Source organism: Paenibacillus sp. 01T47 (assembly GCF_056398245.1).
Genome location: NZ_JBFTPA010000013.1, coordinates 57,672 through 173,014, shown reverse-complemented (window position 1 = coordinate 173,014; position 115,343 = coordinate 57,672). Strand labels below are relative to the sequence as shown.

General features: G+C 45.4%; 85 protein-coding genes and 2 pseudogenes (2 of these 87 cut by a window edge). 16 read left to right on the top strand and 71 right to left on the bottom strand.

Annotated elements, in window-relative coordinates:
• The 3 genes from AC1DOV_RS23140 to AC1DOV_RS23130 all read right to left on the bottom strand — a co-directional run.
• Nucleotides 1-2,798: the beginning of an endo-alpha-N-acetylgalactosaminidase family protein gene (locus AC1DOV_RS23140; RefSeq protein WP_477551190.1), read on the bottom strand. It extends 4,495 nt beyond the left edge of the window; the window shows 2,798 of its 7,293 coding nt (coding positions 1-2,798); the start codon lies at nucleotides 2,796-2,798; the stop codon falls past the left edge of the window.
• 1,608 nt (nucleotides 2,799-4,406) lie between these two features.
• Nucleotides 4,407-5,078, bottom strand: a complete 672-nt coding sequence (locus AC1DOV_RS23135) for a hypothetical protein (RefSeq protein WP_477551189.1) — start codon at nucleotides 5,076-5,078, stop codon at nucleotides 4,407-4,409.
• Between the two features lie 432 nt (nucleotides 5,079-5,510).
• Nucleotides 5,511-8,852 (bottom strand): outer membrane protein assembly factor BamB family protein, encoded by a 3,342-nt coding sequence (locus tag AC1DOV_RS23130; protein ID WP_477551188.1) that lies wholly within the window; start codon nucleotides 8,850-8,852, stop codon nucleotides 5,511-5,513.
• A gap of 597 nt (nucleotides 8,853-9,449) precedes the next feature.
• On the opposite strand from AC1DOV_RS23130, the gene AC1DOV_RS23125 reads away from it, so the two are divergent.
• Together AC1DOV_RS23125 and AC1DOV_RS23120 are read left to right on the top strand one after the other, a co-directional pair.
• Entirely contained in the window at nucleotides 9,450-9,665 is a 216-nt protein-coding gene (locus AC1DOV_RS23125; RefSeq protein ID WP_076271803.1) for a PspC domain-containing protein, read from the top strand.
• A 62-nt stretch (nucleotides 9,666-9,727) separates the two neighbouring features.
• Nucleotides 9,728-10,390: a PspA/IM30 family protein gene (locus tag AC1DOV_RS23120; protein ID WP_477551187.1), complete on the top strand. Its 663-nt coding sequence runs from the start codon at nucleotides 9,728-9,730 to the stop codon at nucleotides 10,388-10,390.
• A 77-nt stretch (nucleotides 10,391-10,467) separates the two neighbouring features.
• Here the strand turns inward: AC1DOV_RS23120 and AC1DOV_RS23115 are convergent, their stop codons facing one another.
• From AC1DOV_RS23115 to AC1DOV_RS23105, 3 genes are all read right to left on the bottom strand, one after another.
• A complete protein-coding gene (locus tag AC1DOV_RS23115) occupies nucleotides 10,468-10,650 on the bottom strand; it encodes a hypothetical protein (RefSeq protein ID WP_441876987.1) in 183 nt (60 codons plus the stop codon).
• A 184-nt stretch (nucleotides 10,651-10,834) separates the two neighbouring features.
• Nucleotides 10,835-12,586, bottom strand: coding sequence for a sensor histidine kinase (locus AC1DOV_RS23110; RefSeq protein ID WP_477551186.1), 1,752 nt, complete (start codon nucleotides 12,584-12,586; stop codon nucleotides 10,835-10,837).
• Nucleotides 12,583-13,341 (bottom strand): response regulator, encoded by a 759-nt coding sequence (locus tag AC1DOV_RS23105; RefSeq protein WP_477512811.1) that lies wholly within the window; start codon nucleotides 13,339-13,341, stop codon nucleotides 12,583-12,585. Before AC1DOV_RS23105 ends, AC1DOV_RS23110 begins: the two co-directional genes overlap by 4 nt.
• Before the next feature lie 193 nt (nucleotides 13,342-13,534).
• Between AC1DOV_RS23105 and AC1DOV_RS23100 the strand changes: the two genes are divergently transcribed.
• Nucleotides 13,535-14,563, top strand: coding sequence for a M23 family metallopeptidase (locus AC1DOV_RS23100; protein WP_477551185.1), 1,029 nt, complete (start codon nucleotides 13,535-13,537; stop codon nucleotides 14,561-14,563).
• Nucleotides 14,564-14,583: 20 nt separating this feature from the next.
• Nucleotides 14,584-15,060 (top strand): small multi-drug export protein, encoded by a 477-nt coding sequence (locus AC1DOV_RS23095; RefSeq protein ID WP_339207415.1) that lies wholly within the window; start codon nucleotides 14,584-14,586, stop codon nucleotides 15,058-15,060.
• Between the two features lie 113 nt (nucleotides 15,061-15,173).
• Here the strand turns inward: AC1DOV_RS23095 and AC1DOV_RS23090 are convergent, their stop codons facing one another.
• The 6 genes from AC1DOV_RS23090 to AC1DOV_RS23065 all read right to left on the bottom strand — a co-directional run bounded on the left by AC1DOV_RS23090 (nucleotide 15,174) and on the right by AC1DOV_RS23065 (nucleotide 37,119).
• Nucleotides 15,174-22,079, bottom strand: a complete 6,906-nt coding sequence (locus tag AC1DOV_RS23090; RefSeq protein ID WP_477551184.1) for an S-layer homology domain-containing protein — start codon at nucleotides 22,077-22,079, stop codon at nucleotides 15,174-15,176.
• Between the two features lie 371 nt (nucleotides 22,080-22,450).
• Nucleotides 22,451-25,570, bottom strand: a complete 3,120-nt coding sequence (locus tag AC1DOV_RS23085; protein WP_477551183.1) for a hybrid sensor histidine kinase/response regulator — start codon at nucleotides 25,568-25,570, stop codon at nucleotides 22,451-22,453.
• A 32-nt stretch (nucleotides 25,571-25,602) separates the two neighbouring features.
• Entirely contained in the window at nucleotides 25,603-26,742 is a 1,140-nt protein-coding gene (locus AC1DOV_RS23080) for a response regulator (protein ID WP_441877008.1), read from the bottom strand.
• Nucleotides 26,743-26,809: 67 nt separating this feature from the next.
• On the bottom strand, nucleotides 26,810-35,353 hold the full coding sequence (locus AC1DOV_RS23075; protein ID WP_477551182.1) for a cadherin-like beta sandwich domain-containing protein: 8,544 nt from the start codon (nucleotides 35,351-35,353) through the stop codon (nucleotides 26,810-26,812).
• A gap of 238 nt (nucleotides 35,354-35,591) precedes the next feature.
• Nucleotides 35,592-36,410, bottom strand: coding sequence for a PPK2 family polyphosphate kinase (locus tag AC1DOV_RS23070; RefSeq protein ID WP_477551181.1), 819 nt, complete (start codon nucleotides 36,408-36,410; stop codon nucleotides 35,592-35,594).
• A gap of 22 nt (nucleotides 36,411-36,432) precedes the next feature.
• Nucleotides 36,433-37,119, bottom strand: a complete 687-nt coding sequence (locus AC1DOV_RS23065) for a M50 family metallopeptidase (RefSeq protein WP_339207409.1) — start codon at nucleotides 37,117-37,119, stop codon at nucleotides 36,433-36,435.
• A gap of 118 nt (nucleotides 37,120-37,237) precedes the next feature.
• On the opposite strand from AC1DOV_RS23065, the gene AC1DOV_RS23060 reads away from it, so the two are divergent.
• Nucleotides 37,238-38,053: an alpha/beta fold hydrolase gene (locus tag AC1DOV_RS23060; RefSeq protein ID WP_430057388.1), complete on the top strand. Its 816-nt coding sequence runs from the start codon at nucleotides 37,238-37,240 to the stop codon at nucleotides 38,051-38,053.
• A 37-nt stretch (nucleotides 38,054-38,090) separates the two neighbouring features.
• On the opposite strand, the gene AC1DOV_RS23055 is transcribed toward AC1DOV_RS23060, so the two are convergent.
• From AC1DOV_RS23055 to AC1DOV_RS23010, 10 genes are all read right to left on the bottom strand, one after another.
• Nucleotides 38,091-38,732 (bottom strand): hypothetical protein, encoded by a 642-nt coding sequence (locus AC1DOV_RS23055; RefSeq protein WP_339207406.1) that lies wholly within the window; start codon nucleotides 38,730-38,732, stop codon nucleotides 38,091-38,093.
• 192 nt (nucleotides 38,733-38,924) lie between these two features.
• Nucleotides 38,925-39,455 carry a type 1 glutamine amidotransferase domain-containing protein gene (locus AC1DOV_RS23050; RefSeq protein WP_477551180.1) on the bottom strand — a complete coding sequence of 177 codons (531 nt, stop codon included), beginning with the start codon at nucleotides 39,453-39,455 and terminating at the stop codon, nucleotides 38,925-38,927.
• A 45-nt stretch (nucleotides 39,456-39,500) separates the two neighbouring features.
• Entirely contained in the window at nucleotides 39,501-40,388 is an 888-nt protein-coding gene (locus AC1DOV_RS23045) for an STM4011 family radical SAM protein (protein ID WP_477512093.1), read from the bottom strand.
• On the bottom strand, nucleotides 40,385-41,683 hold the full coding sequence (locus AC1DOV_RS23040; protein WP_477551208.1) for an STM4012 family radical SAM protein: 1,299 nt from the start codon (nucleotides 41,681-41,683) through the stop codon (nucleotides 40,385-40,387). Before AC1DOV_RS23040 ends, AC1DOV_RS23045 begins: the two co-directional genes overlap by 4 nt.
• A gap of 74 nt (nucleotides 41,684-41,757) precedes the next feature.
• A complete protein-coding gene (locus AC1DOV_RS23035; protein WP_477512092.1) occupies nucleotides 41,758-42,543 on the bottom strand; it encodes an STM4013/SEN3800 family hydrolase in 786 nt (261 codons plus the stop codon).
• A gap of 6 nt (nucleotides 42,544-42,549) precedes the next feature.
• Nucleotides 42,550-43,803 (bottom strand): STM4014 family protein, encoded by a 1,254-nt coding sequence (locus AC1DOV_RS23030; protein ID WP_477512091.1) that lies wholly within the window; start codon nucleotides 43,801-43,803, stop codon nucleotides 42,550-42,552.
• Nucleotides 43,776-44,615, bottom strand: coding sequence for an STM4015 family protein (locus AC1DOV_RS23025; protein ID WP_179089872.1), 840 nt, complete (start codon nucleotides 44,613-44,615; stop codon nucleotides 43,776-43,778). The genes AC1DOV_RS23030 and AC1DOV_RS23025 overlap by 28 nt, the downstream gene beginning before the upstream one ends.
• Nucleotides 44,616-44,761: 146 nt before the next feature.
• Nucleotides 44,762-45,613, bottom strand: coding sequence for an SDR family oxidoreductase (locus AC1DOV_RS23020; protein ID WP_477551179.1), 852 nt, complete (start codon nucleotides 45,611-45,613; stop codon nucleotides 44,762-44,764).
• Nucleotides 45,614-46,063: 450 nt separating this feature from the next.
• Entirely contained in the window at nucleotides 46,064-47,833 is a 1,770-nt protein-coding gene (locus AC1DOV_RS23015; RefSeq protein ID WP_477551178.1) for an ABC transporter ATP-binding protein, read from the bottom strand.
• Nucleotides 47,823-48,632 carry a MerR family transcriptional regulator gene (locus AC1DOV_RS23010; RefSeq protein WP_477551177.1) on the bottom strand — a complete coding sequence of 270 codons (810 nt, stop codon included), beginning with the start codon at nucleotides 48,630-48,632 and terminating at the stop codon, nucleotides 47,823-47,825. The genes AC1DOV_RS23015 and AC1DOV_RS23010 overlap by 11 nt, the downstream gene beginning before the upstream one ends.
• Before the next feature lie 348 nt (nucleotides 48,633-48,980).
• On the opposite strand from AC1DOV_RS23010, the gene AC1DOV_RS23005 reads away from it, so the two are divergent.
• Nucleotides 48,981-49,277, top strand: coding sequence for a hypothetical protein (locus tag AC1DOV_RS23005; RefSeq protein ID WP_441877044.1), 297 nt, complete (start codon nucleotides 48,981-48,983; stop codon nucleotides 49,275-49,277).
• Between the two features lie 187 nt (nucleotides 49,278-49,464).
• On the opposite strand, the gene AC1DOV_RS23000 is transcribed toward AC1DOV_RS23005, so the two are convergent.
• Nucleotides 49,465-51,657: an alpha-galactosidase gene (locus tag AC1DOV_RS23000; RefSeq protein WP_477551176.1), complete on the bottom strand. Its 2,193-nt coding sequence runs from the start codon at nucleotides 51,655-51,657 to the stop codon at nucleotides 49,465-49,467.
• A 36-nt stretch (nucleotides 51,658-51,693) separates the two neighbouring features.
• Nucleotides 51,694-52,731, bottom strand: a complete 1,038-nt coding sequence (locus AC1DOV_RS22995) for a LacI family DNA-binding transcriptional regulator (protein ID WP_477551175.1) — start codon at nucleotides 52,729-52,731, stop codon at nucleotides 51,694-51,696.
• Nucleotides 52,732-52,884: 153 nt separating this feature from the next.
• On the opposite strand from AC1DOV_RS22995, the pseudogene AC1DOV_RS22990 reads away from it, so the two are divergent.
• A pseudogene (locus AC1DOV_RS22990) lies at nucleotides 52,885-53,229 on the top strand (GNAT family N-acetyltransferase); the annotation flags it as partial.
• Nucleotides 53,230-53,324: 95 nt separating this feature from the next.
• Here the strand turns inward: AC1DOV_RS22990 and AC1DOV_RS22985 are convergent.
• From AC1DOV_RS22985 to AC1DOV_RS22920, 14 genes and pseudogenes are all read right to left on the bottom strand, one after another.
• A complete protein-coding gene (locus tag AC1DOV_RS22985) occupies nucleotides 53,325-54,194 on the bottom strand; it encodes an ABC transporter permease subunit (protein WP_477512087.1) in 870 nt (289 codons plus the stop codon).
• A complete protein-coding gene (locus AC1DOV_RS22980; protein ID WP_477512086.1) occupies nucleotides 54,191-55,144 on the bottom strand; it encodes an ABC transporter ATP-binding protein in 954 nt (317 codons plus the stop codon). Before AC1DOV_RS22980 ends, AC1DOV_RS22985 begins: the two co-directional genes overlap by 4 nt.
• Nucleotides 55,141-56,316 carry a hypothetical protein gene (locus AC1DOV_RS22975; RefSeq protein WP_477551174.1) on the bottom strand — a complete coding sequence of 392 codons (1,176 nt, stop codon included), beginning with the start codon at nucleotides 56,314-56,316 and terminating at the stop codon, nucleotides 55,141-55,143. The genes AC1DOV_RS22980 and AC1DOV_RS22975 overlap by 4 nt, the downstream gene beginning before the upstream one ends.
• A gap of 65 nt (nucleotides 56,317-56,381) precedes the next feature.
• On the bottom strand, nucleotides 56,382-56,909 hold the full coding sequence (locus tag AC1DOV_RS22970; protein ID WP_477512084.1) for a sigma-70 family RNA polymerase sigma factor: 528 nt from the start codon (nucleotides 56,907-56,909) through the stop codon (nucleotides 56,382-56,384).
• Between the two features lie 199 nt (nucleotides 56,910-57,108).
• Nucleotides 57,109-59,598, bottom strand: a complete 2,490-nt coding sequence (locus AC1DOV_RS22965; RefSeq protein WP_477551173.1) for an EAL domain-containing protein — start codon at nucleotides 59,596-59,598, stop codon at nucleotides 57,109-57,111.
• A gap of 307 nt (nucleotides 59,599-59,905) precedes the next feature.
• Nucleotides 59,906-60,436, bottom strand: a complete 531-nt coding sequence (locus AC1DOV_RS22960) for a hypothetical protein (RefSeq protein ID WP_477512082.1) — start codon at nucleotides 60,434-60,436, stop codon at nucleotides 59,906-59,908.
• A 133-nt stretch (nucleotides 60,437-60,569) separates the two neighbouring features.
• Nucleotides 60,570-61,685, bottom strand: coding sequence for a CobW family GTP-binding protein (locus AC1DOV_RS22955; RefSeq protein WP_477512081.1), 1,116 nt, complete (start codon nucleotides 61,683-61,685; stop codon nucleotides 60,570-60,572).
• Between the two features lie 342 nt (nucleotides 61,686-62,027).
• Nucleotides 62,028-62,303, bottom strand: a pseudogene (locus tag AC1DOV_RS22950) (transposase); the annotation flags it as partial.
• Nucleotides 62,304-62,975: 672 nt separating this feature from the next.
• The gene (locus tag AC1DOV_RS22945; RefSeq protein WP_477551172.1) at nucleotides 62,976-66,920 is read right to left on the bottom strand and encodes an S-layer homology domain-containing protein; all 3,945 of its coding nucleotides are present in this window, start codon (nucleotides 66,918-66,920) and stop codon (nucleotides 62,976-62,978) included.
• Nucleotides 66,921-67,244: 324 nt separating this feature from the next.
• Nucleotides 67,245-68,126 carry a carbohydrate ABC transporter permease gene (locus tag AC1DOV_RS22940; RefSeq protein WP_477551171.1) on the bottom strand — a complete coding sequence of 294 codons (882 nt, stop codon included), beginning with the start codon at nucleotides 68,124-68,126 and terminating at the stop codon, nucleotides 67,245-67,247.
• Nucleotides 68,127-68,144: 18 nt separating this feature from the next.
• A complete protein-coding gene (locus tag AC1DOV_RS22935) occupies nucleotides 68,145-69,017 on the bottom strand; it encodes a carbohydrate ABC transporter permease (protein WP_076269757.1) in 873 nt (290 codons plus the stop codon).
• A 235-nt stretch (nucleotides 69,018-69,252) separates the two neighbouring features.
• Entirely contained in the window at nucleotides 69,253-70,581 is a 1,329-nt protein-coding gene (locus AC1DOV_RS22930) for an extracellular solute-binding protein (RefSeq protein ID WP_339207380.1), read from the bottom strand.
• 97 nt (nucleotides 70,582-70,678) lie between these two features.
• Nucleotides 70,679-72,217: a response regulator gene (locus tag AC1DOV_RS22925; RefSeq protein ID WP_441877085.1), complete on the bottom strand. Its 1,539-nt coding sequence runs from the start codon at nucleotides 72,215-72,217 to the stop codon at nucleotides 70,679-70,681.
• A complete protein-coding gene (locus tag AC1DOV_RS22920) occupies nucleotides 72,217-73,989 on the bottom strand; it encodes a cache domain-containing sensor histidine kinase (protein WP_441877088.1) in 1,773 nt (590 codons plus the stop codon). The genes AC1DOV_RS22925 and AC1DOV_RS22920 overlap by 1 nt, the downstream gene beginning before the upstream one ends.
• Before the next feature lie 156 nt (nucleotides 73,990-74,145).
• Between AC1DOV_RS22920 and AC1DOV_RS22915 the strand changes: the two genes are divergently transcribed.
• Genes AC1DOV_RS22915 through AC1DOV_RS22900 form a run of 4 tightly spaced genes read left to right on the top strand, consistent with a single transcriptional unit; the run spans nucleotide 74,146 to nucleotide 78,076 of the window.
• Entirely contained in the window at nucleotides 74,146-74,805 is a 660-nt protein-coding gene (locus AC1DOV_RS22915) for a helix-turn-helix transcriptional regulator (RefSeq protein WP_076269800.1), read from the top strand.
• Nucleotides 74,802-75,941, top strand: a complete 1,140-nt coding sequence (locus tag AC1DOV_RS22910; RefSeq protein ID WP_477551170.1) for an alanine racemase — start codon at nucleotides 74,802-74,804, stop codon at nucleotides 75,939-75,941. The genes AC1DOV_RS22915 and AC1DOV_RS22910 overlap by 4 nt, the downstream gene beginning before the upstream one ends.
• 22 nt (nucleotides 75,942-75,963) lie before the next feature.
• Nucleotides 75,964-77,568, top strand: a complete 1,605-nt coding sequence (locus AC1DOV_RS22905) for an N-acyl-D-amino-acid deacylase family protein (protein ID WP_441877095.1) — start codon at nucleotides 75,964-75,966, stop codon at nucleotides 77,566-77,568.
• 43 nt (nucleotides 77,569-77,611) lie between these two features.
• Nucleotides 77,612-78,076: a RidA family protein gene (locus AC1DOV_RS22900; RefSeq protein WP_076269751.1), complete on the top strand. Its 465-nt coding sequence runs from the start codon at nucleotides 77,612-77,614 to the stop codon at nucleotides 78,074-78,076.
• Between the two features lie 102 nt (nucleotides 78,077-78,178).
• On the opposite strand, the gene AC1DOV_RS22895 is transcribed toward AC1DOV_RS22900, so the two are convergent.
• From AC1DOV_RS22895 to AC1DOV_RS22855, 9 genes are all read right to left on the bottom strand, one after another.
• Nucleotides 78,179-78,346 carry a hypothetical protein gene (locus tag AC1DOV_RS22895; protein WP_441877098.1) on the bottom strand — a complete coding sequence of 56 codons (168 nt, stop codon included), beginning with the start codon at nucleotides 78,344-78,346 and terminating at the stop codon, nucleotides 78,179-78,181.
• A 150-nt stretch (nucleotides 78,347-78,496) separates the two neighbouring features.
• Complete coding sequence (locus tag AC1DOV_RS22890; protein ID WP_477551169.1) at nucleotides 78,497-79,558, bottom strand: S-layer homology domain-containing protein; 1,062 nt, start codon at nucleotides 79,556-79,558, stop codon at nucleotides 78,497-78,499.
• Between the two features lie 112 nt (nucleotides 79,559-79,670).
• The gene (locus tag AC1DOV_RS22885; protein WP_477551168.1) at nucleotides 79,671-80,783 is read right to left on the bottom strand and encodes a putative 2-aminoethylphosphonate ABC transporter substrate-binding protein; all 1,113 of its coding nucleotides are present in this window, start codon (nucleotides 80,781-80,783) and stop codon (nucleotides 79,671-79,673) included.
• A gap of 209 nt (nucleotides 80,784-80,992) precedes the next feature.
• Complete coding sequence (locus AC1DOV_RS22880; protein WP_076269749.1) at nucleotides 80,993-81,778, bottom strand: DeoR/GlpR family DNA-binding transcription regulator; 786 nt, start codon at nucleotides 81,776-81,778, stop codon at nucleotides 80,993-80,995.
• A 55-nt stretch (nucleotides 81,779-81,833) separates the two neighbouring features.
• A complete protein-coding gene (locus AC1DOV_RS22875) occupies nucleotides 81,834-83,021 on the bottom strand; it encodes a saccharopine dehydrogenase family protein (RefSeq protein ID WP_441877107.1) in 1,188 nt (395 codons plus the stop codon).
• A gap of 13 nt (nucleotides 83,022-83,034) precedes the next feature.
• On the bottom strand, nucleotides 83,035-84,177 hold the full coding sequence (gene phnW / locus AC1DOV_RS22870) for a 2-aminoethylphosphonate--pyruvate transaminase (protein WP_477551167.1): 1,143 nt from the start codon (nucleotides 84,175-84,177) through the stop codon (nucleotides 83,035-83,037).
• Nucleotides 84,174-84,971, bottom strand: coding sequence for a phosphonoacetaldehyde hydrolase (gene phnX / locus AC1DOV_RS22865; protein ID WP_441877113.1), 798 nt, complete (start codon nucleotides 84,969-84,971; stop codon nucleotides 84,174-84,176). Before phnX ends, phnW begins: the two co-directional genes overlap by 4 nt.
• 63 nt (nucleotides 84,972-85,034) lie before the next feature.
• Nucleotides 85,035-86,771 carry a putative 2-aminoethylphosphonate ABC transporter permease subunit gene (locus AC1DOV_RS22860; RefSeq protein WP_441877116.1) on the bottom strand — a complete coding sequence of 579 codons (1,737 nt, stop codon included), beginning with the start codon at nucleotides 86,769-86,771 and terminating at the stop codon, nucleotides 85,035-85,037.
• Nucleotides 86,772-86,774: 3 nt separating this feature from the next.
• Complete coding sequence (locus tag AC1DOV_RS22855; protein ID WP_441877119.1) at nucleotides 86,775-87,842, bottom strand: ABC transporter ATP-binding protein; 1,068 nt, start codon at nucleotides 87,840-87,842, stop codon at nucleotides 86,775-86,777.
• A gap of 260 nt (nucleotides 87,843-88,102) precedes the next feature.
• Between AC1DOV_RS22855 and AC1DOV_RS22850 the strand changes: the two genes are divergently transcribed.
• Both AC1DOV_RS22850 and AC1DOV_RS22845 read left to right on the top strand, forming a co-directional pair.
• On the top strand, nucleotides 88,103-88,888 hold the full coding sequence (locus AC1DOV_RS22850) for an HAD family hydrolase (RefSeq protein ID WP_441877122.1): 786 nt from the start codon (nucleotides 88,103-88,105) through the stop codon (nucleotides 88,886-88,888).
• 297 nt (nucleotides 88,889-89,185) lie between these two features.
• On the top strand, nucleotides 89,186-92,431 hold the full coding sequence (locus AC1DOV_RS22845; protein WP_477551166.1) for a cohesin domain-containing protein: 3,246 nt from the start codon (nucleotides 89,186-89,188) through the stop codon (nucleotides 92,429-92,431).
• A 138-nt stretch (nucleotides 92,432-92,569) separates the two neighbouring features.
• Here the strand turns inward: AC1DOV_RS22845 and AC1DOV_RS22840 are convergent, their stop codons facing one another.
• Entirely contained in the window at nucleotides 92,570-92,731 is a 162-nt protein-coding gene (locus AC1DOV_RS22840) for a sporulation protein YjcZ (protein WP_179089868.1), read from the bottom strand.
• Nucleotides 92,732-92,911: 180 nt separating this feature from the next.
• On the opposite strand from AC1DOV_RS22840, the gene AC1DOV_RS22835 reads away from it, so the two are divergent.
• The gene (locus AC1DOV_RS22835; RefSeq protein WP_076269741.1) at nucleotides 92,912-93,289 is read left to right on the top strand and encodes a PH domain-containing protein; all 378 of its coding nucleotides are present in this window, start codon (nucleotides 92,912-92,914) and stop codon (nucleotides 93,287-93,289) included.
• A gap of 40 nt (nucleotides 93,290-93,329) precedes the next feature.
• Here the strand turns inward: AC1DOV_RS22835 and AC1DOV_RS22830 are convergent, their stop codons facing one another.
• The 19 genes from AC1DOV_RS22830 to AC1DOV_RS22740 form a co-directional block, all read right to left on the bottom strand.
• Nucleotides 93,330-93,953, bottom strand: a complete 624-nt coding sequence (locus tag AC1DOV_RS22830) for a peptidoglycan recognition protein family protein (protein WP_477551165.1) — start codon at nucleotides 93,951-93,953, stop codon at nucleotides 93,330-93,332.
• A gap of 55 nt (nucleotides 93,954-94,008) precedes the next feature.
• Entirely contained in the window at nucleotides 94,009-94,494 is a 486-nt protein-coding gene (locus AC1DOV_RS22825; RefSeq protein WP_477551164.1) for a phage holin family protein, read from the bottom strand.
• Between the two features lie 334 nt (nucleotides 94,495-94,828).
• On the bottom strand, nucleotides 94,829-96,310 hold the full coding sequence (locus AC1DOV_RS22820) for a hypothetical protein (RefSeq protein WP_477510233.1): 1,482 nt from the start codon (nucleotides 96,308-96,310) through the stop codon (nucleotides 94,829-94,831).
• 3 nt (nucleotides 96,311-96,313) lie between these two features.
• Complete coding sequence (locus AC1DOV_RS22815; protein ID WP_477551163.1) at nucleotides 96,314-97,351, bottom strand: hypothetical protein; 1,038 nt, start codon at nucleotides 97,349-97,351, stop codon at nucleotides 96,314-96,316.
• 4 nt (nucleotides 97,352-97,355) lie between these two features.
• On the bottom strand, nucleotides 97,356-97,973 hold the full coding sequence (locus tag AC1DOV_RS22810; protein WP_477510235.1) for a putative phage tail protein: 618 nt from the start codon (nucleotides 97,971-97,973) through the stop codon (nucleotides 97,356-97,358).
• A 3-nt stretch (nucleotides 97,974-97,976) separates the two neighbouring features.
• Nucleotides 97,977-98,471 (bottom strand): tail fiber protein, encoded by a 495-nt coding sequence (locus tag AC1DOV_RS22805; protein ID WP_477510236.1) that lies wholly within the window; start codon nucleotides 98,469-98,471, stop codon nucleotides 97,977-97,979.
• Nucleotides 98,472-98,483: 12 nt separating this feature from the next.
• On the bottom strand, nucleotides 98,484-99,506 hold the full coding sequence (locus AC1DOV_RS22800) for a DUF2793 domain-containing protein (protein ID WP_477510237.1): 1,023 nt from the start codon (nucleotides 99,504-99,506) through the stop codon (nucleotides 98,484-98,486).
• Complete coding sequence (locus tag AC1DOV_RS22795) at nucleotides 99,507-99,920, bottom strand: phosphoglucomutase (RefSeq protein ID WP_477551162.1); 414 nt, start codon at nucleotides 99,918-99,920, stop codon at nucleotides 99,507-99,509.
• A 3-nt stretch (nucleotides 99,921-99,923) separates the two neighbouring features.
• On the bottom strand, nucleotides 99,924-100,961 hold the full coding sequence (locus tag AC1DOV_RS22790; RefSeq protein ID WP_477551161.1) for a baseplate J/gp47 family protein: 1,038 nt from the start codon (nucleotides 100,959-100,961) through the stop codon (nucleotides 99,924-99,926).
• Nucleotides 100,954-101,355, bottom strand: coding sequence for a DUF2634 domain-containing protein (locus AC1DOV_RS22785; protein ID WP_477551160.1), 402 nt, complete (start codon nucleotides 101,353-101,355; stop codon nucleotides 100,954-100,956). Before AC1DOV_RS22785 ends, AC1DOV_RS22790 begins: the two co-directional genes overlap by 8 nt.
• The gene (locus AC1DOV_RS22780) at nucleotides 101,352-101,654 is read right to left on the bottom strand and encodes a DUF2577 domain-containing protein (protein ID WP_477510241.1); all 303 of its coding nucleotides are present in this window, start codon (nucleotides 101,652-101,654) and stop codon (nucleotides 101,352-101,354) included. Before AC1DOV_RS22780 ends, AC1DOV_RS22785 begins: the two co-directional genes overlap by 4 nt.
• Nucleotides 101,654-102,622, bottom strand: a complete 969-nt coding sequence (locus AC1DOV_RS22775; protein ID WP_477510242.1) for an XkdQ/YqbQ family protein — start codon at nucleotides 102,620-102,622, stop codon at nucleotides 101,654-101,656. Before AC1DOV_RS22775 ends, AC1DOV_RS22780 begins: the two co-directional genes overlap by 1 nt.
• Nucleotides 102,623-102,626: 4 nt before the next feature.
• Nucleotides 102,627-103,292, bottom strand: coding sequence for a LysM peptidoglycan-binding domain-containing protein (locus tag AC1DOV_RS22770; RefSeq protein WP_477510243.1), 666 nt, complete (start codon nucleotides 103,290-103,292; stop codon nucleotides 102,627-102,629).
• Nucleotides 103,289-105,433, bottom strand: a complete 2,145-nt coding sequence (locus AC1DOV_RS22765; protein ID WP_477551159.1) for a hypothetical protein — start codon at nucleotides 105,431-105,433, stop codon at nucleotides 103,289-103,291. The genes AC1DOV_RS22770 and AC1DOV_RS22765 overlap by 4 nt, the downstream gene beginning before the upstream one ends.
• Nucleotides 105,434-105,662: 229 nt before the next feature.
• Nucleotides 105,663-106,085 carry a phage tail assembly chaperone gene (locus AC1DOV_RS22760; RefSeq protein WP_076269726.1) on the bottom strand — a complete coding sequence of 141 codons (423 nt, stop codon included), beginning with the start codon at nucleotides 106,083-106,085 and terminating at the stop codon, nucleotides 105,663-105,665.
• Between the two features lie 32 nt (nucleotides 106,086-106,117).
• On the bottom strand, nucleotides 106,118-106,576 hold the full coding sequence (locus AC1DOV_RS22755; RefSeq protein WP_076269725.1) for a phage tail tube protein: 459 nt from the start codon (nucleotides 106,574-106,576) through the stop codon (nucleotides 106,118-106,120).
• 1 nt (nucleotide 106,577) lies between these two features.
• Nucleotides 106,578-107,894 (bottom strand): phage tail sheath family protein, encoded by a 1,317-nt coding sequence (locus AC1DOV_RS22750; RefSeq protein ID WP_477551158.1) that lies wholly within the window; start codon nucleotides 107,892-107,894, stop codon nucleotides 106,578-106,580.
• Between the two features lie 3 nt (nucleotides 107,895-107,897).
• A complete protein-coding gene (locus tag AC1DOV_RS22745) occupies nucleotides 107,898-108,086 on the bottom strand; it encodes a hypothetical protein (protein ID WP_339207325.1) in 189 nt (62 codons plus the stop codon).
• 178 nt (nucleotides 108,087-108,264) lie between these two features.
• Complete coding sequence (locus AC1DOV_RS22740; protein WP_477551157.1) at nucleotides 108,265-108,885, bottom strand: ECF-type sigma factor; 621 nt, start codon at nucleotides 108,883-108,885, stop codon at nucleotides 108,265-108,267.
• Between the two features lie 256 nt (nucleotides 108,886-109,141).
• Here AC1DOV_RS22740 and AC1DOV_RS22735 point away from each other — a divergent pair, with 256 nt between their 5' ends.
• Complete coding sequence (locus AC1DOV_RS22735) at nucleotides 109,142-109,567, top strand: helix-turn-helix domain-containing protein (protein WP_076269721.1); 426 nt, start codon at nucleotides 109,142-109,144, stop codon at nucleotides 109,565-109,567.
• An 8-nt stretch (nucleotides 109,568-109,575) separates the two neighbouring features.
• Nucleotides 109,576-109,986 (top strand): ImmA/IrrE family metallo-endopeptidase, encoded by a 411-nt coding sequence (locus AC1DOV_RS22730; RefSeq protein ID WP_477551156.1) that lies wholly within the window; start codon nucleotides 109,576-109,578, stop codon nucleotides 109,984-109,986.
• A gap of 381 nt (nucleotides 109,987-110,367) precedes the next feature.
• Here AC1DOV_RS22730 and AC1DOV_RS22725 read toward each other — a convergent pair whose 3' ends face one another.
• The 4 genes from AC1DOV_RS22725 to AC1DOV_RS22710 form a co-directional block, all read right to left on the bottom strand.
• Nucleotides 110,368-111,600, bottom strand: a complete 1,233-nt coding sequence (locus AC1DOV_RS22725; RefSeq protein WP_477551155.1) for an aminopeptidase — start codon at nucleotides 111,598-111,600, stop codon at nucleotides 110,368-110,370.
• Nucleotides 111,601-111,825: 225 nt separating this feature from the next.
• Entirely contained in the window at nucleotides 111,826-112,065 is a 240-nt protein-coding gene (locus AC1DOV_RS22720; RefSeq protein ID WP_076269718.1) for a YolD-like family protein, read from the bottom strand.
• A gap of 252 nt (nucleotides 112,066-112,317) precedes the next feature.
• Complete coding sequence (locus AC1DOV_RS22715; protein ID WP_477551154.1) at nucleotides 112,318-115,056, bottom strand: alpha-mannosidase; 2,739 nt, start codon at nucleotides 115,054-115,056, stop codon at nucleotides 112,318-112,320.
• 20 nt (nucleotides 115,057-115,076) lie between these two features.
• Nucleotides 115,077-115,343, bottom strand: the final stretch of a protein-coding gene (locus AC1DOV_RS22710; protein ID WP_477551153.1) for a beta-galactosidase. It continues 2,865 nt past the right edge of the window; only the last 267 of its 3,132 coding nucleotides appear in the window; its start codon lies beyond the right edge, outside the window; it ends in the stop codon at nucleotides 115,077-115,079.

Below are 115,343 nucleotides of genomic sequence, written 5' to 3'. Positions count from 1 at the left end.
GCAGAAAGCTTCCAAGTTCCATTGATGTCATGAACGATAGATACGTAGCGGTTATCGTCATATCCTCTCAAAATAAATCCATAGCGCCCTCCGTCTGTCCCAGCGCCTACACTCGTCTTGAAATCAAAGGTTACTTTCTGATCGACAACGTCTGGACTGTTATTATCGGTAACGAGAGATACGCCGGGCAGCCTTAATTTAACGCTGCCTTCGCCGCTTTCCAGCACGGCCGGACTGCTCGAATCCATCGCGCTCCAGTTAGGCGTAGTGAAGTCAGGCTCATATATTCTAATTTCTTCTGCGGTCATCGCATCCATCTCAACTTGCATCACTTCATTTCCGGAATTATAAATTCCAAACGCTCCCGGTGTGAAGTTTTTCGTTTGGACAGTGCCCACCAAAATGCCATTCACATAAAGATTCAACTCATTTTCGATCAACCTTACCCGCAAAATAAAATCTTTGCCAGGTACAATTTCAACGCTGTCTCCGATAGCTATTTTTTCTCCACCGTTAGGTTGATACATCCATTTGCCTTGACCTTCGTAATAAATGGCTGCATTGCCGATTTTAACTCCTGCGGACGAAGCATTTGTCTTCATCTTGACCTGGTATACGCCGTTTTTCACAGGTACGATATCTTCATTTATCGCAACCGATCCCGAAGCGATACTGCCCTTCAAATAACCATCGACGACTTGACTGCCGCCGAGTCCTGTCCAGTTCATGCTTGAAGCTGTCTCATAATATTGTTCATAATACATCTTGCTTGCGACAGGGGAAGTATCCATTTGGATAAATTCCTCCGTGAACAAAATGTTGTCCACATACAAGTCGCCTTGCCCGTATACTCCGAATGAACCTTCTCCGAATTGTTGTCCGGACGGTAAATTCGCAGTCAACTTAGCTCCGTTTATACTTAGTGTGACCGAAGAGTCGCTATATTGTATTCCGACCTTATTCCAACTCATAACTAATGGACTCGATGAAATAGCGTCACTTGCTACAAAAGGAATAGTGCTGCCATCCTTCTCCAAAATCCAGTGGTCATTCGCAAATTTCACCAAAGAGCTGTTGCCTATAGCAAAACCAATCGCATCAGTCGTAGGTTTTACATCCAGCATATAGGTTGCGCTCTGTAGGAGTGGCGCATCGTTATTCAATACCGTCCCCGTGATACCGGACAACTTCAAAAAGCGATTGCTGCCTTCTTTGATGATGGATGAAGAGCCGCTGCTCCACCCTCCCGTAATGCCATCCTGAAAGTTGTTGCTGTATTGCACCAATTCCTTTGGAGTAATCATTTGATTCGTATACTGCAGGTTGTCGATATACAGCTCTACTGTGCTTCTGATTCGAAGTCCAAACAAGCCAGCCGCATCGGTAAATTCAGCAAATGTAATATCGCCAACTAGCTTTTTGTTCATATAGACCGTAATTGTTTTTCCATTAAAATTGAACAATAGATTGTTCCATTTCCCCTGAATCGGATAAGGAATATTTAAATTGCTGCCCCAACCGGAGCTGGATTCAGGCAACCAGCGATTTGGATCGACTCCGATTTCGCTAAAGATGCTTGCCGTCTCATTCATTCTGAAGCCAAATGCAAAACCTTGGCCGCTAGAAAGCTTCACCGGATTGACTAGCTTAAAGTCCAATGAAAGCGTACCCGATTGTAGCTGCGGGGAATCCAAATCTGCTCCGCGTTCTTTAGCGCCTTTTTTTAGCGATAATACCTTGTTGCCTGTAATGTCTGTTACCACTTGAGCGTTAAGTCCGGACCAACGCGGTGTGTACGCCGGGTCTTCATAATTTTGTACATAATTGATGATATCTGACGGTTTTTCGGTTTGGCCAACGCCTTGAATGTTAATATCCTTCAAAACGACTTGTCCCGTCGCAAAACGTTTATACAAGGCCACCTGACCTATTCCAGCCTTCAAATTCAATAAATTTGTTTCCTTGTTGTAATAAGTAACGCCATCAACGATAACCAATAGCTTGTTTCCGTTATAACCAATCTTGATTCGGTAATCGGTATCCATTTTCAACTCGGGTCCTTCAAAAGATTCCCACGCGCCAGAACCATCTGGGCTTTGAATGACCCAAGTCGTACCCGCATCATAACGAATAGACAATCCTTGGGTAGAATTATAGGCACCGATTACAAACCCTATATTGCCTTGTGTCCCGCTGGTGTAACGCAGCGTTGCATCGATTGTGCCGGCGGAAAGCCATGGTCCTTTATCCCAAGCAGCAATAGCGATATTTTTTTCTAACGAATTCATTTCTACCGTCAGCCCATTGTTAACCGATGTAGTCCCGTTTCCTTTCATAAAAGTCATCAATTCGGGCTGCATGGACTGATAATTGTTGCTGTAAGAAACGATGCTTTGTCCATCTGGCACATTGCTCGTAATCTCATTTAGAAATACTGTAAAATCGTTTTCCCTCACTGTAACTTCTGCGGAAGCCTTGAGGGGAGTGCCTTGAACGCTGCCTTCTACTTTAAAAGCTCCCGCCTCAGCATATTGCGAGGGATCAATTTCGTCCCACCTTACCTGAACTTGTCCAACGGATTCATCGCTAAATACAGCTTGTACCTCCAGCGGAAGAATCGGCGGGTTCCCTATTGTTGTGTTCATCTCGATAGAGGGAATGCTCGCGATCGTTTTTACCTCAACGACTTCCTCTGCATAGGATACCGCACTTGGCCATACAGCCAGTTGACTCAAAATAACAAAACAAATCATCCAAACATACAATTTGAAAACCGTGCTTTTTTTCCTCTTAATCATCTGTCACCCATCCTCCATGGTAATCTGATCCTAATTGGATTTTATTAGCATAGAACAGATGAAAGCGCTTAAGAATGATCATTTTTGTTAGAAGTCTGATCTTTTTTGAAAAAAGTCTGTATGGGGTGGGGCAGGTGCTATGGTGCTGCCCGCTCAGTTGCATCTAGGTGCATAGTTAATCGTAATGGCATAGTTTCCACAATAGCTTGATCTATGTGCACAGCTAACCGTAATAGCTTCATTTAGATGCATAGTTAACCTCATTAGCTTGATCTAGGTGCACAGCTAACCGTAATAGCTTCATTTAGATGCAGAGCTAACTGTAATAGCTTCATTTAGGTACATAGTTAACCTCAATAACTTGATCTAGGTGCATTTCTGCACCTATTCCGCTAACTACTTTTCAAATCCTCTCAACTAGATGCACTTCTACACCTATTTGTGTTATTTCCATCAAATTTTATAATAACAAGTGCACTTCTGCGCTTATTTACACTTTACGATCGGTCACGCACACTACAATCACACTACATGCACAAACCATATAAACACTCTAATTACACTACCTACACAACTCACATATAAATCCTTGCACATATCACAAACGCATACTCTCACTCCAAATACACTTAAAATATGCACACTGCTGCGCACCCATTTATCACTATCTACAAAAGCGAAGAACAAAAATCAGGATAACTAAGTGAGAACCCCAGTTAGCAGCAGTAACTTTATCTAAGTGCATAAATGCACCTATTCCGCCAGCTACCTTACAAATCCGCTCAACTAGATGCACTTTTGCACCTCTTTGCATCATTTCCATCAAATTTGATAGAAACTAGTGCACTTTTGCGCTTATTTACACTTCACATCCGGTCACGCACACTACAATCACACAACATGCGTAAACCACTTATACTCTCAATGCACATAACCTACACAAATCACATACTGTTAGTTTAATAGCACTCCTTGTACACTTAACAATCATCCAATCGGACACCTTGCACGCTCTACAAACGCATAACCCAACACCCAATACACTAAACAAACGCACATTCCCTCATAGTCCAGTATCTACTCTCAACAAAAACAGTCGAGAGTACATGCTGATTAGTTAAGTGAGCACCCCGGTTCATATCAGCAGGCTCATCTAAGAGCATAAATACACCTATTCCGACAACTACTTTTCCAAATCACTCAAATAGATGCACTTGTGCACCTATTTGAGTAAATTCCACCTTATCTATTGAAAATAGATGCACTCCTGCGCTTATTCAAACTTTACGCGCGGTACATGCATACTTCACTCACATTACGTGCACAATCCAAATTCACACCCCCCACACACTACATTCACAATCCATCTACACCATTTCAATCCCGCTTTACCTACACAAATCGCATGCAATTAAACCACACTCCACTTACATACAATTTGCATGCAATCCAGTAACACTCCAGATACTTACAAGTCACACGCTCCACAAATGAACACATTCACACATATTCAGCCGTCATTTCTAATTCCTCTCTTACTCTTACTCTTACTCTTACTCTTACTCCTACTCCTAGTCCTAGTCCTACTTCTACGTCCACTTCCGTTCCCTAAAAAAAAGGATTAAAAGCCGAGCGTATTAGCTCATAGCTGACAATACGAATGCCTTTTCCAGATACAACTGGACGCAGTTTGCCAACGTCACACAGTCTTTTCAAATATTTGACTGCCGTGCGGCGATTAATATGAAACTCCTTCATCACATCGGCTGGGCGAATATTCTTGTTCGACCTAAACGCATAATGCAATAACTCACGCTCCAGGCGTGTCATGTTTTGCTCTTGCGTGTGAGTCACCAAATAAGGAGCCAGCAGCGACTGCAGCAAAGACACAATAAGCTGCGGTTTTTCCTCCAACTCGTCATAAGGTATGGACACGACGCGGTATCCAAGCACTTGCAGAAATGTCTCCCGATTTAATTCCCGTCGGTATCGAATTCGATCGGTATTCTGAACATGAGGTCCATAACCCTTTATTTCGAAAGCGAACCTCGTCGCTCCCCGCTGCCAAACTAAATCAATATAAAAAGGGTTCCCACGCCAATCCACGACTTCATACTCCGGATATAAATGATCAAAACTACCCATCATCGGCCACCAGACTTGCTTCAAAAACAAACGTTCACCATGCCCATGTCCACGCTGAAGCCTGCTCTTGTGCTCTCCCTTACTTGCACGCAAATGTTTTTTCAACCATTTCTCATGTTCTTCAGCAAATTCCATCTCTCATCCTCCTCAAAATGAAAAAACGTCCTTGGCTCCTCTTGAACAGAGGAAAACCAGGGACGTTCTACGTCACACTTTTTTATTCAACTTTTTATAAGATGTCATACTATGACGTTCGACGTCACACTTTTTTTATTTACCTTTTTATAAGATGTCAGCCTATGACGTTCTACGTCACAACTATCTTATTCAACTTTTCAAATACGTCAGCCTATGACGTTCTACGTCACACTTTTTTTATTTAACTTTTTATAAGATGTCATACCATGACGTTCTACGTCAAAACTATTTTATTCATCTTTTTATAATATGTCATACTATGACGTTCTACGTCACAACTATCTTATTCAACTTTTAAAAGACATCAGCCTATGACGCTAATGCTACATCTTAAGCTGATTCCTTTTTTCACACACTCTCTCTAACTTGTTACATTCGTGCCAGTAGAGCAGCCGCCTCTGCACGAGTCAAAGTCGCGAGCGGCTTGAAGCTTCCATCCTTGTAGCCAGTAATAATACCGGAATCTATTATTGCGCCCACCAGCCCAAGGTTTGATGCTTGTATGGATGATTTGTCAGAAATCTTAGCTAAGCCATCCGTTTTTTCGATCAACTTTAGAGCTTTAGCTGTCCATACCGCTACCTCTTCTCTTGTAATCGGCTGTTCAGGCTTGAAGCGATTTCCATATTTTGAAGCATCAATCCAGCCTTGTGTTACAGCCGATTCAATATATGGCCTAGACCAGCGCGTGCTCGGGACGTCAAGAAATGACAGATTTTCTGCTTTAACAGAAACTTTCAATTTCTTCGCAAGCATAGCCAGAAACTGCTCCCTCGTTACCTGAGCTGCAGGACGGTATGTTCCATCTGGAAAACCGTCAACAACGCCAGCTGCTGCAAGTTCCTCAACAGCTCCTTTTGCCCAGTGCAGCTTCAAATCGGAAAATAAAAGTCCAGAAGTATGTTTAACCTCAATATCTGAGAAGGTTAATTCACCTGCTGAATCGATAACTGCGACTTGGAAGTTGTTGCTAATTCTACTTACTGCCGTCTTCTCTCCAGCGATAGGGAGCTCCCACTTCAACTTGCCTGCTAAATTATACGATGCAAGAGAATGACGTCCTCTACTAGCGTAAGTATTATCAGATAAAGTAAGAAGCCATTCATTCTGCTGCTGATTGATGCTATTTGTGGATTCGGGATAATTTTTCACATTAATAAAACGGATAAGCTCTTCTCCCTCGGTCACGCCAATATTCTCGCCAGGTTTAAATATAACGAGCTTATTTTCGCTTAAAAATGGTCCTGTATAGGCATATACTTTCAAATTTTTCTTCCATTTCGATTTGCCTTCTTTATCTATTGCTTCTACAGTACCTTGTGAGCTGCCCGTAACAATGGTCCCATCCTGAAGAAGTAACGGTTTATAAAATGTATTATCTGACACACCGAGCTCATACTTCCAACGAATGCTGCCAGATGAAGCATTAATAGCGTAAAGTGTGCCATGTCTACGAATTTGTACAATACCTGAAGGAATAGCCGAACTCTCACCAACCGCTTCTTCTGCCGTAGTAATAATATATAACGTGTCTCCTATATCGTTTAAAGTTGGCTCAAAATGTGTGATTTCTCCACTCAACGATATCAGCCACAGCCGACTATCCGATACATTTGATGCTTCAAGATGACTGGTGACGCTGCGTTTGTTGCCATCCCTTACAATATTATTATTTGTGAATCCTGTATATCTATTACCGGAACGATCCCAGCCAATCATAGTATTGCGCTGATTAGCTGCCACCATATTATGAAGAACCTGCTTGCCGCTGCTTGGATCAAATGCTGTAAGCAAACCGCTATTCGTTCCTATAAATAGCCGTCCATCCGGTCCAATTGCAGGCCTCGCCCATACCTGCTCCTTCAAATCGTATTGCCACTGTAGCTTTCCTTCCAAGCTGACAGCTGCTACCTTCCCTTGACTGCTAAGTGCATAAACCGTACCATCATCCGAGATGAGGGGAGCCTGGTATACCTCATTAATACTGCTATTCAGTGTAGGCAGTGACACCCCCCAATTTTTCACAAGCTGAGCGCTATAGGTAACCCCAGGCTCATTCATATAAGCTCGCTCGTTTACCTTAATTTTCATTGTCGTCTTTAAATGCAAATATTCAGCGCTCACCTCGACTTCACCAGCTCCGACCGTATGAAGGCCCTGTTTATCAAAATAAGCAATTTTTTCATTGCTGCTGCGATAAACGATGCCTTGCGGATTGGTTTGCTCCTTGCCATCTGCCCACTTCACAGTTACAAATAGCGAGTATGTACTTTTTGATTCAATGTACGGAAAGAGGTTCCCAAACGTGATGGAAACCGCATCGTCCTTGTTTGAGGCTTGTTTAATTTCAAACGCGATTACCCGGCCGCTCTCTGTTCCAACATAGATCGTATTGGTATCCCTATACGTTAAATAAATGGGGGAATTTGTGTTGTACTCTGTTAGCTTCGTTGATTTCAAATCCGACAAAACAACTTTGTTATATCCATTTATTACATTCATTCCATTGTCTAACCAAACAACCGAACTAGCATAAAGGCCGCTCTTTATAGAGGATTGCAATTCCCCTCTTTGATTTATCCGAAGCAAGCGATTTTTAAAATATTCACTTTGCTCGGTTTTCTCAACCTTCGTCTTGTCATAACCAATCAATGAGCTGTAGAAAAGAAGGGAACCATCCTTATCCAGCTGCATTGCCGTTCCGTTTTCCAATACATTAGTATCTTGGTCGATTTGCAGCTTCCATATCAATTTTCCTTGCGTATCAAATTTAGTAATGACAGCATCTCTCGTAACAATATAAGCGTTTTGTTGATCATCAAAAACAACAGGAGCGTATGACCTTGCGCTTAGCGAGTAACTTTTTTTCACAGCTCCCTCGCTGATCACTTTAATCTCACCTGGACTTCTGTCCTGACTAAGCTGTGAACTACCCGATTGATCTCCTTTTTTCGAAGCCTCTAAATATACGATTAAATTGCCTTGCTTGTCCGTCATTGGGGTATTATAAGATGATCCATACATATTGACTTTCCAGCGCGATGAGCCGCTAGCATTTAATTCCTCAGCATACGATGTTGATTCAAAGCTTAGCTTACCGTCAACTAATTTAGTATCTAGGTTATAAGATGTAATAAAAACCTTATCCTCTAAAGTGCCCGCGTGCTTTACCAAATTCGTAATATTGGTCCGTTCCAATGCCTTCGTGCCATCCATGCGCAGGGCAAGCAGCAGTTCCCTTGATCTCACTTGAATATAGATTAAGCCGTTACGTTGAACGACAACCTTTTGAAAGCTTGAATAGGTTGTTTCATACTCCCATTTTTTCACGCCATCTTTGTTGAATGCATATAAATTCCCTCTTGAGCCGACATAAAGGGTCCCGTCTGCTCCTATTTCGAGCTGACCTTCTCTTTCTGAAGAAGTAACATCCATAGGACTAACATCAGCAGTCCACAGCTGCTTGCCAGCAGGGCTAAAGACATAAACCTTCCCTTGCTGAGATAGGATATACACCGTGCCGTCCTCACCGATGACCGGATTCGCAGCTACGCCTCCCTTGATGCTTTCGCTCCATCGCTCTGCTAAATAGGAAGCAGCAGGTTTAACGTCATTCGCTTGGACAGAGGATGAAGCACCGAAGCTTGGAACACACAGCGTAAAAACGATCAGCAAACAAATTCCGATTTTATAATAAAACCATCTGTTCATGTTGGTCCCAACTCCCATTTATACTAATTATTATCTCTCAAATCTAAATTTATAATAGTAGATTGGTTGAATAGAGTAAAGGAATTTAGCAGCCTCTCTCGCTCGAGAAGGCGGGAAGGCGGTAAACAATAACCGACTAAGTCCTTATTCAGGATTCTCAGCCAGCAATTACGGTTTCGACTGATTACACAGCAGAAGGTTTGCCTGCAGGAATAGAATTTCTAAGCTGCTCCTTTAAAGAAGCAACGCTTCTACAGCTTAGCTACGTAATGAACATGTAACCCACAACCGTAAATCATTGGTTTTAACACCTTAACAACAACACGTTCATCCCGATAAAGCTGCCCAAAGGTCTAATTACTTTCGGGCAGTTTTTTTATGGATTTACATTTTCAACTAAGACCACCACCAATCCCAATTGCAATTTCTAATAAAGCACAGCCTATAACTGCTATAAGAATAGCGGCAGCCCCGTCGCCCGTCGCAGACAGTCCCCGCCTAAAGCCTAGCACTGAAATGGCCCGAGGACCGTTACGAAACAATCTTCCAGAGGCTACAATAAGGACATAGATGAGCTACACGAAAGGATGACTGTATATGAAAAAATTATTTCGATCAACGACAGACAGCAAGCTGACAGGTCTATGCGGAGGCATCGGACAATGGCTCGGCATTGATTCCACTATTGTTAGATTGTTAGTTGTCATTGCGGCGTTCTTCAGCTTCGGAACGGTTATACTCGCATATTTTATAGCTACCCTCTTTATCCCAAAAGCAATTAACAACGACTTTCGATTTGCCGATCACTACTAAATCAAATAAACGAATGCAAATGAAAATAAAACAAAACACAAACTTTTAAGGAGAGATTATCAATGGGAATTTTACAACGAGTAGTTAGTATGACAAAGGCAGCAGCAAATGAAATGTTGGACAAGATGGAAAATCCGGTCATGATGCTTAATCATTATTTGAGAGATTTGGATGAGGAAATTGCCAAAACTGATCATGCGCTGGCACAGCAGCAAGCACAGGATCGTATGCTGCAATCTAAACTAAGTGAATTCAGCGGACAAGTAAGCTATTACGAGGGTAAAGCAGAGCAAGCGGCAGTTGAGGAACGTGAAGCAGAAGCACGTACGGCGCTTGAAGCGAAGCTGTTGTATCTAGAACAAGCCGAAGAAATGGCAAGACTGCAGCAGTTAGCAAAGCAAGCGGTACTTGACCTCGGTTATCGCATTGAGGCATTGAAAGAAGAGAAAACACGGCTGCAAGGAAAACGCGCTGAGCTCATTACTCGCGTGCAGCAGACAACTGCAACCTCTACTGGCTATTCCAACTCCCTTAATGGAAGCTCCGCTTCACAAGGGTTCGATCGGATTGAACAAAAGGTGATGGAATTAGAAGCACAACGTGAGCTTACAAAAGGTTCATACAACAGCTTACATGCTGGCGCATATAGTTCCGATCAGCAGCTCGAGCAGCGCAAAGCTCGTGTGGATGAAGAACTTAAACGGCTTCAAACTAAAAAAGCCTAAATACAACTTAAAGCGGCGGGCAAGACGTATAGTAACGTCATTGACCGCCGCTTCATTCGTTAGAATATTAACTTAAATTAGGATGAAGAAGAGCTAATAAATTGAAATACGCCAATTGCGATCAGTAGAACGACGAATATAAGGACGAACCACAGTACAAACTTAAGAGCGTTAGAAGAATTCGATTTACGTTGAAGTTTTTCCTCGACGTTAACTAATCGTTCTTTAAGCTCCTGTATTTCTTTTTCCTGTTGCTGCATTCTTACCCCTCCCTCGCAAATAATTTCGATTGACAAGAATATATTTTCTTTACATTTTTCATTCTTTTGTAGATTAAAAAAAATGCTAGATCATCAATATATCATGATCTAGCGTTTTTTTCATTTATTTACTAATTTTACAGCGATTCTTTAACTGTTGTTTGTTCGATGAAAGTCGATGTTGTCAGCTCCATATTAACAAAATCGTCGTCCCTTCACCCGGTGTTGTTTTAACCGTAATCCTGCCACCCATAGCTTCAATCAGTCCCTTCGATATAGCCATGCCAAGTCCAGAACCATTGGTGGTGGATGCGGTATCCGTGCCGCGATAATAACGCTCAAAAAGCCGATTTAATGTAACTTCATCCATACCATCGCCATCATCGGTGAATTTTATCGTTATTCCGCCACCTTCTTCATCCGCCAGAAGCGATACCGTCAAAACGGTATCAGGCGGGTTATGAAGCAGCGAATTAGCGGTTAAATTATTAACTACCCTCTCCAGCCAAGGTGTATACAATTGGAACCAGACATCATCTTGCGCAGCATGAAATACAATGCGCTGTTTTCCGTAAGCAGGATCAGCGGCAGCCTGTTCAAGCGCTTCATAAAGCCAGGCGTTTAGTTCAACCTTCATCGTCTCAGGAGGAAGAATTCCCGACCTCAATCGGTACGTCATAGCAAGATCGCTGATCAACATATCCATATGAGCCGATTTTTCCAGCATCGTCGCAGAAAATTTACGTACCTCCTCCTGAGACCAATCATATGCCGGCTCCGCTAATAAATGGGCATAACCAGTTATAGAGGATAACGGCGTCTTCAAATCATGGGTAACGCCAGCAATCCATTCTTCTCTCAGGCTTTCCGTTTGCTCCCGCATCGCTTGCTCTCTCTTCAAGGCATTGGATAGCTTTTCAATAGAAACCATCACATCAGCAAAAACACGATACCTTCGCCGCCATTTTCCTGCTGACGTTCGGCTTCGATGGAGACCTCTACGATCGACAGGTTCTTCATACACGGTTTTCCCTATTGAATCGAGCCATACAAGCATGTGCAGCATCGGGGCGCCAAAACGATGGGCTTGCCATAGTGAGAGGAGCACGAACAAGACCAGTAAGGAGATAAACAAGAAAATGGACCCGATAATGACTACCTGTGCTTCCTCCGGTATCCATTTCTTTTTGCCTGAGTCTCCCGCTACAGTATTCGGTTCTCCGACAAGCCAGGTGTTTCCAGTTTCCGCATCATACGAGGTTGCTATCCGGTAACCATATCTTTCACTGTACAATGTGCGAAGCGCAAGTTCCGGAACGGAGTATAGCGAAGGCACCGCATCGGGCTTGTTATAGGAGTCCAGTTCCAAACCTGCCGAATCGATCAGTTGAACAAAAGCATGAGCCGATCTTATTTTTCCTGATAAGGCATCTGGAAGGACTAATTTCTTTTCAGAAACAATGAATTCGACTTCATTTAATTGTTCCAATATAGGCTCTATTACTTTTGGAGCCCCATAGACCATTGTGAATTTCTTCCCATCCTTCTGCTGTATCCATAACGCAATCTGGTAAGGAAATGCGCTCTTCCCCATCCAGTGTTCCACTAATTCACCTGGTCCGTATTGGTTAGGAACATCTTTGGGCGTATTATAAGCACTAGCAACTTTTCCATTCTCATCTAGGCTTTGCAGCCAGCCATTGTTTTTCTTCACCTGCCTCAGCAAGCTGGGTGCAAACGTAATGCCATTCTTGCCAAGCTTAGAGGATTCTACCATCTGTTCTAACCCTACACTGGCAAAATCACGTGTAATGTTAATCTCGCTAAACCGCTGCAGCATCCAATAAAAGGTTAGCGCAGCTATGAGAAGAACGATCATTCCTGCTATTGCGAGTTGAAGAACGAACTTTAGTGTTAGTTGTCGCTTAATATTCATGGCATAGTAAGCTCCTGCTGATCCGCTTTAACTAGTTTGTAGCCCATACCTCTGACGTTAACGATAAATTTTGGGTTAGACGGATCAGCTTCAATTCTTTCTCTTATCCGATGAATATGAACCATGACCGTATTGTCATCACTGAAGGCTTCTTCACCCCAAACCTTCTCATACAGCTCGCTTTTACTGAATATTCGATTAGGGTTTTTGCATAGAAAAAGCAGCAGCTGAAACACAAGCGCAGGACATGAAACAGCCTGTCCTTCAATAAACAGCTCACCTGCTGTCTCTTCTAATTTAAATCGGCCGTAATCAAATACGTTGGATTTTCGATTGAGAGAATCTTCTGAGATATTCTTTAAGGCAGCAGTCTCCGTTGACGAACTAAAGTACCGCCGCAGCTGCGCCCTTATGCGGGCTACCACTTCCAGTGGATTAAATGGTTTGGTAATGTAGTCATCTCCGCCAATTGCAAACCCTGTCAGCTTGTCGAAATCCGATGTTCTCGCGGTTAGAAATAAAATTGGCGCGTTCGTCGTTTGCCGGATAAAAGGACATATTTCAATTCCGCTGCGCCCTGGCAGCATCACATCCAATACAATTAAATCGTATTTTTTAGCTTCACAAGCTTCAATGGCTTCTTCACCCGATTGCACGGTATCAATATTCATGTAGCCTTCCTTGCGCAATACCGTCTGCAAAAGCTCCAGTAGCGCTTGCTCATCATCAACGAGCAAAATCGATGCATGGTTCATTCGTGCCAGCTCCTTCCGCCAACTGATGTTTATATCATCATAGCATGATTTTTTTCACTTTAAATCATTCTAATCTTAAGGGAAGCTTAATTCGTTTCCATTCACTCTTCTTAAAGTTAAGAGTGCGTTAATGATGGGTTTCATAAGAGCTAAGACTCTGCTGCTACAATGGTATTATCGGGAGGCGATGAAAATGAAAAAAGGAGCAACGAATTATATTTATGGTACAGCAATGACTGCAAAAACGGCATTAGCTGCCGGTTCACTAGCTTTACTTCTAGCCGCTTGCAGCGGAGAAAACTCAGCAGTGACCACCAAGACAGGAGCTGTGCAAACAATGAGCCCCACGGAGACGACGAACCAATTACTTATGCCAGACGACCTGCCAAAGGCGCTGCTGGACGGCAAGTATAAGAAAATTTATGCCCGTTTTAATCAGCCTTTAAAAGATGCGGTAAGCGAAGCAGATTTTGAAAAGACGGGAGAGGAGTTTACGAATGGGATCCATAGCTTCGAGAAATCCTCTACTATACAGCTTAATGGTTACGACCGGCGCATATGGGTGAGTGACGAGGGGAATAAGGGGCTGCTCGGAATGTTTGATTCTGACGGAGTCATTACATCAATTCAAGTTCAGGAACTAACCTCCTCACCTGAAACCGATTCGAAGCTGAGCAAAAATAAATATGCTTTACCTTTTGAGGGCGAATGGTTTGTATTTTGGGGCGGCGAGAATGTTCTGGTGAATTATCATTATGAACTAGAGATTCAGCGATACGCGTACGATTTTATCCAAACAAAGGATCATTTTTCCTATAAAGGTGACCCGCTCAAAAATGAAAGCTATTATGCCTTCGGGAAAGAAATCATTGCCCCAGCGGATGGTATAATCATATCGGTAGTGAATGATATTTTAGATAATGCGCCTGTTGGGGTAATGAATCCGAATGAACCTGCTGGGAATAATGTCGTCATTGATCACGGTGGAGAATACAGCCATCTGGCGCATCTCAAGAAAGGCTCTGCAACAGTTAAGCCAGGAGACAAGGTCAAAAAAGGCGACGTTATCGGTCTGACCGGCAATTCAGGCAACAGCAGTGAGCCCCATTTGCATTTTCAGCTATCAGACGGACCCGAACTATTCACTGCCCGATCCATCAATGTGAAGTGGGAAAATGCGATGAAGCCGTCTCAAGGCGAAACCATTTCCTCAGCTAATTAAATAATAACTGGAGGAACATTATGATAGAATGGATTCAGCAAACGGATGGGATATGGCCATATATTGTTTTATTTTTACTCGCAGCAGCGCCGTGGTTGGATGTATTTCTAGTCGTACCTCTTGGCATCGTAGCAGGATTGTCGCCAGTAGCAGTAGCCATTATCGGCTTTGCAGGCAACTTTCTTTTGGTACTGCTCCTGGGCCTGTTTTTCAAACAATTTTCGAAGTGGAATACGAATCGGAAATTGAAGAAGGGCATTACCACAACATCAAAAAAGGAGACTCGCGCAAGGCGAATTTGGGAGCGTTACGGCCTTCCCGGACTTGCCCTGCTGGCTCCCCTTATTGTGGGCACCGACATCGCGGCTTTATTAGCTTTGTCATTAGGCTCCTCGCGAAAACGCGTCATTCAATGGATGGCAGTCAGCCTTGCCGTATGGACCATTGTAATGGCGCTCGGCTCTGTTTATGGATTCAGCTATATGAAAATAATTTAATTGCGATGATCGAGCATACAGGCTCACTTAAATCCTATTGCTCAAACAGAAAAAAGGGTTATCTCACATTGGTGTATTCACCTTTGTAAGATAACCCTTTAGTATTTAGTCTTTTAAATCAAATTAGATTTTTTAAGAAGTCTTTGGATGATCACAGCCACTTCTGCTCTCGTGATTTCATCTTTAGGAGCAAGCACAGTACTGCTTCTGCCTGAGAAGATCTCCACTTGCAAGCAATCGAGGATGCTGCTCTTCGCCCACTCGGATGCGGCATTCGCATCTTTATAAGGAAGCAGCAATTCTCCAGCTTCACTTGCTGCAAGACTCGGTTTCAAGCCGGTGATTTTCATTGCTTTTGCAATGATCGCCATGGCTTGCTCTCTCGTTATTTTGTCCATAGGACGGAAGGTTCCATCTTCATATCCATTAATAAGACCATTTGAAAATGCGGTTTGAATATAGCTGCTATACCATTCATTTTTGTTCACATCCGAGAATGACGATGAGCTTGCCTCCAATTTCAAACCTAATCCCCGAACGATAATAGCAGCAAACTCCGCACGAGTAATTGATTTATTTGGATTAAACATTTCATTGCCAACACCCGTTATTACCATTCGTGAACCCATATCATTCACAGCTTCTTTTGCCCAATGCCGGTCTACATCCTTAAACGCAAGTGGATGCCAGACAATGGTATACGTGCTGTTCGTTAAGCTGTTCACTACGGCATAATACTTTTCGTTCTTAACGACAAGTCTAGTTGGAACATGACGAACAGATCCATCTGGTTCTACCACAATCCCTGTCGTTATTCGGTTAGGATCAACACCAGCTGGGATAGCTATCATTCTTTCTACATACGCATCGAATTTAGAAACTTCAATCGTTTTTCCATCATACGAAGCTCGCACTGTAAAATTAAGCGGTGGAACAACCATCTCAAACTGGCCTTTAACTGCTGCACTTTCCACCATTTTTATGGTATCTGCTATTGGCTTGGCAATCTCTATCTCGAGCTTGAGGTCTTGAAGATTTAATTTTTTTCCAAAAAGCTTAGTGAGTGCATCGATACTGATCTGTGATGCAGGTATCGTATACGTAAATTGATCATGTTGAAGGACTAAGATAGCTTGCTTTTGTTCCAAATCAGCAATGATCTGCCCATTTATCTGTGAAGCATAAACATCTGAGCTGCCTTTTAGCGGAATCGTAATGACAGCATGCTGACTCTCAGACTCCAATCTGTTCTTAAGCTTGTTCGGATCCACGATAATGGTTGTCACCTTTTGATTATTCACAATTGCTGTAGTCGCTTTACCTGCATATTCAATTTTACCGTTCACCAGCACTTCAACATCGGTTTCGTCCGTTTTTGGCGGGTTTGGCTGTGAAGGTTCAATCGAATAAGTTGTTACCGTCAAGACATTCGAGTTTCCTGCATTCGCTCCGCCTGTTACAACTAATCGGAAGTCATATCCCGTTGCGGCGGACAAACCTATTACTGTCGCTGTTATTGCATTCGTGGAAAGAGCACCTGTTGTCGCTGTTGTCCACGTGTTTGCACCTGTTGGTGATTGCTCCACTTTAATGTTTGTTGCACCTGTTGCTGCGCTCCAAGTGAACGTTGCGCTTGTTCCCGTTTTGCTTGCACTCGCGAAGTCTGTAAGTGTAATTGGGTTAGTAGTCACCGTTACTACATTCGAGTTGCCAGCATTCGCTCCGCCTGTAACTACTAGACGGAAGTCATATCCCGTTGCAGCGGACAAACCTGTTACCGTTGCTGTTGTTGCATTGGTCGCAAGTGCTCCAGTTGTCGCTGTTGTCCATGTGTTTGCACCTGTTGGTGATTGTTCCACTTTAATGTTTGTTGCGCCCGTTGCTGCGCTCCATGTGAAGGTTGCGCTTGTTCCTGTTTTGCTTGCACTCACGAAGTCTGTTAATGCGATCGGGTTTGTCGTCACCGTTACTACATTCGAGTCGCCAGCATTTGCTCCGCCTGTAACTACTAGACGGAAGTCATAACCTGTTGCGGCGGACAAGCCTGTTACTGTCGCTGTTGTTGCATTTGTGGAAAGAGCACCTGTTATCGCTGTTGTCCACGTGTTTGCGCCAATAGGAGATTGTTCCACTTTTATGTTTGTTGCATTCGTTGCTGCGCTCCATGTGAAGGTTGCGCTTGTACCCGTTTTGCTTGCACTCGCGAAATCTGTTAGTGCAATCGTGTTTGTCGTCACCGTTACTACGTTTGAGTCGCCTGCATTTGCTCCGCCTGTAACAACTAGGCGGAAGTCATATCCCGTTGCAGCGGACAAGCCTGTTACTGTAGCTGTTGTTGCATTGGTCGCAAGTACTCCAGTTGTCGCTGTTGTCCACGTATTTGCACCTGTTGGTGATTGCTCAACTTTAATATTTGTTGCTCCTGCTGCTGCGCTCCAAGTGAACGTTGCGCTTGTTCCCGTTTTGCTTGCACTCGCGAAGTTTGTAAGTGCAATCGGGTTTGTCGTCACCGTTACCACATTCGAGTCGCCTGCATTTGCTCCGCCTGTAACTACTAGTCGGAAGTCATAACCTGTCGCTGCCGACAAGCCTGTTACTGTCGCTGTTGTTGCATTCGTGGAAAGAGCACCTGTTGTCGCTGTTGTCCACGTGTTTGCACCTGTTGGTGACTGCTCAACTTTAATGTTTGTTGCGCCCGTTGCTACGCTCCAAGTGAACGTAGCGCTTGTACCGGTTTTGCTTGCATTCGCGAAGTCTGTTAGTGCGATCGGGTTTGTCGTCACCGTTACTACGTTTGAGTCGCCTGCATTTGCTCCGCCTGTTACAACAAGGCGGAAGTCATAACCTGTCGCTGCCGACAAGCCTGTTACTGTTGCTGTTGTTGCATTCGTGGAAAGAGCACCTGTTGTAGCTGTTGTCCACGTGTTTGCACCTGTTGGTGTTTGCTCCACTTTAATGCTTGTTGCATTCGTTGCTGCGCTCCATGTGAACGTAGCGCTCGTTCCCGTTTTGCTTGCACTCGTGAAGTCTGTTAGTGCAATCGGATTTGTCGTTACCGYTACTACGTTCGAGTCGCCAGCATTTGCTCCGCCTGTAACTACTAGACGGAAGTCATATGCCGTTGCGGCGGACAAGCCTGTTACTGTTGCTGTTGTTGCATTGGTCACAAGCGCGCCTGTTGTCGCTGTTGTCCACGTATTTGCACCTGTTGGTGATTGCTCAACTTTAATATTTGTTGCGCCCGTTGCTGCGCTCCATGTGAACGTAGCGCTCGTTCCCGTTTTGCTTGCACTCGCGAAGTCTGTTAGTGCAATCGGGTTTGTCGTCACCGTTACTACGTTCGAGCTGCCAGCATTTGCTCCGCCAGTTACAACAAGGCGGAAGTCATATCCCGTTGCTGCGGTCAAACCTATTACTGTCGCTGTTGTTTCATTGGTCGCAAGCGCACCTGTTGCCGCTGTTGTCCATGTGTTTGTACCTATTGGAGATTGCTCCACTTTAATGTTTGTTGCGCCCGTTGCTGCGCTCCATGTGAACGTTGCGCTTGTTCCTGTTTTGCTCGCACTCGCGAAGTTTGTAAGTGCAATCGGGTTTGTCGTCACCGTTACCACATTCGAGTCGCCAGCATTTGCTCCGCCTGTAACTACTAGACGGAAGTCATAACCTGTCGCTGCCGACAAGCCTGTTACTGTCGCTGTTGTTGCATTGGTCGCAAGCGCGCCTGTTGCCGCTGTTGACCATGTATTTGCTCCTGCCGGGGATTGCTCAATTTTCAAGCCGGTTGCACCCGTTGCTGCGCTCCATGTAAATGTCGCCGATGTTCCGGTCTTGCTCGTACTAGCAAAGTCTATCAACGCAACTGAATTAGTAGTCACATTCACCACATTCGAGTTGCCAGCATTTGCTCCGCCTGTTACAACTAGGCGGAAGTCATAACCTGTCGCTGCCGACAAGCCTGTTACTGTCGCTGTTGTTGCATTGGTCGCAAGTGCGCCAGTTGCAGCTGTTGTCCATGTATTTGCGCCAGTTGGCGATTGCTCAATCTTCAAGCCGGTTGCACCCGTTGCTGCGCTCCATGTAAATGTCGCCGATTTTCCGGTCTTGCTCGTATTTGCAAAGTCTGCCAAAGGTACATTCATAGGAATTACTGTCAATGTTGCACTATTCGAGGTTGCTGCAGGCGTAGTACTACCCGAAGCGACTACGCGATATTGGTATCCGCTCATTCCCGCTGTTGCGCCTTTTATAACTAAAGTCGCTGTTGTTGCTCCAGTGTAATCGGTATTATCAATAATATTTGTAAATCCCGCACCCGTGTCCACCTGCCATTGATACGAACTCGCATTAGATGCAGCAACCGTGAAGATAGCGTTGTCACCCTCATTGATCGTTGCATTGCTTGGATTGCTTGTAATCGACGGAGCTGGCCTTGTCACAGGATCGCCAATTTGAACGTCATTAATTGAAGTCCACATTTCTGAATCTTGAGGAATTATTCGAATTTCATCAATATTGTCAAATGAAAAGTTTAATCCATTTGAGTGATCGAACGTAAACTTCCATGGATCAACACTAATTGTTAGATCGACCCATTCTCCAACCTGAACACCATCATTAAAAGCACCAATCTTGACATCTTTAGTACCCGAATCGATCAAAGTAATCGATTCTAAAGAGAAGTTTTGAGATGAATTGCGATTTTTAATCGTCCATATACTTTGGGATTCATTATCTGCATAACCAGCAGATAGTCCACTTGCACCAATTGTTTCCGGATAAGGAATTTCATAAGTTAGAACTAAATCTTTATTTGGGTTTACAGCAGACTTGGCCGAAAAATCTAGCGAAAAGCCCGGTATATCATCTGATCCGCCCTGCCCATCTGACACAACGGTTGCGTTGCCAGCAATACCAGCATTCGATTTAAACATAATAGTCGAAGCAATCGATGGTGCTTTTACCGTTAACGTTGCACTATTTGAGGTTGCCGAAGGCGCTGTGCTGCCCGTAGCGATGACTCGATACTGGTATCCATTCATTCCCACTGTCGCACCCGTTATAGTTAACGTTGACGTAGTCGCTCCACTATACGGTGAACTATTAACAATATTTGAAAATCCCGCACCCGTATTTACCTGCCATTGATAAGAGTTCGTATTAGACGCAGCAACCGTGAAGCTAGCGTTCCCGCCTTCATTAATCGATGCATTGCTAGGATTTCCAATAATCAAAGGCGGTGAAGAAACTACGGCAGCAGCCTCTATAGTCGTAAAATTATATCCAAGTGAAAGAAACCGACTGCCGTCATAAACCACATTTGTAAGAAAAGCTGCTACATTAGTTGCTTCTGAAGTCCAGCTTGCTCCATCCGGAGAAGATACAATTTTCCCTCCAATACCTGAAACCATAAACTGTCCCGCTCCGTATGCAATCCCTGTTAAGAGACCAGTAGCTGTACTATCTTGACTAGTCCAGTTCGAGCTGGTGCCATCTGACGAGGTAAATATTTTACCACTGGCTCCTACAGCAACAAATAGATTATTTGCATAAACAACGTTTCTGAAAATGAAGGATGAACCTGTTAAAGAGGAAGCAGTCCAATTCAATCCGTCTGATGAATATGCCATTCTGGACCCTTGACCTACAGCAACATATGTTCCATTCCCATAGGCAACAGAGTAAAGAACAGTCGTGATGGCCGGACCTGCAGTAATTGCAGCTGGTGTCCACGACGTTCCGTCGCTAGATGTTAAAATCGTTCCGCTGTTTCCTACAGCAATAAACCGATTATTTACAAATTGGACGCCTTGTAAGTTGCTTGCCGTATTAGAGGCTGCCAAATTCCAATTGGTTGCATTACTTGATACATAGATCGTACCGCCCGAACCAACTGCTACATAAGTGCCGTTGCCGTATGCAATACTTGAAAATCCATTTGCAGTTGGCGTTATCCGGCTTGTCCAATTCACTCGATCAGTGGAAGTAAAAATGGTGCCGCCAATCGTAGCCGAATTGTTATAGCCTACAGCAACATAAAGACCATTGTTATAGACCGTATCTGTGATGTTTGGTGTTACCGTTGTCCATTCAATACCATCAAGCGAATACATGATAGAGCCGCTATTGCCTGCAGCGACAAATTTTCCATTGCCAAATGTAATAGCCTGCATCGTGTTTCCATAGTTTGTTGTCCGTTCAGTCCAGCTCACCCCATCCGTAGAAGTGAAGGCTGTATTAGCATTGCCATATGCACCTGCAAAAGCCTGCCAAGCTAAAGGAGTACTTGTCCAGGTAATGGCATCTGAAGATCTGTAGCTTGCAAGTATTGGACTGGAATCAAAAGCGTAAAAATGATTATTTAAAAATCCTATAAAGTTTATTGAACTATAATATGTACTGTTAAGCTGCTGTCCTCCGCCCCATGTTGATGGATTTCCAGTGGCCGAATAATAAATTTTTCCGTTTGCATCGCCTAAGACATACTTACTGTTTCCATAGGAGACGTTGTACAAATCGTTGGAAATTCCAGATGCAATGGATGTCCACGACTGTCCATCACTTGATTTCAAAATAATGCCGGATGCTCCAACTGCCCAAAATGAACCATTTAAAAATTTCACAGAAAATAACTGATTCGACGTGTTGGATGTTGCTGCATTCCATGTAACAGCATCAGTAGAATATAAAATCGTACCTCCTGCACCAGCTGCAACGTAGACGTTGTTTCCATAATCCACTTCATTTAAGTTTTGAGTACTATTCGTACTTCTTGTTGTCCACTTTGCAGCATCCGAAGATGTAGCAATCAGACCGTTACTTCCTACTGCAACATAAACGCCATTGCCATAGCCCATTCCCAAAAACTGGTTGCTCGTATTATTGATAGGATTATTTAATGTATCCCAGCTCGATCCGGCTCCATATGTTGTTGATGAGAACCATACGATTTGAGAAAATACGACGAGAAAACTAAGAATAACGAGTAAGGGAGCGCGAAAAAAACGAATACGCTTATACATAAATTCAACTCCAAATTAGAATTTTACAAGATGTGTCTTTTGATACAGCTGCTACTCAACTAAAAAAATGTCTAGCATTCTCCTTTCTAGTAAATGAACTGAACTTCCGATTCGTTTCTATGAAATGCTATCCAGTTGAAATTTCCTCCCAACCTTCCTTTCACCAAAAAATGTCAGTGTTATAACTAATTTGATATTCGACAATATAGAATAAAATCCTCTTTTTTTCGACATAAAATGACGTTTTATTTCGCGTTCATTCAGCCAATAAATACATGTATTCTCCAAGCGGTTTTTTACAAAAAAAAAAGCACTTAGGTTCAAACTCTAATTCACCTAAGCGCTTATCTCTTAATAGATTCAATCAAACTTTACGAAGTCTTGCTCATATCTATTTGTATCTGCGGAACCTCAAAGGTCACCGTCGTTCCTTCTCCTGCTTCGCTTGAAATACCAAGACCATTTCCGTACAAAGAGAGCAGTCTGCGGTGAATATTGGTTAAGCCAACGCCTGACAACTGCCGTTGCCCAAGCAATAGCGTACTGAGATCACTTTGCTTGATGCCAACTCCATTATCCGAAACTGAAATAATTAGCTTCTCCTCTGCCTCTTGAATACGTAATACGATCTTGCCCCCAGCAGCCTTTTGCATGACACCATGCCTAACTGCATTTTCTACAATCGGCTGAATGCTGAGCGGCGGAATAAATCCTCGCAGCTGTTTATCCACCTCATATACAACATTCAATCGTTTGCCGAACCGCGCTTGCTCTAATTTGACATAAGACTGAACAAGCTCAAGCTCCTTCTCCAAGCTGACGATCTGCTGACGATTCTGGAAATCGAAGCTGCTGCGTAAATATCGGCTTAAATTCAATAACAATTCTGTAGCCTTATCCGGATCATCAGGACATATCGAAATAATCGTATTGAGTGCGTTGTACAAAAAATGAGGTTTAATTTGTGCCTGCAGAAAAGCCAGTTCCGATCGAATAGCCGCTTGAACAGACTGTCTAAGCTCAAGCAAAGTTCGTACGCGAGCACGCAGTACAATACCGTCAACAGGTTTTGTTAAAAAATCATTGATTCCAGCACTAAAGCCCGTTTGAATATCGCCTGCCAATTTTCTTGCGGTGAGCATAAGTACAGGCAGTTCAGACAACGAGTATCGTTCCCTGATCCTACGGCAAAGCTCTAGTCCAGACATCGCTGGCATCATCCAGTCTGTTATCACGAGATCAATCCGTCGCTCACTGGATAGTACCTCCAGCGCTTCAGCGCCACTGTCAACCGCAATGACTGTGTAATTTTCCATAGACAATACATTTATTAATACTTGTAAGTTTACGGGATCATCATCTACCACTAACACAGTGAATGGATGTGTATCTTCTATTACTTCATTCCGATTCATCGCTGCTTGGAATGTTTTATTGAGCGCTAATGCCGGTTGAATCGCTGCTCTGCCGCTTTTACCAGCAGCAACCTCAGAAATAGCGGACAGCGCAGCTGAAGGAAGTGTAAATGAAAACGTTGAACCTATACCTAGCTGTGAATTCGCTTCGATATACCCGCCATTCAGTTCCACGAGTCTCTTCGTAATGTTCAACCCGATACCGGTGCCGCTATAGCCCGATTGTAGATCTACAGTGGAAACGCTATTAAACGCCTTGAAAATGTCGTCTAAACGATCCGCCGCGATGCCAATTCCAGTATCTGTAACGCTTATTTTCACCCATGAATCCACGACTTCCGCATAAATCCGAATCTCACCCTGATGCGTAAATTTCACCGCATTGCCAAGCAAATTAAATAAAATTTGACGCAGACGCTCCTCATCAGTATCGAGCAGCGGCATCTGCTGCGGCCATTCCTGCATCAGTCTTACCCCTTTTTTATCGGCTAAATGCCCAATGACCTCGACTACGGATTGCGCTGCTGCTGATAAATCAACAGCTTGCCGATTCAGTGTAAGCTGTCCGTTTCGTAAAGTGGAAAAATCTAAAATATCATGAATCAGATAATTCAATCGTCTACCCGTCGATACAATCATAGAAAGCTGTCTTGCCTGATCGGTGTTTGGCGTCCCCGCTACACCCTCAAGCAAGGATTCTGCGATATTTACAATACCATGCAGCGGCGTACGAAGCTCATGCGACGTATTCGCCATAAATTCATCCTTTAATTCATCCAAGGTCAACAGCTTGCGAGAGAGCTCTTCCACCTCATTAAAGGTGTGAGAGAAACGTCGAGCTAGCATGATTACTTGAACAATGACCAAGATAAGCAGCTCAAACGAGATAAAAAAATGATTTTCCAATAGACCAAATACTTGCATGACACTGACGATTATAAATACCAAAATGGTTATCGCACTCAAAAGCAAAAAATAAGCGTCCCGCGATCGGCGGATAACACCTTTGACAAGCGTGTAAAGCACAACTCCAAAAGTAAATACTGAAAGGCCTATTCCCTTCAAAAACCACTGTGAATAAAGCATCGTCGGCAGCATGAATGCTGCAACAATGACAATACTCGATGCAATATTGCTTGCCCGCCACACAAACTTGTTAACAGCTCTTGGTACTGACACGTTCACATATTGCAATAAAAAATAATAACCGAATGCTGAAGATATGTTCTGCAGCTTCATGATCCAATCGTAGCTAAGCTGAGGCAAGGCCAGTGCAATCAGCTTCTCGCCATGAGTACATACATAGAGCAGCAGCGCTAAGCAAAATAAAGCCAAATAAAGCAACGAGCGCTCTTTTCTGCGCATGTAGAACAAAAGAAGGAAAAACATAGAAAACAATGCAAACCCGCTGATGTTCATAAATTCACCAAACAACGCGATGTCGCGGCTTTTGCGAATATCAGCCTCATAGCCAAACCAAATTGGATAGATGATGCCGCCCGAAGCATAGTTGAAATTGGATACTTGTACGATAATTTCAACATAGAATCTATCTACGGATACAAATCCAACATAAGGGATATTCGATGCGATATCTTCTTTATCTGAGACTCCAGGTACTCCGCTTGCTCCCACTTCCTGTCCATTTATAAATATCCGGTTAGCCATGCGGATATTTGTCGTTCGTATTCCGTAATGCGTTTCTGCTGTGTTGTTTAACTCCACTCTCAGCCTATAAGTACCGAATCCTGCTCCCTGTGGGTTGCCGTCCTCCGCTATATAGCTGTTCCACTCCGCTGGCACAGGAAAGAGGCCTGTTAGTTCAGGCCTCTTATAAGGAGAAATAGCTGGATCTGCGAATTGCTCTGGCAGCAGCAGCTGTCCACGATAAAATTCCCATTGACCATTCAGCGCGACAAGTCCTTCTGATTCGAAATTCCATTCCCGCAAATCCAACGTGCCAGCGCTTGAATGAGGTGCACTCTTCTCAATGGATTGATTATAAAAAAACTCGTTTACCGGAAAAGCTACAACGATAAGAAAAAATACAACTATCGTCCACCATTGCTTTCTCATCCCATCGTTGCCTCCTTGCCTAAATTCACGTCTTACTGGGATAATTGATGATATAAATCCGTCGTTTGCCTCTCAGGAATAACTCCTAGCTCCTGCAATAATAATTGCGCATAGGTTTCGTAGCAGCGGTTAAGCGATTCCGTATCCCCTATCTGAGCATAACCTGCAAGAAGCAATCTGCAAATTTCATCTGAGTATGGGAAGCTGATCTGAGCAGTCGTCAGTCTCTGGATAGCCGACTGAGCACGGCCTTCCTCCAGCTCATATCTTGCCATACTGCTAACCAGCCGAAAATAACGATGCTGCAAATTTATTCTTTTGGTCTCTGCCCACGCATAATTATGATCCTCCAAATAATCGCCTTTATAAAGAGAAATCGCATGCTCATATCGACTCCAATTATCCTGAAACTGATACGGGAGCTCAGCTACTGTCTCCTCAAACTCAGCTACATCAGTACGAATGGCAGCATACGGGAGTCGGTAGCTCTCACCTTGAAACTCAACTGTGAAAGAAACTCCCCACTCACGCAGTAGCCATCTAATGCGTGAAACGGAATGATGAAGATAGGTAACCGCCTTGTCCAGCTCATACTCTCGCCAAAGCGTTTCAATAAGCCGCTCTCTCGTAACCCAAGCTCCCTCCAAATGAAGGAAATAAGCAAAGAGCTCCTGCGCCTTTTTCGTTCGCCACTTCACTTTGCCGTTTAAAGCAGCCCCGCCTACAAGCTCAAGCCGTTTAAAGCATCGCACTGAAAGCTCATTTCGTTCTGCTAGAGCTTCGAAGCTTTGTGCTTGATTGTTCAAAAGCTTCGCATATTCCTCAATACGATCTATCGTTTTTCCAATTCTCGCAGAATCGACCGGCTTCAATAAATAATCCAGCGCATGCAGCTCAAATGCTTCAACAGCATACGCTGAATAGGCGGTTACATAAACGATTCGTATTGCAGGGTACAACTCCTGTATACGTTCAGCTGCTTCAAGGCCGTTCATCTCGGGCATGCCGATATCAAGAAACGCGATATCGGCATAACTGCGAGCAAGGTGGTCAAGTCCCTCCATAGCAGAGGTATACTTGCCCACAACTTGAACCCGGCCATCTGCCCTCAGCAATCGTTCCAAATGTATCAATGCCGGCTCCTCATCATCCACTAATATTACCTTTAGCATTGATCCATGCCCTCCTCCTTCCATTGTTATTTTTCAGTGAGCCTTCTGCTATCGGTATGACTTAGTTTTACTTCGTTTTTACGACTCGAACTTGTCCATCTGGCAGCTTCTGCACATATCTAGAAGCGGCTTCAATATCTAACATAGCCCAGTGTTTTGGCGCGACATCCGGCCAGCTAGAGCTAACAGTTTCCTGCGGCACTGGACGGTTGAAGATTGCGTTGAGTACGCGAACCGCTTCTCCGCGAAGCAGCAAACCATTCGGACGGAAGGTATGATCCGGATATCCCTTCATAAACCCTGCCTCTGCAACAGCAGCAACTTCATTTGTTGCCCAGTGTCCCGTTAAGTCTGTAAAATCCGCCTTGGCAGTACCGCTTAGGGACAGCTTGTTCCAACGAGCCGCGATAACCGCTATTTCTGAACGAGAGACTCCGTCGCCCGGTCTAAATTTGCCTTGCTCGTCACCATTCATAATACCATGATTTTTCAACAGCGTAATCGCTTCTTTTGCCCAGTGATCGGAGACGACATCGCTAAACTCTGTCAGCTCTGTTTCATTAGGATTAGGCGCCGTTTCTTCCAGCAGGCTGGCGTTTTTCTTAAGCTCTTTGGCAAGTATGACTGCAAGCTCCGCACGAGTAATCGTTTTACTTGGACGGAAGGTTCCATCCGGATACCCCGTTACATAAGGCTCATAAAGTTTGTCCTTCGTAAGCCGAACGACAGCAAAATTGCTGAATTTAGCAACATCAAATGCCATACCATTCACGATTCCTTTTGCATCATATTGAAGTGTTCCTGGCTGGAGCACCTTTTCTCCATCGCTGTGCTCAATGTAAACCGCTAATTGAGCCTCAAGCTCCTTCGCAGCTGCACTGTCCTTTGCAATCTCAAGACCAGCTATCGGCAGTACGATGCGAGTAACACTATCCTTATAGTTCGTTTCAATTGCAGTAGGTTGGCCTAGCAGTTCAGCATCCCTGCCGCCCAACTGCTTCTTAAGCTTCTCTTCGCCAAGCAGCCTGTCATAAATTTGATTTTGCTTCGCTTGTTCGCGAATCGGTACAAAGCGGAGATAAAGGTCAATACCCGCTTCCTTGATATGACGAATCGTCTCTGGCGATAACGTCAATTCTGCTGTTGGCGTTGAGATGACAAGACTAATTCCGCTCTCGGCTAAAGCGGCAACAGCTTTTGACGGAACATTCAGCTTGATCTCATCGCTCGGATTATTAAGCAAATTCGTAATAACGATGCGAGCCGCATTCTGCTTCTGCAATTTCATCTGTGCAACAATTTCCTCCGCCTTAGCAAGCGGAATATTAACCGTATCTATTTTGCTGCCATCTCTAGCAACCGTTCTAGTAATGGTTACATTTGCTATTGCAGCATTTGAATCCCCAGATGCGACAGTCGCTAATCGATCCGGCGTTGCATACGTTGGTTTACGAACGATTTCAATCGAATATTGCCTTGAACTGCTGCGGTCAGCAGACTCGACTCCAATCACAATTAGATTTGTACCCACCTTTAAACTTACAGTCTGATGCACGCCTTTTTCAACCGGCCTACCATTTATGGTCAAAATAGCATCAGAACTTGAGGTGTTGGCAAGCACAGTCACATTCGCGTCTTCGATCTCTGACTTCAGCTTATAGCTGAGCCTGCTCACAGAGAATGCCGGCAGCAAGTCTAATCCAGAGAGAGATAGCTCTGTTAAAGATGGCGCTGTTGCTGCAGAAGCTGACTGCTTGATGACAGTGAGCTTATAAGTTGCCACAGTGCCATCCTCTGCCGTTACTTCTAATTGAACAGGCTGAATTCCGCTGCGCAATGGAACCACATGCGTTCCTCCGCTGCCGAGGTCAACTTCGCCATTTGCTATACGAATGACTGCACTCGGACTAGCTGCTTCTACAGCGATGCTAAGAGCCGCAGAATCGGAAGGCGCTATGATCTGGTAATCCATCTCATTCCCAGCAAAATCTCTCGTTAGCACTCCTCCGCTTACCGTTAGCTCCTTCAATTGTGCATTGCTATCCTTCGCACGAATAACCTTAACGTTATAGGTTCTATTCTCTTGCCCATTTGGCGCGATAACCTGTATGGCTACATGGGTCTCTCCCACCTGTACTGGCACAGAAATCCCAGCTTCGCCAATCTGCTCGCCATTTACACGAATCGTAGATCCTTGCTTATAAGCTTCAGCCGCAACGCTTACCGCATTCGTATTATTTTCGACATACACGCTATAAGCGGTATCAGCACCATTGAATGCTGGTTCTGTCAGCAGCTCCTCTGTCCCTGCCCGCATCGTGAGGCTCTTCAGAACAGCGACATCCGACGGCTTGCTTCTCACTTCAATGACGTATGTCTTTTCACTTGTATCTACTCCTGATACCTTCACCTGCGCTGTAGTTACGCCATTGCCAATCGGAGCCTCAAGCTCTGCGTAACCCTCCGCGTTCAACGGCACATTGTTCACTGTTACAACAGAATCTATTGCAGCAGCAACAGCATATAATCGAACCTTGCCTTCTTCTATTACCGTCTCATATTTGCCCGTCATATCCGGATGGAAAGGCTGGGATAGAACCCCCTTGTCCAGCTCTAGCGCTGCCAAATCAGAAGGCTTCACCTTGGACTGCTCAGCAGTCTCTGTTCCCTGCACAACATCAAATCGATATTCGACTCGATTGCCGACTTCATCTTCCACTTCGACGATTACAGTATGAAGGCCAGTTTCATCCCACATAATCGGAGCAAAATAATTAAATTCCCCTTCTGCGTTAACTGGAACAGCTCGTCCGTCAACGGTCAGCAAAGCGCCTATTTCCGTTTGACCAACCATAGGTATACGGCTGCCATATACGACCTGCCCATTGAGAGGCTCACGAACAAAATCCTCGTTCTTCTTGCCTGCTACATACAAGAATGGCTCCGTACGATCTACGTACAATTTCCTATAATCAGAGCTGTAATCGCCGCGCTCGTTAATCGCTTCAATTTCAATCGTATAATCAAGCTGCTCTAGCGGCTCATTCGTTTCTTTGCCTAGCAGCAATTCATTCAGATTGAACGATGCGACCGCATTGGCTTCGGAATCCTTGGACTGCAACAATTCCCCATTTACGTAAAGATTAAGCTTTGCTGCTTGATCGCTAGTCAGCTCTACACTAACCTTTTCCGCAGCTGTGTTAACCATAATCTCCTCTTGCTCATCATAACTTTTGTAGGTGCTCGTTTTCTGCTTAGCACCAAAAGTATTAAAAGCAACGTTAAGCTTTGCCCGTTTCGGATTAGACAAAAACGCCTCCACATTAGCTGACACAGGACTAACGACCACTTTGCCATTTTGCTCGCCAACCGCCATCGCATTGATGGTGTAGCTGTGCTCCGGCTTGTACCCGGATATAATGACGTCCTGCCAATCTCCGGCCATAGGATCTGCTCCGAATGTATCCGTTACAGTTTTCCCTTCATCATCCTTATAGCTGACCGTCAACTGGTAATATTCTAGTGCCTCGGCCTTAATGGAAGGAAAACGCAGTGTAAGCTCGCCGTTTCCAGTTGAAGTAATCGCAAGCTGCTTCGGCTGAGGCAGCATGACTTCAGCAGTCAGCTGTACAGGCTCAGACGTTACCGCAAACAGCGGTGCAATTTCTTCACCTTCCGCCACCATAGACAACCAGTATTGACCCGGCATAAATTCATCCGGAATGTCAATCGTTTGAATGCCTGATGCAGGAAGATCCTTCAAAATAACCGGTCCGATTGCCTTATTGGATTGATCGGTTACCATTAAGCTTACTTTGGTTCCCTGCTTGGCATGGTCCACGTTCCATTTCACTTTGAAGCGATTCGTTCCTTCTGTCTCCGGAACTGCACTAAATTCGCTAATTTCAGTTACAGGATCGAGCTCATACATGCTTGCTAGAATAGGCAGAGAGGAGCGAATTTCCCATTTTCCCGTTTGTTCAATATCAGCAGCGACATAAAGCATATCCGCATCTGCAACAAAAGGCAGATTCGATGTAAATGTCATATCGCCGTATTTATCCGCTTCCTCATCTTCCTCTGCAACTGCTGCTTGCAGCACCGCATTGTAATTTTTGGCATTCTCGTCCTCAAAAACAACCGGAATGGCTTTGTTATCAGGTGCAATAATTTGGGTATCGCGAGAACCACCCGTTAACATAAACATATATCGGCCTGGCTTATCGATTTGCAAGCTCGTCGTATACTCTGCTGTTCCATTTGAGAAAAACGGGATTAAGCTGTCGTATCGCTCATCACTGCGGAAGGCACGTATGGTCACGAATTGTTTGCCGCGAACGGTCCAAAGACCCGCTTCTTCTTCCTCCGATTGCACCAAAATCGTCCATTTTTGTTTATCAGCCTCATAATATGCATTCCAGTTTGATTCACTGCGATCCGCTTGCAACGGATATAGCGAGCCATCTGGGCGATACAGTACCGCAGACTCATCCGCCTGATCGATTTCAAGCAAGGTCTGACCGCTTTTTAGGTTGACTTCAGTACGAAGCTCACCGCTTGTTATCCAGTCTTTCAGCTCCCCAATCGTGGTATGCTCTCCAAGAGCAAATACCTTAGCAGGCGTTTTCTGTCCTGCTTCAAGCAGCCATTCGCCCGGCTGAGCTACATCGATCAACAGGTAAAGCTTGCCGCTTAGTGGATCGACATAATGATTCCAGCCTGATTTAAGTGAATCCGATTCCAGACCATATTCACGGCCATCTGGCTTGTACAATTTCACAGCGCCTTTAGGCTGGTCAAGCTCTACCAGCTTCAAGCCGCGCTCCATCATATCTATTGCTGTTAGCTTCAATTCAGGCGCTGCCGCCCATCGTGCTGCCAACTCAGTAAGACTGAGCGATTCATTTAGAAATGTAAGCTCGTACAATTCCACTTGCAAAGACTGCGATGCAGCCAGCTTCCAATCTTCATTCGCTGTTAGTTGCAAACGGATATACGTTTTATCCTCATCTTCACGATATACGGCAGAAATAGCACCATTACCAGCCTTTTCCGTTTCAGGGAACTTGAGCGATGCCACGCTTTTATCCGGACGAATGATCGAAAGGTCTTCCTGCTTGCCATCCAGAACTAGCAGCGCTTTGAAGCTATGATCTGCCTGCAATGTGTATTGAATCTGATTCTGCTTCGTAAAGCTGGCTTGCGGTGAATTCTCACGCAATGCAGCCGTAAACTGTCCTAATAAAATACGTCCGCTTGCAGCCGTATCTACGCCTATCTCACCCTGCTGCAGCACATCCTTCTGAAGCTTCAGCATGTAACCTTTATCCTCTGTGAGCAAAGGATTCGTAAGAGGTGTAAAAGAAGTATCCGCGAATGCGCTTGTGAACAGCAAAGCACTGCTGCTTAGCAATGGCATCGAGCGAGCGCTCGGCGGCTTAACCATATTTTTTTTCATTCTCTCAATTTCTCTCTTCATATCCTTGCTCGCGCCAAGGCTGAAGTCGAAGCTGTTCGGAGCAAACATATATTTGGCAGAACCACCGAACCAGCCTGAACCAACCGATCCAAAGATCTCACGATTGTTTACGCCGACATCAATACCGCCAAAGCTTTTGCCGCCGATAACCGACACCCAGTTCGGTATTTTTATACGTGCACTAACAAAACCTGCGTAGCCGCTTTTCGCAAAATATTGCGCGAACAGCTGACCGACCACAACGTCTACCAGATTCAAGTTCGCATCCAACCGGAAGCCTGCACTGCTGTACTCTTTAAAGCCCGCTGCGTTCCAAATGGTCAGAAAATCCAAATTCGCAACCGGAACCCAGTAAACAGCCAGCTCTCCGGATGCTTCAAAATGATAACGCGATAATCCTACACTCAAATTGTTGCCATTCACCATATTGTAGCCTTTGATCTCAGGCGCAATAACATCTGATGCACCGCCAAACGCTTTCAACGTAAACGGTACTTCGCTCTGGCTCGCTAGATTTGAAAACCCGCCGCCAAGACGAGTGAGCTGTGCCCCCGTCGAGCCAAGCTTGATTTTGCGGCGAACGCCAAAGCTAAGCGCATCAAGCTTCCCGCGTTTGAACTGAATATCCGCTTCAAATCCAACCTTCTGCTTGCGCAAATCGAAGGATCCTCCCGCACCATAGAGCGGAATGCGTGTATCAAGCCGGAAGCTCAGCTCAGCACCCTCGAGCGGACCTGCCTCAAACTCGCCTGCAATACTGAATTTACCCGCAAAATCGAACCGTTCGCGCTTGAACTCTAACGCTTCAATTTCCGATTCGCCTTTAATTTTGGTCGTTCCTGCACTGAAATCTACTTTAATATCCCCGCCGAGCCTTACCCCGCCAGCTATAAAAGTAATTTTCTTCAATGTAATCGGCAAATTCAAGCTCAAATAATCAGATTGCATATCACCAGCAAGCTCGATAACGAACTCAGCTGAATTAAATTCAAATGAGCCAAGGAACAACGTATACATAATGCCAGCTTTTTCAACATAAAGCCGTCCGACACCCGTTACGTACGTATCTACACCCGTCTTATCAATCGTCAGGCTCGTTCCTTTAAATTTAATATATTCATTCAGCATGACCACTTGATTCATGTTGTTTAGCTTAAATATTCCAAGCTCCGAGGGTTTCTCTGTGAACGGCCCTCTAATAGCCATTTGACTAATATCTTCATTGTCCGAATCTGTACTAGGAATGATAATTTCATTATAATCGCGCGGCTCATATACGCCGGTTGAAGTAATAAGCAAAGCGCCTGAGAGAACAAAATCATCGTAAAAATCGTGATTAAGCTCCAAATCATATTTGCCATCCGGCAATTCATCCGTCCAAGTCAGCTCTAGCTCCTGATTATTGCGAACGTTTGGCGTCAACGGATACAACTGCCCGCCTTGGCTTTTGAGTGAATAATGAATATTTGAAGCTGGCTTTCTCCACAAATTGGTGATGCCCTCTCCGACGACAACCAGCCTCTTCTTATCCTTCGTATGCAGCACCGATGGTGAAGCACGGTCATAACGCAGGTCTGGAACCACCATAGCCGGGTCCTCAAAAAACTTGAACGTTGAAACTGCGCTGTATGCCGTCCCCACAACATTTGTCGCATACACGCGTGCTTCGTAGTCGACCTGCCACTTCAAGCCGTTAAGATCAATGGTGACCGCACCAGCCTCAGCCGACAAATGCGCCTTCTTCTGCCATGTGGTTTGACCCGCTTCACGGTATTCAATCCCAATTTCGCTGAGCGCCTTGCCTTTCACATTAGCAGAGAACCTTGCTAGATCATTCGCTTTGTTGTTCTTGTCCATCAATATCGTTGGTGAACCCGTTATGCTCACGATCGGCAAGGTAGGCAAAGGATTGCCGAATGTAAACGTCTCATTCGTTAGTCCTCCCCATTCATGGTTTCCGCCGAATACGACAAAGTTATAGCCATCATACGCCATGCTCATAAAGCTGCCTGAGCCTGGACCGCCTTCTATGCCGCCGCCCGGTCCTTTGCTTTTGCCAGACCATACCGACCAAGCACTCCCATCCCAGCCGATAGCAGCCTTCTTCCCTTGATCATCCTGCGAATTTGCGATAGGCCGTTTTTTGTTTGGCGTAACCGCACTATTGCTCGGGTTAATCCAATCGAACTCTCCACCGTAGAAGACGACTCTCCGTCCATCGTAGGCCATCGCTTGCCCCCAGCGGCCCCAGTCCTGCGCTTCAACCTTTGGAGCGCTGTCATTCCAAGTCGTTCCGTCCCATGCCCATAGCGTATTGGAATTGATTTGATAGGCTGTTCCGCGAATTTCATCACCAATATTACCGCCATAAAGCACGGCATGCTGCCCGTCATAAGCCATCGAGCCCGAATAAGTGGCCGGAGGGCTTTGGGCAGGTGTCCGCTGTTCCCAGCTCGTTCCGTTAAAAATCCAAGTATCCGCTAATCTGCTTTTAGTAGATGCAGACAACGTATAACCGCCGAACAGCACCAAGTTTTGTCCATCATAGGCTAACTGAGCGCCAGCACGTGCCGATGGAGCTGGGATTAACAATGGTTTCCACTGCAATACCTCACCATGCCACACCCAAATATCGTTCAAGACGCCTGAAGCACCCTCGCCTCCGAACATCACGACGCGCTCTAGGTTAGGATCATAGGTTATTGCCGCTCCTTTGCGGGCAACAAGGCCACTTGGCACACTCGAGTCAGCGAGCTTTTGCCATTGCTTGGTCTCGCCGTCCCACAGGAAGTTATCCTTCAGCAGCCCGGAAGTGCCTTCTCCCCCGAACATAATGACCTTTCCGTTCTTTTCATCAAATGCCATAGCAGCCCCCATACGCGGGCTAGGCTTAATGTTTGATTCTATTTTCTCCCATCCATAATCGGAGAACTTATCACCAGCTCCGGCAACAGCCAAAGGCTCCAGATCGTAGGAGGAGCTTGTTACTGTAGGCTCTTCCACCTCTGTTTCAGCTGATTCCTGAGCGAATATTTGCTGCCCCGACCTGCTTGGATATACAGGATAAATCGATGTAAGCAGCACCACTGCGAGCAGCATGCTGACTACTCTGACAAATGGTTTATGTATCATAAAAAAAATCCCTCCTGAGTCTTCTATCATCGTTGATATAGCAATAAATACCATTATAGTAGTTGGCTCTGGACATGTTCTAAACATATTTCGACATGTTTCTCGCTCTCGATAACAAGATAAATAGGAAAGCTTCCTTGAGGATCAAAAGGCAGCCTACATCTTATAAACACCAAAAAGGCAGCCCCGCACATGAAGCCATGTGTTGGACTGCCATTCTTTATCAATCATCTGCAAGCTATGCTTCTTCTTTCTTAAGCTCCTCCAAAAAGGGCTGGAGCTCAGGCCTTGCTGCGGGATCCTTCAAATCAAGGCTCCGCAGCGCATCCACCGCGATTCGAAGCACCGCATAATTGCGATACCAGCGATTATCAGAGGGGACGACATACCATGGCGCCGCTTTGCTGCATTTTTCAAACAGCTCCTCGTAAAGCTCGCTGTACTGCTTCCAAGACTTGCGCTCCTTTAAGTCGGACGGGTCGAACTTCCAATTTTTTTTGGGATCTTCAATACGGCTTATTAGCTTCTCCAGTTGGAACTGCTTCGATATGTGCAAAAAGATTTTGACCACTTTCACCCTGCTGTCGGCTAAAAGAGTTTCAAAATGATTGATGTGCTTAAACCGTTCCTTCGCTTCCTCGCTCTTTACCGTACCATGGATTCTCGTGATCAAAACTTCTTCGTAGTACGAACGGTTAAATACAGCTATCTGGCCAAGGGCAGGCACGGCAACATGTGCTCTCCATAAAAAATCATGCCGCGCTTCCTCCTCTGTTGGCGTCTTAAAGCTGTGGGCAGAAATGCCCTGCGGATGAAGTCCGGCGAAAACTTTTTTGATTACACCATCCTTGCCGCTGCAATCCATGCCTTGAAACACAAACAGCACGGCATGCTCTTTGCTCGCGGCAAGTTTTTCTTGCAGCTGCTGCAGCTCAAGCTCAAGCTCCTTCACTGCCTGTACGACCTCTTCTTTATTCGAAAAGCGCCCCGTATCCTTCGGATCGATGTCCTTCAGATCCACCTTTTTCTTCTCGGGCAGTTTGTAGCTTTTGGACATTTGCTCACAGCCTCTCCAGTGTTTATTTACTTATTAGTATCCCACCAGCGCCTCTCCTAAACAAGCAGCTGGTCGCTATTTTGGCACACCAGAGCGAGAAGAAGCAGAACAAAGCGGACCACACAAAGGCAGGTACACCGGTTACGTCGCTTAAACCAGCCGCATCCCCAGCTGATGCGGGCTCCGTAATCGCAAGATAGAGCAACACAAATGGACTAATAATGGATTCCACTAAACAAATAAAAGCGATCAGCAAATAATAAAAGTCTCTGAGCCAGCGAGGAGCAGCAAAATAAATAAGTACCGTCAATGCTAGGAAACCCGCGCTCCAAGCCATGCCGTAATCATTTCGAACAAAAAGCGCGAGCGCCACTCCAGCTGCTATCGCAACGATCGCGAGTCCAAAACGAGCTTTTCCTTTTGCATATAGAAAGAAAAGCAGCAGCGAGAACAAAGCTGAGCCCGTATAGCCGGCAAGCGCAATCGGGATTAGCATCCAGCTGTCCGTGTACGAGGTATAAGTCACTCCGCTTTGGTCAGCATACAAATAAATATGCAAGACGCTTCCCTTAAGCAGCAAAGCTGCAAGCGCATGGGCAAGCTCATGGACTAATGTATTCACATTTTGAAAAAAAGCCGAGAACGGAATGAACCTAGTTAAAAAAGCAGTAACGATAATAATAGCCGTCATTCGCAACCAAGAAAACATGCTTTAGCCTCCAAGTCATATACCGCTATTCTAACTCTTCTTACGTATGAAAAAGATTTATTTTTCAAAAGATGCTAATACGGGTAAGTAAAAGTATAGACGCGAGAGGAGAGATATGATGGGACATTATATTGAGGTGGAGAAAAAAGTTAAACTTTATGTTGAGGATATAGGCTCCGGCAGCCCCGTTATCTTCTTGCATGGCTGGCCGCTGAACCACAAAATGTTTGAAGCTCAGTTCACCCTGTTATCCGAGCAAGGTTATCGCTGTATTGGGATTGATCAACGCGGCTTCGGCAAATCCAGTGCTCCCGCAGCTGGCTATAGCTACGATCGGCTAGCAGATGACGTAAAGGCTGTTATTGATTATTTGAAACTGGATCAAGCCTATCTCGTTGGTTTCTCGGTAGGAGGAGCAATTGCCGTCCGCTATATGGCGCGCCATGGCGGTTACGGCATTCGCAAGCTCGCGCTTCTAGGCGCAGCAGCTCCCTCATTCACGCAACGTGAAAATTACCCGCATGGCATGACACAAGAGGAAGCGAATGATCAAATCGCTGCAATCAAAAAAGACCGTCCGCAGCTGCTCCGTGATTTCGGCGAGAAATTTCTAGCCGATCAAGAGCCAAACGCCATCAGCCAGCCATTCAAAGATTGGCTGCAGCTGCTCGGCTTAGAGGCATCCGCGTGGGGGTCAATCCATACGTTCGAGTCGCTGCGCGATGAGGACTTGCGGAAGGATGTGCTGCAAATCAAAGCTGCGACGACGATTTTCCAAGGCAATCTGGATCAAATATGTCCGCCAGAATTCGCCAAGCAGCTGCTTAGCGGCATTGACGGCTCTACGCTCGTTACGTTCGAGCAAAGCGGCCATGGCATGCTGTTCGACGAACCAACTAGATTCAATGAGGAGCTGCTCGAATTTTTGAAATAAAAAGCAGAAAAGGAGCCGGATTAATCGGCTCCTTTTTCTACATGTTATGGAGCTCAGCTAGCTCTATCTTGTACTTATTCAATAAATGGTGAAAGCGCTGGAAATCGCTTGAAAGAACTTTTATTTTCCGTTTGATCCTCAGCTTCCGCTTATGATCCTTGTCTTCCAGCATAAACTGATCAATATTTTTATCCAGCTTCTCCCGAAGCGTAAGGATAATGCCGATCGCAATATGCGAGCGTTCCATCTCCTGTAAATCTGCAGCAAGCGCTTCGCCAAGATGCTCCATTGTTTGCTGTTGAATCGTTAATGATTTATCAATTATGACCTGCTCAGGTGTAGAGTCCTCACGAAATGCCTGACCGGGAACATCATCCCAAAACAGGTTCCACTCTTCCAACTGTTCAACCTCAAACAATAAATATTTATGAAAACCGCATAACCATGCTGTACAGCTGGTATTTCGCAATTGACAGCCTACACCATCGAGCAAATGACGGCAATCGCGGCAGCATGATCCGCTGTTAGCTATACAAACCTTGCAAATATGATCAGCTCCCCATTGCTGCAAAACGGTCATGCCGTTATCAATAAGGCTTGTCCTGCTCACTGTGGAAGGCCGTTGAATAAGGGGGCGGTTTGCTTGATCTGTATGTTCACCCTGCTTCATGTGTGGCATTCAAGCATGCTCTCCTTCCTTACTAAACGTATATATACTAAAAAGTATACCCTACTTGCATTGCGATGACCAAGTTCGCTCCAGCAAAATATGTAATGTGATACAAAAAAGGACTGTCCCAGATCCGCTTGGATCTAGTGAGACAGTCCTGCCTGCTTGCGCTTTCGCTATAAAAGCGAAAGCCATTTCAAACTACCAAGCGTTTACGCCAAGCTTTACAAGTGTCTCCCGAATGAAAGCAGGCTCGTCCTCTGGCGTTCCAGACGTAACAAAGTTGCGATCAACGACAACTTCTTTATCGACAAAAGTCCCGCCGGCTGCTTCAATTTCTGCGGATAAAGCAGGATAGGCTGTTAAAGTGCGCCCCTTCAGCAGGCCAGCTGCCTCCAAAATTTGCGGACCGTGGCATATTGCCGCAATAGTTGTGCCAGCTTGATCTGCCTTTTGAACGAACGCCTGCACATCTGCATTGTCCATAAGATGAGACGGTGATTTTCCGCCCGGAATAATGATTGCAGCGTAGTCATCTGCATCAGCTTCTTCAATGGACAAATGCGAGGTATACGCAATGGTCCCCTGTTTTCCTTTTAATTCGTCGTTGCTCTTCAAGCTAATAATAACGGCGTCGTGACCGTTCTTTGCCATTTCATCATAGGGATTTTTCATTTCGGAATCTTCGAAGTCGTCAGCTAGCAGAAATGCTACCTTTTTTAGTGGTGTCATATGTTGCACACTCCTCTCATGATTCAAGCCATGATTTACTTTACCCTATTTCGATGAATTTGAAGCAAGCTGCTGCGTATAACCTGACGGAATACGTTCTAGCAGACGATCACCGTAAACCTCGCCAAGCTTCAGTTCTGGCATATGAATATAGCCAATGTAGCACCCGCATTTCTTCATCGTGCAAGGACGCTCAGATGCTAGACCCTCAAGTCCGTCACGATAGAGATGGCCGATAACCTTGCGATCGCTATAGCAGTGTTTGACAATGCCAGCCCCCTGCACATAAAACACATGTGAGCCCGCGCCGCATGGTTTGCCTAAACTATCGTAATCGGGAACGTTCAGCTGGAAATGCGGATCAATTTCGGTTAAATAAACAATATCATTCTCTGAATAATAATTTTTCTGATCCTTGAAGGCGTTGACCCACAGGTACACATCCTCTGGCAGCAGCTGCCGCAGCTGCTTAATCGCGCCGAAAGCCGAGCGTATCCCAACAGACCCGACACTAAAAGGAATTCCCTGCTCATACAGCTTCATGCACTGGCTTAGGAAAGCAGCATGGCTCGTTTGTCCAGGATGATAGGTAACCCAAAAGGCTGCCTTGCTCCGGTCGATGTCGTTCGTCCAATCAAGCTTGACGGATAAATTGGTCTGGACAGCTACCTTCTCGATATGCGGCATATGGGACAGCTCGATCATCGCCTCACGATACCAACGATGTACGAGCGCTTCGCCATAAGGATTGAAAAAAATCGAGAGCTGATGTCCAGAGCCGCCTTGCTCCCGAACCCAGTCCATAAAGGCATGAAGCTGCTGCTTATCCTTCGCAAGCGTCTCTTTGCTGTCCTTTGTTTTGCTGAATGGGCAATAAGGACAGTCATAATTGCATGATGACAACGCGCCGCGGTAATAGAGCACCGCCTTCATCGGATGACGTACCCGTTCATAAGCTCTCTTACATCGCCCGAAATAAACTCGTCGCCAATCGCATCCGAATAAGCCATGCCTTCTGTCGTCAGGCGAAGAGTACCCTCCTGAAGCTCCGCCAGCTCCAATCGGATCAGTGTCTGCAAATCAGGATGATCGGCTAGCGCATCACTCTTGAATCGCTCCTCGTACGTGTGTAAGATTAGCCCCTCGCGGTGCAGCAAAGCTTTCAATATAAACCTGCGCTTCTGCTCCGCTTCATTCAGAATAAAGCCGTAATCGGCCGTATCATAACGCTCTGCAGCAACATATTGTTCAATAATGCTGCGCGTTGCCGCTGCGCTCACGCCATAACGCGATGCATAATGTACATCGCGGGTGTAAGAGCGTGCTCCGCAGCCAAGCCCTGCCATGCCTTCCTCCTGACAGCTGAAGGGCAGCACCGTTTTATGATCAAACGATGTATCTCTAGCGAAACGCCTCATCGAAAACTGCTTATAGCCTGCCGCTTCCAGACGCTGCCGGGCAATATGGTACAGCTCCAGTCGAATATCCTCTCCTGCGCTGCGCATCTGTTCTGGCTTAATAATGGTGTTCTCACGCGTATAAAGTGGATATATAAATATTTCGCCAGGCGCATAGCTGATCGCCTTCTCCAGTGAATAAATCCATGTTTCAACGGTTTGCTTAGGCAATCCGTAAATAAGATCGACATTCACGAGTGGAAACGAATAGGACATCAACATCTCCAGCGCCTCTTCCGCAAGCCGCGGCTTCTGCGGACGATAGATAGCTGCTGCTTCCTCTTCAACGAAGCTTTGAACACCCATGCTGATCCGATCAACATGCCGATCCTTAAGAACGCGCATGCGGTCAGCCGTTACCGTTTCCGGCGACGTCTCGACCGATATCGATGCTTTCATCGGATCAAGGCCCATTGTATTCTCAGCAATATCGAATAGACGGTTCAACTGGGGAGCCGCAAGCAAGGTTGGCGTCCCTCCGCCAATCGCAAATCGCGAAAATGTTTTGCCTTTAAACCAAGGCGCCCACTGCTCCGCCTGCCGCTGCATGGCATCAATATACTGCTCATGTACGTCTAAACGACGATCCGGCAGCGTGAACAAATTGCAGAAGCCGCAGCGAGCACCACAAAAAGGTATATGCATATACAAAAAATAATAATCGGTTTGATCACGCTCCCACATCTCCTTCAGCGACTGCGCGGGATGCAAATCTCGGTAAGCTGTCTTATGGGGATAGGAATACAAATAGGAACGGTAAGGAGCCGCCATCCAGCGCTGCTCCTGCTCCTTAAGCACCGGAAAAGATGGTAGCGAAGATGATTTTTGCAAGCTGCTTCTCCTCCTTATTCCAAAATAAATTCGCGATACGGCACATTCCAGACAACCTCATGGGCAAGCCGATGCCCTTCATAGCCATCCTCGCCGTAAGCTGTCCCATGATCGGAAAACGCGAGACATAATGTTTTTCCTCTGCGCCGCATGGCTTCAAACAATGGGGCAAGCTGACTATCAACATAACGAAGCGCGGCACGCTGTGTTTCCACGGAATCCCGTTTGGCGCCATCTACAAAATAATGATTAGGTCCATGCATGGCAGATATATTCATGAACAGAAACAGCTTCTCAGCAGGGTCCGCTTTCTCCAGCAGCTTAAGCGCGTGATTCACTTGATGCTCCGTCGAACGCGGATTCGTTACCCCGAATGTCATCCGCCAATAGCTTTCTTGAAAATAACTAGGCAGAACCTTGGCTAGCTTATTCTTTTTCGTAAAAAAAATGACGCCTCCGATGCAGATTGTTCGGTAGCCCGCCTCCTGCAAGCCGGATACAAGATCCGGAGCGTCAAATAACCATGTATGAGGGTGCGTCTTAAGCCCCGTATTTTTTGTATGAAACAATCTAATATGAGAAGCTTTGTCCGTATTTGCAGGAGTAGGCAAAAATCCGCCAAAAAAAGCATGATGGGCAGCATAAGTAAAGCTGCCCGGCGAATGCCTCTTCTCCCAGCCTCCACTTCCGCAAAGGTTCGGGCAATTCTTTTCCTCAAGCTTCGCAACGTCATAACGCAGCGTATCAAGCGTAATCATGAGTATATCGTGAGAACCTACAATTTGGTTCATATCTAGCATTCGTATCTATTCCCCTCTAAGCAGCTGCTGCATTTGCCATTCATAGGTGTTCATTCCCTCATACTCGGCGCCGTACAGCAAATCACCAAAAGGATTGATGTCTATCGGATAGGTCATGCCGCTTCCTCTTTGAACGAGCACATCAACGCCTGCCGCAGAACAGCCGGGAAAAGCTCGGAGCGCGGATTCAGCTGTCCTCTGCACTGCTGCCTTTACTTCTGCAGATAGCAGCTGATCGACATCCATCCTCCGTTCGTTGCGCAGATGAAGATTCGTAATTGGCGTGCTGCTTAAACGGAGTACCGTATGACAAGCCTTACCATCCACAACAAGCTGCCGTACATCAAACGACTTGCTCTCGAAGTTTTCCTTCTCAATCCATCGTTCAATATGTGCACCTTCCCGGCATACCCAATCGACCATTCGCCGAATGTCGGAGCGTTCCCGGTAACGCCGCAGCTTGCCTTCGTTGAAATAGCAAATGCCGCGGGCCCGTTCTTCTATGCCGATGGTCGTGATAGCAAGTTCATCGCCTGTACGAGGATTGATTTGATAGGCAATAACACCAGAAGCGCCCGATCCGCAAGCAAGCTTAATAAACAGACGCCTCATGCCGCTTACAGCAATCGCCGCTTGCAGCTCATCGTAATTTTTTATGCTTCCTGTAGGAGCTGGAAGAGCCGGCATGATGAGTCCATGGCGTGTGAGCAGCTGCCAGCAGCTTCTTTTGTCGAACATATTAGCTACGCTTCCCGGCGAGTTTACCCAGCTTGCGGAAACGCCTGATGCTTTAACCTCTGTATGCATAGCAGCAAGAAATCGGCAGTACCCGCGGTACCACTGTGCTGGATAATAGATTCGTCCTTGCTCCAGCGGCAGCTGCTGCGCTTCCTCCGCGGATATCGAAATATTGTGCGGCAGAGAGCCCGCTGACCAGAATAAGTCATCGCCACTTCGGTCAGCCGCACCCCATGCGATCAACTGTCGTTCAACGGCTTGATCCTCACCTGGCGCATCAAGCCGAATAATGACCTTATCCGCTCCTGCATATTCTCGCAAAATATCTTGAATAAACACGGTTCGCTTAAGCAGCTGCTCATAGGAGAGCACAACAGCAGGAGCGAGCCCCTGCTTCCTTCTTGCTGCCTGCAAGCCGAATGTTCGTTTGTTTGACGGATTTCCGATGAGCAAATAAGGAGCTTCGGCAGCGCCGTCGTTTTTAAAATGATCCATTATTCGGTAAGGAACGGATAACGCCAATCATCTTCATCCGTTTCCTGCTGGTCCGTCACATCTACTGACAGGCCTGCTTGCTTCCAGCGAAGCAGCAGCTCATCCGACATATAGTGGTAGCTCAGGTTAAGATGCTTCAGCTTCTTCACACGCTCGCTTGCAAGCAGTGCCTTGCCGCCTTCATCGGATAACGTGCCGTAAGAGAGATCAAGTATTTCCAACTGGTCCAAAATCGGCGCATCCGCGATCGCAATTGCGATTTCGTCCTGAATTTCACTATCCTTCAAGCCTAAGTATGTAAGCTTTGGAAACAGATCACCTTGCAACAGCGGCATGACATCCTCTATTCCGCCGTCAAAACCGTAATCATCTACGCCCAGATAAAGCTCAAGCTTCTTCAGCTCAGGCAGCTTTGCACTCGTTATTTCCTCTAGTACAGACTTCGGAAGCCCTCCGCAAATAATAACGAGCTCTTGCAGCTTCTCGTGTACAAGAGGCTGCAAGCTTAACTCTTGGCTGCCCTTGATCGACAATGACTGCAAATTCGGGAATGCCGCAAGCAGCGGTGAAAGGTTCGTCTGATTAATCCAGGAAACCTCACATTCCTCAAAACCCATATCTCCAATAAATAATTTCGTTAAATTGGGAAAAGAATCTTTGTGGCTGATCAATGATTCCAAGAAGCTGTCCGGAGAATTCTCATACGCCTGACCCCAATCGCCAATCGTTAGTATAGACAGCTTCTCGCCATCTGCGCTAGATGCCAATTTCTCAATCAGTTCAGACATCCTTACGCCTTCTTCATACTCGTCATAACCTACCGATAAGCGAATTTCAATCAAGATGATCCCTCCAATAGTTTCCATGTGAAGTTAGAGTAACATGGACTTTTTCGATGCGTCAATGGTCTCAGGGTCTTATCTGTCTTGGCTTCATAAAAATAAAGCCGAGCAGCGCAGAAAACAGCGCTCTCAGCTATTTGAATTTAGTGCAGTGCTTTGCGAAGTACAAATTCGATGAGTCGCCAAGGGAACAGCTTTTTCATAACAAAAATCATCTTCGCATCATTTCCGCACACATAACGAAGCTTCGGACGGCGGGATTGGCAGATTTTCACGATCGTGTTCGCAACTTGAATCGGATTAGGCGCATTTTTCTCCGACTTTTTATTGAATTGATTAAAGCGCTCAATCATTTTACTGTAAGGGGAGTTTTGTTCCGCACGAAACACATGCTTTGCTGCAATGCCAGTATCATAAGTACCTGGTTCTACGAGTACGACCGGGATAGAAAAAGGCAGCAGCTCTAGCCGCAGCGCTTCACTAAAGCCCTCTATTGCAAATTTCGAGGCCGAATACGCACCCGTGTTGGAAAAACCAAGAATGCCTGCTCCGCTGCTGACATTAATAATTTTGCCTTGGCTGCGGACTCGCATATTTGGCAGAACCGCTTTCGTAACAGCAACGGTACCAAAGAAATTCGTATCGAATTGAGCACGCCAATCCACCATCGGTATTTCCTCAACGACGCCCATTACGGCATAACCCGCATTATTTACGAGCACATCGATTCTGCCCCAGCGCTCCATTACCTGCTCGATGACTTCCACTATGTTGCCAGAATCGGTAATATCAAGCCTCATTATTGCAATATGATCTAGTACGCCGTTCTCTTTTGCTTTTGCAAGCACGTCTTCCTTCTTCCCGATGTCCCTCATTGTTACGATTACAAAGTAGCCCTCTTGCGCTAAGCGAATCGAAGTCAAAAGCCCAAATCCACTGGATGCTCCCGTAATCAATGCAATAGGTCGATTGGTTACTTCTGCTACATTAGCCATCCTTAAGCCACCTCAATTCCTAGGAATGGTATACAATAACATGTTGTATTGAGTATAGCTTATTTGGACATGGATGTTGGAAAACTTGAAAAATAACGAGACTCATTTATTTTACTCGCCAGGCAGCGCATTAGATCCCAAGATCATTACTCTAACGAACTGTTTTAAGCTTATTATGCAGATAACCACATCTCTTTCATTTTAATGAATCATATTAACGTTATTGCATGCTTAATAGAGTGTTATGTGCTACTTTTCTCAAAATAACGATTATAGCGTTCGTTACCATCTTAATCCATTACGAATGGTTTAAATAAGAACTATTTGATTCGTAAGCCAATTTTTTGATAGGGGGAAAGCTTCGTTATGCCTAAGCTCCATTAAAAAACAAAATAGGAACTGTTCCAAAAGTAATTTTTTAGACAGCCCCATTAGTCGATCCTAACCTAACTACTCAACACTAAACTGCTGCTGTACGAGCTTAGCATATAATTCATGGTTCTCCAGCAGCTCTGCATGGGTGCCCTGACCCGAAATTTCACCCTTCTCAAGCACAATGATTTGGTCGGCTCCACGAATCGTTGAAAGTCGATGGGCAATGACTAATGTCGTTCTTGCTTTCATAAGTCCCTGCAGCGCCTCTTGAACCTGTACCTCCGAATCGCTGTCCAGATGAGCCGTCGCTTCATCCAGCAGCAGTATATCCGGATTTCGTAAAATAGCCCGGGCAATCGCCAGCCGTTGACGCTGGCCTCCCGATAGCTTAACGCCTCTTTCACCAACCTCCGTCTCATAACCTTCAGGCAGCGAAGCGATAAAAGTTGTCAAATTCGCTTGATCGACAGCTTCCCTGATTTTCGCCTCGCTCACATCCTCCAGCCCATAAGTAAGATTGTGACGAATCGAGCCTTGCATCATCGGGCTATCTTGTGAAACATAAGCAATCCGCTTACGCCAATCTTCCAGCGCCATGGACGCGATCGGTTCCCCGCCATATGTTATGACGCCCTCGGTTGGATTATAGAACCGTTCCAGCAGCGAGAACAGCGTTGTCTTGCCTGTGCCGCTCGGGCCTACAAACGCCGTTACTTGTCCCTGCTTCACTTGAAACGAGAGCGAATGAAGCAGCGGCCGATCCTCCGAATATCCGAAGCTTACCTGTTCAAATTTAATATAGGAATGAAGATCTTTCTCGTGAAGGACTGCTGCAGCAATCTCATGGCTGGACTGTTCCTCCTTCTCATTTAGCAGCTCCAAAATACGTTCTGAAGCACCCATCGCCTTCTGGAATTGCGTGAAGAACGAAGCCATCTGCGTAAACGGCATAACAATTTGGAACATATACAAAATGACAGCAACCAGCTCTCCGCCCGTTAAAGTGCCCTGTGCGACCCTTACACCGCCATAACCGATTAATATAACAAGAATGAGCAGCATCACCGTCATCATTAAAGGGGTTACGATTGACATGATTCGAGCTTCCTGCAAGCCAAATGTAAACAAATGCGAGATTCGCTTGTCGCCTTGACGATTTTCTACCGGCTCAGCAAGCGACGCCTTCACAAGCCGAATGTCGGAGAGCACTCGGCCAAGATCGCCTTGAAATAATGCAGTTTCATCCTGCATGGATTTGGATACTGTGAACATTTTGGTGCCTAGCGGCCATAGAACAAGAAGTGCTACCGGAACGGCAATAAGCATAAGCAGCGTGAGCTTCCAATCAATCAACAGCAGAAGAATTACGCCACCTATAATAGATACAATTCCTCCAAAAAACGATATTACATGCCCGATGATAAAATCTTTGATTACATTTGTATCATTCGTAACACGACTCATCGTCTCGCCGGAATTGTTGCGATCAAAAAACGGTACTGGCAGCTTTATCACTCGGTTCCATACTTCACGTCGCAAGCCTGCAATAACATACTGACCTACATAGGACATCGTATAGACCGAGAAACCAGACATAATGGTCTGAACGAGAAACACTGCTCCAAGCACAACAAACGTCATCGTTTGGATGGTAGATTGCGATAACTCCTCGACTAAATTTTTCGTCAACAAAGGAATGAGCAGCGAGAGCAGCGTCTCTCCGAGTCCTAGTACAACGGCAACGATAATTAAAAACTTAGCGGGTCTATGCTTCGCGATCAGCTTGAAAAATTGTGAAACGCCAATGGTTGCCTTCGGCATATCTGCTTCAACATTATTTTTCATCGGTTATCCCTGCTTTCAACATTTTCAATGCCTCAAGATGATCGAAAGTAACGGCTAAGAAGGCTTCTTCATCCTTCGTAAACAAATTTGGGAATAAAATAGGATCAAAGGAATGAGCTGGATCGTTCAGCACCTCTAATTGCGCAAGCTCCTCTTCACTAAATCTCTCTAAGACAGGTGACAGCAGCTCCTCTAAGAGCGCAACAAGACTCAGTCCGCAAGCAAGCACTTCTTCGTCCAGAGGCTGTTTTCCTTGATTGTAAAGTTCCTTTAGCTCCATGGCGAACACCGTTATTTTACTTTCAAATGCCGATCTGATTTCCGAGTCTATCCCCTCCATAAATATCGCATCTACTAAAGAAGGCGGCATCTGCGTTGACAGCCATTCCTTCTGCTGCTGCTCATGCTGAATATGTTGAATAAACACTAGCAATGAATTGCTGTCGACCTTGCCCGCTCCCTCCAAAATTTTCTGCATCCGTCCAATGGTGTCTATTACACGCTCCAAATGCGCCTGCTTTTTTTTAAGCATCTCGTATTGCGAAGCTAATGAGTGCTGCAAGTCCTCTTCCGGCCGCTGCAAATAAGCAGAAATGTCCTCTAATGAGAAATCCAAATATTTTAACGTTAAAATCTTTTGCAGTTGAATTAAATCTTGATCCGTATAAAAGCGATGCCCATGCGCGTTTCGGCTGGACGGCTTAAGCAGTCCCTGTCGATCGTAATAACGGAGCGTTCGCTCAGTAACTTTTGTCAGCTTCGCGAATGCGCCAATCGCATAAGAAGAACTATTATTCATCTGTTCATTCCCCCTCTTGAACAGAGTATAACCCTTGACGTAACGTCAAGGGCAAGTGGCTTACAGGATGAAATTTATAATTTTATGGAAATATTGTCTACTTTATGTCTGCTTAAAAGGGGTTTATCCTCTCCTTTCCGCCCGTAAAAACACAAATTGATAATCGATAATATCATTTATTTTCTATCAATTAATCTATTATTTTGTCGCTATAATTGAATACAAGCCCTAAATTTTATAAATAAAAAACAATTTTCTTCAATTCAAGGGTTGTAAATTATGGGAATTTATATATAATCAATTTGTGACCAAATTGTTACAGCACTATGAACTCAGAGGAGAGAAAGAATGGATAACTATCAGCAACCCCCCGTAAATCCCGGTGTACCAGGATACGGGCATCAACAAAATCAGGAAATGTCGCCTGTCATTACAATTAAAGAGTGGATGCTCACTACACTCATTTTAATCATTCCGATCGTTAATGTTATTATGATGTTTGTATGGGCGTTTGGTGAAGGCAACCCAACGAAGAAAAACTATTTTAAAGCATCATTAATTTGGGCGGCAATCATTCTCGTTATTTACATCATCATTTTCGTTATTTTTATTGCTGCAGCAGCTTCATCTTCTATGAGCGGCTAGTACAATAATCCATAATAAAAGTGAAAATCCGAGCAGCTGTCTGCTCGTTTTTAACAAGGAATAAATAGCGGTACAGGGACGACCCCTGCATCGCTATTTTTTTATTCACACCTAAGCTAAAAAAAACAGGGGTTACCTCAAAAGTAATTAAATCCACTTTTGAGATAACCCCTTTATTTTAGATCGTTTACTCCACGGCGAGGAATCGGTATACCTTGCTTGCATAATCGCCATAAAATTGCGGAGTTGCAAGTCCAGCATATAGCAGCTGATCGCCGCCATATACCGTTTCTTCACCAAGCAGCTTGTAATCGCGGTTCGGATCAAGGCCTTTGAGGCAGAAGCGATTAAGCTTCAGATTTGGCTCTTGCAGAACAGTAACGAACACTACAAATGCTTCTTTTTTATCCTTGGAAACGAACATCCACGCTGTTTCATTTCCTTCAAACGGGCTAAGCAGACGATAGAAATCTCCGAATTGCACAAGATGCCTTACATCCTTATAAAGAGCAACCTGTTCCTTAACGGTCGTCTTCTCTTCCTCCGTAAATTGAGTCAGATCAAGCTCATAACCGAAGTTTCCAGATAGCGCAACATTTCCTCTTGTTTCTAGAGAAGTTATCCGGTTCACTTGATGGTTAGGCACGGCTGATACGTGAGCGCCCATCGCGCTTACTGGGTATACGATGCTTGTTCCGTATTGAATTTTCAGGCGGGATACCGCATCGGAGTTGTCGCTTGTCCATGTTTGCGGCATGTAATACAGCATGCCCGCATCGAAGCGGCCGCCGCCGCCGGAGCAGCTCTCGAACAATACATCAGGGAAAGCAGTTGTAATTTGCTCAAGCACGGAATAAAGACCCAGCATATAGCGATGAGCAGTCTCGCGTTGACGCTCGGCAGGCAGAAGTGCTGAACCGATCTCTGTCATATTGCGATTCATATCCCATTTCACGTACGTAATCGGCGCACTTGAAAGAATATCCGATATCGACTTAACGATATATTGTTGAACGTCCGCGCGTGACAAATCTAAAATGAGTTGATTTCTCGCTTGTGTCCGTCTGCGGCCGTCGATATGCAAGCACCAATCTGGATGAGCTTTGTACAGCTCGCTCTCAGGCGAAATCATTTCCGGCTCGAACCATAGGCCGAATTGCATATCTAGACGCTTCACGCGGCTAACCAAATCCTCTAAACCGTTTGGCAGCTTTTTCGGGTCAACAAACCAATCCCCGAGCGAAGTTGTGTCGTTGTCGCGTTTGCCGAACCAACCATCATCCAGTACGAACAGCTCGATGCCAAGCTCCTTGCCGGCACGCGCAATATCTTCGATTTTGTCCGCATTAAAGTTAAAATACGTCGCTTCCCAGTTGTTGACGAGTATCGGACGTGTTTGATCACGGAACGTGCCGCGAATTAAGCGAGCACGGTACAAATCATGGAAGCTGCGTGACATGCCGCCGAGGCCATGCTCAGAGTGAACCATTACCGCCTCTGGCGTTTGGAACTCCTCGCCCGGCTCCAATCGCCAATTAAAGTCGAATGGGTTAATGCCAATGAATAACCTAGCTGCATGGAATTGATCCACCTCGACGCCAGCCGTAAAATTACCGCTGTACACAAGGTTTACACCGTATACATCACCGTGATCCTCGGTAGAACCCTCAGAGAGCAAAGCGACAAACGGATTTTGCATATGGCTGCTTGAACCTCTGCGGCTCTCGATCGATTGCAAACCTGGCTCAAGCTTGCGCTTATGAATATGGCGCTCACGAATCCAGGCACCAGAGAGCTGCAGCATCTCAAAGTTGTCATGCGCAAAGTCCAAGCTCATGCTGAACGCGCGCTGTAAATCCAAAGTATCAGTACCGTTGTTGACGATTCTAGCTGAACGGGCAATCGCATCGTAGTTTTCAAATACGGTATAAGACAAAATGACGGACAAGCCTGTCAGATCATCTTTCAGCGTGATTTCAAGCGTTTGCGCTTCGGAGTCGTTCTCAATATACGTTGCAGGCAATCCAGCAAGCGCCGGCTTTCCATCCACAATGCAGTGCGAATCAAAGCGCAGATCCGTTACCGTTGTTCCATTTGGAAGCTTGACCTGGAATGCAGGCATGCGGAAATCAGAGTTGCCGTATGCAGGATACTCATGCGGAAGCGTATCCAGCGACAGTTCCAATTGGTCCAGCTCTGTGCTAGGCGTGAATGAAGCCCGCTCCTTAAGCTCAAATAAACGCTCCAGCTGCACGCCGCGAATTTTTTTGCCCCAATAGACATGTGCAGGATAACCTGATTTCGTAATATGGATAACATAGCTTGTATCCTTCGCTTGCAGGTGGAATACCGATAGCTGTTGATCATATTGAATAGACAAAATAATAACCTCCTAAAAGTTTATATAAATGAATACTTACGATTTCACAGAGCTGCCGCAGCTTTCCCGCACGATGAGTGTCGTATTAACGGTCATATGAACAGCTGCCTCACGGCCTTCGATCCGCTCAAGCAGCAGTTGTACCGCCGTTCTGCCCATATGCTCAGTATGCGCGCGAACCGTCGTTAGCGGCGGATTCAAAAATGCAGAGATTTCAATGTCATCAAAACCTACAATAGCCATATCCTCAGGAACCCGAAGACCATGCTCATGCAGCGCGCGCAAAGCACCTACAGCCATGGGATCACTTCCAATAAAACAAGCGGTTGGCCGCGAGCTTTGCTGAAGCATCTGATTCATCGCCTCATATCCGCTGTTTGAAGACCAATATGCCTTAATGACGAAGTTTTCATCATAAAGACCTCGCTCACGCATCTCCTTCTCGAAAAAAACACGGCGAAGCTCATCGGTCTCTGTACTCTCAAATTGACGATTCAGACGATGGATATAATCATTCCCGCCGATGTAGCCTATTTTTTGGTGTCCTAGTTCTCTAAGATGTTTGATTACTGCTCGGGTTGCTTGCTCAAAATGCAGCTTTACGGTGTCATACTCATACAGCTCGCCTGAATGGTTTACAAATACAAGCCGATTTCCGTTGCTATACAACTGATTAACATCCTCATCATGAATGGAACCTACAACAATCACACCATCCAGCTCGTTGAACGACTGCATCTCCACTCGACTGTTGCCGCGAAGCACTTTCACAATGTTGATTCCAAGCTCCTCGCAGCGCGTTTCAATGCCTTTGCGAATGGAGGAGAAATAAGGATCATCATGCTCATCTTCCAGTGTCGACCACATGAGCAAACCGATTTGCTGACGCGAGAGCTGCTCTTCCTTCTTCATTCTTCGCAGCCTGGACGGCTTATATTGCAGCTGCTCAGCAATGCTGAATATTCGTATACGCGTTTCCTCACTTACTGCCAAGGTGACATCATTGTTCAAAACCCTGGATACGGTAGCAGCTGAAACGCCTGCCTCCTGCGCAATATCTTTTATCGTTGCCATGCCACACTCCGAATTTAGTTAATAAATTTACTGAATAACAACTTTAGTTTAGCAGACGCTCGCAAAGTCCACAAGCACCCTATTGCATTTTTATTGAAATCACTTTTCATACCTAACGAAGAAGAAGCATTATCGGTGAATTTATGAATAACTAGATACAAAAACGATGGATTTGGTTTATGGGGAGTCTGCTTAAAGGCAACGGATGAACTAATCGGTGATTGTGGCCTTGTTAAACAAACGATCGATGGAACAATTGAGGTGGAAATCGGCTACCATATAAATAAAAAATATTGGTCCAAAGGATTCGCCTCTGAAGCAGCCATGGCTTGCAAGCAATATGGTTTTCATCACTTAGGCTTGCAAAAATTAATCAGTATTATAGACCCCAATAATTTAGCGTCCATTCGTGTTGCCGAGAAAATTGGATTTTCCAAAGAAAGAGAAGCTTTTATTTTCAACAAAAATCATACTATTTATGCAGGCTTCCACACTTAATCTTACTGATGTTCCTCCCTTTAATGGCATCCAATCTTCCATAAAGACATAAAAAAAAGCAGTCGACTGCCTCCTCCAAAAAGGGGCAGCCCCGCTTAAAAATCTTTTCGCCTCATAATTAGTATACCTATGCCGAGCAGAGCAGCCGTGTAAATACCGCAATAAATTAAAAAGGAATTTGATGCCGCCCCGTTAATAGAGAAAATACTTAGCTCTGCGTTAATGTTATATAAACCTCTAAGCTCAGAGATTGAAAATAATTCGTTTAGCATGCGCTGCTGCAAAGTATCCGCCGGCATAGCCAGCTTAATTAAGCCTGTTATAGTCTCAAGTGTTTGCATCCCTTTCATTTGAATCCTACCTGTGCTCATAAACCGGCCAATCGTACTGCCAAGCCAGCCCATACCGAATAGCATCGTCATCCATATGCCGTTTCCTAAAGGACTTAAATAACAGGAGCCGAGCATCGTTAAGGATACTAATAGCGGAATAACAGACATAAAAAACAAAAGTGATTTGAAGTACACCATCATGCTGAATAAGACGCCAGTTTCTGCCCAGCTGATAAGAATAATTGAGCTGAATAACAGGAATGCATATAACGCAACATAACTGACAAAGCCGAGCCATCTGCCCAAAAACCACTTCCAGCGCGCAATGGGCCTTGCGAGTACGGATTGAAGAACGCCTTGCTCTGCTTCCCCTGTCACAGCCGCAACGGAGCTGAATATAGAAAGGAAGGCAACGGCAAAAGCGCCAAAGAAGAAACCTAATGTCATAATCATTGCACTGCGGGCAAAATTTTCGAATAAGTTCATAGAAGTCGCAACATTCACCTCGCCACCGGCGATAGCATCAGCAATAAACCAGTAAGCAATCCAGAAGAGAACCGTCATGATGATCGTCATAAGCGTCACTCTTTTACGAACGAGCTCCTTCCAAGTTAGGCCCCAAACCGCGATCATCTGCGCTCCCCCCTATGCTCAAGACCCGTTACGGCCTGCATAAACCACTCATCGAGCCGTGATTGCAATTTCCCAACCTCATACAGCGTCAATCCCAGCTCAATAAGAATGTAATTGACCAATCCTATTTGCTCGTCATTTTCCAGTTCAATCTCAAGCCATACAGATGCATCATCATGCTCAGCGTTCGACACGATCACATTCGCGCCTAACAGCTGCTGAATACGTTCAGCTGCTAAAGGGGTATAACCGCTGACACGCAAACGCCAGATCGACTGCGAGCTCAGCACATCGGATACCTTTCCCTCCGCCAGCACTTTTCCGTTATTCAGTAGAGCGACCTTATCGCATAACTGTTCCACATCCTCAAGCAAATGCGAATTAAGAAAGATCGTTTTCCCTTGGCTTCTCAGCCTAGCAAGCAAATCTCGCACCTCATGCCTGCCAACGGGATCAAGCGCCGAAGCCGGCTCATCAAGAAAAACGATATCCGGATTTGTGAGTAAAGCGCATGCGAGTCCAAGCCGCTGCTGCATCCCCTTCGAATACCCTTTGAGCCTGTCGCTTCCCCGGCTGCCAATGCCCACATCGTCCAGAAGCTGATGAATGCGTCGTTTGGCCATAGAGCGGTCCAGCTCACACAACTTTGCATGAAAAGCCAAAACCTCTTCGCCCGTCAACCAATCCGGATAACGAAACAACTCAGGCAAATAGCCAAATCTCCGTCTAGCCTCGATTGATCCTGAAGGCTGTCCGAAGATTTGAGCTTTACCTGAGGTTGGTTTAATAAGGCCTGTGAGCATTTTCACTATCGTGCTTTTTCCCGCTCCATTAGGACCGAGGAAGCCAAAGGCTTCCCCTTCTCTAATCGTCAGTGTAACATCGTGGCAGCCGCGTCCTTCACCGTAATCCTTGCATAATCCGATGGTTTCAATAGCAACAGCACTCATGGATGAATCAGCTCCGCAATAAGAGACTGTACTTTTTGTTTGTCCTCAAAATCGTTAAAGTGTGCGCTTGCTACAACGCCATCTTTAAGCCACATCGCATTTGCATAACTATGGTCAGCGGATTGATTCAAATATACATCAACCCCTTCAATAACGATTTTCTCCGGCTTTTCATTTGTAATGAGCGGAAATGGAATTTCTCCATTTTCCATGTTTGATGCTTGCATAAGCGATTTGCGCAAATGATCAGGAAGCGCTGGGAAGCGAATGATAGCCTCATAGGCATCCTTTGCATCCACTGAAGGATCAATTTTGATGCTAGGCTGCTTAATATATTCAACCCATAGGCTTTGCTTAGAAGTACTTCCTTCCTTAGGTTCATACGTGATCGTTACACCTTGGCCTGTGTTAAATTCAATTGCTTTGCCGTCTACTGATTTCGGCAGCAGCTTATCCGCGCCCAGCTTACGCATTGCACTATTGATTTCATCCACATTTAGGCGGAAGGCAATCGTCTGCGCTGACATCGATGATATGGCACCTAACTGAATCCCTGGAACCGTCAATGTTGGAACAGCAAAGCCCAGCTCCTTAGAAGCTTGTTCTACGCTCATCTTTGACCAGCTTCCGACAGTCGTCTGCTCGAAGGTGCCGAAACGGTTAACGGTTTCACGCGTTTCGCCATCCTTCATGAAGCTGTTCATGAGCGACTCCAAATCATTTTGCTGCACAATCATTACGTTATCCATTCGGAACGTATTAAGCCATGCCGCCAATGCTTCATTTGTTGAGGGCGTCGCAATAACTACCGTAATGATAGCTGCTGCGCATGCTGCTATTGTTTTGCCAACGTTCTTTTTGAACCAGCGGCCTGCCGCCCCACTTTTATTCGGTTTATTAGCAGCTGGACTGGATGAAGTACGAGCTCGTCCTAACGGAACCACATTTGCTTGCATTTGTTCAGGATACGTTTGAACGGTAGCAGCTTTTGTTTGCGCAGCGCTAGCTGCAGCTGTTGACTCCTTATTGAGCTCATCAGCGTGCTTGCCTTGTTCTTCCCATTTCTCCCAAAGCGGCGATTGCTCTGAGGCTTGAAGCTGTTTCTCTAGACGCGCCCATGCAGCCGACATTTGCTCTGCTTCTTTTTTGTTTATTTCATCATTTTTTGTCATCTTGAATTCCTCCTAAAAGGTTTTGACCTTTCATGCTAAGTGCAGCAGGCGCTGGCCATCGCACATCATTCATGAGACAAAGCTCCTTCTGCCTTATGCGCATGGCGCTTCAGCCTAGCCCCGGCTCTGCGCAGCATCGTCCCGACCTGCGGCTGCCGCAGCTGGAGCTGCTCTGCGATTTCCGCATAGCTGTATCCTTCATATCGGAGCAGAAGCATTTTTTTGTCCCGTTCGGGCAGCGTATCTAACCAGCCTCTAACCCGTTCCTGCTCGTCCTTATCAATCAACTGCTGTTCATTCGACTGAACCGCTTGCGGCTGTGCGAGTATGCTTTGTTCCTGCTTTTGTGTTAGAGCACGCTCTCGTGCTTTTTTATCCATATAATCATAAGCCAGCCTCGTTAATACACGATGAAGCCAGCCTCCTATTGCTTCAGGCTGATCCGGTGGATTCCGGTAAAGCCTTAGAAATGTTTCCTGGGCAAGATCCTCCGCAGCTGCTTCATCGCGTATAAGTGCGACAAGCTTTCGTCTAACCGTAGGATAATGTGCATTAAACTGTTGACGAAACAAATCCGGCGCCGAATGTTCCATTCCGTTTACCTCCTTACGTTTTTTGCTCAAGCTATAAAGAAGACGATGCCTTCGATCATTTTGTAACACCTATCGCTCAACAATATTTTACCAAACGAATGTCATATTTATCGACAAGCCCAAGACGTAACAATTATACGAAAATAAAACTGGTCTAATAAAAAACCGCCTCCACGTTTGACGGGAGACGGAATGTCCATCAGGCTTCCTTATTATGTTCCATATACAGCTGTACAAATCTCGGTGCCGCAACAGGAGGGCTATAAATATATCCTTGAGCAGCATCGCAGTGGTGGTCGTTAATAATCCGCAGCTCTTCCTCTGTCTCTACTCCCTCGGTCACAACCTTTAAATTTAAATTGTGAGCGATGACGACGACCGATTTAAAAATCATTTGTTTCTTATAATCGTCTACGATGCCGCTTATAAAAGATTTATCGATCTTTAACGTGTGCAGAGGAATATTTTGCAAATAGCTGAGCGACGAATAACCCGTGCCAAAATCATCAAGCGACAGCTTAACGCCGAGCTGCTGAAGCTCATGCAGTATGTTAAGCGTGTGAGCCGCATTATCCATAAAAATCGACTCTGTAATTTCCAGCTCAATTTGATGAGGCCGAATCCCTGCATCCGAAATGATTCTTTCAATCGTATGGACGATTTGTTTCTGCTGGAATTGGATCATCGACATATTTACACTGATTGAGATCTGCTGCAGCCCCATGCGCTCCCATTCTTTAATTTGCTGGCAAGCTGTAAACAGCACCCATTCACCAAGCGAAATAATAAAGCCGGTTTTCTCCGCAATCGGGATGAAATCAAGCGGTGACACCATACCAAGCTCCGGGTGATTCCATCTAATTAATGCTTCCGCCCCATATATAGAGCCAGTAGCTAAATCAACCTTGGGCTGGTAATAAAGCATAAATTGGCCCAGCTCCAGCGCTTTGGACATGCTGCTCTCAAGAATAAGCTCCTTCTTCGTTACATCATTAATCGTAGGAGAATATAGTTTGCATGTATTTCGCTCTTTCTTCGCCACATACATCGCAATATCCGCTTCCTTCACCAGCTGGTCTGCAGTCGCAGGCGTCCATTCATGATGAATGCTCATTCCAATGCTTGCTGTAATATAAAACATCCGATCCTCAAGCCCAATGGGCTGGGAAATAGCTGATAAAATTTCTTCTGCTTTATGCATCGCCGCATGGAGAAAAGTAACTTGCTCTAGCAGCACGATATACTCGTCCCCCCCGAAGCGGAATACTTTCCCCGAGCTGCCGACGGTAATTATAATTCGATGCGCCATTTTCTGGAGCAATTGGTCACTCATCGTATGATCGAGCATATCATTTATCATTTTGAACCGATCAAGGTCTATGAAAAGCAAAGCGATATGGCCTTGTTTCTTGTCCTGCTCCGCTAATTTCCCTTCCATATAGCGATGATAAGCATAGCGATTAGGAAGTCCCGTCATTAGATCATGTGTCGATTGGTATTCAATTAATTTCTCCGCTTCCTTGCGGTGGATAAGCATATGATTAAAATGATTAGCCATGTATTCAAACTCATCATTCGTATGAATGGTTAACTGCTGTTCTTCGCCTCCAATTGCGACAGCCGAGGTGGCTTGTACAACTTTATAAATATTAACTAAAATGATTTTCCTTACAAGCGACACCATGGCAATCGCCATCAAAAATAAAGCAATACCTGTGATGAGTATCGATTCCCAAAGGCTTTTGTAGTAATTAGAAAGCATGTTCTTTTTGGGGATGATTGTTTCGATATGCCATAATACATTGTGAACAAGAATCGGATGAAGCAAACGCAGCACAGTCTCTTTGTCCTGCGAGTCTCGTGTATAGGCAATTCTTGAATCCGTCCCTTTCATCGCCTCAAGTTCATCCTTATTTGACCATAACCGATACGATGTGTTCACAAGCTCAGGGTACTTGCCGTTAGCCAAATATTGATTATCCGTCGTAATAATCGTGGAGTATCCTCCTAGCGGCCGGAAAGCTTCGATCTGTTTCTGCATCGATTCAAGTGAAATATCTGCTCCTACTATACCTAAAAACTCATTTTGCTCATTCAATAGAGGCAGCACAAGCGATATCATCATTATTGATTTGCCATCAACATCATAGGCATATGGCTCTATGAGTGAAAAAGATTTCGTAAGTTTAGGCGTTTGATAGAAGCTGCCTTTCTCCTTATCCTCGTAATTTGCAATGGCCAGCAGTTGAATGGACTGATCCTCGCGAACGACATAAGGAATGAAGCGCCCCGTAGCATCGTCATAGCTGTTTTTATTTTTGTAAAATGCATCTTTCCCGTCATAGGCATTAGGCTCCCACAACGTATAAACGCTTAATAGATCAGGATGCTTGATAAGCATTTGCTTAAGCAGCTCGACTATGTATTCACGATTTTGCATCTGGTTTTTGCCCATTTGAGTCATGGTTACTTCAAGCGTTTCCAGCATCATCATCGTTTGATCCATCGTTTTAGTGAAAGGATTTATGTAGGCCATGGATTCCGTCTGTGCAAGAAGCTCGCTTTCGCGCAGGTTGGAATGATAAAGCTTGATGAGGTGAGCGGTTACCAATAGACCAAATGAAAGAATAACTAGCAGGCCTATGGAAAATATTAATTTTTGAGCGATGCTTAGCCTAATCTTTCTCATCCGATCTATCAGCCCCTTGTTGTCGGAGAAAGCAGAAAACGACGTAATATGTCAAATTATGATACGGTTCTAGTATACTTGACATTTTGACCCAAACACAATGATAAAAATAGGATAATAACACTATATAATTCGACAAAAAACCACTTTATTTCTTTATTTTTTGAAACGACAAGGGTCTATCGCATCTATTCGTGTTTGTATGATATCTAGTAAAAAAGTCCAACACTTTTCATTTAAATCCATTATATCCACACGAAGAAAAGCCCCCTCTGTCTATGACAGGGGAGGCGATGGAATCGTTCACTTACACTTGATTTTGTTTGTTCTTCTCTTTAACATCATTATCCTCGTTGCTGCGGTCATGATCCTCTAAGCGATGGGGACGTTTGCCTTTTCCGCCATGCAGCTTATATAGCTCTTCGCGCAGCTGCTCCGACGTCTTGCCTTCTGTTTTAATGCCATGTTCCTTCGCAATCTCACGCAAATGCTCCAGCCGCTTCGCTTGATGCTCTGCTTTAAATGCTTCCCATTTATCTTTATTGGCAAGCTTCGCAGCCTCTACTTCCTTCTTCAGCTGGTCCACTGACTTGCCATCGGCTTGAATACCAAAATAGGTCGCTATTTCCTTCAGCTTCTCCAGCCGGTAAGCCTCAAAATCTTTGCGGGTCATTTTGCCTTTGAAATGCTTATGCTCTTTGTCTATATCAGACTCTTTAGGGTGAAGAACCACTAGTGAAGCATCAGGCAAAGCAGTAACCGACTTCGCTGCCCATACGGGAGCGACTGAAAACAGTACAAGCAGCGCTACCATAGGAATAAACCATTTTCTAATCATTTGTTGCCACACCTTTCTATTACATTCGTGATGCAGAGACGATGGTCATGCCTCGTCAGCATTATTTTGCCCAAGCGATCACAGGAATAGACATGTTAATGGCAATTTTCGACATATCCCTACAGCAAGTTCATTACCCCTGCGTCTCTATGTTCAAATGCTGCTCAAGTAGCTCCAGCTCATTTTGCAGCCATTCTTTGGAAAAATGCTCTCCGATAAATACCGCAACATCGTTTACATGTCCTTGCGGCTCGATTCTCATAAAATCAGATTCCTTATATGCATATTGGAACAGGAACCGGCTAGGCGCATCCGTAAACGTCACAATCCCTTTTGCGCGGTAAATGTTAGCTGGAAGCTTTTGCAGCAGAGATTCAAAGGCTTCACTGCTCACCGGGCCGCGCCAATAATGCGTCACAACCATAACATGGTCATGCGAATGATGATGGCTGCTGTGGTTGTGGCTGCTAAGGTCATCATCATGGGAGTGAACGTCATCGCCGTGGTCATGGGTACATCCAGCTACTGAGCATACTTGGCTGTCATAGCTATGAACATGCGCGGCTGATGCGCGCTCTTGTATGTCTAAAGCTTCATCACCAGCATGCACAGGTGCATGGCGATCCGTATTTTCAGCTGTTTCAAGCCAGCTCCAATCGTCAATTGCGCAGCGCACGGTTGCTATAATTTGAGCATGGGCATTTAATTCCCGCAGCTGCTGCTGCGCTTCAACAAGCTGATCCGGCTCAAGCTTGTCCGCCTTATTCAACAGCAAAATCGTAGCACATTTTATTTGCTCCAGCATCAGCTTGAACGTGCGACCCTTCCCGTCGCGGCTCCGCGCGAGCAACTCAGGACCATCAACAATCGTGATCACACTGCGTAGATCGATTTCCTTATACATCGCTGCCTCGGTTATCCCATCCAACGTCTCCATCGGATTGGCAGCACCAGTCGATTCAATAAAAATGACGTCAGGTTTATGCTCGTCAATGAGCATGCTGATCTCCATCCCCAAATCGCCCCGCATCGTGCAGCAGATACAGCCGCTTAGCATCTCAGCCATAGGCACTTCATCCCCTACAAGCTGACCATCAAGGTTAATATCGCCCAGCTCGTTCATAATGACCGCCGGCTTCAATCCCTGCGCGGTGTAATAATCCAACAATCTTCTCAGCAGCGTCGTCTTCCCGCTTCCAAGAAAACCAGACAGCAAATGAACCGGTATGTGTTTTTCTCTATTAGTCATTGTAAGTTCTCCTGTATGTAACAAATTTTAAACGCATTTGAATATTTCTATTATATCGTAATTGTTACGTTCATTCATCTTTTCGTAAACAGGACTGTGATTTGGCAAAAAGAAAGGGGCTGTCCCAAAAGCGTTTAGCTCGCTGAAGGGATAGCTCACTTTGAACAGAAATACTGACTATAACTATTTGGATCTCCAAGCACGGTTGCTGGTTTTCATATTTTTGAAGACGTAGCAGCAAGTCTTTTCGATGGAGATCCTGATTGTTGTGCTCCCATTCTACTTGTTTCTCGGTTTCCGCTCGGAACGAAACCGATTAATGGTACGGAAATCTGGTCGTTACCGACCTGCAATCCACATGAACATTACATTTCCACGAACAGCTTTTGCAATTTGACGGGAGGAGTAAATCCGTTGCGTGTACGCGTAGAAAATAACTTTGGTTAGCATTTTAGGATGATAGCTATCTCGACCGCCACCCAGATAAGCGGCTGCAAAAATACGATCACTCAGACGGTTCACGGCAGCGTTCACTACACGAACGAGGTGATTTTCGGGAATATTTTCAGCTAAATCCATTGGTAGGGCAAGTTGGTGCATGATATATTGAATGTACATAGAAACCTTCCTTTCGAAGATGGTTGGTGGTATCTCCACTTTACCAAAGGTTGGTTTCTTTGTTTCTTACTGATTTCAAAACATTGAAGAGAGGGTGCCTCTAAAGCCTATGGCTTTTGAAACACCCTCTTTTCTTTTGAATGTTATATCTACTTTAGGATATCGAGTTTACACTTTCTCTTTGTTTTGATGCTATTTTGAGAAGTCTCCAACAACAAACTCCGCGATCAACGTCCAGCTATCCTGCACAATTGCAGGAACTTCGCCCATTTTTAGCTATGTTGGAGATTTATGTTGTATTTATGCAATAACTTGCTATATGATCTGCCATTTTAGCACTTTAAAAGCGCTTATATTGTAGGAAATACAGTATAGCTACACGTAAGTGTGAGAAAGATGCCGCTATCCTGCGAATATGCAGTATATAAAATAATTAGGAACAATGTAGAAGTGCATATTTCCCGAATTAAAAAAAGGGATATCCCAAAAGGGTAAACCTAAGTGAGAGAATCCCAGAGTATGTGCAAAAGAACCTTCAAAACCACTATGAAAGTGAATCTGAAGGTTCTTTTTTGCCAGCATATTACGTGAAAAGCGGGGGCTGAATGAATCGAAAATTGCTTTAGGGACAGCCCCTCGATTAGAGACTACTATTAAATTAACTATACCCTCTTAATTAGTAGGTACCATCTTGAGAAGACGGACGATCAACACAACGGCTTCTTCTCTGGTTGCGCTAGCTTTAGGCTCGAATTTTTGTCCACTCTTACCGTTAATGATCCCAGCGTTAGCTAGTGCGTTGATTTGATCTTCTGCCCAATTCGCAGTGATATCCTGGAATTTCGCTTCTGTACTCAAAAGAGAAATATCCAGCAGCCTTGCTAATAGTGCTGCAATTTCAGCTCTTGTAATTTCACGATTGGGTTCGAAGCTGCCATCTGCATATCCTGTCATAATGCCGTTTTCCATTAAGGCCCTAATTGCTTTCTCCGCAAAGTGACCCTTAGCATCCGTCAGCTCTTGCGCTGCGTTAGATGTGAATCCAAGTGCATTTACGAGCATTTGAGCAAACTCACCGCGTGTTACTTTCGCTTCACCACGGAATTTATCGCCTGCATACCCTTTTACAATCCCTGCCCGTGCAGCGAAATCAATGTCAGCAAAACTCCAAGAAGTTGATTTTACATCTTTAAAGGTTGTTGGAGCTGCTGCTTCAGCCTTTGCTTTCATTTCAGCTACAAATGCTTTATCCACTTTGTCGTTGTAAACAGGTTTGTTGACAACAGGCGTTGGTGTTGGTGATATCGGTGTCGGTGTAGGAACTGTCGGTACACTCGGTCCTGTTGGCGCTGTTGGCGTCGGTGTTGGTACAACTGGCGCTGCATTCACAGTTACAGTATAAGTGGTCTTTGTTGTTGAATCCTGCGCTGTAACGATGACCTTGTTGCCTGTAGCCAATGTCTTAGCTGGGTTTATTCCATCCGCCTCATAGACCGCAAATGTCGCATCGGCTGCTGGCGTGATCGCTGCCTTTAAAGCGGCTAACGTTGTTCCATATGGAATATTCGTTATCGTTTCATCAGTTGTACCGCTAGTGCTTACGGTTCCTATTGTCGAGGACAACGTTGACACCGTACTTTTTGGCTTAATGTCCGCTATGCCTACCGTCAATACTTGTACAGCAGATGCAGGATTTTCTGATGTTGCTGCTGTACGAACGGAGATCGTGTCTCCTGCTTGTACGCTAATATTATCAACAAAAGCAGCTGCAGCTACTACCGCAACATAATTCCCATTATTGTGTTTGTACTCCATAACATCCGTAACGGCATTTAAACGCGTGGTGCCAGCGTTTGTTCCTGGCGATAAATTCCCCGTTGGCGGTGCAGCTTGTATCGTTACGGTATATACGGTATAGCTTGTTGTATCTTGCGCTGTAACGACGACCTTATTGCCTGTCTCTAAAGTTTCTGCCTCATTCTCGCCGTCCGCCTCATAGACTTCAAATGTCGCATACGCTGCTGGCGTGATCGCTGCCTTAAATTCGGCTAACGTTGTTCCATATGGAATATTCGTTATCGTTTCATCAGTTGTACCGCCAGTGCTTACGGTTCCTATTGTCGAGGACAACGTTGACACCGTGCTTTTTGGCTTAATGTCCGCTATGCCTACCGTCAATACTTGTACAGCAGATGCAGGATTTTCTGATGTTGCTGCTGTACGAACGGAGATCGTGTCTCCTGCTTGTACATTAATGTTGTCTACAGAAGTCTGGCCCGTTGCAATCGCTGCAAAATTAGTTGCCGTTACAAATTCAATATTATACCCGCTATTGTATTTGTACTCCATCTTATCTGTTACCCCATTCAAACGCGTTGTTCCAACGTTTGATCCTGGTGACAAATGCCCTGCTGGCGGCGCTGCTTGCATTGTTACGATGTATGTGGTCTTCGTTGTTGTATCCTGCGCTGTAACAATGACCTTGTTGCCCGATACCAATGTATCAGCTTCTTTTATTCCGTCCGCCTCATAGACAACAAACGTGGCATGCTCTGCTGGAGTGATCGCATCAATAAACTCATCTAACGTTGTTCCGTATGGAATATTCGTTATCGTTTCATCTGCTGTTCCGCCAGTGCTTACATCTCCCAGTGTCGAGGTCAACGTGGAGACCGTGCTTTTTGGCTTAATGTCCGCTGAACTAACCGTCAACACTTGTTCAACAGATGCAAGGTTTTCTGATGTTGCTGCTGTACGAACGGAGATCGTGTCTCCTGCTTGTACGCCTATGTTATCAACAGAAGTTGTACCCGTTGCAACCGCAACGTAATTCTCGCTATTGCGTTTGTACTCCATCTTATCTGTTACACCATTCAAACGCGTCGTTTCTGCGTTTGTTCCTTGTGACAAATTCCCTGTTGGTGCTCCTGCTTGCACCGTTACAGTGTAGGTGGTCATCGTTGTTCTATCTTGCGCTGTTACGATGACTTTGTTGCCTGTCGCTAACGCGTTCGCTTGGTTTATTCCATTCGCCTCATAGACTTCAAACGTCGCATCGGCTGCTGGTGTAATTGCTTCCTTAAATTCGGCTAACGTTGTTCCATATGGAATGTTCGTTATCTTTTCATTTACTGTTCCGCCGATGCTTACTGTTCCTATTGTCGAGGTCAGCGTGGACACCGTGCTTCTTGGCTTAATGTCCGCAAGACCTACCGTCAATACTTGTGCAGAAGATGCTGGTTTACCCGATGTTGCTTTTGTACGGAGAGATAGCACATCTCCTACTTGTACGCTTAGGTTGTCAATAGAAGCAGAACCCGCTGCAATCGCCATATAAAGCCCATTATTTAGTTTGAGCTCCATTTCATCGGTAACTCCATCCAAACGTGTGGTGTCAACGTTTGTTCCTGGTGATAATTTTCCCGTTGTTGGTGCTTCTGCTGCTCCTATTATCGTGTAGCTCTGAATCATAACTTCATTATAGGTCATACCTTTAACTGCAATGGCCTTAATCGTCATATCTTCCGTCACTACAATAGGTGAGCTGTATCGTGTACTGCTCAGCGTCGGCACATCGCCGTTCGTCGTATAATAAATGGATGCGCCTATTGTCCCACTGCTAAGCTCCACCTCTGTCTTCCAATCAATTGCCCCTTCTTCTACATCCGCTGTAGGAGTTTCTGCCAAGAAAACTTGCAGTTGAGGATAGTTCCCCTCTTTTATAAACCAATCTGAGCCAAAGTCCCAATTCGTAAATGTGGATTTTGTTTTCATCTCAGCAGTTGACTTAGGCATTCCTTTCCCTGAATTATCATATTGTTTTGAAACCTCTTTGTCATAAAAGCTATCCACGTCTACGCTAGCGTCTGCACCTCCATAAGTACCGCCCACTAGCCCGCCACTAAAATTGGCAGTTGCGACGAAACCTGCAGCAAAACTATTTGTAATCGCACCTCTATATTCAAGCCCAACTAAACCGCCTAATTGAGAAGTGCCTGAAACATTGGTTATCGTATAGCTATTTATGATCTTTGCTTCTTCTTTATACCCTACTAGACCGCCTGTATAATTCGTCCCTTTAACATCGCCTGTAACATAACTGTTCGATACTTCTGATGTAGAGCCCCTTAAACCGCCGACTAAACCACCAGTAAACATTCCACCTATGATATCCACATTTTCTAACCCTATATTTTTTATAAAAGAACCTGCAGCTACTTGTCCGAAAAGACCGACAAAATTTTCGTTGCTATTCGTTCTCAGTCCCTTAATCACATAACCATCACCATCGAAGGTGCCGTAAAAGTTACCGATGGGCTTCCAAAACTGTCCATCATTGTACCCTCCTTCACCTTCAGAAAGATAATCCGTTAAATCGATATTACTGCCGAGCTTGAAATTTACCGAATAATAATTTCGCACGCTATCTAACTGCTCAGGTGTCGTAACGATATAAGGATCATCAACAGATCCAGTTCCGCCGCTAAAGCCTGGCGCCGCAAATACCTGTGAAGCATTCGTCAAAGGCCCAAATAATGAAATCATTAATGCGAAACACATGACTCGTATTAGAATACTTTTTACCTTTTTCCCAACTAGTATTGATCCTTGTGCCATACGAATAGTTCACTCCCAAATCATGAATAAGTTATAGTTGCATACGGGCTTTAGCATAAATGCTAGGCTTTTTAAAAAACACCAACTAAAGTTAGTTTTGCGAAAATAAAGTCGAAAAATCCAATATTCACGCGCATTTTGGCGTCTATTAGTAGTCTATTTATCCTATATAAGCAATAAACCCAAACGAATGGCATCGTACTATTTTGAAGCTCCATTAGGTATTCAAGATCATCTGCGTCTGCTGAATAAAATGATAGAATCAGAAAAAAACGGTATCCTCCCCTGCGGGATGATACCGTTTTTTTGTTTACTATCCTCTAACTAACCTTTAACTGCTCCAGCTGTCATCCCTTTCATGACCTGCTCTTGAAATGCCAGATAAGCAATGATCGTTGGAATAACAGCAAGTGCCATCGCTGCCATCGTAAGCTTATAGTCTGTGGAGTAACCTGTTGCAAATATGGATAGACTGAGCGGCAGCGTCTTTAAGCCAGGGTCACTAATAAAGACGAGCGCGAAGGAGAAATCATTCCAATATCTCAAGAAGGCTAGGATACCAACTGTCGCTAGAGCCGGAAGGGACAATGGAAGCATCATACGAAGGAAAATTCCCCAGTAGCCAGACCCGTCAATCATCGCAGCCTCTTCAATTTCTTTCGGAAAGGTATTCATATAAGCCACACAGACAAAGATGGCAATCGGCATCTCGAACGCTGTATAAGGCAAAATTAATGCTGCATAAGTGTTCAAAATATCGATCTTGTTCATTAATATGAACAGTGGAACGAGTGTGCTGTGAATAGGGATGAGCATGCCGAGTATAAAAATGCCCATTACGAGCAGCTTGCCTCTAAACTGAAAACGTGAGATCACATATGCGCTTAATGCACCCATTACAAGCGTAATGACAAGCGCTGTTAAAGTAACAATGGCCGAGTTCATGAACGCAGTGCCCATATCTGCAACTTCCCAAGCACGAGTGAAGTTGCTCCAATTCCAAATGTCCGGCAGGCCGAACGGACGCGAGTAAAATTCTTCATTTGTTTTAAAAGCGCTAATAAACAGCCAAATGAGCGGATAAAGCGTGACTAAGGCGTATACGGTAAGACCAATGGATTGCAAGCTTCCTCTCAGCTTGCGCAGCCCTGTTCCTAAACTTGCGGAGGAGGCTGAGTGTGAAGCGCTAATTGTTGGCGTAGTCATACTGTGGGTCCCCCTCCATTATTTTTTTGATTTCATTAAATATTGGCTTCCCGCTACGAGAACCAAGCTGATGATGATGATCATGGTGGATACTGCGCTGCCATAACCGAAGCGATAGATCGAAAATGTATTATTGTACATGTACGATGCGAGCAGCTCCGTCGAATTCGCCGGTCCGCCGCCTGTCATGACATAAATAAGATCGAATGCTTTAAGGCTGCCGGATATACAGAGCACCACGGCTACTTTAATCGTATCCCAAATCATCGGAAGCTTGATCGAGAACAGCTTGCGAGAGCCTTTTGCGCCGTCAATCTGAGCGGCATCATCAATTTCACTCGGAATATTTTGCAAAGCGGCAATAAACATAATAAGATATGGACCTACATTCAGCCAAATGATTGGTACCATGATGGCATACATCGAAATCGATGGGTCAGACAACCACTGCTGTTTCCAACTGCTTAATCCCAACGTATCTAGCAAAAAGTTCAGTACACCAATTTGCGGATGATAAATGTATCCCCAGATGATACCGACTACAACGGAAGAGAGTACCATTGGCATAAAGATGGAAGCTCGGATAAACTTTTGGAACCAGCCGTTTTTGAGCAGTACTAAGGACAAGACCAATGCAATCGGCACTTGACCGAAAACAGACGCAGCAACAATGAGCAGATTGTTTTTGAACGAATGCCAGAACAACCGGTCTTGAATAACCTCTTTATAGTTGTCCAGTCCGATAAACCGCATCTCCCCAATGCCTTTCCAATCAAAAAAGCCATAATAAGATGACCATAGTATTGGTACGATAACAAAAAAGATGAAAAGCGCAAGCGCCGGAAGAAGTCCGATAGCGATAAAGCCTCTGATGCGTAAAGATGATGACATAATCGTCCCTCCTAAAGGTTTGCGCAGCAAACCTACTTCGTAAGCATAAGCCAAGGTTTGCGCAGCAAACCTGCTTCGTAATGCTAGTAAGAGCACGGGGATTTCCTGACAGCTTCGGCATGCGATCCTTTTTAGCAGCTTCCAGTTGTGCTTGCTGTAAAGGACTTCAGCTTGCCGATCTTCATGCGATCAGGAAATTCCCTGTACCCAATAACCTAACTACCGAGCAGCTATGTTACTTTCCTAGCGCTTTCGCTTGCGCTTCTTGGATTTTTTTCGCGATGTCTTCCGGTTTGCCACCCATCAACAGCTCCTGTAGTCCATTGTTCACGGCTTCAGCTCCTGCAGAAGTCAACTTGCCATCATACACCGGCGTCATCTTCACGCTGTTCACAAGCTCATATACTTCGCTAAAGATTGGAGAAACTTTGCTCTTATCCAGCTCTACTTTGTAGCTGACAAGCTGATTGCTCTCAAGCGTACGTTTTTGCGCTTCTGGTCCTGACATCGCATAGATAAGTTCAAATGCTGCGTCCTTTTTCGGACCAATCGCATCCTTGCCTAGACCCATGCCGACACCTACGACACCAGATAGAGAATTAGGATCGCCTTTTCCACCAGGAATGGATGGAAGAACCGTTGCGCCCATTGCTTTAAGTGCATCTTCTGAAGCGTTGGAAGCTAGATTCGACAATGCCCAGCCGCCGTCAATCATCATCGCAGCTTTGCCTTGTGCGAACATTTGCTCCATTTGCGTGTTGTCGATTGCGTTAAATCCGTCTTGGAATGCACCTGCCGTACCTAGCTGCTGCATGTAAGTTAATGCCTGTACAAATTCAGGGTCCGTAAATGCCGCACCATCTTGGCTTGCTGCTTTCAAGAACCACTCCGTACCTGTTACACGGTCAGCCAATGAGCTGAAAATACTGGATTGTGCGAGCCAAGCCGCTTTATTGCCTAGAGCGATTGGCGTAATATTTTTGCCTTTCAGCACGCTAATTGCATTCAACAGCTCATCCCATGTTTTTGGGACAGTAAGGCCGTTTTCTTCAAGAATCGTTTTGTTGTAGTATAGAATCGATGTTGGAGACAAGCCCATCGGTGCGCTATAGATGTTGCCATCTACTGTGAAAGCGTCGAAGGAATTAGGCATGAAACCTTCTTTCCATTCTTGGTGGCTGTCAATTAGCTCATTAACCGGCTGAATAAGTTTGCCTGCTGAAAATTCCTGTGTCATAGAGCCATTGGATAAAATGAATACATCCGGCATTTCATCTGCCGCAGCGACCGTTTTTAGACGCGTCTTGTAACCGTCTGGCGGGATCGCTTGAATATCGAGCGTAATGTTCGGATGATCGGTCTGGAACTGCTGAATAATCGAACGCATCGTTTGCGCTCTAAGATCGTCGCCGGTAAAGTTATGCCATAGGCTTAGCTTCACTTTCTCAGCTGCCGGCTCACTGCCGTCCTCATTTTTTTTGCCGTTATTGTTTGTTCCGCCGCACGCTGCCAAGATAGAAATCATTAGAGTGACCATAATTGCAATTGTTAGTGTCTTCTTCATGTCATGTTTCCTCCTTGATATTTGTCTTACCTCCGAGTATAGGGAATCATAGGCGACATGGGCAGGGGACAGAACTCAGGAGTAGGGTAGATAAACTTCAGCTTCTCGTCCGGTATTCCGAAGGTGTAAAACCCGTAAACCGTTTAAACAATTGGCTAAAATACTTCATATCCGTATAGCCCACGCGGCTTGCAACCTCACTCACCTTTATCGGTGATTCATCCAAAAGCCGCTTGGCGCGCTCCACTCTCATGCGAGTTACAAATTCAATGTAGGTATGACCCGTCTCACGCTTGAATACCTCGCTGAAGTGGTTTGGATTCAAATGAACATGCTTGGCAACCTGCTGCAATGTAAGCTCTTTGTCCAAATGATCATGAATATAAGCAATCGCACGCTTAATGTAAGGTATGCCTTCTTGTCCGATCGTCTCACGGTACAGCATCATCAATTGGTGAAGCTGCTCATACAGCAATCCAACTCCGTTATCAGTGTTTGGGGAGGGAGAAATGCTGTTAGCAAACTTCTCTTTGGAGAGGGCAGCAGATTCCCCAAAAGAGGCAATGACTCGCTCCACCCAGCGGTGGGCAGAAATTTGGACGGATTGAAGAAACTTCTGCAAGGAATCTGGCGTCGTATCTGCATCTTTGAGCTGGAGTTCAATGAGCTCTTGAACCCATTGGTAAAGCTGCGCGTCCGTTCCGTTCTGGAATAACGCTGTGAGCTGTCCTTCCTCCTCCTGCGAGCAGACGGTACGTCCGCCTCGGCGTCCTTTTATATCCTCGTAAGCCAACAATCCTTCTTGGCCTATAATTCCTTTGAACAAAAAAGCATAAGAAGCCTCCGTGTACGAATCCTGAAGCTTGTGCCAGTCTGAAACAACTGTGCCTGTTGCCCCGAACAATTTGCATTTCAGCTTCCTTGTTACCCTCTCCATTAATCTAGCGAGCTGTGATTGATCTGCTCGCATGCTTTCATGCCTAAGGAGAATGACGAGACTATCTTTACGCAAAAGAGCTTCTCCATCTATCAGCTCGCTTATCATATTGTGCACGGCAAACAGCAATAAATAGCCGTGTCCCGATTCATTTCCCCAGCCTTCCGCCGAGACAATTACCGTTTGATAAAAAAAGGTTTCGTTCAATCGCAGCTTCGGCAGAAGCTTCGCCGCTTTCTCTGCGGAGTGATTGTCAATTTCCGTATCAGCAATCAGCCTCTCAAGCAATCTGTCGCGTAGCTGGTCTTTTTTTAGTGCCTCCCACTTTTGCAGAATTCGCATCTTCGCTCCATTTACCGCTCGGATGATTTCATCGGGCCGACTCGTTTTGAGCAAATAATCTCCTGCTCCTTCTCGAATCGCCTGCTGGGCATAGGAAAATTGATCGTAGCCTGTCAAAATAATGACCTCACTATCAGGCAGCAGTCTCCTGACATCTCCCGCAAGCTCTAGTCCGCTGCGTCCCGTCATTTGAATATCCGTCAATACAATTTCCGGCTGCTCCAATTCCAGACGAGCAAGCGCCTCCTCGGCTGATGCTGCCGGCTGCAGCAGCTCGTAGCCAAGTTCTGCCCATTTTATAACGGTGCTCAGACCTGTTCGAATAATGACCTCATCATCTACGATTAACAGCTTCATTAGGCTTTGCCTCCTTCGTGTAACATCGGGATCGAGAAGGACACGCGTGTCCCTATTCCGTCCAAGCTTTCAATGCGCAAGCCTGCTTCTGCCCCGTAATGCAGCTGCAACCGCTTATGAACGTTGCGAAGTCCATAGCTGCCGCGTTCTAGGCGATCACGTTCTTTTTTGCGATCATCCGGTCCGTGGAGCTCTTTATATATAGCAGCCAGCTTAACCGAGTCGATGCCAACGCCTGTATCTTCTACAGCAAAAGACATAAACAAACCTTGCATATGTGCGGTTACTTTGATCAAACCAGCTTCAGCTTTCTTCTGAATACCATGAATAAGTGCATTCTCAATTAAAGGCTGCAGAAGAAGCTTCAGCATCGTTAAGTCCATTAGTTCCTGATCGACCTGAACGATAAACTCAAACTTGTCCGGGAAGCGGATCGACTGAATATTGGCATAATGGCCGGCATGCGCCACCTCCTGCTCAACCGAGCAAAACTCCTCGCCATTGTTTAAGCTGAATCGCATAAAATCACTTAAGCTGCCTACCATATCGGCCGTCTTCTCATCTTGATTCATGAGCGCCATCCAGTGGATAGAGGATAGAGTATTGTACAAGAAATGAGGATTGATTTGCGCTTGCAGCGCATGCATATCCGCTTCTTTTTTTGATGATTCCTCCAGCTTTACCTGCTCCGTCAAACCTTCAATTCGCTCGCTTAGCTTATTGTAGCTTCGCACGAGCTGTCCTACCTCATCCATCGTTTCCACCGGATACGTTTGCATCGGCTCTTCCGGGTTCGAGTGCTTTAGAAACTGCGTCAGCATAATAAGCGGATTGGTCACGCGTTGAACGAAGTATAGAACGAGTACGGCCACGAGCAGCATCGAAAAAATAATGACGATCGCCATCAGCTGCAGGACGTAATTATTTTGAGCTTTGTATTCTGTGAAGGGCATGACGCCCGTCAGCCGCCAGCCTACATCAGCAACCGTGTCATAAAGTATGGTCTGTTTACTTTCACCATGGCCGTAGTTGAGCGTTCCTGCATTCCCTCTTATCGTCAAGCCGGGCAGCAGGGCTTCCATTGTCATCATTGACCTGCTTTGATCACTGCCGGACAAGATTTGTCCCTTCTCATTGGACAGAACGACGTAGCCCCCCGCTGAAATGCCCGCCTGATTCATCAGCTTGGAAACAGCTTCTTCGTTAAGGCTAATGACCAACGTTCCAATTTGTTTGAAGCTGTTCAGACTGCGAATCGGCCGGACGAGTGAGATTACCTGCTTCACCCCAGCTGCTGTATCCGTCTCGTAACGGCTTGTCCACCATTTTGCACTAGATTGATAATGCTCAATATCTTCTCCAGTCAGCTCGGATAATTCCGTCTCAAAAATCGTTGTATTTGAAACGGGATGGGACTGGCTTTGCGGATAAATCGTGATGTCCGAAATATACGATTTGGAGAACACCAGATTAGATAGAAACTCAATCATTTGCGTTTGTTTAACCGCATTTTCTCCTGAACTGCTCAAATATTGCTGTACATCCTTTTGCCCAATCAAAAATAATGACATATTCTCGATATCTTGAACGATAAATTCGAGATTCGTACCCGTCTGACGCAATAGGCTCTTGCCCGATTGCTTTGCCTTCTCTTCCGTAGCTGTCGCTGCCATGTTGTAGGCAAATAAGCCCAGCGCGAGCAGCGGAATGAGAACCGATAGCAGCAGCAAAAAGGATAACTTACGCTTTAATGAGCTACTAATCCAGCGCATCTCTCATCCCCACTCTCCTTTTCTCGTAGCAATAAAAAGTTTAAAAACATCCTATCACACTTTTTTTTAGGTTAACAGATTTTTTGTTTGATTTTTCGAGTAAGTCGTAGTACCATGTGGGCAATGAGGCTTTAAGAAAGTGGAGAGTGAATGCAAGTGGAATCAATATCTCAAGAATTACTATTTTTGACGGAGATGGCCAAAGGTATAACCGCGCAGTTTGGAGACAATTGCGAGGTCGTTGTGCATGACTGGTCAAAGCCCGTAGACAGCACCATTGTTGTCATCGAGAACGGCCACGTCACCGGAAGAAATGTAGGAGATCCTGGCACGAATCTTGGACTGGAAATTATGAGAGGCACCTCCGAGGGTGATAACCGCCATAATTATGTTACCCAGACGAAGGATGGACGTATTCTCCGTTCGACCTCCATGTATGTAAAAAATAACGCTGGCACCATCATTGGAGCGCTCTGCATCAACTTCGACATTACCGATCTGATGGTTGCCGAGAAAACGCTTCAATCGCTGACAGCGAGCGGACTACAGCCGGTTCGGGAATCGTTTGTCAGCAACGTGAACGACCTGCTCGATACGCTCATACAGGAAGCGCAGGTCACGATTGGCAAGCCGCCAGCTGCCATGACCAAAGAAGATAAAATTAAAATCATTCAATTGCTTGATCAAAAGGGTGCTTTTCTCATTAAAAAGTCAGGCGAGAAGGTTTGCAGCTATTTGAGCATTTCAAAATTTACGTTATACAGCTATTTGGAAGAATCCAAAGGTGTAGATAGCGATGAAGGAGCAAGCGAATGAGCGAGATATTGAACGTACGCAAAGATGAGGAAGCCTTGCTTAAGCTAGAAACACCATGCGTTGTCATCGACAGTGATGCTGTCGATAACAACATTGCTGCAATGGCAGAAGCTATCGCGAAACGCGGCGTAAAGCTTCGTCCCCATGCCAAAACACATAAGCTGCCGGAAATGGCCTCAAAGCAGCTCTCAGCTGGTGCCATCGGCATCACCGTAGCCAAAATTTCCGAAGCGGAGATCATGGCAAGCGGCGGCATTCGTGATATTTTTGTCGCTTATCCGTTAGTGGCCAAATCCAAGCTTGAGCGTGCAGCTCGGCTCAGTCTATCCGGCGTTCGATTAATTATCGGAGTCGATAGCTTAGAGGGTGCGAAGCGCATATCTGAGACAGCCGTGCGTGAAGGCGCAGTGTTGGAAGTACGCCTGGAGCTAGAAACGGGACTTCGTCGTACAGGAGTTGCGATCGACAAAGCCGTGGAGCTTGCGAAGCAAATCAATGATCTTGTCGGCATAAAGCTTAGCGGTATTTTCACCTATCGAGGGGCTATGGTCGGCGGAGCATCGACGCTCGATTTGCAAGCAGCCGGCCATGAAGAGGGGCGCTTAATGGTTGAGGCTGCTGCAGTACTACGGAGCGCAGGCATCGCCATTGAGGATGTAAGTGTAGGCTCTTCGCCTACTGCGCTGTTCGCTGCAGAAGTTGACGGCATCACTGAAGTTCGTCCCGGGACTTACATTTATCAAGACCGAATGCAGGCAGCTTTCGGAACATGTACGCTTGAGGATTGTGCCGTCGTTGTGCTGGCTACCATTGTCAGCAGGCCCTATGAAGATTTAATCATCATTGACGGCGGCAGCAAAACATTCGCAACGGACGTACAACCGGGCAATTCACCTTTATTCCTTAAGGGCTTCGGCCATATCATCGGAGATCCTGAAGCGATTTTGGAGCGAATGAATGAGGAGCACGGCATGATTCGTGTACAGCCGGATTCCAACTATCAGGTTGGCGACTTGGTGCGTATCATCCCCAATCATATTTGCAGCACCGTTAATTTGCACAGCTTTGTCTACATCAAGGATTCCAGTGGGCAGCTTCACAAAACGACTGTAGCGGCTCGCGGAATGCTCGAATAACGAGAAGGAGGAGGCTTATAACATGCTCGATCTTATTTTGAAAAACGGCAAAATCGTCGATGGCAGCGGCAATCCTTGGTACGGCGGCGATGTTGGAGTCAAAGATGGCATCATTGTTTCTATCGGCCAAATTGATCAAGAGGCTAGCCAAATTATTGATGTGGGACGCAAAGTGATTTCTCCTGGCTTCATCGATGGGCATTGCCACTCGGATCTGATGATTATTGATCATCCTTACAGTGAAATTAAGCTGCAGCAAGGGGTAACAACTGAGGTTGTCGGCAACTGCGGCCTCGCCCCTGCTCCATTTATTCGGAGTAAAGGCGCACTGCTGCAGTCGTATGTGCAGCCCGTACTTGGGAGTACAAGCTGGGAGTGGCCCTGGGAAACGGTTGGTCAATATATGGATTTTGTCAGCAAATCCAATCCTTCGGAGCACATCGCCACCTATGTAGCACACGGTGCACTGCGTATCGCAGTCATGGGCTTCGAGAACCGTCCTGCGACGAAAGACGAAATCGAGCGGATGAAGACACTGCTTGAAGAAGGGCTGCGAGCAGGCGCAATCGGATTATCAATTGGTTTGTTGTATGCACCTGGCAGCTATACTTCACGCGAAGAGCTGGTTGAGCTTTGCAGCGTTTTGCCTAAATACAACGGTCTGCTCTCCACACATATTCGCGGTGAGGGCAATAACTTGCTGCCGTCCGTTGCAGAGGTCATATGGATCGCTGAACGAGTCGGCATCTCGCTGCATATCAGTCATTTGAAAGCAGCTGGCCGCGCCAATTGGGGTAAAGCGCTTGATGCGCTGGAGCTTGTAGAAGCGGCAAGAGCACGTGGTATGGACGTCACAGTTGATGTTTATCCCTACGCGGCAGGCTCCACCACCTTAACAACCGTCCTCCCTCCTTGGGTACTAGAGGGCGGCATTCATGCAACACTTGAAGCGTTCCGCGATAAGGCGCTGCGCCTGCGGATCAAAGAAGAGCTAAGCCGCGAGCAGGACACTTGGGATAATCTTGTATGTTCAACTGGCTGGTCCAGCATCATTATTTCTTCGATTCAGACCGAAGCGAACAAGGCGCTCGAAGGCAAATCAATCGCCGAGGTTGCCGAGCTTCGAGGAGAACATCCCGTCGATTGCATGATGGATCTTCTGCTTGAGGAGAATGCTCAAATCGCGATTGTCTACTTCCATATGTCCGACGACGATGTGAAGCAGGTCATCGGTTATGAGAAATCATTGATTGCATCCGACAGCTTGAACTGCGAGATCGGCAAGCCTCATCCGCGCACGTACGGCACCTTTCCACGCGTTTTTGCCAAATATGTGCGTGAAGATAAGGTACTGTCGCTTGAGCAAGCGGTTCGCAAGCTAACCTCATTTCCCGTACAGCGCTTTAAACTTGGCAAAAGAGGACTGCTTGTGCCAGGATATGCTGCTGACATCACGGTATTCGACCCAGCTGTCATTCAAGACACAGCAACGTTCGAGGACCCGCGTCAATATCCGTCCGGCATCTCGCATGTTATCGTTGCCGGCCAGCTCACGCTTTCACATGGTGAACACACGCATAAGCGCGAAGGTAATCTTATTCGCGCGCAGCACTGCTGCACGCATTAGTTAACCCGCAATACACAATTGATAAACAAGGAGCTGTTTTATAATGTCTATTATTGAAAAACGTCTTGCTGAGCTAGGAATTGTTTTGCCTGAAACGACTAAACCTAAGTTCTCCTACATTCCGGTCAACCAAACGGGCAATCTCATCTATACTTCCGGCTTCGACTGCCGTATCGATGGTGTTCTCATGTATGAAGGTAAAATCGGCTCTGATCTAACGATCGAGCAAGGACAAGAAGCAGCGCGCCAAGTCGTTATCAACCTGCTTGCGGCGATGAAAGCTCACCTAGGCGACCTTGACCGTGTCGTAAAAATCGTAAAAATTCTTGGTTTCATCAACAGCGCTCCCGGTTTCGGCGATCAGCCTTATGTGCTGAACGGCGCATCGGATCTGCTCATTGAAGTATTCGGAGAAAATGGACGCCATGCAAGGTCCGCGATCGGTACAAGCGATCTTCCATTCCATACGCCAGTTGAAATCGAACTCATTGCAGAGGTTCGAGAATAGCATAAACAGGCAAAACCCCCAAGGCTCAGGCACTTGGGGGTTTAATACTATTTCAATTAGTGGAAAACGCATTGATTCCGATTTACAAGCAAGCTTTGTTGACTACCAGCATACAGCGCGGGAAATAATAACAAGCAAAATGAAAAGTACCAATATAATACCGATACCAGTTCCCCAGCCGCCAACTCCAGCTCCACAATTGCTAACACCTGCAACTGGATAAGAAGGTCCGCAATTTCCTGCGCCAACCCCTGCTACTCCATAGCCCATTTGTTCATCTCCTTTTTACTAAGGTACAGTATCCTATGATTTTTAGTAAAAAGGGTATAGGCTATTTCGTAAAATGTGCTCCTGCTCATTTTTTATGCCCGCCCACACTTTCTTGCAATGACTAAACGCCTCTGCTCTGGGTGAACAAGTCTATTTATTCTGGCTATCGATGAGCGTCAAAATAAACGTCAATGCTTCTGCACGAGTAGCCTTTGCCTGCGGTTCAAAGCGATTGCCGCTTCTCCCCTTAAGCAGATTACGAGAAACAGCAGCCGCTACAGCCGGCTTAGCCCAAGCTGGTATTTGCGAGGCATCCGCAAAACGAATTGACGGGTTCTCGTCGAGCGGAAAACCAGATGTACGCATCGTCATTGCCACCATTTCCGCTCTTGTAATATGGCGGTTTGGCCGGAAAGTACCATCGTCATAACCGCTAATTACCTCAGCATTCACAGCCTCCGCTATGAACGCCTCTGCCCAAGCTGGAAATTGTCCCTTGTCTTTAAAATTAACTTCCTTCGCTTGCTTAGCATTCAACTCGAATGCACGGCCGATCATAGCAACAAATTGCGAACGCGTTACCCAGCCATTAGGTTGAAAAGCACCGTTCTCAAAGCCTGTTACGATGCCAAGCGAAGCCGCTCTTGTAATATTTGCCTCAGCCCAGTGGCCTTTGATGTCACTGAAGGATACTAGCGTCGAAGAGCTTAAGAGCAAAGCCAGCTTCGCCGCATTTTTCAGCTGAACCGCCTTGACCTGACTATCGACCAGCTTTGCTTCTACCAGCTCAACGTTCGCCTTTCCACTCGCAACTCCCTCAAAAGTAAACGTGGCAATAGCTGCCGATCCGCTCACTCCGCTATCCTTCCCAATCTTCGTATGAGCGAATGTTATAACCCCATCCTTATCAATCGGTGAAATGGGCATTCCTTTCCACGCTGCTGTTGCCTGTTTGAATTTAAGTTTTGCTGTGTTGTACTTCAGTTTAATCTCGAAGCCATATAAATCATTTAATTGCTCCCCTTTTACAACGACCTCAACTGGTTGTCCGACTGCCGCATTTTTCTGATTGACGGTAAGCGACAACGTTGCAGCCGCAGCATGTGCAGAAGGCAGCAAGGCTGAGCGGCCAACGCCCGTTAGCGTAGAGACGCCAGAAAACAACGTCATCACTATTAACAAAATTGCTATTTTTTTCACTCTCAACAACATGTCCATTCTCCTTCCAAATCGTGTTTTTCGTTATGTTCAATAGGGAGCGTGCTAGTGAAAAGGCTGACAGCAGCTTAACTAGCGCTTGTCAGCCTTTTTCTTTATACAACTATTATGATTTCGGCTCGCTCTTGCTGTCGTAGCGGTTGCTCCACTCTTTTAAAATAGTATCTCTTTGTTTAGCCGCTTCTTGCAGATCGTATTTGATTAATTGCTCAATCGGGTTTTTAGTATAACCTTCTGGAATGACGCTAGTGTCACTCTTCACAGCTACGATCGGATAGTTTTTGCTATATTCAGCCATTGCATCGTCTGTAATTGCCCAGTCCAAAAACGTCTGTGCTGCTTTTTTCATTTTCGATTTCTTAATCATTGCATTTGCCTCAACATCCCAGCCTGAGCCTTCTGCCGGGAACACTACTTCAACGGGAGATCCGCCGCTTTTTTCTTTAATACCGCGGTATCCGAAGGAGATCCCGATTGGATATTCGCCAGTACCAGCCATTTTTGCCGGCTTCGAACCTGAGTGCGTGTAGATGCCAATGTTCTCATGCAGTTTGTCCAAGTATTCCCATGCTTTATCTGCTCCAAGCAGCTGCGCCAAGCCCGATACCGTAAGGAAACCCGTACCAGATGATGCAGGGTTAGGCATCGTGATTAGACCCTTATATTCTGGCTTGAGCAGATCCTCGTAAGTTTTCGGTACGGCCAAACCTTTTTTCTCCAGCTCAACCGTATTAGCAATAAAAGCAGTCTCCCATGCATCAATGCCTACCCAATGCTCCGGACTTCTAGTATCTTTAAACTCAGCAAGAATCCGATCTACGCCAGCAGGAGAATAAGGCTCCAGCATGCTGTTTTGATCCAGTACTAGCAAGCTTGTTGCTGCAACGCCCCACACGACATCCGCTTGCGGATTATCCTTTTCAGCAAGCAGCTTAGCCGTAATGATACCTGTTGAATCACGAACAATATTCAATTTGATGTCGGGGTATTTTTCATAAAAAGTTTTCAAATACTCTTTAATAAGATCATCCTCAAGCGCAGTATATACGGTAAGTTCCTTGCTATCCGTATCAAGCGACGATTCTGTTGATTCAGTTGCTTCTGAAGTATTGCCCATTTTGTTATTTCCTTTATTGCTCGATCCTCCGTTACCTCCGCATGCGGATAATACCGTAACGATAACTATCATGCTCACAAGCAGAAACCAGCTTCTTTTCATTTTTTTCTCTCCCTTTGTTTGTTCTTCTTCTCTATTCCTACTATATGCTTGTTTGTTTAACGCACTGTAAAATACAAGTAAATAAATTGTTTTGTTTTTGATTTCCACTAATTAGATGTGTTTTTCCTTTGAGTAATTTGCATTTGGTTGGTATAAAAAAAAGAACCTCCAAGTCCTATTAGACTCGAAGATTCCTTTGCCACAAACAGCTATTCTGCTACAATCCAGTGCACATCCTGATCATCAAGCTTGGAACGCCAAGCCTGCGGAGGCGCCACATCGCTAATAATCATATCAATCTCTTTAAAATCGGCAATCTTATAAAAATGGTTCGTCCCAATCTTCGTATAATCAGCTAACACGATCGTTTGCTTGGCTTGTTTCATGAAAGTTCTAGCCAACACGCCGCGCTCATCCTCATAGCTTGTTACACCGCTATCAATCTGTAGGCCGTCAGCAACGATAAAAGCCTTGTCCACATTAAAATTGGACATAAACTCCATCGCAAGCGTACCGGATGTCCGGTAATGCTTCGGGTTAATGCGACCGCCAATAAGCACGATTTCACCATCAAATATATTGCGATTTTTGTAGCCAATCAGCAAGTTTAAGGTATAAACGGATGTAACAAGAACGGTAAGTTGTTTTTTGTAAGCAAGTGAATCGATCATTTGCAGCGTGGTTGTTCCATCGTCGATGACAACAACGTCTTTATCCTGAATGAGAGAGGAGGCAGCTCGTCCGATCCTTCTTTTCTCTTCAGCCTGCTGCACCTCGCGCCGAACATAAGCGGGCTCTTCCCGCTCCACATTAATCTTAACGGCGCCGCCGTATACTCGCTTGAGCTTAAGCTCATCCTCCAGCTCCTCCAAATAACGGCGGATCGTTTCCGATGATACATCAAGCGCCTGCACAAGCTCCGGCGTTCGAACCTTCCCTTTTAGCTGCAGCATATTAATGATGATCTGCTTCCGCTCTTCTCCGGCTAGCGACATCTCTATTTCCCCTTCGTCTTCAGCTTAGTCTACTGTTTTGATTATTAATCGTATTCTAGCCTACTTCAACTAAACTCTCAATCTTTTCATGAATGAGAATGCCGCGCTTGCTTAGCTGCTCAAATATAATGCTCGGTTCAAAAGCTTCTTCCGGTGTGATGATTCCTGTTTGATCTTTGCATAACGTCTGACCGCTCGCAATAAGCTCCGTCGCTATCGCAAGTGGAATTCCGACGTTTCTAGTGTACGCACGGAGTTTCTCCCAGCCTTCTACTGAACCATCCGATGCAGGATGTGTATGGGTAAGTGTATGTTTGCAAGCTTCGCCAGTCTGTGCCGATATTCCCGTTACTTCAATATGAAGAGAATAACCGTATAATTCTGTTTCATGGCCTTCTTGCGATTCGAATAAGTATTGCCCAATCGCATCCATAATGCCAATTTCCTGGCCTGCAATGTTTATACGATCGTTGCGCATAAACCCATAGTCATATAACGCACGGACGAGTCTCATATTTTGCTGAGGCCATGTACCGCGTACTTCAATTAACTGAACATCCTTGCTCTCAAGCGCTTTTGCCAGCGTTCGTGTCTCTGCGTGCGGAATAATGTATTGAATCGATTTGCCGTAAGGCTCTGGCAGCTCAATTTCACGTGGACGAGCAAACGGCTCCACCTGAATGAATTGCCCCTTCTCATAAACTACGCGTCCCGGCAGCTTCGGATCATACTCATAAACCGTCGTTTCCGCTATCGATTTGGAGAATGCAATCGGCCGGTATGAGCCATGACTAACCCGTACCTCATGCACTTCCTTCAACTGATTAGCAGCATGCATCGCCATCATTTGCGTTACACCCGGCGTCATCCCGAAGCCAGGCAAACACATTTTTCCGTTGCGGACAAATACATCGTGGCTTGCATCTTCTTCGCCAAAGCCGTTCAAATTAATGCCGTGGCAGCCAGCCTCTGCAATACATGCCGTCGACAAGCCGTTTAATGTAATTGTAGTTCCATCCATTACAATATCGTAGCCGCGAAGCTGTTCTACCGTTGCCGCATGATCATGCACATTCACTCTGACTGCATTGACACGTTTATCATTCAGTGAGGCAGCAAGCTGCTGCGCCGCTTCCAGATTGAAATCACCAATCGTAATGACCTCAAATGAGGAGTACTGAACAAGGTCCAGCACCGCTTCCATACAAATTCGACCTGCACCGCCAAGACAAAATACTTTCATCGTCTTCACTCTCCTACTGTTCCTTGTCAAAGGATGAATAAATGCTTTTGATCACATGAACCAATCGTTCCATATCTGCTGGATTAACATCACCGATGCTGCCAATTCGGAAAGTCGGCTCCGAGGTCAGCTTCCCTGGATACAGAACAAAACCTTCCTTCTTCAAGCTTCCGTAAAATGATTCAAATGAAAAGTTAGCGCTTGGGTAACGAAATGCTGTAATAATAGGAGATTGCCATTCACGAGGCAGCAGCGCACTGAAACCAGCAGCCTCCATCCCCTCAGTTATTACTTGTTGATTGCTACTATAACGAGCTTCACGAGCCGCGATTCCGCCTTCAAGCTCCAGCTCCTTCAGCGCTTGATCGAATGCGCGAACAACATGTGTCGGCGAAGTATAACGCCATTTGCTATTCGAGCGCTCCATCATGTCCCATTGGTCATACAAATCAAGCGATAAAGAGCGCGCATGGCCTTTGCATTTGGCAATGGCATCACGGCGGGCAACTACAAAACCAAAACCCGGTACCCCTTGTATACATTTGTTGCTGCTGCTAATGAGGAAATCAATGCCCAGCTCATCTATGTCCATAGCTACACCGCCAAAGCTGCTCATAGCGTCAACAATAAACGTGACATTATGGCGCTTAACAACTTGAGCTATTTCATTCAAAGGGTTAAGGATACCTGTTGTCGTTTCGCAATGTACGATGGCAACATGTGTAATCTGCGGATCATCCTTAAGTGCTTTCTCGATGACTTCCGGATTGATAGGGCTGCGCTCGTCAAAACGGATTGGCGTAACTGAAATACCAAGCACGTCGGCAATTTGAACCATTCGCTCGCCATAAGCTCCATTAACGGCAATAGCCAATTTTCCGCCTTGCTTCGGCATCGCCGTGCCTATTGTGGCTTCCACGCTAAACGTCCCGCTGCCCTGCATCAATATAGCAGTATAGTCTTCTGCCGCCGATTGTGCAGCAAGCTTAACGAGCCGCTCTCTTATCGAAGATACCAGCTGATTGTATTGATCATCCCACGTACACCAATCCTTCATCATCGCTTCCTTCACGGTTCGAGTCGTCGTTAGCGGTCCTGGCGTAAGAAGTAGATATGGATTTTCTGTTAGCAATAATGCATCATTATGTGATTTCATGGACGATCCCCCGCTTGTAGTCTTTCGTTGATGTGTGAAATAACGCCATCCAGCTCGCCAATCTCACGAATGATAAAATGTGCTCCCGCTTGCATCAAGCGATCCGAAACTTCAACAAACAGCTTCTCCTTCTCGCCCTCAGACAGGGCTTCCGTTTCCGCTTGTGTCAAACCCACTTCATTTCCGCCGAAAATAACGCCTACTGACCATACGCCTGCATGACGGCCTTCTCTCATATCTGCTTCGGTATCGCCGCATTTGACGATATGGCTCATCGGATACGTACCGAGCAGCTCCGCATTGCGGAAGATCATCCATGGATGCGGGCGGCCTTCGGCTGCTTCATCTGGCGTTACTGTACAATCTGGCGAATATCCTTGCTTCGCAGCTTCCGGTGCAATAATGTCCATCATGGGACGCGTATATCCTGTCGTCGTTCCAATCTTGATGCCCTGCTCGCGCAGTCTCTCAATAAGTGCTAGCGCACCGGGCACTGGTGTTGCATATTGATGAAGAATGGAGAACAACATCGGTTCAAACTTTTCATACATTTCATCAATATCATTTTCATTTGGCATGCTGCCAAACTTCGCTTGCCATGCAGCAGACACATCAGGATCGGAGCAAATATCGCGCAAATGATCCTTTTTCATGCGACCCATCGGCTTCCGAATCGCTTTGAACGACGCCTCAATGTCTCTTTCTTCGAATAAGCGGCGAAACGCTTCAACCGGTGCAAAGCTTCCATAATCAACCACTGTACCTGCCCAATCCAATATGACTGTTTTAATCATGAGTAAAAACCTCCATCGTATAATGTATAATTGTTTTTTTGAAAAATTGTTTTTGGCATCGCCTTATCGCTTCTGCCAAGCTGACATTTTGCGTCTCAGCCTTGCGGTGCCCGCTTCATACAGAAAGCGAACGACAACATTGAGGAGCACTACGAGTACTGACATCGCTGCCGCCGCCGCCGTATCGCCCGCATCGTCCATGCTGACGATGGAAACCGAGGCAATTCGCAAGTCCGACGCATACAGAAAGACCAGTGCAGATACCGTCACCATTGCATTTACGAAAAAGTAAACTGCCATTTCTAATATGGCCGGCAAGGACAATGGCACCGTAATGCGATAAAATGTCCGCAGCTTCGAGACATTCATGGACTCCGAGACGTTGTCGAACTCCTTGTCCAGCATTTTTAAAGTTGCGGTCGCCGTCATGAATGGAACGGAGTAAAAATGCACAACATTAGCCAAAACAAGAATGATCATCGTTCCATAAATAAAGTGAAACGGGTTGGACGGATGATTAAAGAAATAAATAAAAGATAATCCGATGACCAGCCCTGGAAGCGCCAGTGGCAAAATCGACAAGAAATAAGCAGCTTGCCGGATCGGACGATAGACACGTCCATTTTCGATCAAATAAGCAAACAAGAACGTAATGATCGTTCCGATTACCGCTGTCCAAGCGGCCATCTCAATGCTGTTCCAGAACGGATCGAAGCCACCTGCCGCTGCATTGGAGAAGTCGAAGTTGCTCCACGTTAGTGACATGTCATACGGCCACTTCTTCACGACCGAAGCAAGCAGAACAGCTCCCATTAACAGCAAAATCATGGCTGATAAAGCAATCGCATACGTATACGCCCAAACATTGCGCAGCCGATTGTTCTTCACGGAATAAGGAACAGACTTTGATGTGACGTACGCCTGCTGCTTCCGCGTGACGATTCGATCCACGATAAACGCGAGAATGGCGGGAATGGTCAGCACGATGCCGACTACAGCTCCCATAGACATATTTTGCTGGCCGACAACCTGTTTAAAAATATCAGTGGCCAGCACGTTATACTGTCCGCCTACGACCTTCGGTGCGCCAAAATCGGTGAAGCTGAGCGTAAAACAAATGACAACCGCGCTGAGCAGCGCATATTTTACAGACGGCAGCGTTACGGTAAACATTTTTCGCAAGCTGCTCGCGCCCATCGACTCGGCTGCCTCATACAAGCGATAATCGCTGACGGCAAGCCCCGCGCACAAAATAAGAAACGCCTGCGGAAACGTATAGATGACCTCAGAAATGATGATGCCTACTTTTCCATAGAGTGGAATTCGCCATTCGAACGGCAGCAGTCCGAACAACCCCGTAGAGATAAGACCTTGATGACCAAATAAATAAGTAAGCGCGAGCCCGTGCATCATGGTTGGTGCGAATAAGGGCAGCATGGCAAGAGCTTTGAAGAAGGACTTGCCTTTAATATTTGTGCGAGTCAATACGAACGCCAGCCCAAAGGCAAGCGGCACAGCAATCGCGGTTGTAGCTGTGGATACGGTAATCGTGTTCAGCATCGATTGAATGAGTGATCTTGACTGCAAATACGATGAAAAATGAGTGAAGCCAACCAGATTTCCATCTGAATCCATGAACGCCTGCTTAAACATCGCGAACAGTGGCAGGACAATAACAGTAATAAGTGTGAGCAGGACTAGGACTAGCAAGAGCTTTATAACGCCATTGCTCTCCCGTAACTTTTGATTGCTTTTTCTCACCCACTGCGAGGGCAGAGCTTGATCTATTTTCCCTTTCATTCTCTACCTCCCCACGTTCCCAGCGATTGCCGCAGGATAATGAAGCATACGCTCTTGCGGCATTTGAAGATGAAACAGCTTATTGCGCGACCATTCAAATCGATTAGCTATTTGCGCTGATATATCTACCGTTACGCTTATGTCTGAATGATTCCCGTGTTCATTCGCTAGCTGCAAGCTTACACGATAGAATGCGCCACGAAACTCCACATGCTGAACAAATCCGCTAATTCCGCTATCATTAGATAGGCCGCCCGTATGCTTTTCCTCATCAATCTGGATATGTTCCGGCCTTATAGCTAACAAATCATTTGGGCTTGCCCCCATCCATCTTTCTGTTCCTACAGGAAAAAAATTAATAGCTCCAATGAAATCAGCGACAAAAGGCGTATTCGGCTTGTCATATACCTCCTGCGGCGTGCCAATTTGGACAACCCGTCCTTGATCCATGACGACAATCTGATCCGCCATCGTCAGCGCTTCCTCTTGGTCATGCGTAACCATAACCGTCGTAATGCCAAGCCGCTCTTGCAGCTCGCATAGCTGTTCGCGCAGCTTCTCCCGCACCTTCGCATCAAGCGCAGAAAGCGGCTCATCCAGCAATAAAATATCAGGCGATAAGGCGATTGCTCTTGCGAGCGCCACCCGCTGCTGCTGGCCTCCGGAGAGCTGTGCTGGATACCGATCCCTCACCTCAGTCAGTCCAATGAGCTCCAGCATCTCCTTCACACGTTCTTCAATTTGACGCTTCGGCTGTTTCCCTTTGAGACCGTAGCCAATGTTGTCGCTCACGCTTAGATTTGGAAATAGCGCATACGATTGAAAAACGATGCCAAAGTTGCGTTTGGACGTATGCTGCGTCGTAATATCATTTCCATCAAGGATTACGGTGCCGGCATCAGTCTGTTCAAGACCTGCGATAATACGCAGCAATGTCGTCTTGCCGCAGCCGCTTGGGCCGAGCAGACATGTGAATTTCCCTTTCGGAATATGAACGCTGACATCATGGAGTGCTTGAAAGCTGCCAAATGCCTTGCGAATACCATTAATCGCTAATCCTTCATTTTTCATTCTCATTCTCCTTGTGTTCTCGTAATAATCGTTCAAGAACGGTATTATGAAGTTAAAGCATTTGCATCGTTGATCTATTAGCAGTTTAAAATAGATTTGTTAAGTGAGTGTCAAACACAAGTAAAGATTGTGTGTTTAATTGCTTTTATTATGGTTTTAAGTTGTTTTAAAGATCCGAATGCTGTATTTTATGTGCAACAACCTTTTTTTCATTTCTTTAGCAAAGACAACAAACTAAAAAAAGGACGGGTACTACACTTATGACAACGATTATTTTCGACTTAGACAACACGCTGATTTGGGATGAGAAAAGTACAGACGAGGCACTCGATGCAACATGCGAAGCAGCCGAGCAAGCATTAGGTTTACAAATAGGACTTTTAAAGCAATCTATCATTCGATCTGCTCATTCTGTATTTCGTGAATTGGAATGTTACGCTTACTTAGCGAATATTGAAGTAACTGCGATGGAAGCGATGTGGGCTCGGTTTGATGATGGAGAAGCAGCAGAGCTGCAATTAATGAAAGAGGCAGCACCTGCTTTCCGTAAAAACGTTTGGGAGAGAGGACTACAAGAGCTCGGCATCCACGATGAAGACCTTGCAGTCAAGCTTGCTGAACAGTTTCCAGCCGAGCGGCGCAAGCGCCCTTATGTATATGAAGAAACATTTGAGGTGCTCGAAGCATTATCTGCAAAATACCCGCTTATGCTGCTGACCAATGGAACACCTGATTTACAGAAAGAGAAGCTCTATGGCATCAACGGTTTATCCGATTTTTTTCCCCATATCGTTATTTCTGGAGAAGTCGGCTGCGGCAAGCCGGCTCCGCAAATTTTCGAGCACACGATGAATCTCGCGGGGCTAAAACCAGAGCAATGTCTAATGGTAGGAGATAATTTGTTTACCGACATTTTGGGGGCGAGCCGAACCGGGATAGCAAGCGCCTGGCTAAATCGATCGAGACAGCAGCTGCCAGAAGGTGCCGCACGTCCAACTTTTGAAATTCAATCCTTGAGAGATATTGAAGCGCTGCTTCCTCTATAAGTTGTTCTTACTACTATAAAAAGAGGCTCCACCTTGTCGTTTCGACGAGGTGGAGCCTCTTTTTAGTAATTTCTTCATATTCCGATTACACCTGTTTAACAACACAACCTTATGATAAAGAAGAATCAAAAACACACAAAAACAATTAATCACATTATTTAATGACATTATTTGTTTTGTTTTTAATCTATGTGTGGGAAGGATGTTGGATTATGGCCCCTATGCCATAAAAGTAAATCTACTGTCCCCTAATCGATTTCACGAGACACCTATTCAAAAAATTGGAGGTTATTATTCATGAATAAGACGATAAAAAAAGCATTTGTATCCACGCTTGCTGCCGTTACATTAATTACCGCATCAGGAGGATTTGTTCCGCTCAGTCAAACCGCTTTTGCAGCTGTTGTGAATGCCGACCTGCATGCAAAGTTCAGCTTTGAGAACAATGCCGCTGATAGTTCCACAAACAATCTCTCGGCTGACATCGTCGGCACTCCAACTTACGTTCCCGGAAGAATCGGACAAGCCCTTTCATTAAGTTCAACTAGTGCCAATAAACAATACGTAAATCTAGGCAAGCCATCACAGCTCCAATTCGGAGTCGATAAAAGCTTCAGCTTCTCCTTCTGGGTGAAGTCCTCCGGCGTAGATTCCGATCCTTCCATTTTATCCAATAAAGACTGGAACAGCGGAGCTAATGTTGGCTACAACCTTTCTCTTCATTCCGATAAGAAATTAAGATGGAATTTCAATACGGCAGGCGGAACACGCATAGATGCTGATATTCCAAACGTCGCTAATGGGAGCTGGCACCATATCGTTATCTCGCATGACCGTACCGTCGGACGCGTAGATTTTTATAAAGATGGCGTGCCTGTTGCAGTCTCTACTTCGAACGGGACCAAATTCAATAATATCGCAAGTGCAATTAGCATTACTGGCCGCACAGGAACGATCGATTCTGGTCTTTCCACAATGCTCGGCAATGATGGCACTGGCAAATATTCTGCAGCGTTGGAAGCGCAGCTCGATGAGGTTCTCATTTTGAATCGTGCGATCACCCCTGAAGAGGTTACAGAAATTTTCAATAGTGCTCCGCCCATTATAGTCAGCGATAAATTCAATGGCACGCTAAAATTCGTAGGTGCAACAGCCACAGCTCCTGGCACAGAATTTAAGCAGATGCTCGACCTGCGCACCCCTTCCATGACAACCGCGATCGACGGCGCGAGCGTAGAAATTGCCTATGACAGCAGCAAATTCACATTCTCACGTGCAACGAAAGCAACGAAAGTAGACACTTCAACACCCGGCATCGTTAAGCTGGAGCTCCCAGCTGGAAGTGTATATAACAAAACCAACCCTTTAGAATTCGCGTCATCTACACTGTCCGATGTTTACTTTTTTGCGAAGGATGCAAGTGGACAAGGCACGATTCAAGTGACTTCTGCTGAGTTTTTTGTAGACGGTAATAAATATGTGAAGGAAACGTTGAACACGCCTGCGCAAACTGTCCATATTAATACAAAGTCATCTGAGGATATTAACAAAGACAGTCATATTACGATTGGTGATGTTGCCTTGGCTCAAGGGAAGTCCGTTCAAGAACTAACCAATATTGCTGATAAAGTAAAATATATGCCTTACAAACGAGTTGTCGTTATCGGCATCGACGGTGCCGGCATGTCGGTATCGAAGGATGCGCCATACTGGGAAACGCCAAGCTCTGTGAAGGAAACAGTAGGCGACCGATTAAATCTGCCCGCACTGCGCGGTATTATCGAGAAAGGTGCTGCTAGTTATTCCGTCACAACGACGCTGCCTACCGTTTCATCTCCTAACTGGGGTGCCATGTTAAATGGTGTGGACTACAGCAAACATCAAATTGACAATACGATTAGCGCAAATAATACCTATAGTGAAACATCGCCTTACCCGTCCGTCTTCAAAAAATTGCGTGAACAATTCCCGGAGACTAAGCTTGCTGCCTTCACAACCTGGTCCAACATCATTAATGGACATATCGAACCGTCCCTTGGTGCCGAAGGATATTCTGCGGGCGATAAAGCTAACGTAAATGCTTTTGCAAAATATGCGGCAGACGGCAGAGCATACGATGCATCCCTTATTTTCTTCCAATTGGATGATGTGGACGGTGTCGGACACTCGCTCGGTTTCTATACGAAGGATTATTACGCAAAACTTATGGAAACAGATAACCTTGTAAAAACGATATATGACTCGCTCGGCAGCAAAAACCTGCTGGACGATACGCTTATTCTAATGACAGCCGATCATGGCGGCGGCACAGAAAACGCAGACCATACGCTCGGCAGCGCTACTGCCCATGGACAAGATTCGCCGCTTGCTAAAACGGTATTTATCGCAGCAAACGGAAGAACGATTGCAACCGATGTAGGCAAGGAGAAGCTTTTGCAAGGAGGAACAACGAAGGATATTGCTGCAACGATATTAGCTGCACTGGAGGTCGATTCGCCAATTGGCGATTCCAAGACGATTGACGGCATGTTTGTTCCTCAGAAGGACCAGAACAAACCGGATGCTCCGAATCTTCAGTTAACCAAAATTGTTGACACCACTTCTAAACAATTAAAAGGTTATGAGCTCGCCGTCAGTCATCTGAACACGGATGCTAAAGCCTTGGATATCGAATTAGAGACTGGCGATCTGACTGTCCAATCGATTAAGCCGCTTCAAGCTGGCGTTACCGTCTTACGAAATGACAGCACTAATGGAAAAACTAGAATCGTCCTTGCAGCAGATTCCGCCATCTCGCCGGATCAGCCTATTGTACGGTTAGTAACGCAGTCCCAAAATAACGGTGCATCTGCGGTGCTTCATCAAGCGATGATCGCAAGTGGACAAGGAAAAGAGTCATTGCCTAACTTCACCGCTTCCGTTAAAGAAGAAGGGACAGAAACATCCGGTCCAACTGCTGTATTGGAAGGAAAAACGTCTGTCGTATCCGGTTCAACCTTTACGATTAAGCTAGGCTTGAATGATGTTTCGGACAACGTCTATGCACAAGATATCTCATTTAACTATGATCCGAATGCATTTGAATATGTAGCTAGCCGTTCACTTCTTGAAAAGGTTCAAATTGTGAATACCATCCATGATGAGAAAGGTAAAATCCGACTCATTCTTGCTAGCGAAGGGGTAGAAAACGCGGTTACCGGCAGTAAACAGGTTGTGGAGCTTACTTTTAAAGCAAAAGAAACACAAACGGTTACTACAGGTAAAGTGACTGCGGATTCGATCTTAATTTCAAACGGCGAAACTGAAGTTAATGCTGCTCCATACACATTAAATATCCAAGTAACGCCAAAAGAAACGACAAACCCTGCCGATCAAAACCAAGATGGCAAAGTCAGCATTTCGGATTTGGCCCTCATCGTTATTCATTACGGCAAACGTGAAGGCTCAGCGGATTGGGAACAAATTAAACAAGCTGACGTCAACAAAGACGGTGTCATCGATCTATTAGATCTTATTCTCGTCGCTCGCTCCATTGTTGAATAATAAGTATCATTAGCAACTTGTCCTATATGATAAACTATAACATCCCCATGGCTCAGGCCTATGGGGATGTTATTATACTTTCATTTAGTTAGAAAGCGTTTGGAAAGCCTTGCGTTTACGCTTTGGCTTAATTATGGCTTACAGCCAAGAACGAGAAATGATGACAAGAAGGATAAAAAGGACAAGAATAAATCCAATACTTGAGAATCCGCCACCGCCGCAGCCTACGCCTACTCCTGCAACTGGGTAAGGTGCGCAGTTTCCAGGACCTACATTAGCACCTGCTACTCCATAGCTCATTTGTTCATCTCCTTTTTGTTAACTTACACAGTATCCTATGATTCTGGGGCAAAAGTGTATGGGCTTTTGCAGGAAATGAGCAGATGCCTAAAAAAGCCATCTATTATTGCTTGTCTGCGCATAAAGTAAACGAAGGAACTTTTTTTTAGGTACATATGGAATTAGAGGGATGGTGTAAAAATGGGCTTTTTGGACGCATTAATGGGGAACGCCTCTGAAGTAAATCCTGACGAGGCGCAAAGAGAATTTGGCAACTTGCTCAGTAGATCGGAGAATGTAGAAAGAGCGTACAAGCTGATTCGCGACATGTTTATTTTTACGAACAAACGCCTCATCATCATTGATAAACAAGGAATAACCGGCAAAAAGATCGATTTCCATTCCTATCCTTACAAAAGCATTACTCATTTCAGCATCGAAACAGCCGGAAACTATGATCTGGATGCCGAGCTGAAGATTTGGATATCAGGCAGCGTCGCGCCCATCCAAAAAACATTCAATAAAAACCTGAACATCTACGATCTACAGAAGGTTTTGGCTGAATATGTCTTAAAATAAATAATGAACCCCGCAGACCTTAGAGGTCGGCGGGGTTCATTTATTTTCGCGAGAGTATCATTGTATTTAGCCATGCCAGCTCCGAGAGCGTTAACGTACCTTGCTCCGCTTTCTCCCTCCATTTAGTGTCCTGAAGAAGCTTTTGCTCCATAAATTGACCGAGGGTATTAATTAAAAGCCTTTGTTCTGCTTCTGATAGATTAAGATCTGACTTTCGATTGTCGGTTGGCCGTTTCATTTTCTCCAGTACCTTCTGTTTGAAATGGTCCCATCCTGTCCATTTGCCATTATCGTACATCAATCTTGGACAAATTTTCCCGCTCCAATCGTAATGGCGACGCAGGCGATCGATTCCCCAGCCGTACTGCTTCAGTAGCTTTGCTGCTAATTCGCAAGTATTGGAAAGTGTTTTTTCATAGTCTCCACTCTCGCAAATCTCAATGCTTATCGATGTTCGATTCCCGCTTGCAGCGCCGCTCCCGTCGCCCGCATGCCACGCATTCTCATTCAGCGGCAAACACTCAATGACCTCGTGCTCGTCCACAACAAGATGATAGGATGCGGTGCGATTATTAGTCGGGTTCGTTAGCCACGCCCTTTCATTTCTCGCTGAGCTGGTAGGGTTGCCTGTGTTGTGAATGGTAATGGATTGCGGCAGAAGCAAATGGCCTGGGCGGCGATTGTTGGGGGTGGATGGGGGGATGTGGTCTGTAAGATATTTAAGGATTACTACCCTCTCCTTCCGAATCGGCTCCGCGCTGCGTCGCTCGAAGTACTTTAGCCTTCAACTCACTTTCAATATGCTTGATGACAATGTCAGGGATCCACTTCTCCCATCCAGCACGATAAGCATTAGCAGTAAGTGACTGCCATGTATGATAGACTAAACCTAGAGTTATTGCATAGAATAAGAGCCCTGGCGTTCCGAGCATCAAGTCAAGTAAATTCGCCAGGAAAGGAAATAACAACAAAAAAACAGTCCTTAAAATACCATGACGTCCGTATTCCGAGCTATAAGTCTCATCCTTTAACGACGCTGCTACTCCTGTTATCCAGTCCATAACTATGGTAGATAAGAGTAGCATGATAGGAAGCATTCTCCCTTCTCCGTATAAAAGATCTAGCCAAGGTGCAGCAGCCGCTCCAACTCCTGCAGCTAGTGTCTTGCTTGGAGTAATATCCAATGAAAAAATATATTTAAGCATAACTATTCCTCTTTTCTTATTTCTTTGAAAACTAAGCTTAAATAATTTAAATTAATTTAAATATCTCTACTTTTAAGATTGTCTTATATTGAAAATATTTGGTTTATAATCATGATATTTGCTCATAATTTATTTCTTTTTTATTTACAAATAAAAAGACAAAAATAGAAGTTTTAAGCTCCTCTTCTTGTCTTAATATGTATAAATATAATTAAACTGAAGATGCATGAAATTATACTTAGAAAATGATGTACTACAAAAATCCATCTTACTTAGACTATAAGAGATTAAGCAAAATAAATTGACAAAGAACCTATCATATAGCTCAATTTTTTTAAGCAATAATGTTTGTTCGAAGCCCATCCACATAGTTTGTGCTATTGTTCCATAAAACATCGATAAATGTTGATAAGTCATTACTTAGACCTATAACAAAGGGTACATTTGTTGGTGTGACTGTACCATTCGATGCTCTAAATCTATCACAACCAAGCCATCTTTGACCGTTTGCCGATATTTTAGACATACGTATCGTTGTTCTTGTTTGGTAATACTCAGTAGCAATTCCACCAACATAGGAATAATAAAATTTAGTATAATTCGAATCTTCAATTGTGATGGCTGCATTTTGATTATCTTTAGCTACATCATAGTCAACTAGAGTATAACCTGCGGGTGCTTGATAAAATACAGTTCGAGTGTTTCCATTCTGCGTATCTGTTACGTAAATAGTACCAGGAGCAGTATACTGAGAATCATATACATAGCGACCATCTCCACTGCATTTAATGGTGCCTAAGTATAAATTCGGAAATGTATTGGAAATAATAGTCCACGTACTAGTAACAACATCTAAACGATAGATTTTGGTTCTCTGGCAATTATGAGTAAACACGAATCGACCATCAGCGGTGCAGGCAATTCCCGCCGAACCATAATTTGTTTCTACCCATTCTGGAACATTCCATGAAGTTGTTCCGCCAGAGCTATTACGACGAAGATAAATAACAGGGACTCCGTTATACATGCAATAAGCAAAGAAATAATCTCCATCGGAATTGGTACAAATAGCCGTCGTACTTTGATGTGACATACCCGTAATCTCAGTAATACCATTAATAGGAGTATATCTATAAACCCTAGCCGCCCCCCCTCCTTGCATACCTAAATAGTAAACGACGGAAGCATCATAGCTTGTGCAGGAATACGCACTAGTTTCAGGTCTATAACTTAAGTAACCAGGTGCCGAAGTATGTGTGAATACAGTTCCTGTATATGCTGATGAAATAGTTTTAGCGGTCCCAGTCAAACCAAATAATACCTCACCGCTCTTAATGTTCTTAGAAACTAACTTAGGCTCAGCAGCTTGCAACTGCGACAGGGACACTCTAGCTTCCGAAGTGCCCAATGTACCATAATAACCCTCAGGTAAATATACCGCTAATTGTCCGTCGCCCCATTGAGACGTTCCAGATGCTTGTATAACCCCAGATCTGTATGGCATTGTTCCTTGAAGTCCGAAAATATTCTTATCTGAACGTATATTCGATGCGATAAAATCAGGATCATTTGCAAGTAAAGAGCCATAACCATTTACGTTTAACCCTGAAGTATAATATCCTGTAGGTGGTTCGAATACAAGATTCCCACCTCCGTCTGGTTTGACTGATATAGAATGAGCATATCCTCCACCCAAGACCGATAATGACCTGTTGAGCATTTTTCCTGCTCCATCATAAATGAGTCCAGCTGAAAATTTTTTACCCTCTAGAACTTCCTCAGCTCTTACGTTTCCTGTTACTATAATTTGCCCCATTTTCTATACCCCCATAATAGTCGCTGATACTTCAACTTGACTTGCGATGTTTGAAGTAACTTTAACTGCAATTGGCGTACTTGTTACTGCATTTATATAACAAGGTAACAAGCTATAGCTTCCTACTCCTACAGCTTGTGCATTTAATAGTATCGTTGATTGTGCTCCTGTTACATCTGCATAAGTTACCCTTATTGTTATTGTAGCAGCAGTTAATGCTCGCATATAAATACCAATCAAAAAATTCCCATTAGACGTTGGAGTAAAAGTTGCTATTATCGTTTCTGACGTTGTCGTAATTGTTGTGTCATCTGCTTGCGCCTTCCTAGCGATGTTCAAGCTATCTGTAGCAGATTTAACAAAAGCAGTTGTAGCCAACTGTGTTGTATTGGTTCCTATTACCGCCGTTGGAGCTGTAGGTGTTCCTGTAAATGCTGGTGAAGCTAAATTAGCTTTCGTTTCCAAAGCAGTTGTAATAGATGTAATCGTCATTGAAGGTAATGTATACCAGTTCGAAGAACCCGTTATGCCCTTAATCATATTAGCCAACTTCGACCATAACCGTGTAGGCGTGTCTGCACCTGCTGCAGCTGTTATCGTATCATCAATCGTTCGTGTACCTATTACGGGATCCGTTGCACTATTTACGCTTCCTGCCCCAGCAGCAATCCCATCCAGCTTCACCTTATCAGCCGCAGACTGAAGACCAGCTGCGGAAGTGGTGGCTGCAGCCGTGCTCGCCTTTGCATTCCAAGCCGTTTTCTCAGCGTCAGTCACAAATCGATTGCTCGCATCCTGAGTAATAACGGATGCAGGATGATTAGCCGGATGCACATATGCATTAGCCCCCGCAGCAACGCCTGCCAGCTTGGTCTTCTCCGCTGTCGTATAGTCCTCTGTAGATAGCTGCTTCCCAGCCACTTTATCTACTTTGTTGCTAACCGCAGTATCCAAAATATCCGCATTCCCATTCAAATCCGCAATATCGACAACATCTGTTCCTTCCGGTTTTTTCAATCCTAAATTCCCTGTCGTTTGCATATTTTCACACTCCCTCGTAAACTCTTAATTCACTCCATGTCTTGCTTCGCGCTTGATTCCATGTCATCGTTCCTATCTGATTCCACACTGTATAGGTGTATTTCAAAGCAAAAGCTAAATGAGCGGGCTTAATATCCTCTAGCATTTGAATAAAGCCAGCCATATTGGGCGGAATCCCCTTCGTCCCAACAAATACGACCTCGAAACGGCTCTCTGCCGGATATTCAATTACAATCACCTCACCGCCAGAGAAAGCGATAGCCGTTTGGATAATTTTAACTTTAGTCGTCGTACCAGCTCCGCGAAGCTTGGCTAAAATACTCTCGCGTCGTCGAGCATCCGGCAAAGAGGAGTCGCTTTTCAGTCCAAGCACATTTTCCCAGCGCGTCAGTCCCCATGTAGCCGAATGTACAAAATATTGATCAAATGCCGTTTCAATCGCCTCAGCCTGCTCCCCTAGTTCTCCGCCAAGCTTAGATTGAATAGCTAGCATTTCAACGACTTCATAATAATAGGGAGGCAAATATTTCATGAGATCTATTTCCGTATGGAGAGCCTCCTCCCCGTCGTCCCTATCTTCCCCATACGTCTGTTCGCCATATAAAGCTAGACTATAGGACAATACCTACACCCCCTTTAGCTGATTCCAGGTTACTCCCGGTCCAAGCTTTCCGCTGGCTAGATCATAAGCGAGTTTCACCGCATTGGCCGTCGCCGCTTGTACAACACTCGTGCTGTTAACCGCATTGTTTAATTGAACAACACCAGCAGCAGTTACCGACGCAGCAGGCAATCTGGCCACGGCAACGGTACCTGAGGTAATATCTGCAGCCGCGTGAGCATGCGCAGCCGGGGCAAAACTTACAGGTTTGCCGCTAATACCAGCCCAAGGCGCGCTGTCCGCTGCTTCTGCACTATCGATCTTTCCGTTGTTGTTCGTATCGTAAATGCTTTTCAGCATGTCGCCCGTCGCCTGCGCTGCAGCAAGCACAATATTCCCGCCTGCTGTACCGATGTACAGCTTCTGGGTATCTGTGCAGTACCCTAGTTCACCGACTTCAAGCAGTCCAATGCTCGTTTCCAAACCTCGCCTCAATTGAATGAGTACTTTTCTTGGCATCTGCTCGCCTCCTTAGAACGTACCGCCATCAATGACGGCAACCCTTAAGCGATTTCCGTTCGCAGCATCATAAACGATGCTGTCTGCATCAATATTTGCTTCTATGCCTGTCGCATTAACGAGCACGCCTTTGCCAGCTTTTGCACTAACTGCTGCACCTGCAACCGCAATCCCGTTCCCCGCTCCAACGCTAAGGGTGACGGTATCGGCCTGCCCTCCGCCAGTAAGACCGCTGCCAGCTGTAATCGTCTGAAGCGCACCGCCAGTTCGCACCCATGCGGTACCGTTCCAGCTAAAAATCTTCTGCTCATCATCGATGTAGCATGTCCATCCTACTTGCGGCGTGTATAAATCCCAAGCTGTACCGTTCCACTCGGCAATTTTGTTAACTTGCGAGGCCCAAACGCCAGTTGCGCCTGCAGGAATCAAATAACGATCCGCTAAAACAGGTGAAGTCGGCGGGGTCACTAAGTCCTTATCCTTAACCGAAGCTTGCGGCTCGATATTATGCTTCGCCAGCTCAATTTCATTTCTAATCTTTTGCGCTGACCACAAATCGGTTATAGCCAAGCCCGCATCATTAATAAGCCTGTGCTTGGTTGGATCGTCCAGATGCGTCTTGATCTCAGCAGCTGTTTTCACGTTCACACCATCGGACACCTTGTTTACATTGCCGCTGGTAACGTTAGCTTTTAGTACCTTTGCATAGGTTGCACCTTCTGAAATGTCATCCAGCGTTCCCGTCAAATCGGTAACCTTCTGCGCATTGATTCTTCTCCATGCGGTTCCATCATCAGCATACAAATAACCATTGTTTGTACCGCTGCTCACGTAATACAACCTACCCATGGCTGCTGCGGCTGGTCTAGCTGCTTCTGTGCCGGATAACGCGCGACCTACCATGCTATTTGTTGTCCCATCACCGACATAAACTTCCTTCGTATCTGTGCAAAATCCCATTTCGCCAGCCAATAAAGCACCGAATGCAGATAGCTCTGCTTTTGTTCCACGCTTGATCTGAATCGTCTGTGACATTTAATTCCTCCTCAAAAATGATCCGCCATCGATACTTCCGCTTTTCTTGTATCTTTCCACTTCTAATTGTGTTGCAGAAATACTAACCTGCAAATCATTAATATCTGCTGCTTCCACCCGATCGCCGGGCGTCTCGTAGGTAGCAAAGACAGCTTCAGCTTGAGCAAAAAGCTTAATTCGGAGCCTCCAAGGCGTCTCAGCCGGTACAGTTAGAAAATAATTCTGTATCTTCTCACCCGATAAGCCGGGTCCTGTATAGACCTGAATGCTTTCCTTGCGTATGTCGTCATGTGCAAGTTCTCCCTCAAATACCCCTCCAAAAACGGCAAGCTGCTCTTCTATAACGTACAGCTCGCTGCCTTCCTTTTTGTTCAGCTTCACCGTAAATTGATCTACCTCCGCAGGATATCGCATAGGCTACACCTCCAATTCAACAAGCCCCGCAATAGGTACTTCATCAATTTCAAGTCCGATATTATCGCTTCCGCCATTCAGTAAAAGTCGATCGTAGTCTAAGACCCCGGGTACTCCTAAGAGCAAAGTACCGAGCTTAGCGATACTCACATAATTAATGCGGAACGCCGTTTCATCTAAATAAGCAGTGAGTGCTTTAGCAAAAGCCGCGCTCACAAGTTGAATCGTATATCCTACTGCAAGTGTAACCTTAGCCTTGATGCGAATAGGCACACTCGAAGCCGAAACGATTGAAACCTCTGCACCGATTGGCCTGTTCTCATTGATAAAATCAAGCACCGCATGCTGCAGCACCTCGCTCGCTGGCTGCTTATCCGAATTGACGATAACAACCTTCACGGTCCCCGGACCATCCCATAAGGGCATCACTCTTGCACCGCCAACACCGGGAACCGACAACGCCCATCTCATATAATCGGATACATTGCCGCTCGTCCCTGGATTTTGAACCTCGGCAAAGAAACGGCTGCGCAGCTGTGTATCCGACTCCTCGTCCTCACCGGGCACCAGCACATCGACTAGCTCTGCACGAGCAAGCGAGCTAATATAATCGATAGGCAGCATATCGCCAAACTGTTGATTGCCAGCTGCTCCCTCTGTTTCACTTTCAAGAACAAAAGAGCCCACTTTCAATCTCTCTCTTACGATGTAATTAACCGATTCTGCCGAAAAACGACTTCCAATCGTCACGTCCATTGCCGCTCCGCTGGAGCCATAAAATTTACCGAGCCGCTTCGCTCTCGTAGCCGCTTGCCTATTGACGCCAAAATCTGCTGTACGCCTAGACAAATATTCCCCGCTCGATGTATCTGCAAAAGCTAAATCAATATTGACGTCCAGCTGAGCATACAGCTCAGAAAGCTCTGCAGCCGCCGGAGCCAGCGCATCATAAATAATGCTGCCTTCCCGCTTATCTACATTCCCTTGTACACGATCCAGCATTCGCTGGAGCAAATAGCTAAAGGTCATGTTTTCATACATTTTGGCTTACCTCCTCTCCAAAGCTTCCAAACTCCGTTACGACAGTAAACTGGACAACGATAGCTTCATCTTTAACGTCGTACTGAAAATCAATGACATCACTCACCCGCTCATCTTGCAAAAGCGCCTCTTGAATGCTGCGTTTTAGCTCTGATTGAACATAAGATGGCGATCCTCCAAGTAAACTTTCCAGCTCAGTACCATAATTGGTGCTGTAGCAAAAATAGCGGTACCGCTCTGTTTGCAATATTTTAAATACAGCCTGCTTTACCGCTTCTAACCCGTCAGTCCTGCCTACGATCCGTTTGCTTCCTAAATCAAGCTTATAGGTCTTGCTCGTTTCGAGCTCCTCTACTGTCGTGACCTCCGCAACATTTGCTCCCTGTGGAATCATGGCTTAGCCACCTTATCGAGTACTACAAATTGTTGACCGCCTTGTACGCGGAGCATTAACACCGCATCTCCCGCTTCCAAGCCTGTTCGGATGACCAGCTTTTCAGATGTTTGCAGCTCAATTTCATACTTAACGAGGCTTTCCGGTATAATTAAAAAATCCTCTGATAAAGTAAAACGTTGATCGACGTTTACTTCCAGAGGATTGATTTGAATGACTTTTCCTACCATGACGGCTAGCGGATTCCCTGCAGCGTAGGCTGCGGCTCCCGCTTTCTTGATCGACTCCAATAATGCCATTAAATCACCCTCAATTCCAGCTTCATCGTATGCGAATCCGCTTCGAATTTATGCGAGCATTCATCTACGAGAAAATAGTGGTGAATGCCGAGCTCATCAATCACTACGGGTACATAACATCCCGCTCTAACTCGCAAATCACCAATGGCATCAATACTGATGCTCTTTTGCTCACGATTTTTCAGCTTCATCAGCTGATTAAGCTGTTCATTTATTTGTGCCACATTCATTTTCTCATCCGCCTGCTGATAAAGCAGAAGCCGTCCCCATTTCGCGATTGAAGCGTCATCCTTCTTGGGATGATGCTTACGTATGCCTGCTTCTTTATTATCCTCAAAAATAATAATGTGGTTATAGGTATCGCCGTCAATCGATCGCTTCATTCCATAATCAAACATAAGGCTGTAATCGCCAATTACAAAATCAACCTTCATCTCCTCCACATTGCGCAAGGAAAGCTTTCCGAAATCATCCAAAAGTATAAAATTTCCTCCTGAATGAATGAGTGTTAGATCAAGTGCCTTACAAATAATATCAAGCAGCTTTTTATTATCCTCCAGCATGGATGGAATTTTGTACTTGGTATCCACGAGCACGCCTGTCTCCAAGCCAAAATCATCGGCAATTTTCTTTACAATTTGAGAGGCGGTAACCCCTTGAAATTTATAAAAATAATTGCTTAATAAATAGCGAATCTGATCATAGGCTTTTATCGAGATTCTCTCATCCATACCGGTACTCACTTCAAATACATATCCGTAAAATACATTGATATTATCTTTGAGGACACGAATGACATCGCCATTGTTCACCTCAAATGAAGCACTTTGAAATGGACTTCCTTTAAGCACCGTCATATCCAAACTAGACGCCGCTCCAATTCGTTTCGTCTTGTAGGTCAGCGAAGGAACAAGACTCGTAATATTCCACACTTTACCATTGCGGTTATCAATTAATATTTCCAGCATATTATCACCTCGGCAGCTTTAGCGTCATCCCGATGGGCAGCTTTTTGAGCTGTGCATCCTTAATACCGTTCAGCTTCTGAATTTCCCGCCAACGCTCTTCTTTGTGAAGCTGAACGCGAGCTACTTTAATAAGCGTATCCCCGGCAACCAGCTTATAGGTGCTTGGAGCTTGCTTATCCGATGGCCGTGAGTTAGGCTTCACGCTTGCCGCTCCCTTTTTAATCACTACGGGCCTAGCACCATAAAAAGCAAATTCTTTCAGTGAAATACTGTACTCAATATCCCCAGAGCCCGCCGCTTCCTTCCATTCGAATTTTTCAATGCTCATCGCCAAATTAATATCGAAGGTTGCCCCGGTATAAACAAAACGGATCGGCCACTTTTTCTCCATCCAATCGAGGATAACCATGACATAAAAAGCAGGGTCTATCCATGTTTTGCTGACGACAAACGGATAGTTCGTCTTTGGGAAAAAGCTTTCAAAGGAGATCGTCGTGAGCTTCGAGCTTTGAATGAGATTGATTTCGCCTAAACCGGACACCTCGTAGGTCTTGCCCCCAGCACCATCATTAATTTTAATTTCTGGAGGATTGACCGGGAGCTGGAAGCCCTGCTTTTGATCATTGTAGCTAAGCCAGATTTCATAATCATAATGCGCATTTGAAATCATCTGTTGTACACCCCTTCCGCAGATGAGGCAATTTCATCGTTCAATGAACGCTCGATACGCCCGATAATCGTATCGATATCATAGCCATTGTTAATATCACCAGTTTGCACGCTGACCGTAGGCTGCAGCGACACGAAGTTCTGAATGTTCTTCATCTCCGCAAGCTCCCGCATCGTCTTCAAATCCTCGCTGGAAATCTCGACGCTATCGTTGATTTTACCAACCTCGCCGACTCGGTCGATGTTAGAAGCTGTCCCACCATTAGGTATTGCAAACGCTGTAGAATCCTTAGATGCGGTCATTTTATCTTTGTCCCCGGCCATTTTCGTTAAATTATCTAGACCAATGGATTTCTTAATAAAATCCACATCAAAGTTTTCTGTAAAATCTCCTACTGCATTAAAAGTGTTTTTAATACCATCCTGAATACCCGCCTTAAACTTGCTGCTGTCTACACTGTCAAGTTGTAGTTTGACACCTACTTCAATCCCAACAAATTTTCCGATAGTGCCAACAACCTGATCAACACCTTCTAAAAATAGGTTGATTATCTCAATGAACCCGTTAATAAAACCTGTCCATAAATCGATATAAAACCCAACAGCTTTTGCCATCACATCTCCTAGCGTACGAAAAACATCTGCAACAAAGTCTCGAACTGGTTTTAAAGCAACTATTAGGCCTAGGAAAGCAACGATTAAACCAACGACCAATCCAATAATTACAGATATCGGATTAGCCCACATAGCTGCTGATAATCCGAGCTGCACTACTGTGGCTACCATAACTATGAATCTATAGGCCGTCATTAATCCACTATAAATAGCTGTTGCAATAGAAACTGCTTTAAGTACCGCATTATACGCCCAAAAGGCTGCAACTATCCCTAGCACAATTGGACCTACAACTGGTAGTGAAGCAACTAACAAATCCCCTAAACCACCAGCAATTTGCATGACAACAATCAACCCTTGGGCAAGTGCTGCCAATCCAATACTCACTGCCTCGAAGAAGATCAGAAACCCTTCTGATTTAAATGCAGCATTTAACTGCTGTAACATTGGAACGAGTAAAGTTATTGCTCCTGTTCCCGCACCCGCGAATGCGGCGTTAATATTTTGGCTTAATATTTCTGCTTGCTTAGCGGGACTCGAAAGCATTCTATTAATTGCCTCTTCACCCATTGCCGATTGTTCTAGAATTTCATCAAATGCTGCGATGAAACCATCCATTTTTTCTGGGGATGCTGAAGTCTTTAAATCCATTGAATCAATGGTGGATTGTTTTACATTAAACTGTTTTGTTAATGTACTCGTGTCTCCCATATATGCTGATTTCACGGCATTAGCAGCATATTCTGTCCCTCTTCCTCCAGGATCAAGTGCGGCCATACGAAGCGATAGTTCAGATAATTTATCAAGCTGATCATGATTTTCAGTCATAGATCTCATTGACATTACACCTCGGACTGCTCCTCCTTGATCCATGCCATAATTTACAGCATTACTTTTAATACTTGCAAAAAGAGCTTCAACTTCCGCACCATTTCCCATTTTATTAGTAATAATGCTTTTGATCACATCTTCATTTAATGCTCCCTCAATGGACATTTGCAAGATCGTTTTAAAAGGTTTGTCGTATAAACTATTCAACTGTCCTGTTAGTCTACCGAGTATATCTTTCCCTGCATTAGCCAAGGAACTGCCTGTTCCAGCTGAAACTTGCGGGCTAGACGGAGCTGTCGCAGAAAATTTAGAAGCATCATTCGTTTTTCCTTCAATCGAAGACATTCTAGCCAACATCATACTCATGAATGCTGGCTTTTCACTTCCTAATGTATTAGATTTAGGTTCATTTTGGATTTGTATAACTGTACGAATTTTATTAGATAAGCTATCTAGATGTTTTTCAAGATCTTGAAACCTATCTATATTGCTAGTTAGTATTGAATTCATGCTAGTAAAAGCGGAATTCACTTTTAATACTTGCTCTCTAGTTCTGTTGATTGCTTTTGTGGAGTTAACACTTTTATTCAATTGTTTGTCGAATTTATTAAGTGTCAGCAACGATTTCTTCAAGTAATTGGTCATGCTATTAATAACTTTTATAGAGCTATTAACGGTCATTAAATTACTCGCCATCCTTCCACCCCCTTCACACGGGCAAAAGCGCTCCCTCATGGGAGCGCGGCCCGTCCTTATTTTCGTTTTGCTTTGGCGCGCTGTTTCTTCTCGTTCTCGATACGAACGTCAATCATGGCATAGATTGCCGCTTTCTCTCGCCGAGTCATGGTCATGAGCTCATGCGGAAGTATACGAAGCTCGTGGAGGGCGTAATAAGCGTAATTCGCTTCTCCGTCGCCCTCTTTTATTAGTTTTTTACTTCATCTGCCAAATCGTTTAGGCTTTGGTTAAAGCCGTTGATTTCTTGCACTCGTTGTACGAGTGAGGCATATTCGCCAGGGAGAAGCATTTTGCGTAAAAGGTTCTCAGCACCGATGATGCCGTACGATTTTTGCAAATCTGCATCCTTTAGGTTCGGGAATTGAATGCTGCTGACAACAAGCTTAGCCAAATACTCGTCTGTATTGGTTTCTGGAGTGAATGCGCCATTTTTCCCCTTTACCTTGCGGGTAGATGACTTGCGGCACTCCTCGTTCTCCGCTTCCGTCATGCTGCGCAGCTCCCAAGCAACAGCCTGCCCTTCTGCATCCTTAAACCGATCCGATACGATAAACGGCTGCGTTGACTCCACAGCCGCATTTTGTGCAAAAAATACACTTAAATCACTCATTGTCTCTTGCCTCCATCATTTTTAATTTCGCCTTAAGAAAGAGCTGAAAATTGCTCCGCAATATCCAATCCTTCAAAAGTGAATTCCAGCTCTTCTTCAAGAGCTTCGCTTTCCGTATCCAGCTTACCGATTATGACCTTATTCAGATTCACCTTATGAAGGAAAACCGTCTGCTTGCCCGTAGCCGAAGACGGATCTTCATTAATAATGGAAATATCAAAATAAGCATCCACGCCGGTATTCACATAATCCAGCATCATCTGGCGGAATTTTGACGTTACATAATAGATGGTCATCGTACCTGTACCCGACCATCCCGTCGCTTTATGCTGCAAACCGCGGTGGCCAAGCGTCTTGATCTCAGCCTTTTGCTTCTCAATGCTTGCCTCCAGCGTCTTGATATAAAACATCTCTTCCTGCAAACCATTAATAATGGTATAAGCCCGTCCTTCGCGGCCCGAAATCGTATCTCCTGCGTTCAAAAATGCCATATTACTTCACCGTCACTTTCATATATACTTTTTCTACGCTATCAACCGGTTGGATATGAGCCTCAATAATAATGCTGTCCGTATCGACACCAGCTGCAACCGACAAATCGGCTTGGGCATCAAAGTTTTGAATAGCATTGAGCGACTGAAGATTGTTCAAATATTTCAAGCACTCGTTGCGGAACAGGCTTCTGCCATCTGCGTTATTATCAACTTTCCCAATATAAAACGACTCGAAAATGTGTTTAAAATCGTTCGCAATGCCGTCCAGCACACGAATGACTCGGTTTTTGGAGAAGGCTTTGCCTTTCTCTGGCGAGTAGCCAGTGAACGTATTAATATCCTGCTCAACAATGACTCTGCCGCCGCTTACCGTGAACAGAAACTCACCAGCTTGCAGCGCCTCTACCGTTTGCGAATTCGTATAACGAATGTCCGCATCAGCAGCTTCCTCATAGGCTTCATAGGTCAGCGATTTGTTCATCGGTGCTCCGGCAGTTGCCGCAGCAACCCAAACCGTTGCCTTCTGTGCGTCAAGAACCGTTCCATCCAGCAGCTTGACGCCGTTTTTGACGCTGATGACCCCTTCAGAATCAGCAGACGGATAATTCGCCAGCACGACCTGAATTTTGCGGCCTTCTTCCTCGCGCAGACGGCGGGCAAAAGCGGCATATACCGATTTTAAGGACAAGTCGGCGGATACTAGCGCTATGGTATTAAAATCCTTCAGCTCAATTTGCGCCAAATAGTCGGTATGGTCTTGATTCGTTACGGTACCATTGGAGCCGCCAACAAGCGGAACGCCTGCTGCTAACGTCAATGCTCCTGTACCGCCAAAGCTTATAAAGGCATTCGATTTCAGCTCTGCGATATTCGCTGCTGTTTGTGAGTCAACTGCCTCTTTAGCAACAAAAGTGATGACATCAAATCGTGCTTCATCGTCAACATTTTGTTTGACCGCAACGGTGATGTCATTGCCTCGAACACCGCCGAATTTAGCTGTAAGCGTTAGGCTGCCAGCGACAGCCGTCGCTTTTGTTCCTTCGTTTAGTCGGTATAAGAGCAGCGTTTTTGCTTTCTTGAATGCTTCGCGTACCAGCAATAGCTCAGGCGCACTTAGATCATAACCAAGCAAGCTTCGCAGATCATCGCTAGCGTTGATCGCAATAACGGCCTTCGACTGCCCCCAGTTAAGGTTTAGCGGTACGGACACCGTTCCGCGCTCTCCCATGCTGCCCACCGTTTTCTTCTCGCCAACCAGGTTAATGTAAACGCCGGGGCGCACCTTATTTTGTGATGTATAAGTTCCTCCTGCCATGTTCTACATGACCTCCTTTTTCAAATAGGCTGTTATCATCGATAACGCTTGTTCGTGAGTATACGTTTCTTGCTCCAACAACACGGCGGATAATATATCCTTCTGGGAAGGCGTATACCGTCTAGCCGACTTTAGCTGCTCCTTGCTGAACCTTGGTTCCAGCTCAGCTTCCTGCAATCTGCTTTTGTTCATTTTGTTCTGCCTCCGCCCTCTTACGATTTGCACCATTTCACCCACCCGCGCTCACATCTGAGCCACCTCCTCATCTGGATAAAACAAAAGGGACGCTCGGTGTCGTCCACCGCTCGTCCCCGTTTATGATCTTTGGTACAATATCATAATATCACGGTTATTTGAGCGAAAACGGACATTAGGCGGACAGAAAGCGGACAACTTCTTGAAGCGCCTTTTGCTTCCATCTTCGGAACGTGCGATCAACGATACCCAGCTCCGAAGCAACAAACTCTGTAGGCTTTCCTTCTATAAAACGAAGCTTCAGCAGCCGAGCGTAATCGGGCGCATATGCTTCTAACGCTTCAAGCGCTTGATCGATAGATTGCAGCTGCTTCTCTATATCCTGAAGTTCGCTTATTTTATCGATGACGCCCATATAACCTTCAAAGCCGCCCGAGCCTTCTCGCGCTTCAAGCACCTTCTCAATCTTTTTCTCCAGCTCTCGCAGCAGCTTTTCATCCGTTGGACTTGCTGTTGCACGGCTTTTCTTTACTTCGTTTAGCTGCGCTTTCGTTCCAATAGGATATTTCGATAGATTCGCATGCGCCGCTGCTTCGATACGCTGATCCTGCTCATCCAAGTACATATAGGAAGGCAGCTTGCGCAGCTGCCGATGAAGCTCCTGCAAATGATCATCCTCAGATACTGCGCTTAGCCGCATGCCTGGTCCTACCGAGGTACCCTCCAGCTGTTTCTTTCTCGCTTTTAGCCGTTTATACGCATGTAATTGATCAATCACCTGTTGTTCTGCATTCATTCAAATAACCTCCCCTAGGTTTTAATGAATATTGAGTATTTAAAATACCGTTCATAACAAAAAAATATAGCGATATCACCGGTATTGACAATACTCCCAATCAAAAATATACTTACCTTTAAGTAGTTAAAATAGCGATAATGATCTGCTGATACATTTCTTTAAATGTTCGTCTGATGAATCTCATTGTATTTGGTATTTTAATTACCGTCAAGTATTTAAAATACCAAATATTCAAAAACGGAGGGTATTTATAATGTCATTGGGTGCACGAATTAAACAACTGAGGGTTGAGCGCGGATTAACGCAGCAGGATGTCGCCGCAAAGCTCGAGATGGGCCGCTCTAACTTTGGTCATATCGAGAATGATCGGGTAACACCAACAAGTGAAGATTTGCAAAAAATGGCGGATATCTTACTAACAACAACCGATTATTTGCTTGGCCGCGATGCAGCCTCGGCAACTATACCTGAGTGGGCTACGTATAAAGATAAGCGTGACTTTAAAAAGCTGCTTGAGGAAGACGGGGAAATTATGTTTGACGGCGTGCCGCTTAGTGCTACCGATCGTCAGCGCGTCATGGATGTGCTTACAGGGTTGTTCTGGGAAGCTAAGCATATGAATAAGCACAAAAAAAAGACCGAGCCGACTAACGATGCTCCTGATGATGCCAAAGGGTAGGTGTTGCTATGGATAAAATGATTTTGAAGCTCATTCGAAAATACAAGACTAACGATCCATTCATCATCGCTGAGGGCCTTGGCATTCATATCCGTTACGCCGACCTCGGAGAAGGCACGCGTGGTCTCTATTTCAAAAAACTGCGCCGCCGGTTTATTGTCATTCACGATTCGCTTCCGGATAATTGGCGCCGCTTCGTATGCGCGCATGAGCTCGGGCATGACCGCTTGCATCCTGGCTTCAACCGTTTTTGGCTGGATGAGCAATCGTTTTTTAATGTTGGAAAATATGAGCGACAAGCTAGTAAGTTTGCCGTAAGGCTGCTGACAGCAGGCGATTCTCCTGCCCCCAGCGAGACGCTTGAAGAGCTGCTTCAAAGAAATGGCGTGCCTGCGGAAATGCAGAAGTTTTATTTTTAATTGGCTGTATTCTGCTTCATTCAATGAATGTGCTGCTGTGCAAATTCACACTTACAGGAAAAGCTCCCGCTAATCCAGCTGAAATTGGCGTATTTACCGCGTTTAACTGGAAATACTCCTGTTAATATCGTGAATACAGCCTTAAGTACTTGCGATTGGCTGAATTAGCTGGAGAAATTCCTGTTAACGGGCATTAAATGAGCAAAGCTGATTATTTAACAGGAGTTTTTCCCTTTAATTTGAGTACAAGTCACATACGAACTCCCAGCTGCACCAATAAACACAAAAAGCTCCTATACCACAGCCAATACCGCGGAATAGGAGCCTTTTTACATAGATTTTCACATAGTTTTTTACATAGACGTCATGAAATCAGACGAATTAAATCGCCCAATTGCCGTTGCGGAAGATGGGCTCGCGAGTGCCATCCTGCGTCACACCGTCAATATTCATATCAGCCGAGCCGATCATGAAGTCTTCATGAGTAAGGCTTCTGTTTGCACCATGAGCGAGAAGCTCCTCAGGTGACATTTTTGTACCGCCTTGAATATTGACCGGGTACGCTTGACCCAGCGCAAGATGACAGGACGCGTTCTCATCATACAGTGTATTGAAAAACGTCACATTGGAGTTCGAAATCGGTGAATCATGCGGCACTAGCGCTACTTCACCGAGATGTCTTGCCCCTTCATCCGTGTTAAGCAAATTAGTGAGCGCCTCATATCCCTGCTCTGCGGAATGATCCACTACTTTGCCATCCTTAAAGGTCAAACTGAAGCCATTAATGACTTGACCGTTGTAATTCAAAGGCTTGGTGCTGCGAACCGTTCCGTTCACACCATCCTTATTTGGCATGGTGAATACTTCTTCCGTTGGCATATTCGGATTAAAATAAACGCCCTTTGCATTTGCTTTGGAGCCGCCTAACCAAATATGTCCATCCGGCAGGTCTATCGTCAAATTCGTCCCTGGCGCTTCATATTGAAGCTGTTTGTAGCGCTTGCCATTCAGCAGCTCAACCATCTGAAGCAGCTTGGCATTATGCGCTTTCCACGCTTGAACAGGATCTTCCAAGCCAATCCGGGTAGCATCAACAATGCGTTCCCAAAGCTTCTGCACCGCTTCTTCCTGCGAGAGATTCGGGAATACTTTAGCTGCCCATTCCGGTGTAGCATAGGATACAAGCGACCAAGCATTCGTATGATTCATTAGTGAACCGCGATAGCCGCTAAGCGCAGTTGAAGCTGTTTTTGATGCTGTTGCCACGCGTTTCGCATCTACATCGTTAAGCAAGTCTGGGTTCGGAGAGTAGATGGTGATGAACGCTGCGCCATTTTCCACAAACTCTTCCCAAGCTTTGGCACGCCACAACGGATACTCCGAGAAAGCCTCTTCAGGTGCCTGCTTGTATTTGATGCGGGAAAGCTCCTCATCGTTATATTCCACATGGACATTTTTTGCGCCTGCCTTATAAGCCTCAGATGCAATAAGCCGTACGAGTGGAGCTGCTGTAATTGGTGCCATGACAACAACCGTTTGTCCTTGCTGCACGTTGACGCCAACCTTAACGACAAGCTCTGCGTAATTTTCTAATTGTTGCGGTGTTGGATACATGTATGTAAATCCTCCTTCATATATCAGTTCATTTGTTGCATCATCCATAACCTTCTTCTATTATAATCCTCCAAGGTCAATTGCTCAAATGATGCAGGCTCGAACATATCCATCTTACTATTAGAGGCAATATTCCAGCTCAAAAAAAGGCCCCCAACGTTCAACGAATGAACGAGGGAAACCCTTTATAGAAAGCTCATATGTTATTGCTGCACGGTTATGATATTAATAAGGGCTTTCCACCTTCATAATATCCATGAAAGGAACCTTTGTTACGCTGCCCATGTATTCTACATGAACCTTCTTTGTTCTTGAATCGAGCACCGTAATGACGCCTCTAACTTGCTCTGCTGCCCATATCGTAAGAAGCAGCTCTGTGCCTTCTTGCTTTGCTTCAACCAGCCGCTCGCCCAGCTCTTCCAGCTCAAATTCATCTCTAGTAGGCCTTTTTGGTCCTTTTGCCACCTTGTTCCCCTCCTGCTAGGTATGTACCCGTATTTTCAATAAAAAAGGGCCCCTCCGCTCGAGGAGACCCTGTTCCTATCGATCTAAGTTACGCGAATATATCTATTATAGCATGCCGCAACTGTCTCTGTTAGCGATATTGCGAGAGTTTCAGCAACAATTATTGGAATGCGAGATCATAGCCTGAGCCTCTCTATTAAATAAAAAGAAGCCCTCCGTATGGCAGTCCATAGCAGAGGGCTTCGTTACTATTTACGAATGCTTAATCCCAATGGTCAAAATCTCACAAGGACCAACCGATACTTCAAGCAGCGATTGTCCATCTACAGCAAGATTTTCGACTTCATGCTCAAGCACATTACTTTTATAAGCTTGTTCAAGTGACACAGCTGCTGCTTCTGACAGCTTAAGCGCCGTTTCAGAAGGCTTCATATTATACCATCTAAGCATGAAATCGCCAGATTGCTCATTCACCTTCATGGAGGAGAATGCTAGTCCACTGCCGTCCCAAGCGAATAAAGCGCCATTTGGAGCAAGCTTGCCGGCATGAACGCCTGTCTGGCTAACCGTCCACGGCACTTGGAACTGATATGCCGCTGCATATGCGCCGGATGCAACTCCGTCGCCGTTATGCGGAAGGATCGTCAAGCTGAAGCTTTGCTCACCCAAGCATTGTGCTTCTGGTGTAGGGAATACGCCCCAATCGCCAAGCTCAGCAACTGCACGAAGCAATGTAATCGCAATGGTGTTACGTCCATCGCGCAATACTTCGTATTCATTTAGGCCAAGGTTGGCAACCGTCAAACCAGCTTGCTCGCCGCTCACATCGACAAACGCCTGCTGATGCTGCGCATTGCTAGGATTGATCCACTCTGCTGCCGGCTCGTTATCACGCGTTGCAACCTCGAAGATGGAATCAGCTTGATGAACAGCCGTTTCTAGATCCGTTGGGAATAATACGCGAACACGGTGATCCTTCGCTTGGTTGTTGAAGGAGGATTTCCATTCCACCCCTTCGCCTTTGCGGCTTATTGCAATTTCAGTCCTGATTGTAAGTGGAACTGTCGTTTCTGTACGTTGTGACTTCCGCTCAGGGAAATAAACAGCCTCTTGCTTCTCAACTTCGAAGTATGGTTCTGCTGAAGCAGGAACTGCCCATTCATGAACGATCTCGAATGCCGCACGGTATGCCGTATTCTCGATTAGACGAATGCTTGCAGGTACACCCTTCGTTGTCAACGTTTGCTCGCCCGTTGGCTGCTTATACATATATTCGTTGCCGATATCGCCTGTATTCTCATACACGCCAAGCTCGCGATAGATTTGACCGCTGCGTTTATCGGTCAAGTTAAACGATCCGTCCTGCGCGATATCAATTCGAAGCCATTCGTTCTCAAGCGCATGATCTCCAGCAACCAGCGATTGTGATGGCTGCAATTGTGCTTTTGCATTCCGAACATAGCCATAAGCTGCCAAGCCTAGCGCAGCAACTTCTGCTGCTTCGAATGTCAGCTTCACTTTGCGGCTCATATATGGCTGACGGAACTTGTCATCTGGCAGATCATAACCGAATTGAAGTCCCATATCAGAAGCTGTATGCGCAATGGCTTCGCCGCTTGAATTAACAAGCGTTCTGCCCGTTACATCGACAGCATACATTTTCTTGTTCATCTCATCCAGTGACAAACCATCACGGAAGTAAATGCGAGCGATGTCCAGCTCAACCTCTACTACTCCGCTGCGATCCCAGCCCGTTGTATTATACACAACAAACGGCAATGCATCTTCGCCATATTGTTCAAATATGGAAGTGTCAACCGCATCGGCAATTATCACTTTGCTATCGTCAATAATCGCTTCCGCAATATGACGGCTCTTATCGAAGCGAGTCACCATCTCACGGTGAACCTCGTCCACGCTGCAGCCGCAAATGCTGTCATGCGGATGGTTCTGCATCAGTGTTTTCCAAGCGTAAGTAAACAAGTGATGCGGGTATTCGTGGCCAAGTGAATAAGCAAGCGCAGCAAGCGGCTCCGCTACCTTCTCCAGCATGGCTTGACCAAGCTGATTCATTTGCTTCAAGTAAACACGTGCGGAAGCTGTATTCACGAGCGTTGACCAGCCGTCTGTACGTTGGCTGCGAAGCTCGCCTTTCACGACAGACAGCTCGCGTGTAAGCGAAGCATTCACCGACGCCAAATAATCTTGGAAATTCGAATGAATGAATTCTGTATCAGGGAAAAGCTCTCTTGCTGTTTTCAGCGCAGCAGACAGATCCTGCTGAATCGGCTGATGGTCGCATCCGTTCATGAACAGCAATTGGCCTGTAGCAGCATACTTCTCTGCCTCAGCCAGCTTGCGCTCCCAATATTCCTTGGCGCTTGCTTCATCTGTAGGCACTTCCATGCCGTTGCAGTACCAGTTGGCGAACAATACGCCCAGCACTTGCGAGCCGTCTGGCCCTTCCCAAATCAGCTCCGAGAAGGAAGATTCATAATCGGAATCTGCTACTGTATTGTTAAAGCCCGTTGGCTTCACGCCTCTGCCAAATACCGCATTATCGATGCCGGCTTGACGCAAAATTTGCGGGGCTTGACCGATATTTCCGAACGTATCTGGAAAATACCCAACTTTGGCAATCGTTCCATAACGGCTCGCATCCTGATGCCCGATTTGCAAATTGCGAAGATTCGCTTCACTGCTCGTCAGGAAGGCATCCTGCAAAATATACCAAGGCCCGATCGGAATACGGCCTTCTTTAATATAACGTTCAAGGCGCTCACGATTCTCTGGGCGAACCTGCAAATAATCTTCCAAAATGATCGTTTGACCATCCAAATAAAAGCTTTTGAAGTCCGGATCCGTATCGAGTGTATGAAGCAGCGTATCCATCAATTTTACTAGCAATACATGGTGCTTCTCATATGGCAAATACCATTCCCGATCCCAGTGGGTATGCGAGATGATATGGGCTGTTCGTTTGTCTTTCATCACTAGAACACCTCTTCTTGTTAATCGTTGTTTGCAGGAATTACATTCACATTTACCTGATCAGGTCGGTAAACGGACAGCAGCTGACCGTTTTTATCCACTGCAAAGAGTACAGACCGCTCCTTCTCCAGCGTAAAAGCGTAGGAAACGCCGGTTACAGGGTCTTTCACCTCAATATCAACATCCAAGCTGAACTCGGATACGAATGTGAATAACGCGCCGTCTTGGAAGGACAATTTACGACCATAAACGCCTGGCAGTTGCCCGCCTTTAATCCAATCCAGCTC

Excerpts from the sequence above, each read along its gene's own strand:
- AC1DOV_RS23135 (WP_477551189.1), bottom strand. The coding sequence starts at position 5,078 with ATGGAATTTGCTGAAGAACATGAGAAATGGTTGAAAAAACATTTGCGT.
- AC1DOV_RS23130 (WP_477551188.1), bottom strand. The coding sequence starts at position 8,852 with ATGAACAGATGGTTTTATTATAAAATCGGAATTTGTTTGCTGATCGTT.
- AC1DOV_RS23125 (WP_076271803.1), top strand. The coding sequence starts at position 9,450 with ATGAAAAAATTATTTCGATCAACGACAGACAGCAAGCTGACAGGTCTA.
- AC1DOV_RS23120 (WP_477551187.1), top strand. The coding sequence starts at position 9,728 with ATGGGAATTTTACAACGAGTAGTTAGTATGACAAAGGCAGCAGCAAAT.
- AC1DOV_RS23115 (WP_441876987.1), bottom strand. The coding sequence starts at position 10,650 with ATGCAGCAACAGGAAAAAGAAATACAGGAGCTTAAAGAACGATTAGTT.
- AC1DOV_RS23110 (WP_477551186.1), bottom strand. The coding sequence starts at position 12,586 with ATGAATATTAAGCGACAACTAACACTAAAGTTCGTTCTTCAACTCGCA.
- AC1DOV_RS23105 (WP_477512811.1), bottom strand. The coding sequence starts at position 13,341 with ATGAACCATGCATCGATTTTGCTCGTTGATGATGAGCAAGCGCTACTG.
- AC1DOV_RS23100 (WP_477551185.1), top strand. The coding sequence starts at position 13,535 with ATGAAAAAAGGAGCAACGAATTATATTTATGGTACAGCAATGACTGCA.
- AC1DOV_RS23095 (WP_339207415.1), top strand. The coding sequence starts at position 14,584 with ATGATAGAATGGATTCAGCAAACGGATGGGATATGGCCATATATTGTT.
- AC1DOV_RS23085 (WP_477551183.1), bottom strand. The coding sequence starts at position 25,570 with ATGAGAAAGCAATGGTGGACGATAGTTGTATTTTTTCTTATCGTTGTA.
- AC1DOV_RS23080 (WP_441877008.1), bottom strand. The coding sequence starts at position 26,742 with ATGCTAAAGGTAATATTAGTGGATGATGAGGAGCCGGCATTGATACAT.
- AC1DOV_RS23075 (WP_477551182.1), bottom strand. The coding sequence starts at position 35,353 with ATGATACATAAACCATTTGTCAGAGTAGTCAGCATGCTGCTCGCAGTG.
- AC1DOV_RS23070 (WP_477551181.1), bottom strand. The coding sequence starts at position 36,410 with ATGTCCAAAAGCTACAAACTGCCCGAGAAGAAAAAGGTGGATCTGAAG.
- AC1DOV_RS23065 (WP_339207409.1), bottom strand. The coding sequence starts at position 37,119 with ATGTTTTCTTGGTTGCGAATGACGGCTATTATTATCGTTACTGCTTTT.
- AC1DOV_RS23060 (WP_430057388.1), top strand. The coding sequence starts at position 37,238 with ATGGGACATTATATTGAGGTGGAGAAAAAAGTTAAACTTTATGTTGAG.
- AC1DOV_RS23055 (WP_339207406.1), bottom strand. The coding sequence starts at position 38,732 with ATGCCACACATGAAGCAGGGTGAACATACAGATCAAGCAAACCGCCCC.
- AC1DOV_RS23050 (WP_477551180.1), bottom strand. The coding sequence starts at position 39,455 with ATGACACCACTAAAAAAGGTAGCATTTCTGCTAGCTGACGACTTCGAA.
- AC1DOV_RS23045 (WP_477512093.1), bottom strand. The coding sequence starts at position 40,388 with ATGAAGGCGGTGCTCTATTACCGCGGCGCGTTGTCATCATGCAATTAT.
- AC1DOV_RS23040 (WP_477551208.1), bottom strand. The coding sequence starts at position 41,683 with ATGGCGGCTCCTTACCGTTCCTATTTGTATTCCTATCCCCATAAGACA.
- AC1DOV_RS23035 (WP_477512092.1), bottom strand. The coding sequence starts at position 42,543 with ATGCTAGATATGAACCAAATTGTAGGTTCTCACGATATACTCATGATT.
- AC1DOV_RS23020 (WP_477551179.1), bottom strand. The coding sequence starts at position 45,613 with ATGGCTAATGTAGCAGAAGTAACCAATCGACCTATTGCATTGATTACG.
- AC1DOV_RS23015 (WP_477551178.1), bottom strand. The coding sequence starts at position 47,833 with ATGAAAAATAATGTTGAAGCAGATATGCCGAAGGCAACCATTGGCGTT.
- AC1DOV_RS23010 (WP_477551177.1), bottom strand. The coding sequence starts at position 48,632 with ATGAATAATAGTTCTTCTTATGCGATTGGCGCATTCGCGAAGCTGACA.
- AC1DOV_RS23005 (WP_441877044.1), top strand. The coding sequence starts at position 48,981 with ATGGATAACTATCAGCAACCCCCCGTAAATCCCGGTGTACCAGGATAC.
- AC1DOV_RS22995 (WP_477551175.1), bottom strand. The coding sequence starts at position 52,731 with ATGGCAACGATAAAAGATATTGCGCAGGAGGCAGGCGTTTCAGCTGCT.
- AC1DOV_RS22985 (WP_477512087.1), bottom strand. The coding sequence starts at position 54,194 with ATGATCGCGGTTTGGGGCCTAACTTGGAAGGAGCTCGTTCGTAAAAGA.
- AC1DOV_RS22980 (WP_477512086.1), bottom strand. The coding sequence starts at position 55,144 with ATGAGTGCTGTTGCTATTGAAACCATCGGATTATGCAAGGATTACGGT.
- AC1DOV_RS22975 (WP_477551174.1), bottom strand. The coding sequence starts at position 56,316 with ATGACAAAAAATGATGAAATAAACAAAAAAGAAGCAGAGCAAATGTCG.
- AC1DOV_RS22970 (WP_477512084.1), bottom strand. The coding sequence starts at position 56,909 with ATGGAACATTCGGCGCCGGATTTGTTTCGTCAACAGTTTAATGCACAT.
- AC1DOV_RS22965 (WP_477551173.1), bottom strand. The coding sequence starts at position 59,598 with ATGAGAAAGATTAGGCTAAGCATCGCTCAAAAATTAATATTTTCCATA.
- AC1DOV_RS22960 (WP_477512082.1), bottom strand. The coding sequence starts at position 60,436 with ATGATTAGAAAATGGTTTATTCCTATGGTAGCGCTGCTTGTACTGTTT.
- AC1DOV_RS22955 (WP_477512081.1), bottom strand. The coding sequence starts at position 61,685 with ATGACTAATAGAGAAAAACACATACCGGTTCATTTGCTGTCTGGTTTT.
- AC1DOV_RS22945 (WP_477551172.1), bottom strand. The coding sequence starts at position 66,920 with ATGGCACAAGGATCAATACTAGTTGGGAAAAAGGTAAAAAGTATTCTA.
- AC1DOV_RS22940 (WP_477551171.1), bottom strand. The coding sequence starts at position 68,126 with ATGACTACGCCAACAATTAGCGCTTCACACTCAGCCTCCTCCGCAAGT.
- AC1DOV_RS22935 (WP_076269757.1), bottom strand. The coding sequence starts at position 69,017 with ATGTCATCATCTTTACGCATCAGAGGCTTTATCGCTATCGGACTTCTT.
- AC1DOV_RS22930 (WP_339207380.1), bottom strand. The coding sequence starts at position 70,581 with ATGAAGAAGACACTAACAATTGCAATTATGGTCACTCTAATGATTTCT.
- AC1DOV_RS22925 (WP_441877085.1), bottom strand. The coding sequence starts at position 72,217 with ATGAAGCTGTTAATCGTAGATGATGAGGTCATTATTCGAACAGGTCTG.
- AC1DOV_RS22920 (WP_441877088.1), bottom strand. The coding sequence starts at position 73,989 with ATGCGCTGGATTAGTAGCTCATTAAAGCGTAAGTTATCCTTTTTGCTG.
- AC1DOV_RS22910 (WP_477551170.1), top strand. The coding sequence starts at position 74,802 with ATGAGCGAGATATTGAACGTACGCAAAGATGAGGAAGCCTTGCTTAAG.
- AC1DOV_RS22905 (WP_441877095.1), top strand. The coding sequence starts at position 75,964 with ATGCTCGATCTTATTTTGAAAAACGGCAAAATCGTCGATGGCAGCGGC.
- AC1DOV_RS22900 (WP_076269751.1), top strand. The coding sequence starts at position 77,612 with ATGTCTATTATTGAAAAACGTCTTGCTGAGCTAGGAATTGTTTTGCCT.
- AC1DOV_RS22895 (WP_441877098.1), bottom strand. The coding sequence starts at position 78,346 with ATGGGCTATGGAGTAGCAGGGGTTGGCGCAGGAAATTGCGGACCTTCT.
- AC1DOV_RS22890 (WP_477551169.1), bottom strand. The coding sequence starts at position 79,558 with ATGTTGTTGAGAGTGAAAAAAATAGCAATTTTGTTAATAGTGATGACG.
- AC1DOV_RS22885 (WP_477551168.1), bottom strand. The coding sequence starts at position 80,783 with ATGAAAAGAAGCTGGTTTCTGCTTGTGAGCATGATAGTTATCGTTACG.
- AC1DOV_RS22880 (WP_076269749.1), bottom strand. The coding sequence starts at position 81,778 with ATGTCGCTAGCCGGAGAAGAGCGGAAGCAGATCATCATTAATATGCTG.
- AC1DOV_RS22875 (WP_441877107.1), bottom strand. The coding sequence starts at position 83,021 with ATGAAAGTATTTTGTCTTGGCGGTGCAGGTCGAATTTGTATGGAAGCG.
- phnW (WP_477551167.1), bottom strand. The coding sequence starts at position 84,177 with ATGAAATCACATAATGATGCATTATTGCTAACAGAAAATCCATATCTA.
- phnX (WP_441877113.1), bottom strand. The coding sequence starts at position 84,971 with ATGATTAAAACAGTCATATTGGATTGGGCAGGTACAGTGGTTGATTAT.
- AC1DOV_RS22860 (WP_441877116.1), bottom strand. The coding sequence starts at position 86,771 with ATGAAAGGGAAAATAGATCAAGCTCTGCCCTCGCAGTGGGTGAGAAAA.
- AC1DOV_RS22855 (WP_441877119.1), bottom strand. The coding sequence starts at position 87,842 with ATGAAAAATGAAGGATTAGCGATTAATGGTATTCGCAAGGCATTTGGC.
- AC1DOV_RS22850 (WP_441877122.1), top strand. The coding sequence starts at position 88,103 with ATGACAACGATTATTTTCGACTTAGACAACACGCTGATTTGGGATGAG.
- AC1DOV_RS22845 (WP_477551166.1), top strand. The coding sequence starts at position 89,186 with ATGAATAAGACGATAAAAAAAGCATTTGTATCCACGCTTGCTGCCGTT.
- AC1DOV_RS22840 (WP_179089868.1), bottom strand. The coding sequence starts at position 92,731 with ATGAGCTATGGAGTAGCAGGTGCTAATGTAGGTCCTGGAAACTGCGCA.
- AC1DOV_RS22835 (WP_076269741.1), top strand. The coding sequence starts at position 92,912 with ATGGGCTTTTTGGACGCATTAATGGGGAACGCCTCTGAAGTAAATCCT.
- AC1DOV_RS22825 (WP_477551164.1), bottom strand. The coding sequence starts at position 94,494 with ATGCTTAAATATATTTTTTCATTGGATATTACTCCAAGCAAGACACTA.
- AC1DOV_RS22820 (WP_477510233.1), bottom strand. The coding sequence starts at position 96,310 with ATGGGGCAAATTATAGTAACAGGAAACGTAAGAGCTGAGGAAGTTCTA.
- AC1DOV_RS22815 (WP_477551163.1), bottom strand. The coding sequence starts at position 97,351 with ATGCAAACGACAGGGAATTTAGGATTGAAAAAACCGGAAGGAACAGAT.
- AC1DOV_RS22805 (WP_477510236.1), bottom strand. The coding sequence starts at position 98,471 with ATGCCAAGAAAAGTACTCATTCAATTGAGGCGAGGTTTGGAAACGAGC.
- AC1DOV_RS22800 (WP_477510237.1), bottom strand. The coding sequence starts at position 99,506 with ATGTCACAGACGATTCAGATCAAGCGTGGAACAAAAGCAGAGCTATCT.
- AC1DOV_RS22795 (WP_477551162.1), bottom strand. The coding sequence starts at position 99,920 with ATGCGATATCCTGCGGAGGTAGATCAATTTACGGTGAAGCTGAACAAA.
- AC1DOV_RS22790 (WP_477551161.1), bottom strand. The coding sequence starts at position 100,961 with ATGTATGAAAACATGACCTTTAGCTATTTGCTCCAGCGAATGCTGGAT.
- AC1DOV_RS22785 (WP_477551160.1), bottom strand. The coding sequence starts at position 101,355 with ATGATTCCACAGGGAGCAAATGTTGCGGAGGTCACGACAGTAGAGGAG.
- AC1DOV_RS22780 (WP_477510241.1), bottom strand. The coding sequence starts at position 101,654 with ATGGCATTATTGGAGTCGATCAAGAAAGCGGGAGCCGCAGCCTACGCT.
- AC1DOV_RS22775 (WP_477510242.1), bottom strand. The coding sequence starts at position 102,622 with ATGCTGGAAATATTAATTGATAACCGCAATGGTAAAGTGTGGAATATT.
- AC1DOV_RS22770 (WP_477510243.1), bottom strand. The coding sequence starts at position 103,292 with ATGATTTCAAATGCGCATTATGATTATGAAATCTGGCTTAGCTACAAT.
- AC1DOV_RS22765 (WP_477551159.1), bottom strand. The coding sequence starts at position 105,433 with ATGGCGAGTAATTTAATGACCGTTAATAGCTCTATAAAAGTTATTAAT.
- AC1DOV_RS22760 (WP_076269726.1), bottom strand. The coding sequence starts at position 106,085 with ATGAGTGATTTAAGTGTATTTTTTGCACAAAATGCGGCTGTGGAGTCA.
- AC1DOV_RS22755 (WP_076269725.1), bottom strand. The coding sequence starts at position 106,576 with ATGGCATTTTTGAACGCAGGAGATACGATTTCGGGCCGCGAAGGACGG.
- AC1DOV_RS22750 (WP_477551158.1), bottom strand. The coding sequence starts at position 107,894 with ATGGCAGGAGGAACTTATACATCACAAAATAAGGTGCGCCCCGGCGTT.
- AC1DOV_RS22745 (WP_339207325.1), bottom strand. The coding sequence starts at position 108,086 with ATGAACAAAAGCAGATTGCAGGAAGCTGAGCTGGAACCAAGGTTCAGC.
- AC1DOV_RS22740 (WP_477551157.1), bottom strand. The coding sequence starts at position 108,885 with ATGAATGCAGAACAACAGGTGATTGATCAATTACATGCGTATAAACGG.
- AC1DOV_RS22735 (WP_076269721.1), top strand. The coding sequence starts at position 109,142 with ATGTCATTGGGTGCACGAATTAAACAACTGAGGGTTGAGCGCGGATTA.
- AC1DOV_RS22730 (WP_477551156.1), top strand. The coding sequence starts at position 109,576 with ATGGATAAAATGATTTTGAAGCTCATTCGAAAATACAAGACTAACGAT.
- AC1DOV_RS22725 (WP_477551155.1), bottom strand. The coding sequence starts at position 111,600 with ATGTATCCAACACCGCAACAATTAGAAAATTACGCAGAGCTTGTCGTT.
- AC1DOV_RS22715 (WP_477551154.1), bottom strand. The coding sequence starts at position 115,056 with ATGAAAGACAAACGAACAGCCCATATCATCTCGCATACCCACTGGGAT.